We start from the raw sequence: 115,343 nt of genomic DNA on the forward strand, positions 1-115,343 counted from the left end.
CCAAGAGCGATCCGGTCCATGACGGCAAGGGCTGGGGCGACATCCCGACCTGCGCCTCGAGCGGCGTCAACATTCCGTCCTACAAGATGCCCCGCACGGTCTGGACCGCGGCAGGAACGCCTGATGATGCGGTCGCCTACTACAGCGACGTTCTGAAAAAGGTCAGCGAGACCCCGGAATGGGCCGACTATATCCGCAAGACCTCGCAGACCGGCGATTTCATGTCTGGCCAGAAGCTGCAGGACTTCATTGTTACCAGCGAGAAGAACGCCGTCGGCGTCTTCGAAGCCGAAGGTTGGCTGGTTAAGTAAAATCCTGACGCCAATACGATTTTAGGTCCGGCATGTTCGTGCCGGATCTTTCGATCGAGGGAAATCAATCATGCGTATCAAGCGACTCCATGTCGAGATCGTCACCGCCATCACGCTTGCCGCCGTCGGCGCGCTGGGTGCAACAGGTGCCCTGGAACTCGGCGTCAGCTGGAGTGAATCCGGCCCCATGCCGGGCTACTTTCCGTTTTACGTCGGCATCATCCTGATCGTTGCGGCTTTTGCCAGCGCGGCCCAGGCCATTTTCAGGTTGAAAATGGGCAGCGAGGAGATGCGCGAGACGTTCCTTGAGCCGGAACAGACGCGAAGGGTTCTTTCCTTCCTTCTGCCGATGATCGTCTTCGTCATCGTGACGGTCTTTCTCGGCACCTATATCGGGACGGCGCTGTATCTCTTCTACGTTGCCTGGCGCAACGGCGGCTACAAGCCGTGGATCGCGATCCTGATCGGTGTTGTCTTCTCCATCGCGCTTTATTTCGTCTTCGAAAAAGCGTTCCAGGTGCCGCTGCATAAGGGCCCGATCGAAGAAATGCTCGGCATTTACTAAGCACCCGGAGCTTGATCATGGAAAATTTTGAACTGCTTATGGGTGGCTTTGCGACGGCACTTACGCCGATGCACATCACCCTGATGATCGTCGGCGTCCTTCTCGGGCTGATCGTCGGCGTCCTCCCCGGCCTCGGGGCTCCGAACGGCGTATCGCTGCTCATTCCGCTGACCTTCACAATGGACCCGGTCTCGGCGATCATCCTTCTGGCGTCGATGTATTGGGGCGCGCTGTTCGGCGGCTCGACGACCTCGATCCTCTTCAACATTCCCGGCGAGCCGAGTTCGGTGGCGACCACTTTCGATGGCTATCCGATGGCGCGATCGGGGCAATCGACCCGCGCACTCACGCTTGCCTTCATGTCGGCCGGCATCGGCGCCTTCGTCGGTATCGTCGTCATCACGCTTCTGTCCACTTGGGCAGCGCGCTTCGCGCTTCGTTTCGGCGCGGCTGAATATTTTGCCGTCTATTTCCTCGCTTTCTGCGCCTTTGTGGGGATGGGCAGCGCTTCGCCGATCAAGACGGCCGTCTCGCTCAGCCTCGGCCTTCTTCTATCCACTGTCGGCATGGATACCGTCACCGGATCGCTTCGCCTGACATTCGGCATCGAAGCTCTCCTCAGCGGCGTCAGCTTCCTGGTGGTCGTCATCGGTCTGTTCGGGATCGGCGAACTTCTGGCAACCGTCCAGGACGGGCTGAAATTCCGCGGAGTCGCGTCCCGTATCGATCCGCGCGACGTCTTCAAGACCATGCTGGAGCTGCCGAAATACTTCACCACGATCGTGCGTTCGTCTGCCGTCGGGATCTGGATGGGCATCACGCCCGGTGGCCCGACCGCAGCATCGTTCATGAGCTATGGTCTTGCACGTCAGTGGTCGAAGCCAGGCGAAAAGTTTGGCACCGGCCGTCCCGAAGGTATCGTTGCACCGGAAACCGCCGACCACTCGGCCGGCACCTGCGCCATGCTGCCGATGCTTGCCCTTGGCGTTCCAAGCTCTGCAACCGCAGCCGTTATGATGGGCGGCCTGATGATCTGGGGCCTGACGCCGGGACCGATGCTGTTCACCACGCAGCCGGACTTCGTCTGGGGCCTGATCGCCAGCATGTATATCTCCAACTTCGTCGGTGTCATCCTGGTCCTGTTGACCGTTCCGTTCTTCGCAGCGCTGCTTCGCATCCCGTTTGCAATCATCGGACCGATGATCGTGGCGATCTGCTTCGTTGGCGCCTATACGGTGGCGAATTCGACCTCCGACCTCTGGCTCGTACTGATCTTCGGCGTCGTCGGTTTCGTCTTCAACAAGCTGGAATTTCCGCTGGCACCATTGGTTCTCGCCATGGTTCTCGGCAGCAAGGCGGAAAGCTCGTTCCACCAGTCGATGATTGCCTCCGACGGATCGCTCGGGATCTTCTTCTCGAACTATCTGGTCGGCTCGATCATGACCGTGGCACTCGCTCTTCTCATCATTCCGCAGAGCCTGAAGTTCATCAAGTACCTCAGAAGCCACAAGAACGTGGACGCGGCGGTATAAGCCGCGCCCACGCCTTTTTCGTTTCGGTTTAGGAGGGGAACACCATGAACTATCACACCTATTTCGGCAGAGAGTCCGCCCCGGTGGAATGCTGCATCGTCGGCACCGGCGGCTTCGGCCGCAGCTTCATCGCGCAAAGCCTGAAGACGCCGCTGATCAGCACCCGCGTTGCGGTCGATCTGAAGGCGCAAACCGCGACAGACGTTCTGCGGGGCCTTGGGATCGATCCGTCCAGGATTGCCCAATGCGCAACCGCGAGCGAGGCGAAGACGGCCTGGGAGAACGGCCATTATATTGCGGCGGGTGACCTTTGCGTCGTCCTCGACCTTCCGATCTCCGTGGTTGTCGAAGCCACCGGTCATCCGGAAGCCGGGGCGAAACACTGCCGGCTTGCGATCGATGCGGGCAAGCATGTCGCGCTCGTCTCCAAGGAAGTCGATAGCGTCGTCGGTCCCGGCCTTGCGCTGCGCGCCCGCAACAACAATGTCATCGTGACGCCGGTCGATGGCGATCAGCCGAGCCTGTTGATGGGTCTGGTCACCTGGGCCGAAGTGCTCGGCCTGGATATCATCGCCGCCGGCAAGGCCAGCGAATACGATTTCGTCTATGACCCAAAACAGAAGACATTGAGCTCGAACGGCAAGACCGCGTCTGCACCTGATTTCGGCGACTGGATCGAACCGGCTTCGCTTGACCTGGCGACCATCGCGGCAAGACGATCGGAAATCGCAGCGGAGTTTCCGCAGCGGGCAGTTCCGGACTTGTGTGAAATGACGCTGGTTGCCAATGCCACGGGCTTCCTGGTCGACCGAGCCGACCTGCATGTTCCGATCGCGCGGATCACCGAAGTTGCCGATTTCTTTTCAGAGCGTTCGAGCGGCGGGTTGCTCGGCGCGCCAAAGGTGCTCGACGTCTTCCACTGCCTGCGGCTTCCCGGCGAATTGAGCTTTGCCGGCGGCGTCTTCGTGACGGTGCGTTGCGACGACGCGGAGACCTGGCAGATGCTGGCGGAAAAAGGCCATGTCGTGAGCCGCAAGGGGGATGTCGCCATGCTCTACATTCCACGCCATCTTCTGGGCGTCGAGGCTGCAACGAGCATTCTGGAAGTCGGCCTGCGCGGCGTCTCCAGTGGTGCTGCCGAGCCGCGGCCGGTGATCGACCTCGTCGCGCATGCGGATGCAGATATCGAAGCCGGAACAATTCTGACGGCAAGCGGCCACCATCACTCGATCGTCAACGTTTCTGCGCGGATGATCCCGGCCGGCCCGCTCTCGGATGACAGGGCCGTTCCCTTCTACCTGGCAGCCAATCGCACCCTAAAGAGAGCGGTCAGGGCGGGCCAGCCGATCCTTTGCGGCGATGTCGAACTCGATGAGACCTCGGCATTGCTCGAACTGCGGCGCGAGCAGGACAAGGCATTCTTCTAAGCCTCCCAAGGCAATGCGCGGCCGGCGCGAACGCTGGCCGCGCGCTCTCAAAGGCCCTGTGGCCGAACTTGCGTCGAGGATAAGCCTTGCTCTCCTATATCCTCGTCTGCGCCATAGGTTTCGTCGCCGGTTGCCTGAGCGGGGTGATCGGCACCGGCGCCAGCCTCATTCTCCTGCCCGTTCTTGTTCCGATGTTTGATCCCGCTCGCGCCATTCCCGTCATGGCGATCGCCGGGCTGATGGCGAATGCCGCGCGTGTGATGGCTTGGCATAGGCATGTCAATTGGCGCGCCGTTCTCGCTTATGCGCTGCCTGGCATGCCGGCAGCGTCGCTGGGCGCTGTCAGCCTGGTCCATTTGCCGGCAGCGGTCAGCGGCACCCTGCTCGGCCTCTTCATCATGTTGCTTGTCCCGTTTCGGCGATACATCCGCCACCATAACATGACCATCGGGCTGGGTGGAATGTCGATCGCCGGTGCCGGTATCGGGTTTCTGACGGGGATGTTTCTGTCCACCGGCCCACTCAGCATTCCAGCCTTCCTGGCCTTCGGGCTGACCAAGGGCGCCTTCCTGTCGACTGAAGCGGCGGCATCGATTTTCGTCCAGGCCGCAAAGGTTTTCACGTTCTATCAGGCAGGTGCGCTGACCCATGATCTCGTGATCAGCGGTCTCGTGATTGGTTCGTCACTGATGGCCGGAACGTTCTTTGCCAAACGGTATGTCCTCAGCATGTCGGAGCGCACGTTCGGTCTGGTGATGGATGGCATTACCCTGGCATCCGGCCTGTGGCTCACCTGTGTCGGTCTGTTCGGCTGAAACCGAACAGACCTTTTCAGGGTCAGCGGCGGCTGGCGATAAAGCCGGCAGCAAGCTGCGCCACCATGGACAGCGATACAGCGCCGGCATCCGGATGGCCGATGCTCTTTTCCGCAAGCGGACGCGCACGCCCGAGCCGCGGCGTGAGTGCGGCTGTTGCTTCGGCGGCCGCGCTCGAAGCGTCGGCTGCAGCCTTGAAGGCTTCCGGCAGGGACTTGCCGGCCGCGGTCTTCTCCGTCAGCGTCTCGACGAACGGAATAAGCGAATCCACGAGCGTCTTGTCGCCGATACGGGCGCGGCCGAGACTGGTGACGGCATCGAGCGCCCTGCGCGCGCCTTCGGCAATCGCCGCTTCATCAGGCACGTCGTTGTCGCTCAGTGCGCTGCTCCACGACCGCAGCAACAATCCCCAGATCGCGCCTGATGTGCCGCCGGCACGGTCAGCCCAGGCATCGCCGCCCAGCGCAAGCGTCGTCTGCGCGCCGGCGCCAGCCGATACGGCAGCGGCCATCGCCTTAGCAGCGGCATCGGAACCACGCTGCATTCCCTGCCCATGGTCGCCGTCGCCGGCAATCGCATCGATGCGTCCAAGCTCGGATTCCTTGTCCGTGAGCATGGCGGCAATCCTGGCAAACAGATCCGAGATGCAGGCGGCCGACTTTCGCGACGCTTCGGATGCCGCCGGGATGACCGGAGCAGCTTCCTCATCGGTGATGACATCGGTGCGCAATTCAGCGACTTCAGGCCGTCCGCGACGAAATGCCGGCGCATCGCAGGGTGCCGCCCAATAGCGCTCAAGCTCTTCATCGAGCCAAGTCAGCGTCAGCGAGCAACCCTGCATGTCGAGGCTGGTGACGAATTCCCCGGCTTCCGGCAGGACGATCTGAAGGTCGGACCCGGTGAGTTTCTTCTGGACGGCGGTCCACAGCACGAAGAGTTCTTCGTATTTCGTCGAACCGAGACCGTTGAGAATGGCCGCGACGCGCGTGCAGCCCTGCGGCCTTTCGGCCAGCAGTTTGTCCGTGAGAACATCCGCGAGGTCCGTCGCGCTCGCGATATCCTGCTCGCTAATGCCAGGTTCGCCGTGAATGCCGAGGCCGAGAGCCATCCGGCCTTTCGGGACCGTGAACAACGGCTGCTTTGCACCTGGAAGGGTGCAGCCTGCAAAGGCGACGCCGAACGAAACCGTGCGTTCATTGGCATGCCGGGCGATACGCTCCACCTCGTCAAGCGAAAGCCCCGCTTCCGCCGCCGCTCCCGCTATCTTGAAGACCATGAGGTCGCCGGCGATGCCGCGGCGCTTGGCGTGTTCGTCAGCCGACGCACTCGCAACGTCATCGGTCACGGCAATGATGCGCACATCGATGCCTTCGGCACGAAGACGCTCTGCAGCGACCCCGAAATTCAGCACGTCGCCTGCATAATTGCCGAAGCCGAGAATGATGCCGCCGCCATTGTCGGCATGGCGGCAGACACGTGCAACCGCTGCCGTCGATGGAGACGCAAACACGTCACCTGCAACCGCTGCATCGGCCATACCCTGGCCGACATAGCCCGCGAAAGCCGGATAATGACCCGAGCCGCCGCCGACAACCACCGACACTTTGCCATCAGGCACTTTCGTAGCGCGCACGACACCGTTGGTGATGAGACGCACGTGGTTGGGATAGATCTGGCAAAAGCCGGCAAGCGCAGTCGAGGCGAATTCGTCTGGAGCGTCAAAGATCGTCGTCATGTAAGCGGTCCTCAATTACGCGGCAGGATGCGCCGGAGATAGTCGCGGTTGGTCGCGCTGACGGAAAGGCCGTCGCCACCATAATGCTCGCACAGGAACGGGCTGTTGAAGCCGTGTTCCAACGCAAGCTTGATTGCTGTGCGATAGTTGATCAAGCCGGATTCGAGCGGAACCGGATGGCTGGCGATCAAGCCCGCCTGCTCGTCCTCGATCCGCATGTAGTTCTTGACGTGCCAGTATTTGGCGAAAGGCGCGACTTTCGTCATCATCTGCAGCCAGTGCTCGACCGGCCGATGGAGACGGATGAGATTGCCGAGATCGGCGTTGATGCCTACGTTGGCCAGACCGACTTCCTCGACGAAGCGGACAGAACTGTCCGCCGTTCCGAGATAGGTGTCCTCGTACATTTCGAGGGAAACCTCGATGCCGACCTCTGCGGCGTGCCTGCCGAGTTCGGCAACGCGGGCCACCGCCTTGTTCCACGTCGCGGGATCATCGCGGTTTTTGGCACCTTGTTCGGTCCAGAACCACAACGCGCTTTTCTGCTTGTCCGTCAGCGGCTCGAAAAAGCCGAAGGAAACGCTCTGCGCGCCGATCTCGGCGGCAGTCTCGATGACGCGGTGGCTGTAGGCAAGGTAATCGTCGCCGTATTTATCGTCGATGACGCTGCGCCGCGATGTCGAGATTGCCGGGATGGTCATGCCTGCATCATTCACGACCTCGCAGAACGCACGACGGCGATCAGCCGAAAGATCGGCGACGCGGAGCCAGCTGTCCGTGGGATCGAGTTCGGTAAAGCCTGCATCTGCGACTTCGCCGACAGTCTTGGCCCATTCCTCGACGGTCTGATCCTGAACCGAACGACCGTCCGGCAACATATTGGGGTATTGAATCATTGCGGCCGCGATCGGCCAGGTCTCACGCGTCCACTTGGGAGCTGAACTTGTCATTGTCGTCCTCCAACCGCGACGCCACCGCGCTCTTGATGGCGCAGGGAAGCCGCACACTCTGACAGTTGGCAGCCGGCGTTCAAGCCGACCGACATGCGCCAAGCCCGCGTCCTCTCGGGCTGAGATGACCGGCCATTCACGGCCGGTCATTTATGATCAAGTGATCACGCGGCCTGTGCTGCCAGGCGCTGGCGCTTTGCCATACGGGTCGCAAGCAGGATCGCTTCACGGGTCGCGCCGATATCGGCAATGCCCTTGCCTGCGATGTCATAGGCCGTGCCATGAGCCGGCGTGCAAAGCGGGAATGGCAGGCCACCCATCATCGTCACGCCCTTGTCGAAGCCAATCAGCTTCATGGCGATCTGACCCTGGTCATGATACATGGTGAGGACGGCGTGATAGCCTTCCTTCATGGCGCGAAGAAACACGGTATCGGCCGGGAACGGACCCTCCACGCCGTAACCGCGCGCTTTCGCTTCGGCAACGGCGGGTTCGATAATCTCGATTTCTTCCATTCCGAAGCTGCCGCCATCGCCCGCATGCGGGTTGAGACCGGCGACCGCGACGCGCGGCTCATCGATACCGGCGGCCTTCAGGCAAGAAACAGTCAGTTCGAGTTCCGACAGAAGCCGGTCCACGGACAGGTTGGCAGCCACCTCCTTGAGCGGGATGTGCGAGCTGACACGTGCGTTCCAGATCTTTTCGAGAACGTTGAACTCGCGGATCTTGCCCGTGAACGACAGGACGTCCGAGACGAAACGGATTTCGTCATCGTAGCCCGGATAGGCAAAGCGCATCGCCTTCTTGTTGAACGGCGTGAAGCAGACCGCATCGGCCTTTCCGGCATGGGCGAGCTCAAGGGCGGTGCGGAAGTTGCGCGTGGCGAACGTGCCGCCGGCCAGCGTCGCTTCGCCGCGCTCCACCTCTTCCGGAGCGAGATGGCCCAAATCGACAAATGCGTGCTTCGAGCGATCGAGACCCGAAAGATCATCGAGCGAAGCCGAGATCAGATCTGGCTGAACGCCTGCTTCCTGCGCGCCCTTATCGAGAATGCGCCGATCGCCGATCACAACGATATAGGCTTGCTCTCTGATGTCATCCAAAGCCAGAAGCTGTGCGGTCAGTTCGGGGCTGATACCGGCCGGGTCTCCCATCGCAAGCGCAATGGTGGGACGGCTATCGTGATGCTGGGTGATATCCATGGGTCAATTCTCCTACCTCGGTGAGGACGTTTCTAAGCCATCCGGAATCGCAGGACAAGTCTTTTGCATTTTGTATGCAGCATTTTTACGTTTGGTGCCGTTCGGGTTCTGGTATAATCCTGGCGAGACGCTTTGATCATCACGGCGGTCCAGAAATCGAGCTTTCAAAATGAGTGATACACTGCCCGAATTGCCTGTCTCGCCATCCGGCCCCATCCGGCGGACGGCCTTGCACGACACGCTCGTCACTCGGTTGCGCGACATGATCATCGAGGGCGAGCTTGCCCCCGGTTCGCGGATGCACGAAAGCCAGCTCGGCGAACAGCTGGGCGTTTCGCGCACGCCGCTGCGGGAAGCGATCAAGTACCTTGCCAGCGAAGGGCTCGTCGAACTCATTCCAAGCCGCGGCGCGATCGTCAAAAGGTTCAGCGGCAAGGATGTGCACGACATGCTCATCGTTCTGAAGAACCTGGAGGAGCTTGCCGGAAGCCTTGCCTGCGAGACCGCGACGGATGACGATATCGCACGGGTCAGGCAACTGCATGACGAGATGCGGGCCTGCTACGACGTGAAGGATCGTCTGCGCTACTACAAGCTCAACCAGGCCATCCATACCGAAATCTGTCGGATCGCGGACAACCAGGCACTTAGCAGCGTTCAAGCGCAACTGCAGTCGCGCTTGAAGAGAATCCGGTTCATCGGCCACGAGGGTCCGGACAAGTGGTCGGCGGCCATGGCTGAGCATGAGGAGATGATCGTCGCGCTCGAAGCGCGGGACGGGAAAACCTTGTCAAAGGTATTGGGGCTTCATTTGCTCAATGCGTGGCAGCGCGTCAAAGACGCGATATAGCGCAAGTCGAAATCTCCAGAGCCAACATGGCTGCCGCAAAATCACATCCATAATGTTGATTATAACAATATAGGTGTTATATCCGTTTCATCCCACGCGGACGGTCTCGGATGAAGCGCGAAGAACGACACCAACGGATCATCAATCTGCTGATCGAAAAGCGAACAGTCGATCTCGACGATCTGGCGGAGCTTTTTGCCATCTCCAAGATGACCGTTCACCGTGATCTGGACGAGCTTGAGCAGGCAGGGGTGCTTCGCAAAGTGCGCGGCGGCGCAACGATCGACGCAGGTACCCAGTTCGAGAGCGATTTTCGGATCCGCGAACGTCAGGATCATGCCGCCAAGCACGCCATCAGCAAGGCAGCTGTCGATCTGGTCGAACCCGGCATGACCGTCATGGTCAATGACGGATCGATGGCGGCCGTGCTCGGCGAGGCACTGGCCGACAAACGTCCGCTGACGGTTATCACCAACAACGCGGCCGTCATGGAGCGGCTGAAAACCGAGACCGGCATCACGCTGATCGCCCTCGGCGGCGTCTATTCGCCCAAGTTCAACGCATTCTTCGGCGTGGTCACGGAAGAGGCTTTATCGCGGCTGCGAGCTGACGTTGCGTTCATCTCAACCCCGGCCGTCGCATCGGGGCAGGCCTATCACATGGACGACGCCGTGATCCGGGTTAAACGGGCGATGATGGCATCGTCGGCGCGCGCTTACCTGCTCGTCAACCACGAGCGGATTGGCCAAACGGCGCTACATGTCCTCGCCGGTCTCGATCAATTCGACGCCGTCATCACCAACCATCAGCCTGAGGCCCAACTGCTTCGAGACATCGAAGACACGGGCGTCACACTGACCATCGCATCGTCGGGAGGATCACATCCATGACCACATCGCCAAGCTTCTGGATCGGCACCAGCTGGAAGATGAACAAGACGCTTGCCGAAGCTCTGGAATTCGCGGCTGCCGTGAAGGCAGCTGATGAAGACAGGGATTCGCGCATCCAGCGATTTGTCATTCCGCCATTTACCGCCACGCGCGAGGTCAAGGCTGCCCTTGCCGGAACCTCCGTCAAGGTCGGCGCGCAGAACATGCACTGGGCTGATCAGGGTGCCTGGACCGGCGAGATCTCGCCGCTGATGCTGAAGGACTGCAAGCTCGACATCGTCGAGCTCGGCCATTCCGAGCGGCGCGAGCATTTCGGCGAGACGAATGAAACAGTCGGGCTGAAAACCGAAGCAGCGGTTCGCCACGGGCTCATCCCGCTGATCTGCATCGGAGAGACGCTCGCTGATCGCGATAGCGGCAACGCACAGCAGGTCCTTGCGGATGAGGTTCGCGGTGCCCTTTCCAAACTGTCGGGCGACCAGAAGAATGCCGAGATCCTGCTCGCCTACGAACCGGTCTGGGCGATCGGCGAGAATGGCATTCCTGCCACCGCAGATTACGCATCCGCCCGCCATGCCGAGATCATTGATGTGGCGCAGTCCATCCTTGGACGCCGCATCCCCTGCCTCTATGGCGGGTCGGTCAATCCCGGCAATTGCGAAGAACTGATTTCGAGCCCTCATATCGACGGGCTCTTCATTGGCCGTTCCGCCTGGAATGCCGAGGGCTATCTCGACATCCTGGCAAAATGTGCCGCCAAACTCTGAGGAGACATGACCATGAAGCTTGCAATTGCAGGAGACAGCGCCGGCGAAGGCTTGGCAAAGGTTCTCGCTGATCATCTGAAGGACCGTTTCGACGTGCACGAAGTATCGCGTACCGATGCCGGTCCCGATGCGTTCTACGCGACGCTTTCCGACCGGGTCGCCTCCGGTGTCATCGACGGCACCTATGACAAGGCCATCCTGGTTTGCGGAACCGGCATCGGTGTCTGCATCTCGGCCAACAAGGTCCCCGGCATCCGCGCCGCACTGACACATGATACCTATTCGGCTGAACGCGCCGCCCTCTCCAACAACGCCCAGATCATTACCATGGGCGCCCGCGTGATCGGCACCGAACTGGCCAAGGCGATTGCGGACGCCTTTCTGGCGCAGACTTTTGACGAGAACGGTCGCTCGGCCGGAAATGTCCAGGCGATCAACGAGGTAGACGGGAAGTACAACGCCCGCTGAACCTTTTCCGTGACCGGACAATGTCCGGTCACGCCCTCCTCCCCGACTGACAGATGTCGACACAAGATTCACGTGTCCTTTTCCGCGGCCATACCCCGTCGAAGCTCGCTCAACGGGCAGGCCTACGGGCGACTGGAAACCTAGTCCCCACACCCCTCAAAAATCCTAGTGTCTATCGTCTTTCCGGCGGTAGGAACCTTAATGTTCCAAACTACGTTTCTGCGCCACCTGCGGGTATCAGGGGAGGAGAAACGATGATTGAACATAGCGTTTTCGCACAACGCCACTTTGGCACTCCAGCAAAGCAAATCATGTTTGACACGAGAGCGATGGCCGCAGCGCAGCTTGTCGCTTTAGCCGCGCCATTCGATCCGCAGGCATAGGCCACACCTACCCCACCTGCTTTCCGTTTCCGTCAATCTTTCTACAGTTTCTAAGTGCGCTGCCCAGCGGACGATCTCGACCGGAGTGTCAATGTCAGAAACCACCTCGACCAAGCCAGGCGCAACAGCCGCCACCCTTACCCCGGAACAGGCAGAACAGGCACGGCGCGCCTATCTTCTCAAACGTTTCTGGGTCAGCGCTCGCGGCTACTGGGGTCGCGATGGCGACAAGATCGCCTGGGTATGCTCGATAACGCTTCTCGCGCTCATCGGTGTCAACGTCGCTTTCCAGTATGGTATCAACGTCTGGAACCGCGGACTGTTCGATGCGATCGAGCAGCGGAATGCCGATCAGGTCTATTCGCTAGGCCTTCTGTTTCCGCCGCTCGTGCTTGGAAGCGTCGCGCTCGTCAGTTCGCAGGTCTATCTGCGCATGCTGATGCAGCGCCGCTGGCGCTCGTGGCTCACGAAATCATTGATCTCTCGGTGGCTTACGAATGGACGCTACTACCAGCTGAACCTGATCGGCGGCGATCACCAGAACCCGGAAGCCCGCATTTCCGAGGATATGCGGATCGCGACGGAATCGCCCGTGGATTTCACGTCAGGGGTGATTTCGGCTTTCGTGTCGGCGTCGACCTTCATCGTCGTCCTGTGGACGATCGGTGGCGCGCTGACGATTCCGATCGCCGGAAATTACGTCACCATACCTGGCTTCCTCGTGATTGCGGCGGTCGTCTATGCCATCATCACATCGAGTTCGATCGCGGTCATCGGCCGGAACTTTGTGAAAGTGTCCGAGAATAAGAACCAGGTCGAAGCGGAGTTCCGCTATACGCTGACGCGCGTGCGGGAAAACGGCGAGAGCATTGCGCTGCTGGGCGGCGAAGAGGAAGAGCGCAACGATCTCGATCGGACCTTCGCAAATGTCCGTCAGCAGTGGCGGCTGCTTGCGTGGCAATATATGCGCACGTCCTTGGTCTCGCACGGATCGATGCTCATTGCACCGGTCGTTCCGGTCCTGCTCTGTGCCCCAAAGTTCCTCGATGGCAGCATGTCACTGGGTCAGGTCATGCAGGCGGCATCGGCATTCACAATCGTTCAAGGTGCGTTTGGATGGCTGGTCGACAACTATCCCCGTCTCGCCGACTGGAATGCCTGCGCCCGTCGCGTAGCCTCGCTGATGGTTTCGCTTGATGGTCTGGAACAGGCCGAACAGAACGAAACTGTGGGACGGATCAAGCATGGCGAAACTGAGGGCGACACCATGCTCAGCCTGAACGAGGTCTCCGTCTCGCTTGGCGACGGCACTGCCGTTGTCAAGGAAACGCAGGTGGAGATCGGGCCCGGCGAACGCGTCCTCGTGGCGGGTGAATCCGGTTCCGGCAAGAGTACGCTGGTGCGAGCCATTGCGGGGCTTTGGCCCTGGGGAGAAGGAAGTGTCAACTTCCGCAAGGGCCAGGAACTTTTCATGCTGCCCCAGAAACCATACATCCCGTCGGGCACCCTGCGTCGCGCCGTCGCCTACCCGAAACCGGCAGACACATGGTCGGCAGAAGAAATTCATGTTGCCCTCGACAAAGTCGGGCTCGGGCACCTGCGCGACAGGATCGAGGACGAAGCGCCATGGGACCACACGCTGTCAGGTGGAGAGAAGCAGAGGTTGGCGTTTGCCCGGCTTCTCCTCAACGACCCTGACATCATTGTCCTTGATGAAGCGACCTCCGCTCTCGACGAAAAGACGCAGGACAAAATCATGGAGATGATGATCGACGAGCTGCCCAATGCCACAATCCTGAGCGTGGCACACCGCGTAGAGCTCGAACAGTTTCACAGCCGGAAGATCACGCTCGAGCGCCGGGAGGGCGGGGCAAGGCTGGTTAGCGACGTCGATCTCGCGCCTTACACACGCGGCCGAAACGTCTTGTCGCGACTTCTCGTTCGCCCGATCATCAAGCCGTAGAGGATGTGAATGAGAGTTCGGCTCAGATTCAGGCAACGCCTGTGTAAAAGTCGGAACTGATGCCTCGCCAAAATGTTCAATTGTACGGTAACGTACAGAGAATGTGATGCCGAGGTCCGAAATGAGCCAAGCCGGAGTTATTCTCGTCGTTGAAGATGAGCCCGTCCTCCGATTTATATTGGTGGAGGAGTTGCAGGATGCCGGGTACGAGGTGTTCGCCGCGGTCGATGCAGCCCAAGCCATAGACATCCTGGAGAGCAACTTCGATATCCAACTTCTCCTGACGGATATCGACCTGTTTGCCGAGGGTGAAGGCGTGGAACTCGCTCGGATGGTGCGCGATAGGTGGCCCCCGATCCGGATCATCCTCACGTCGGGAAACTGGACGCTTCAACAATCCGAGCTTACGTTTGCAGAACGCTTTATCCCCAAACCCCATGGGCCGGGCGTACTTCTCCAGACCATCAGAGAGTGTATGCTTTGACATGCTCTTATGGAACCATTTTGCGCAAACGGCGTTATGCAGAGCGACCAAGGGATGACTCCGCGTTTACCGTTACGACGCGAGGGATTGCTTGAGGCGACGAATTCGACTGAGACCTTTGCATAAATGACAATGACCGGGGCCCCGTCCGACGCACGGGATGGAGATACGAAACCCATGCACCGCAAATTGCTTGAATCGTTTTACGGCTACGGTGCCGCAACAACAGTCGTCGCTGTTGGTCTTTTGGCGGTGTGGTTAATTCGGTGACCTCTTGCGCCGTACCGAGGGCTCGCTGACTCATACCGGTCCGCCAAGACGCCGCCTCTGGTTTTGCCGGCGACAGCAGTTGCGCGAGAAGACCGGCTTCTCGGGAATATTCTGCGGAAACAACTCTTCGCCTTAGAGGTTGAACACAGACTGTGGCCACCATCCTCCACGCGTCAAACACCGTCTCCCCACCCCTCCCGTTTTCTGTTAGACCCGATCTCCAGACTGAAGCCATTAAACTGAAATGAGCGTAGCCTTCATGTGCCGAACAGCCAGTGAGCCTCTGACGTGATGCAGATCCTTTCAGAGATAGAAGGCGAAATGGCTTCGCGGATTCGCGCGGTCGATTGGAACACAACCAGCTTAGGACCTATCGAGGACTGGCCGATAGAGCTGCAGACCACGCTGGCCTTGTGCCTCAATACCGACCTGCCAACTGCCATCTACTGGGGAGACGAAATGCGTCTCCTTTATAACGATGCGTGGTCGCCGATCGCTGGAGAGAAACACCCGTGGGCATTGGGTCGCCCCGCGTCGACCGTCTGGGCGGACATCTGGGATATCATAAAACCGCAACTCATGGCCGTCGTCGAGACGGGCAAGGGTTTTCGTGTGGCCGATCAAATGCTGCCGATGCTTCGCGGCGGACGCGTTCAGCATACGCATTGGGACTACAGCTTCGCACCGATCTTTTCGGCGGAAGGTCGTGTCGTCGGGGTTTTCAACCAAGGTACCGAGACGACCGCCCGCCTCTCTGCGCAACGGGCGTTGCGGGCGAGCGAAGAGCGACTGGAATACGCACTCGGCGCCTCAGAAACTGTCGGGACGTGGGACTGGGACATCCCGAACGACAGCGTGGTGGCCGACGCGCGATTTGCCAAGATCTACGGCGTTGAGCGGAGCGTTGCCGCCAGCGGCGCTCCGATCGGTGCTTTTTTCCGTCTGGTTCATCCCGATGATCTGCCGGCCCTTCAATCCGCGATCGACGAAGCGCTGAAGACGGGCACTATATTTTCGCAGGAATACCGGCTCGTCGACGCGGATGGTTCCGTCCGGTGGGTGACTGCCCAAGGCCGCGTCACGCTTGCGCCGGACGGTACACCATTGCGGTTTCCGGGTGTGTCATTTGACATCACCGATCGCCGCGTTGTCGAAATCGCGCTGCGGGAGAGCGAGGAACGCTTCCGTGCGATCACCAATTCGATCGACCAGATGATCTGGGCCACGCAACCCGACGGCCACCACGATTATTACAACCAGCGTTGGTACGACTTCACGGGCGTCCCGCAAGGCTCGACAGACGGCGAGGAATGGAACGGCGTATTCCACCCTGACGATCAGGATCGCGCCTGGTCCACCTGGCGTCGCAGCCTCGTCACAGGAGAGCCCTACCACATCGAGTACCGCCTCCGACATCGTAGCGGTAACTATCGATGGGTTCTCGGCCGCGCGCAGCCTGTGCGGAAGGAGGATGGCGAAATCAGCCGCTGGTTCGGGACATGCACCGATATCCAGGACATCGTCGATGCACGCGATATTCTGTCGAAGTCCCGCGAGCAACTGGCGCGTGAAGTGGAAGAAAGAACCGCGAAGCTGGTCGACGCGCAGGACCAGTTGCGCCAGGCGCAGAAAATGGAAGCCGTTGGTCAGCTCACGGGCGGCATCGCGCATGACTTCAACAATATGCTGGCCGTCATACTGGGTTCGATCAGCCTGCTCGAAAAGCGGTTGGCGCGCGGTGAGGTCGATGTCGGCCGCTACATCGAGGCCGCAAAGGATGGCGCAACGAGAGCTGCGTCGCTGACGCACCGCCTGCTCGCTTTCTCGCGACGGCAACCGCTTCAGCCGGAGGTGATCGACCCCAATCGCATGATTGCCGGAATGTCGGAATTGCTGACCCGCACGCTCGGAGAGCATGTTTCCGTGGAAACCGTCTTGGCGGCCGGACTGTGGAAAGTCTATGCCGACAGCAGTCAGCTGGAAAACGCCATTCTCAACCTCGCCGTCAATGGCCGCGATGCCATGCCCCGCGGCGGCAACCTGACGGTCGAAACCGCAAACTCGTATCTTTCCGACGAATACGCGCAGGACAATGCAGTGGCAGCCGGGCAATATGTCATGATTGCCGTATCGGATACCGGAACGGGGATGACGCCCGAGGTTATGGCGAAGGCTTTCGATCCGTTTTTCACCACCAAGGAGGTCGGCAAGGGATCGGGTCTGGGACTAAGCCAGATCTTCGGCTTCGTCAGGCAGTCGAGCGGGCACGTCAAAATTTATTCGGAAGAGGGCGTCGGGTCATCTATCAAGATCTACCTGCCGCGGCATCACGGTGAGGTTGAAGCTCCCGTAAACATCCAGGGCGTCGTCAAGCAGCCGGGCCGGGGCAGCGTTTCCGAGACGATCCTTGTCGTAGAGGACGACCAGCGCGTGCGCGTTTTCTCCACCGAGGCGCTTCGGGAACTGGGATATACCGTCGTCGAAGCCGCATCGGGCGAGCAGGCGCTCACCTTGATCAGGGCAGGTCTCAAGCCGACCTTGTTGTTTACAGATGTCGTGATGCCGGGGATAACAGGCCGCGAATTGGCCGACGCCGCCAAGGTTCTGATGCCGGAATTGAGTATTCTCTATACGACTGGCTACACCCGCAACGCCGTTGTCCATAACGGCGTGCTGGAGGGTGGAACGCACCTCTTGCAAAAACCCTTCAGCCTCGATCAGCTTGCTGATAAAATACGGAAGGTGCTGGACCAGTAGCCTTCGCGAATGAAGCGGGGGCGGCGTGAGGAGCGTTCGAACTCGGGGGCTGGACCGACGGGCAAGCCTGCCTGCGCACAGCTGCGGTCCGATCAGAGATTGGACAATCGACGAGCGAAATGGGAGGCGGCGGCGCGTACACTCGCGCCGTCATCATTGGCCTGTGATTTTCGCGTATAGCAATGCAACGCTTCGACCCCGTCGGCATTCACCGGATAGACAAGATCGACATGCTCCCTCTTCGATCCCGACCTCCGCTCTTGCAGGGGTTTGGCGGAAAGGCACGGTATCCGTCATTATAGAAGAGGGTCAAAGCAAGCTGTGAAGCCAACCCGCAACCTCATTTTCATTCTTGGCGATCAGCTATCCTTGTCGCTATCGAGCCTTAAGGGTGCCGATCCCACGCAGGATATGATCCTGATGTGCGAGGTGGTGGTGGAGGCGACCTATGTCGAGCATCACAAACTGAAACTCGCCTTCATCTTTTCCGCAATGCGCCATTTTGCCGATCAGCTGCGTGCGAAAGGCTTCTGCGTCCGGTACGTGCGGCTTGATGATCGCGACAATTCAGGCTCCTTCACGACCGAGCTTTTGCGCGCGATTGCAGAGACGTCACCCCGATCGATCATCGTCACCGAAGCTGCCGAGTGGCGCGTTCTTTCGGCCATGGAAGACTGGCAAGCTCTGGTAAATCTGCCGGTAGAGGTGCGGCAGGACACGCGGTTTATCTGTTCGACGACGGAGTTCAAAGCCTGGGCCAAGGACCGCAAGGCTCTGACGATGGAGTATTTCTATCGGGACATGCGGCGCAAGACCGGCCTGTTGATGAACGGTGACCACCCCGAAGGTGGCCGGTGGAATTTCGACAGTGAAAATCGCAAACCTGCCAAACCCGACCTGTTTCGCCCGAAGCATCATGTCTTTCCGCCCGACGCAGCAACGCAGGAGGTTCTTGCGCTCGTCGAGCGCACGTTCCCGAACAATATGGGTTCGACGGAGAATTTCTCGTTTGCAGTGACCCGCACCGATGCGGAGAAGGCAGCCGATGGATTCATCCGCGATTTCCTACCGAATTTTGGCGAAACGCAGGACGCGATGCTGGCTGAAGAGCCGTTCCTGAACCACGCGCTTCTCTCCTTCTACATCAATGTTGGACTGCTCGATCCGCTTGCACTATGCCGGGCTGCGGAGCGCGCGTATTTCGAAGGACACGCGCCGCTGAATGCGGTCGAGGCTTTCATCCGCCAAATCATCGGCTGGCGCGAATATACCCGCGGCATCTATTGGCTGAAAATGCCGGGATACGAGACAAGCAATTTCTTCGCCGCATCCCGTCCCCTGCCGGACTTTTTCTGGAGCGGTGAAACGGACATGGCCTGTATGTCCACAGTGATCAAACAGACGATTACCCATGCCTACGCGCATCATATCCAGCGTCTGATGGTGGTCGGAAATTTCTCAATGCTGGCAGGCCTTGATCCCTACGCGGTTCATCGCTGGTATCTGGAAGTCTATGCCGACGCCTACGAATGGGTTGAACTGCCCAATGTGATCGGAATGAGTCAGTTTGCCGACGGTGGGTTTATGGCCTCCAAGCCATACGCCGCAGGCGGCGCGTATATTTCTCGTATGTCCAATTACTGCGAAAGCTGCCGGTATGACGTGTCGCGGAAAACTGGCGAGAAAGCCTGTCCCTTCAATGCCTTGTACTGGGATTTCCTCGCCCGTAATGCCGAGTCACTGTCGGGCAACCACCGTTTGGCGCAGATGTATGCGTCATGGCGACGGATGTCGGCAGGAACGCAGCAGGCCTATCGCAACAGCGCTTCTGCATTTCTCGGGAAACTGGATGACGGAAGCCGTGTTTGACCGTGTGGCAATAGGCCGGCGACGGAGCATCTGAGGAGCGCCCTCGCAGAATGAATGGATCCGATCGCCGACGGGTTCCGTGTCTCTACCCGCAAGAGTGAGCCGGGATCATGCGGAATGGTCCTCCGCTCTCGGAAGGAAAAACAGGGCAGAGGCGAACCGGGTTCACTTGTTCCTTCGAGAACTGGTCGCGACCGCCTTCCTCGAACGATCTGACGCCCGGTCCGGATGGACGAACCTATCTCCCCATTTTGTCGCGCAACGATCGACCGAGATGACAATCTTGCGCGTAAGATAGGACCTCACGGGCAAGGACTGGGTTCGCCAAAGGCAAACGCCGCCGCAGCGCAGCGCCTTTCAAGGAGCATACCACCGCAAGATCCGCTTTCAGCGGTACTGCCGCGAGGGTAAGGCTCGGCTTCGTCAGGCGGTTGTACAAGCGGAACCGCGCCGCAATCGTGTTTTCTTCTGCGGGGGCGTAAAGCTGCGACAGCGTGACGAGCTTTGCGATTTCCTCTGGCTGTTCCCCGACCGCTTGCCTGACCATCGCATACCGGACCCAGAAGTTTCCATCACTCGGGAGGCAGTGAAGCGCAAAGCGAACCACGGTCTCTGCCTCCCCAAGCGCGCTCGACCAGTTGTCGTAATCGACATCCGGGCTTTGTGTATCCAGCCGGAAGAGCGTAACCGTTACAGCTGCTTTGACGAACTCGCTTTGGCAAACATCGTCTCTGAGAAGCAGTCTCATCTGCGGTAGAGTTCCTTCGAGCAACTCCCGCGAGACCGGTTTGTCGCGTTCAATCTGGGCCGCGATGTGTCGCATGGTCCCGAACCGGGCGTAGCGTGAGATCTGTGTCACCGAGATCGCCAGGCTTCCCATGCAGAGCAGGACGACCGCTCCGATGAGAAGCGGTCTGCGACCACGCCGCGTCATTCTCAGCCTTCCTGGTAGTACTGGGAGTATCGCGAGTAATAATATTCGCTGGAGCCATAGGCTCGGTAGAGCTTCATCCGTTCCTGGTCGACCTTGTTCAGCACGACACCAAGACACTTGTCGCGGACATAGGGATCGGAAGCGAGAACCTGACGAACGACCCGGCGTGCTGTCTTGCCCCATTCGGTGACGAAGATGAACCCGTCAATTCGGCCTGCAATGGCGCGGGCATCGACGACCGGGCCAAGAGGCGGCAGATCGATAATGATATAGTCTGCGGTATTGCTGATGTCTGCGAGTACCTGGCGCATGCGCGCGGACGATAGCAGTTCGGACGAATGCGGAATGCGGTGACGGACAACTGCAGGCAAGAACGCAAGTTTAGTCCGATCGTTTCGGAGGAAAAGCGACTGCGGATCCTTGTTGTCGATGAGCACTTCGAGAAGGCCGGATTCCGCATGTCTCCCGATCGCCCGCGTCGCGCCCGGGTTGCGCAAATCGCCGTCGATCAGGACGGTTCTGTTTCCTTGCCCCGCCAGCAACTCGGCAAAATTCACCGCAATCGTTGACTTGCCTTCTCCAGGCAATGACGAAACGACGCCGATGATCTTGCAACTCTTGCCGGTAAGCGCGAGGTCTGCAGCAATCTTGGCGCTTCGAAGCGTTTCCGCGAAGGCGGAGAGTGGGTGATCGATGACGTAATTCGAAACGGCATGGGTCTTTCGAACCTGGCCAATGCCACGACCGTCAGAGCTATCCGGAGCATCGACGGCCTTTGCCGGAGCCACTATTGGCGCGATGCCCAGAAATTCCAGATTGAGAACGTCGCGAACCTGTTCGCCGGTTCTAAAGAAACGGTCCCGGAACTCGCGAAACGCGCCAAGGCCACTCCCGACCGCGGCACCGATAATCACGAACAGCGCCAGCACCAATGGCTTGCGGGGATGGCTCGGACTGTCGGGTGCAGCTGCTCGCGTGATGATACGTGCTTCTGTGACCGGGAAGGACTGTTGCTGTATGGCTTCCTGATACCGCTGCAGGAAGGTCTGGTACATGTTCTTGTAGGTGTCAGCTTCCCGCTCGAGTTCTCTCAGCTGTACCTGGGTCTCGCTCGCGGTGGCGCTGATGCCTGTGGCCTGCGCGACCGAATCCGTCAGGCTCTTTTCCCGGGCCTTGGCAACGTTGAGATCGCTCTTGTAGCTTTCGGCGATACGATTGACCTCTTCGAACATCAGACGGTTGTATTCCGTCATTTCGCTGCGCAGCCTGATCGCTTGAATATGATTGACTCCGAGACGATCGGATATCTGCGCTTCCCGCTTGGAGGCATCAAGATATTTCTGGCGCAGTTCGTTGGAAATGGAACTGTCGAGAACATCCGTAACGATCGCGTCTCCTTGGCCCGAAGCGATGATCTGCGCGATCCGCTGCAGGCGCGCCTCAGCTTTCGCGGTATCGGACTGCGCGACGATCAATGCGCTGTTGAGTTCGGACAACTGCTGGTCAGCAACCAGAACCGAGCCGGCAGCAACGAGGCCGTTGGAACTGCGGAACTTCTGGACGGCAAGATCCGAGTCCAAAGCCTTCTGGCGCAGTTCGGCTATGCGATCCTGCAGCCAGCCGCTTGCGCGCCTGGTTGCCTCATATTTCGAATTAAGCTTGTCAACCAGATAGGCCTCTCCGATCGCGTTGGCGATCTTCGCAGCGAGAGAAGACGATGGAGAGGTGTAGCTGATGCTCAAAACATAAGTGCGACCAACGCGGCTGATCTCCATGTTCCAAAGGAGCGTGTTCGCAGCGGCGCGGCGTTTCGCCTCCACCTGATCGCTAGTTTCGGGTTCAACGACGAACCAAGAAGAGACATTTGCCAGCGACCGGAGCGTTCCGACCATCGTTCCAATGACAGACCCTCCGGCACTCGCAAACGCCGCATCATTCGTAAGGTCGAGCTTATCCACGACGGACATGGCAATCGTGTCCGATTTCAGGAGTTCAACTTGACTGAGAACGGAACCCTCGTCGTCGACCACGCCACCAATTGTCGAAAGCTGCTGAACGACTTCTCTATTGCCTTGGTCGATCAAGACGCTGACGTTGGACGTATAAAGAGGAACTGCCGTGAATATATACGCCAATCCTAGGACAATAGCGGCCGCCACTGCGGCCGCTACGATCATCCATTGTCGTCTGGCGATCGCTAAAACAGCATCGAAATCAATTCCTTGAACGGAGCGCTCTAGATCGACATCGTCGCCTTGCAGGCCACCAGAGAAACTCTTGTTATGAATCTGCAAGAAAAACCTCGCTGAATGAAATGCCAGACAGTAGCCGCCTCAGAACGACGCCGTGGTCGAACTGCCTTCGACGATCGTCGTCGAGCCGCCGTCTTCGCTCGCGTAATATCCGCTACCGCCGCCGGAAGAGAAGCTGGACGAGCCCGAGCCGGTCGACGCAGTCGTTCCAGCGCCACCATTGCTGCCGCCACCTGGCGTGCCGCCGCCGCCAATCGCGCCAGCGCCACCGGTTGCCGAGCCGCCACCGCTGAGGCCGCCGCCAAGAGACGCAGTCTGCGTTTCGCTGTTGGCCGCGAGAAACGCTGTCTCGAGGGCGCGATTGCCGCTGTCCGCGATAGCGTCCTGGATACGGGAGGCATATTCGGGATTGACGGTAGCGCAGGCCCTTGCGGCACGAGCAAGCCCCGCGCCGATCGCGGCAGCCTGACCGGCACTAGCCTTTGCAGCGATGGCAATCAGCGGGGACAGTGCGTCGGCGCTGGATCCGGCGAGCGAACGAGCCTGATTGGACAGTGGAAGTCCGCCAGACGAGAACTGCGACAACAGACTTTCTGGAGCTGCGAGAAACGCGCTGATCTCGGCATCAGACATCCGGGCCGGCGCGACGAAGCATCCCGCCGTTGGCAAAGCCGACTGTGCATGAGCCGAAGAAAGGTCAGCAATACCTGAAACTAGAGCAGTGGCAAGCGCGATACCTGCAATATTACTTATAAAAAACTTAGGCATGACTGTCTCCCGAAGATTACTAAACTAATCAATCCATCGCACAGAAGTAAAAAATCATCAATAGAGAGATTAAATCACTGTTAACTTGTGAATTTGAGGCCAAAACTCACGGGGCGAGTTCTCGAACAGCATCGCGGGTGGCGATGGCATCCGACGGAACACCAGCGACAGTCGAAGTCACAGAATTCAGGATGTTGAGGAACTTCAGCGTTTCGACAGAGTCGGAGTTGGACACATAGATCGTGTCCTTATCCTGCATCGGGAACTTCTGGACAGCGAAGAGAGCCGAAGGATCTCTCATATTGGCTCTGAAGATGACGGGAACCATTTCGCCGCTGAACCGACTGGTATCCACGCCCAGCTTAGACAGGAAGTCTTTCTTGACTGTACGGTAGAGCATGACCTGCGCCGGATTTGCACGCGAGTCCAGCAATCCGCCCGCCTTCCCCAGTGCTTCACCGAGGGTCAGCTTCGATTCCTCGAAGTCAAACCTGCCATTGAGACCCGAGGCGCCAAATGCAAGGTAGGTTCGACGTTCACGATCGACCAGAATGGTGTCGCCAGGTGCGACATAGATGTTTTCAGACGGCGTGGCGACCAGATAATCGTAAAGGACAGTCGCCGATTTTCCGCGTCTTTGCAGCGTAATGTAGGTTTCGATGCCGGGCGAGCTCAGGCCGCCGGCTTCGGAAACGACGTCAAGCACGCGCTCACCAGCTTCCGTCAACTCTATCTTCGCAGGCGAGCGTACGTCGCCCAGAACCGCGACCTGAGCAGATCGGCTGCTGACCTTCGTGATCAACACCTGCGGCTCAATCGCGCGGTTGGCGAGTGCATCCTCTACTTGTCGCTGGACGTCCTCCACCGGACGCCCGGCGGCCGGGATACGACCGGCGTAAGGGACGCTGATCGTACCCTCCCGATCGATTGTCTGGTTCGGTAGCGACACGTAGTTACCAGGACGACTCCCGGCGTCGTTGGGAATAAACAGGCCGCCGGACTGAGATTCAAAGACGGAGACCTGAACGACGTCACCAACGCCGAGCGGCAAGCTCGGGGCTCCGCCACGACCGCCGCCGAACCCCCCTTTAAGGGATGTCGCCTTAGTATCCTCTACATAAGCAAGCACAGATTTACTAATGTCGACCAGAGCATAGTCGATCCCGACGGCCTGTGCCTTTTTGGCTGATGTAACCTTTGCAGTTGCCTGCGCCTCCACCTGCCGAGAATCCGGTCCAGAGTTTGGCAGCGCCGTGCATCCCGACAGGAATGACGTCGCCACAAGAACAAAAGTCGATGCGGTTTTGATTTTCACGTGTGTCCCCTTAGAAGCCCCAAGCGAAACTTGCACACGAGATTATTTATTTCTAGTTTAGATTGGAACGTAACAAATGAATCTGGAACGAAACAAAGATTTGTTGCTGATAAATCACAGATTTAACTTATAATTATATATATTATTTGTGCCTAAGCTATAAAATAGTACAATATAATCTATCTTACTAATGTAGATGCTTTGGATAAACTGCATATCTCAAGCAGCAGGCAACTGTTTATCTCGCAGGCTGGCCGCCGACGGCAATTGCCCCGCCACACTTGTTTGGATCGTTCGATTTCGCCTGTTTTTCGACCCGACTTTTAGATCGGCAACGCAGACAACGACGATCGGCGCCAAAGTCGCAGCCACGAAAATGGCGAGGCCGGAGATCTGGATTGAGAAGTCGAAGGCGGAGTGAACGAGAAGCAGCAACACCACCGCGAAGCCGGATTCCGGGACATAACGAAGGCGACGCCTCGCTGCCATTCCTCTGACGAGGCACGATAAGACAAAGGCCAGTCCAAACGCGATAATGAATATGCCGGCGACGCCCAACGCGAAGACTGCTTCGAGATAGACATCGTGGGCACGATTCCAAACCGTATAGACGCCGCAGTCCGGATCGCGATACGCTGTAAAAGCGGTTTCGAAACTTGCCAGTCCGGTCCCGAACGGAAAATGATCGGATACCCCCGAGCCCAATCCCGGCATGATGCAAAAGCGGCCGTCGCTTGCGCCCTGCACTTCTGCTCGGAGCAAAGCTCTGCCAGAAAACGACAGGAAGCCTGCTGCGAATAGGCCGGTTAAAGCAATCGCTATCAGAAATGCGCCAACGCGAATGGATCTAAGGCCGGTACCTCGAAGCGCAGGGACAGGATGCTTGTTCTGCGAAGATCTGAACACGAACAACAGGGTCATCAACAGAAGCGCGGCAAAACTCGCCGCAACCCCGGCCCGGGACTTCGTCAGCACAAGAGCCGTGACCGATACCATAAACAGTATCGCAAAGCTTAGTGCTCCTCGAATTGCCTTTCGTTGATCGAATGGAAGACCCCTGCCTTGATCCAGCGACGTGAGAATTCGCCGGACCCCAACACACCGCAGGTGAGACGAAAGGATTCCATAGTTCAGGATGGCGACAATCCCGAAATAGGTTGCGGCGGTGTTCCGATTGACAAAGAAGCCGGTTAGGCTGTCGAGGTAAGCCGTCTTTGCGATGAAGAGGAGTGTCTTGGGTGCGATCAGGAATTGGGCGATGGAGAGAAGAGCGACAACGGCTCCTGCTATCGCCAGGCCTTTGAGGGTGGCGATAGCTCGTTCGTCGCTGTCGCACAAGATAATCCCGAGCAGAAAGACCTCAACCGGCACGAGGAAACGAAGCAAAGATGCCCAGTCATCCGCAGGCGTCAAGGATATCACCGGGGAAGCATCGAGCTGAAACTTGGCCAGGTCTCTCCACGACGGTTGACTAAAGATTGCTTCAGGCAGCGGAGTAGTCTGGAACATTACCCATGCGAAGGCGACCAGAGCCAATACGATAGCCGCTTTCACTGCCGGCTCCCCTGCCTTGGGGATCCCTCGGACGAAGACGGCGATACAAAGCAGGAGAGCACTTGCCAATCCGTAGATAGCGACAGTGGAAATCTGCACGGCGCCAAAATTCAAAAGCGCTAAGGCGAGTGCTGACCAGTGCAAAACGACGATCGATTGATAGCTTAAATCCCTCTGCGACGAAATTTTCTGACGATCTTGCATGAGTGCTCCCAGCTCTAACCTCGCGATACTCGATAGCACTGATACGCATACGATACATCCCTCGAACTATACTTTAGAAATTGAGCAAAATTGCATGGACAGCGGAGATCGGCGCCTCATTGCGGTTAACTATATGTGAATATATACTCTGGCTTTTAACAAGCAGGCGTCTATAGCTACCTCCCATATTTTTATGGTATTGGCTCCCGCAACCATTGACCCATCCAATCGAAACAGACGCATCATGAAATTTGGAACAAGCGGCCTTCGCGGTCTTGTCGTTGACCTCGAGGGGAGAGCCTCGGCGCTCTATGCGACGGCGTTTGCGCGCCATCTTCTTGAGGCCGGGCTTGCGAAACCGGGTGATCCGGTCTTGGTTGGTCGTGACTTTCGCGCTTCGAGCCCCGGTATATCGGCAACATGTATCGGCGCCCTGCAGCGAGCAGGACTCTGCGCGATCGACTGCGGTGCCGTTCCCACACCCGCGCTTGCACTATACGGTATGAAGCTCTCGGCTGCCTGCCTGATGATCACAGGATCGCATATCCCGGATGATCGCAACGGCATCAAATTCTACCGTGCCGATGGTGAGATCGACAAACAGGACGAGATCCGAATCACGGCGATCGCCGGCTCTATGGTTGGCGAAGAGATCGACGACACGGCGGGCGAAGCTGCAGATCAGCGGGCGGAGGCCGAAGCGCTTTTCGTGGAACGCAATGCCATGCTGCTTGCTCCGAACGCATTGGCCGGATTGACTATCGGCGTTTATCAGCATTCGACGGTCGCACGCGATCTCTTCGTCCAGATCCTAGAAAAGCTGGGGGCGCGTGTCGTACCGCTTGGACGCTCTGAGCGTTTTATTCCGGTCGATACGGAAGCCGTTTCCGCCGAAACGATTGATTTCCTTCGCAGCTGGGCCCCGCAGCACCGTCTTGACGCGATCGTGTCAGCGGACGGGGACGGCGACCGTCCGCTTGTCTCTGACGAAAAAGGGCAACCACTCAGAGGCGACCTGTTGGGCCTGATCACGGCGAACTTTCTTCATGCCAAGGTCGTCGCCACGCCGGTCACGTCCAACTCTCAGATAGAAGCCGCCGGCGACTACAGAGTTTTGAGAACGAAAGTCGGCTCTCCCTTCGTGATCGCGGCAATGCAGTCGGCCGCGGACGCCGGTGATACGGAGATCGTTGGGTTTGAGGCAAATGGCGGAACACTGACCGGCTCCGATTTCACAGTCGCTGGCGGCACATTGAAGGCGTTGCCGACCCGAGACAGCTTTCTTCCGGCAATCGCGACGCTTTCGCTTCTCGCGAAAGCCAAGCAACCGCTATCGCGTGTCGTTGCCGATCATCCGCTTGCGTTTGCAGCGGCAGACCGCTTGGAAAACTTCCCGGTGGAAACGAGTGCGGCATTGATGGCCCATCTGCGGGCATCCGACGAAAACCTCGCGGCTTTCCTTGCACCGATCGGCTCGGTCGTTTCGAAAAGCGACATCGACGGGCTTCGCGCGACACTCGAAGACGGGCGTATCATCCATCTTCGCCCTTCCGGAAATGCTCCGGAAATGCGCTGCTACGTCGAAGCCCAAGACGAACAGGAAGCCTCGAAATTGTTGGCTCAAGGTCTCGATCTCATTCGGCGCTGGGCGGCAGAACGCAACTCATGAAAAATCGAAAAAGCAAAAGCGTCAGTGGAGACGAGACTATGGTTGGCAAGATCATTCCCGTAATCATGGCAGGCGGCAAGGGCACGCGGCTGTGGCCGTTGTCACGGTCTTCTGCACCCAAGCAGTTTATACAGTTCGTCGGCGACCAGACGCTGTTCCAGTCCACGCTTGCGCGTGTTGCCGACGAGACGCTCTATGAGCCTGCAATCGTCATCACCAACGAAGATTTCCGCTTCCTTGCCGCCGAACAGGCACGCGAGCTTGGCCTGCCACTTACGGCGATCATGCTGGAGCCGTCCGCACGCAACACGGCACCGGCCGTTGCCGCAGCCGCTGCCTTCGTCGCCGAGAAGTTCGGCGATGATGCGATCTTGCAGGTGCTGGCCTCCGATCACGAAATCGAAGCGGGCAAGGCCTATTTCGATGCCATTCAGACCGCACGCAAGACGGCAGCAAGCGGCAAGCTCGTCACCTTCGGCATTACACCGACCGAGCCTTCGACCGGCTATGGCTATATCGAGATCGGTGACCAGCTCTCAAGCGGTGCGAACACAGTAAAGCGCTTCGTCGAAAAGCCTGCCCTGCCCGAAGCCGAAAAGATGTTGGCGTCTGGCGGCTTTGTCTGGAACTCCGGCATCTTCATGTTCAAGGCCGGCACGGTTCTGTCAGAACTCAACCGCTTTGCGCCAGCCGTTGCGGAAGCGGCAAGCGCTGCCGTTGCAAAGGCATCCGGTGACCTGGATTTCCTGCGCCTCGACGAGGCCGCGTTTTCGGCCAGCCCGAATATTTCGGTCGACTATGCGATCATGGAAAAGACGGCAAATGCGGCCGTCGTGCCGGCGTCCTTCACATGGTCCGACATGGGCAGCTGGGATGCAATCTGGAAGCTGGGCGAGCAGGATACCGATGGCAATGTCGCGCTCGGCAACGCGACGCTGATCAACACGAAGAACTCGCTCGTCCTCTCGCGCCATGGTCACATGGCGGTACAGGGTCTGGATGGAATTGCCGTTATCGCCAGCGAGGATGCCGTCTATGTCGGCCGCCTCGACGACAGTCAGAACGTCGGCAACATCGTCAAGCAACTCGCCGCCGCCAAGGCGACTTCCGCTCTCACGGAGACACATCCAACCTCTTATCGCCCGTGGGGTGGTTATACTTCAATACTCAACGGCGATCGTTTCCAGGTAAAACGGCTGTTCGTAACGCCCGGCAAGAAGCTTTCCCTTCAGAAGCATCACCACCGCTCCGAACACTGGATCTGCGTCAAGGGCACGGCCGAGGTGACGATTGGCGACACCGTACAGACGGTTCGCGAGAACGAGAGCGTCTACATTCCACAAGGTGAAGTCCATCGCCTGGCCAACCCCGGCAAGATTATGCTTGAAATGATCGAAATTCAGACGGGATCTTATCTCGGCGAAGACGACATCATCCGTATCGTCGACGAGTTCGGGCGCGGCTGATCACAACTATGCAGACCGCCTGAACGAAGTGAATGGCGTGCCGTGGCATAACGGCACTATCCTTTCCGGCGGCTTTTCGAATATGAGAAGGCTACTCATGTTCTCACATCTGGCCTGCATCGCTGCAGGCCAGATGTGACATCGTCTGCAGGTCAGCATGCTTCGCCGCTTCTTCTCCTATTATCAGCCCTATAAAGGCCTATTCCTCCTCGACTTCGGCTGCGCCATCGTGTCCGGCCTCCTCGAGCTTGGATTTCCCATGGCGGTGAAGCTGTTTGTGGACAGGCTTCTGCTGAGCCAGGAATGGCTGCTGATCATCCTCGCGTCCGCTGGCCTTCTCGTCATCTATGTCCTCAACACAGGGTTGATGGCCGTGGTCACTTATTGGGGCCATATGCTCGGCATCAATATCGAGACAGACATGCGGCGGGCGGCGTTCAACCACCTGCAGAAGCTGTCGTTCGGCTATTTCGACAATCAGAAAACCGGACATATCGTCGGGCGCCTGACCAAGGACCTGGAGGAAATCGGCGAAGTCGCGCATCACGGTCCTGAAGACCTGTTCATTGCGCTGATGACCTTTATCGGCGCTCTTCTGCTGATGTTTTCGGTCAATTGGCAGATGGCGGTCATCACTGCGACCATCGTTCCTGTGACCGCCTGGGCAACAAGCCATTTCGGCGGCCGCATGACCGAGAATTTCCATCGGCTTTTCAGCAGGATCGGCGAGTTTAACGCACGCATCGAGGAAAATGTCGGTGGTATGCGTGTCGTACAGGCTTTCGCGAACGAGGGTCACGAGCGCGCACTGTTCGAAAAGGACAATCAAAGCTATCGCCGTGTAAAGTTGGAAGCCTACAAGCTGATGGCCGCCACCAGCTCCATGAGTTACCTCAGCATGCGTCTGACCCAGATGGTGGTGATGGTGACCGGCGCCTATTTCGTGCTGGCGGGCGAACTGACGGCGGGTGGGTTTATCGGTTTCCTGCTTCTCGTCGGCATCTTCTTTCGGCCGGTGGAAAAGATCAATTCGGTGATCGAGACCTATCCGAAGGGGATCGCCGGCTTCCGGCGGTTTACCGAACTGATCGACACGGAGCCGGATATTGCCGATGCACCGGATGCGGTCGCCGTTGATCACCTGAAAGGCGAGATCGCGTACCGGTCCGTGACCTTCGGATACACCGCGGCAAAGACTGTCTTCGAAGAGATCAACCTCGATATCCGCGCTGGCGAGACGATTGCGTTCGTCGGCCCCTCTGGCGCCGGCAAGACGACCATATGCTCGCTTCTGCCGCGGTTTTACGAAGTCGTGTCGGGCAGCATCACGATCGACGGGATCGACATCCGCCAGATGACGAAGGAATCCCTTCGCCAGCAGATCGGCATCGTGCAGCAGGATGTGTTCCTGTTCGGTGGCACGCTGCGGGAGAATATCGCCTATGGAAGACTGGGTGCATCAGAAGCCGACATTGTCGAAGCCGCGCACCGCGCACGTCTGGAGGACATGCTGGCAAACCTGCCGGACGGTCTCGATACCGTCATCGGTGAGCGTGGTGTGAAATTGTCCGGCGGCCAGAAGCAGCGGGTCGCGATTGCCCGTATGTTCCTCAAAAACCCACCGATCCTGATCCTCGACGAAGCGACCTCCGCGCTTGATACGGAAACCGAGCGTGCGATCCAGCGTTCGCTTGCCGAACTTTCGCAGGGGCGGACGACGCTGATCATCGCGCATCGCCTTGCAACGATCCAGGGCGCCGATCGCATCGTCGTCATTGATGAGTCTGGTATTGCCGAACAGGGTACGCATCAGGACCTGATCGAACGCCGGGGCGCGTATAACCGGCTGCATTCCGGCCAGGTCGGCATGGTCTGATCGGTGATTACGATCGAGCCGCTCGAGATCGCCCGACTTCAGCCGACACCGACATAGCGGGATAGAAGAGACGGATCGGCCCTCAGCGCCTCTACCGGCATAACTGCCTGCGCCTTGCCGTTCTCGACGAAACAGACGCGGTCGGCAATCGACAATACAGCTTCAACCCGCTGTTCGACCAGCAGGATTGCTTTCCCCTGGTTGCGCAGCGTCACCACGACATCGCGGATCGTCGCGATCATTGAGGGCATCAGCCCCTCGGTCGGTTCGTCGAGCAGGATGACCTTGGGATCGAGACATAAGGCGCGCGCGGTCGCCAGCATCTGCTGCTCGCCGCCGGACAGCGTTCCCGAGACTTGGCCGAGCCGCTCCTGCAGCCGCGGAAACAGCGAAAGCGTTTCGTCGAGCACGCGCGGCGGACTGCGCCGCGTCATCATGCCGATTTCGAGATTTTCCCGCACGGTCAGCTCGGAGAACAACCGGCGGCCCTGCGGCACATAGCCGATGCCGAGGCGTGGTCGCTCATGCGCCGGCAGCGCCGAAATCTCGGTGCCATCGAGCCGGATGCTTCCGGCACCGGTTTTTGCGAGCCCCATGATGGCACGCAGGGTCGTCGTCTTGCCCGCACCATTGCGGCCGAGCAGGCAGAGAACCTCGCCCGTTTGCAGCGTCAGCGACATACCCTGCAGCGTCTTGCTGCTGCCGTGGTAGACATCGAGATTGGAGACTTCGAGCATATCAACCTGTTCCCAGGTAGGCGGCCTGCACGGCTGCGTTTGCACGGATCTCGTCGGGCGCCCCCTCGGCGAGGATTTGACCGTGGTTGAGAACCGTGATCGTGTCGGCGAGCTGCATGACGACGGGCATGTTGTGCTCGATCAGAAGCACCGTTGCAGACGTGGCGATTTCCTTCACCAGCCGACAGAAACCTTCGATCTCGCTATCCGACAATCCTTGCGTCGGCTCATCCAGGATCAGGAGTTTCGGCTCCAGCGCCAGGCCCATCCCGACCTCAAGAAGCCGCTGATGCCCATAGGCCATGGTCCCGGCCTTTTCTCCCATTCGATCCGCAAGGCCAACGCGCTGCAAGGCTTCACGCGCCTTGTCGGCAATATCAGATCGTGTCGAGCCGGGGTGACGCCTCAGCGCGCTTTGTGCAGACAGCGCCACGTTGTCGAACACGGTCAGCGTCGGATAGATGCTGGTGATCTGGAATGTATAGGCGATGCCGTCGCGCACGCGCTGATGCGCCGGCCGGTCGGTGATATCCTTGCCCAGGAACTCGATCGATCCGGCACTCGGCGCGATACGGCCGGCGAGCAGCGAGACAAAAGTCGTCTTTCCGGCACCGTTCGGGCCGATCAGCGCACGGATCTCGCCTTCCCTGATGGTAAAATCGACATTGTCGACGGCTTTCAGCCCTCCAAAATGGCGGCTGAGACCTTTGGTCGAAAGCAGGCTCACGGAAGCCATGGCAGCCACCTTTCGCGGATCGTCCCGAGAATGCCTTTCGGAAAGAAGAGGACCAGAACCACCAGCGCCACGCCGGTCACCAGCAGATAGGCCTGCGTGTATTTGCTGGTGATGTCGATCATGTAGAACATCAGGATCGAGCCGAGCAGCGGACCAAGGATCGTGCCGGCACCGCCGAGCAAGGTGAAAAGCAGCGCCTCGATCGAATACTGGATGGTGGCAAAGGTTGCGCCGACATAGGCGAACATCAGCCCGTAGGCGGCACCGGCCATGGCGGATATCGTCCCCGACAGGACGAGTGCACCGAGTTTCAGCCGGAATGTATCAAAGCCCAGCATCAGCGTGCGCGTCTCGTTTTCGCGGATCGCGATCAACACCCTGCCGATTGGTCCACGGACGACGACGAAAATGACGAGCAGTGTCAGAGCCAACAGTCCGAGCGCCAGGTTGTAGCGCTGGACGGCATTCGTCAGGTCGACGTGGAGACCGAGGAGATCGAAACTGCGGGCGGCGGTCGGCATCGTGAGGCCTTCTTCGCCGCGGGTATAGTCGGTGAAGTAGGTGATCGTGAGATAGGCAACCTGGCCGAACATCATCGTGACAATCATGAAGGCGACGCCGGTCGTTCGCAGCGCGATCACGCCGATGACGAGCGACAGGGCTGCTCCACAGACAATTCCGATGAGAAACGCGAGTGGCACGCCGAGATCGGTGTAATAGGCCGTCATGCCGGCGCCGTAGAGACCGGCGGCAAAGAACATCGCATGTCCGAGGCTCAGCAGGCCCGTATAGCCGAACAGCATGTTGTAGCCCATGGCATAGATCGCCAACAGCATGACGCGGGTCAGGGCGAGGTGGTGATAATCGGGCAGCACGAACTGGACAAGAAAGAGAGCTGCCAGCACGCCCACGTGAAGCGCGATGACGCGGATGGTGTTTTCGCTTCTCATCGCGCCTTTGCCCCGAACAGACCTTCCGGCTTGAACACCAGCACAAGGGTGACAAGCAGGGTCGAGATGATCTTCGCTAGCGTCGGTGAGAAGAACACCGAAATGATGCCGTCGCTCAATCCGATCAGAAGGGCTGCGATGACGGTGCCGCGCAGACTGCCGAGGCCGCCAAGGATGACGACGATGAAGGAGAGAAGCAGCGGATCGAGCCCCATCAGGTAATGAGCCTGACGGATGGGCACGATCAGCACCGCAGCGATCGCCGCCAGCATGGCGCCGGCGGCAAAGACGAAGGCATAGACGCGTTCGATCGGTATGCCGAAGGCCTGCGCCATCTCGCGGTCGAACTGCGTGGCGCGCATGATGAGGCCGAGCCGTGTACGGCTGAGCACGAACCAGACCGCCAGCAGCAACACGATCGCCGCTGCAATGACGAAGAGGTTGTAACCGGAATAGCCGAACCACGGCAGCTGGATACGGTAATAGAATGGAGCCGACACCGGACGCGCATCCGGACCATAGGTCAAAAGGACCGTCTGCTGGATGATATAGAGCATGCCGATCGTGGCGACGATGGTCGATTCCGGATCGTAGTTCAGGCGCTTCAGGATCAGCCGCTCGCTGGCGAACGCGATCGCCCCGACAATCAGCGGGCTGATGACGAGCGCCGCGAAGAAGCCGACGGCTGGATGCAGCGAAAACATCGATGCCACCCACCACGCAACGACCGCACCGAGCATGTAGAATTCGCCATGGGCGACATTAACGACGCGCATGACGCCGAACACCAGAGACAGGCCAAGCGCCGTCAATGTGAGGACCGCGGCCTGGAGCAGTCCTTCCAGTGTCGCCAACAGCAGAAACGGACCGAACGCCAAACCCTAGCTCCTATGCACGGACACGACTGTCCCCTCGCCTGATTTGCTGCGGTTAGACAGGAAAAACGACGCGGGGTGAAGAGCGAAGGGACCGATCAACCGATCCCTTCCGAAAGCAGGGGTCAGAGGGACATCTTCGTGTAGTCCGCCGTCACCTCGTACATCCCGTCTTCGATCGAGGTCCGGTGCACGACATCCATGCGGCCGCCTTCGACCTTGGAGATGTTCTGGTGGCCATAGACCTGATGGTTCTTGCCGTTGAAGATCTTGTTGCCCTGCGGATGGTCTCGGCCTTCCTCGAAGGTCTCGATCGCTTCGAGCGCTTCGATGAACTTGGCCTTGTCCTGCGGACCGTTGTATCCCGATGTCTGCATCGCCTGCTTGATGGTGAACAGCGTTTCCCACACACCGTACATGTGGGAGTAGGTGGCGATGTCCTTCGGATCGACGGTGCTTGCACCGTTTTCATTGACGCCCACGGCCGTGCGATAAAACTTGTCCCATTCGCTCTGGTCCTTCTGGGCATAACGGGGCATGCCCTCCCAGAAGTAGGTACCATTGAGGAAGCTCAGTTGCGGCGTGGAGAGATCGACGGCCTCGACGCTATCGATGAAGCCGAAGATCTGGGGTCGCTGCGAGCCGTAGAACTGACCGAGCTCGGTGACGAAGGTGAGAACCGCCGGACCGACCATGATGTGGTAGAGCACGTCGGTATCTGCGGGAATACGCGGCAGGTAGCGCGTGAACGATGTTTCCGTCGGGGGAACGGCGATCATCTCCACGACCTCACCACCCTGCGCCTTGATGGCGGGCGGAAGATTATCGCGGTGGTCATAGCCGAAAGCGTAGTCAGGGAAGATCATCGTGACCTTCTTGCCGAGGTTTTGCGTAATCCAGGGTGCCACTGATGTGACCTGGCTGCGGACGTCGGTGATGCCGGGCTGGAAGCAATAGCGGTTGAGGCTGCCCGAGGATACGTGGGTGCCTTCCGATACCACGAGATAGGGCATTTTCAATTCGCCCGCCCGCGGCGCGGCGGCGACGACGACGTGTGAAAACAGCGTCCCGAACACAGCATCGACCTTATGCTGGGTCGCGAATTTCTCAACGACTTCGGCGCCTCGTTTCGGATCCGTGCCATCGTCTTCAACGATCAGTTCCACGGGACGACCGTTGATGCCGCCCTCATCGTTGATGATCTTGACGGCAGCGCGTGCGACGCGCTCGTACCAGCGACCATAGGATGCGCCGATACCGGTGCGGTGGCATTCAAAGCCGAGCTTGATCGGGGCGGAGGTCTGGGCGTGCGAGTATCGGACGAAGCCCGGCGAGACGGAAGAAAGAATGCCCGCACCCGTTGCCGCGCCCATTCCAAGAAGGGTCGTCCGGCGGGTCACCGACGCTTTCGGTGCTGAAGTCTTGTCGGTCATTCGAAATTTTCCTCTCAACGGTACTGACGCCCATCATGCTGATGCGATAGTCGATGGTCTACCAGGTGCCACCGACAATAAGAGCCCTACCATGTCCTATAGCAAAGAATTCCGCTGATCAGGAGACCTGACAGGAGCGGCACGAGGCCCAGTCTGAGCGAAGATGTCGTGGTATGGAATACGCTTCTCCATCCCGGCATGATGTTTCAGCCGATCACGCCACCAGACGCAGGATGAACCCGTTGCCGTCATTTCCCCGAAAACACCGGTTGCCGGCCTGTCCATCGGCGACGGCAGCTCTCTTGTGGACGCTCATGCCCTGCACGGCCAGCGCGCACGGGACGGAACGCGGGCTGGTGATGCTGCTGCCGACCGAATATTACCTGACAGGCGGCGCGATCGTCGTCGCAGTTACCTTCGTCGCATTGCTGCTGGTTCCGTCGCGCTGGTTCACACATGCTGGCAGTGCCTCCATCACGCTCGATCGCCGGCCGGTGCCGCCGATCGTGATGGTCAGCACTCTGAGCTTCGTGCTTCTGCTGGTACTGATCGCCGCCGGCCGCTATTCGACAGGCGATCCGCTCGAAAATCCGCTGCCGCTTGTCGTCTGGACGCTGTTCTGGGTCGGCCTGACCTTGGTGCAGGCCTTGGTTGGAAACCTGTGGCCATGGCTCAATCCCTGGACGGGTCCTCTTCGCCTCCTGCGGCGAGCGACGGGCGGCAGGCTTGGCGAAGCTCCCCTGTTGAAGCTGCCGGAGGCCGTCGGTTACATCCCCGCGATCCTCCTGTTTCTGATGTTTACCTGGTACGAGCTGGTTTCGCTCGCCCCGGAGGACCCTCCCCGTCTCGCCATCGCCGTCTCGGTCTACTGGATTCTCAATTTCATCGCCATGCTGGTTTTCGGAGAGCGAGATTGGACAGAGCGGGGCGAACCCTTCTCGGTGTATTTCCGCATGATCGGCATGATCGCGCCCTTTGAAATCACGCCGCCGAAATCCGGAATATGGGCGAGTGTCCGGTTCCGCTGGCCGGGGCAAGACTGCGTCGCGGCGGAGCCGCCGCCGATCAGCGCGGCCGTATTCCTGCTGCTGACGCTCGGAACGGCGTCCTTCGATGGCTTTGCAGAGACCTTTACCTGGCTCTGGATGATCGGGGTGAACCCGCTGGAATTTCCCGGCCGCAGCGCTGTGACCCTGCCGAATACGTTCGGCTTGATCGCCGCTCCGGCGGTGCTCGCAGTGATCTATTTTACGGCTGTCATATCAGGAGCCCGGCTTGCCGGAGAGGCACGATTAGTCGCTGATCGAGGGCTGATCACGCATTTGGTCTATTCGATCATTCCGATAGCGGTTGCCTTCCATGCAGCCCACTATCTCAGCCTGCTTCTGATCAACGGGCAATATCTCTACTCTGCGATCTCGGATCCCTTTGCGCTTGGCTGGGATCTGTTCGGCACCGCCGATCGCCACGTCACGGCATCGATGCTGATCGACATCAACAGTGTCGAAAAGCTCTGGATCGCACAGACCGCGATCATCGTGGCCGGGCACTGCATCGGCATTCTGATCGCCCACATGATTGCGCTCAAGCACTTCGTGAAACCGGCAAGCGCCACCATCAGTGAGGCTTTTCTGGCCCTTGCGATGATAGGCTATACCGTCTTCGGCCTCTGGCTTCTTTCCACCCCGACAGCGGGATGATCGGGGTGGCAACCAATCAGCGGAGGAGAAGCATATCCCAGTGCCCGACTTCGCAGGCCGAACGCGATGCCATCTCGAGACGCATCCGTCGCCAGTCTTCCAGAACGCTTTCGTCCAACCGGTCTGTTTCAGCCGCAGCGTTTGCCAAGCCTGAAATGAACTGCCGCTGCAATTCGGCTTGATCGCCGCCGAGGCGCCAGGGGCTCTGACCGGTGAGAACCTTGAAGCCCGCCTGCTCTGCCAACCGGGACAAGACCGGTTCCGCCGTTGGACCAAGCGCCGGTCCAAAGCCCTTGTCGCGGCGTTGGTGGGCGTTGAACGCTTCGACAACCAAGCCATCCGCTTCGTGCGCGATTTCCCAGCTGCAGACGCCATCGTAGTTGAGCGCCGTATAGAGACCGATGTCACGCTTCGCGAGGAGATGCAGAAGACGCTCCAGAAATTCGGCTGAGACGAGGTCGAAAAGCGCCGACGCTGTCACCAGACTCGCATCCGTGAAGGGCTCAGGCGCCAAACGGCTAAGGTCGGCCTGCAGGCATTGCACCTGGTCGGGCATACCGAGCCTGTTTGCCGCTTCTTCGAGCAGTTGCGGATCGTTGTCGACAAGCCGCCAGTGCCAGGACGAGCTCTTGGGCGCAAGTGCGCGGACAGTGGAGCCGGTTCCGCAGCCGAGATCGACGACCGTCGCGCCGTTCCCGTCTGCGGTCACACTTTCGATGGCAGACCGCCGGAGGTCGGGTTCACGCGCAGCATTGTCCGCGGGCTCGCGCAGATCGAGCCAGACTGTGTCGAAGCCACTCATCGCATCTCCTCCAGAAAATCGGAAAGGACCTTTGCCGTTGCCGGCCAATCGGGCAGCTGCTGGCCAACGGCAAGCGCGCCCGCAGAATAAGCTTGTCGCGTCTCCGGCTGGTCGATCAGCAGCGCCAGAGCTTCGGCGAGCCCGGCGATGTCGCCCGGTTCCACGAGGATCCCGGCCTCGTCAGTCACCAGATCCGGTATCGCCCCGCCGCGACAGCCGACGATCGGCAGGCCGCGCACCATGGCTTCCGCAAAGGCCATGCCGTAGCCTTCGTAGCGGCTGGCGAGAGCAAAGATATCCGCCCGATCATACTCGACTGCCACATCATCAAGCGCGCCCGTCAACGTGACGCGATCACTGAGCCCGCACGCCTCGATCTGTCGTCGCAGATCGGCAGCGCATTGACGATCCATGTCATCGCTGCCTGCTATCCGGCACTGCCATGGGCGATCGGAGATGCGCTCGAGCGCTGAAATCAACGCCGCATGATCCTTGCGCTGCGTCAGCGATCCGACCGACAGGATTATCACCCCGTCCCCGGCCGTGCTGCCCGATGCAGGCTTTGCCTGCTCCGTTCCAGGCACGGCGACACGCACGAGATCCGGCGCCACGCGGAATTGCGATACCAGAGTTCGCGCCGTGCTGGGGCTTGTGACGACGACACCTTTAGCTGCACCTAGCGCTGTCATCTCGCTTTTTCGCAACCGCTCGGCAACCCCGGCCGGAATGCCGCTTTCGAGTGCCAACGGATGATGGACGAGCGCAATCATGCGGAGGCGGGTCGCCTCCTCCATGGCAATTGCCGGCATTGCCCCAAATGCAAGGCCATCGATCAGAACGAGACTATCGTCGGCGAGGGCTGCGAGTTTTTCAGCTGTTTCGGCAAGCTCGCTTTCGCTCGGTTCCGGAAAGCCGCCGGGAAGCTGCAGGTGCTCGACTGTCCAGCCGATTGCCCTAAGCTCCTCGATCATCCGCCGGTCATAGCCATACCCGCCGCTGCGGGTGTCGATATCGCCGGGGATGGCGAATACCAGCCGTCGCTCCCTTGATGCGGCGTTCAAATCGCAGCCTCGTACCAGGCTCGGGCCACATGGCTTTCATGCAGGGTTACCTTGAGGCGGCGGATGCGCACGCCACCCGGACCAAGATCGCCGGCAGCGATACCGGCTTTCAGCTGATCGAAGACGTGCTTGGCGAGCACCTCCGTCGTGGTGACCTTGCCGCGAAAGATTTCGAGTTCGTCGAGGTTCTGGTAGTTGAGCGGCGCAACGATTGCTTTCAGCACCGTCGTTGCAAGGCCGATATCGACGCCGAGCCCGTTTTCGTCGAGATCTTCGGTCATGAAGGCGGCATCGACAATAAAGGTCGCGCCATGCATCGCCTGGGCCGGGCCGAATACCTCCCGTGGCAAGCTATGGGCAATCATCATGTGGTCGCGAACTTCAACTGCAAACATGCGGGGAATGTCCTTTCAGACTAACGGTATCGGATACGGTGGCAAAGGGTGCCGGGATCGGCGAGAATTTGGCAATAGTCTTGGGCAAGATCGGGAAAGTCCGTCTCGCCGGAGAAGAGTTTGTCGAGGCGGTCATCCGCAAGCAATGCAAGTGCCGCGGCCAGACGTCGCGAAAACGGCCACCTTGCGCGCCTTTGAACCGGTACGTTGCCGACCTGCGAAGCGACGATCGACAGGCGTTGACTGTGGAAACGACCGCCCAGCGGAATCTTCACGCTGCCTTCGCCATACCACGACATCTCGACGATCCGCGCCTCGAAGCCGGCGAGCGCAATGGATGTGGCAAGACCTGCGGCCGTGGCCGACGTGTGGATCACCACATCGCATCCGCCGTCACCGTCGTTCGCCTGTTCGGGTGATGCAAACCGGCATCCGAAATCGTCGGCAAGACCACGGCGATCGCCATTGACGTCCACGACGGTGACTTCGGTGCCCGGGATCCTTGCGGCGAGATAGGCAATCAGAAGCCCGACGAGCCCTGCACCGACGACCGCGACCTTGTCTCCGGGAAGAATGCCGGCATCCCAAACGCCGTTGAGGGCCGTCTCCATATTGGCTGCAAGGACGGCGCGCGAGGCGGGCACGCCTGCTGGAACCGGCACGACCATCTCAGCGGGGGCGTGGAAGGCATCCTGATGCGGATAGAGGCAGAATACTGTCCGGCCGACAAGCGCTTCCGGGCCGTCCTTTGCGGTTCCGACCACCGCGTAGCCGTACTTGATCGGAAACGGGAATTCTCCATCCTGCAACGGCGCCCGCATGCTGTCGTATTCGCTTTTGGGGACCGAACCGGCTGCCACCAGCGATTCGGTACCGCGGCTGATGGCGCCGAACAGGCTTTCCACCAGGACATCGCCGTGCCCGAGCGGACCAAGCGGCGTCTCCCGCAATTCAGGCTGGTTTTCTCGCACCAGCCACAAGGCTTGCGCTATCGTCATGCCTGGCCATCGCGTGCCGGCTTGGGAAACTTGCCTTCGACTCTGACGGACGGACGACGCCAGAGACGGGCTTCATGCGGAACGAGGCGGGTGAGGACCCGCGGAAGACAGCCTTCCTCGGGAATTGCGAACAGTCCGAGACGGGTCGTCCAGTAACCGAACCGCTGCGAGGCCGTGAAGACCGTGAACGGGATCGCCAGACAGAGACCGGCGACCACAGGCAGAGCCCAGAAGATCGCGTACCCACCGATCAGGCCAGTGATGATCGTAGCGAGGACAACGCCGATCAATGTCTGGAGGCCCATCGCCTTGACGGCGGTGCCGAGCGTAACGCCGAGCCGGTCGCGGTTCTGACCGCTCCAGGTGACCGAACGTCCGAACAGAAGACCGATCAGGAACACCGAGACATAGACGGCAACGATGGGCGCCATGATCATCGAGGCCAGGAGTTCGATCACCGCCGACAGACCGAAGCGCAATGGTCCGCCATAGGAGCGGATCGCGCCGGGGGTAAGCAGCACATCGACGACGCCGGCGATCTTGGGGGTGACCGACAGAAGAAAGATGGTGATGAACGACCAGAAGCCGAGTTCGATATAGGTCGCATCAAAGCCGCCGGTCACACCCTTCCATGCGGCGGCAAACGTCGCGACGATCCAGGCCGGCGGTGCCACATACATCAGGACGGCCTGAAAAAGCTGAAACCTGCTGAGCGGCTTGAGGCCCGGCTCAAAAAGGAAACGCCAATACTGCATGTTGCCTTGGCACCATCGCAGATCTCGCTTGGCAAACTCCAGCAATGTCGGTGGGTTGGCTTCGAAGCTCTGTGTCTCGATCGGCAGCACACGAACTTCGTAGCCGCCCCGACGCATATAGGTCGCTTCCAGCTGGTCGTGGCTCAGCACATGGCCGCCCAATGGCGGCGATCCCGGGAGAACGGGCAGATTGCAGTGGGCCTCAAATGCCGCGGCGCGGATCAGTGCGTTGTGCCCCCAGTAAGGCCCGCAATCAGCGCTCCACCATGCGGAGCCGAGCGTGAAAGACCGCATTCCGTGACGCATACCGAACTGGAACATCCGGGCAAAGCCGCTTTCGGCGGGCACTCCGACGACGAGGGTTTGAAGAATGCCGAGCTCCGGTCGTGCCTCCATGGCGGCGACCAGCCGTATCATCACGTCGCCGGACATGACGCTGTCGGAATCCAGCGGCAGGAAAAAGTCGTAGCGGCTTCCGTGTTCCTTCAGGAAGTCCTGAATATTGCCCGCCTTGTAACCGGCATTGTCAGCACGACGACGATAGACCGGCCGGTTACCGCCATCCGCCACGACATGAGCGGCAACGAGATCGAAGCCCGCTTCTTCCAACTGGATGATGTCGGGCTCGGACGTGTCGCTGAGGACGAAGAACCGAAAGTGGCGTTGAAGGCCGGTCGCCTGAAGGCTCTTCTGCATCGCCTCTATCCGGGCAAAGACGGGTCGCGGATCTTCGTTGCGCAGGAATATCGTCAGCGCTGTCCGCGACGACAAAGCGATCGGCTGGCTTCCCTGACCCTGAGGATAGAAGGGGTAGATGCTTTTGGAGGGGTCGCCGGGGCCATGCTGGAGGACGATCCCGATCACGGCGTTCCAGAACCCAAGCACCGTCCACGGCGTTGCCAGCATGAACCCGATCAGCATGACGGCTTCCGCACCATCAATGCCATCTGGGGAAAGAAGTCGGTAGACGACATACCCAAGCCCCGCGATCGTTGCGAGGTTGAGCGCCAGAACAATACGACGGCGCCACCGGACTGGAAGTCCGGAATATTGGAAGTCGGGACTTCGTTCGGGATCCGACTGCCAGCCCGTTGCACTTTGGTCGGCAGCCATCGCGTTGAGAACGCCTTCTTTTAAATTGCCCATGCGCAACACTTAGGCTGAACCTCCGTCCTAGCAAGCGCCGAGCGATTTCAAATGAAGTTTACCGACGCCGTTGCCCCGCTCCATATCCGCGCCAGTGCGCAAACAGCCGCAGGTTTTATCGAGATCCTTTTGGATCGTCCGTCACCGCTCGAGGTAGGACGATCCTTCATCCGTCGCCTGGTCAGCTTGCATCGACTTCATTGAGGCGCACCGGAACGACACCGTGCGTCGGCGTTCTTTGCCCGCGTATATTGTATAGATGATCCCCAGAATTGACAGGGTTGCAGTACTGGACACAAAGAAAAACACTCAGTAGAAAGCTCAAGCGACGTTGTCAGACATCGGACAACAGATTGACGGGTGGAGGCCTGATCGATCGGCCGCTTGGAGGATCATAATGACTATACATGGCGGGCTGACGCCCGAACTGATTTTGCCGCAGGATTCCGAGACCGCCACTCTGGTTGGTCGTGTCTGGTCGAAGGCTGCGGACGGCCCCTGCCCTGTCCTTTACCGGAATGGCAGGCTTCTGGATCTTTCGTCGCTCGCTGCGACGCTGTCAGCACTGCTTGAGATCGACGGCCTGGTGGAGCGCCTGACGGCCGCTACCGATTGGACGGATCTCGGCTCTCTCAATGACTTCCTAGACGGCACTGCCGGAACGCTGCTGGCGCCTGTTGACCTGCAGGCGATCAAAGCCGCAGGCGTAACTTTCGCAGACAGCATGCTGGAACGGGTCATCGAGGAACAGGCCAAGGGCGATCCGCTTCGGGCCCAGGAGATCCGTGGTCGCTTGGCGCCGGTACTGGGCGACAGCCTCAAGGGGCTTGTGGCCGGCTCGGAAAAGGCAGCAAGCGTGAAGGCGCTGTTGCAGGATATGGGGCTCTGGTCGCAGTATCTCGAAGTCGGGATCGGTCCGGATGCGGAAATCTTCACCAAGGCTCAACCCATGTCGGCCGTCGGCTGCGGGTCGCTGGTCGGCATTCACCCGAAGTCGGATTGGAACAATCCCGAACCGGAAGTGGTGCTTGCTGTCACATCCACGGGTGCGATTGTCGGTGCGACGCTTGGCAATGACGTCAATCTTCGCGATTTCGAAGGACGGTCCGCCCTCCTTCTCAGCAAGGCAAAAGACAACAACGCATCCTGTTCTCTCGGTCCCTTCATCCGACTGTTCGACGGCGAATTTTCGCTCGAAGACGTCAAGAAGTCGGAGATCTCGCTTGTAGTCGAGGGCCCTGAAGGTTTCGAGATGACGGGCGTCAGCCCGATGCAGGCAATTAGCCGCACGCCGGAAGATCTCGTCTCGCAGCTTCTCAACCGCAACCATCAATACCCTGATGGCGCCGTATTGTTTCTCGGCACCATGTTTGCGCCGGTCAAGGATCGGCGCGGCAAGGGTCTGGGCTTTACCCACGAGATCGGCGACCGCGTCGAGATATCGTCGCCAAGGCTCGGGCGCCTGGTGAATTGGGTGGAAAATAGTGAAGCCTGCCCGCCTTGGGACTTCGGGCTGACGGCTTTGATGAAGAACCTCGCGAAGCGCAAGCTCTTGTAGCCGCCGCGGTTGATGGGAGGAGGAACCCGATGCAACGAATAAACGATCTCTTTTACCGCTTTCTGGAACTGCTGCTGATCCTGCTTTTGGCAGGCATGGCAATCATGGTGTTCCTCAACGTGGTGCTGCGCTACGGTTTCAACTCCGGCCTCAACATATCGGAAGAGCTATCGCGCTACTTCTTCGTCTGGCTGACCTTTATCGGTGCAGTCGTGGCGTTTCGCGAACATTCCCACCTTGGTGTGGAGTCGCTGGTCGCCATGCTCGGCCGCTCGGGCCGTATCGCCTGCATGATCATTTCGAACCTGCTGATCATCCTGTGTTCGGCGATTTTCTTCTGGGGCACATGGGTCCAGTTGCCGATCAACGCCAGCATGGTCGCGCCTGTGACCGGGCTTTCCATGGCGTGGGTCTACGGCATCGGCTTCTTCACCGGTGGAGGATGCGTGCTGATCGCGCTTGAACGGCTGTTCCGCCTGATCACGGGTCGTGTCACCGACGCGGAAATAGCAGCGTTCACGGGTGAAAACATGACGATCGAACAACTGGCGGAGCGGACCTAAATGACTCTTTTCGTCTTTGTTGGATCGCTGCTTGGGGCGATGGCCGTTGGCGTCCCCGTCGCGTTCTCGCTGATTTTCTGCGGCGTCGTGCTCATGTGGTACATGGACATGTTCAACAGCCAGATCATCGCGCAGAACATGATTGCCGGCGCAGATACATTCACCCTGCTCGCCATTCCCTTCTTCATTCTCGCCGGCGAATTGATGAATTCCGGCGGTTTGTCGAAGCGTATCATCGATTTCGCGATCGCCTGCGTCGGTCACATCAGGGGTGGCCTCGGGATCGTCGCGATTTTCGCAGCGCTCATCATGGCCAGCATTTCGGGTTCGGCCGCTGCCGATACGGCCGCCCTTGCCGCCATCCTCATCCCGATGATGGCCAAGGCCGGCTATAATATTCCCCGCTCCGGTGGTCTGATCGCTGCCGGCGGTATCATCGCCCCGGTCATTCCGCCGTCGATGGCGTTTATTGTATTCGGCGTTGCCGCGAACGTGTCGATCACCCAGCTCTTCATGGCTGGCATTTTTCCCGGCATCCTGATGGCCGTCTCACTGATCATTACCTGGCTGATCGTGGTGCGCAAAGATAACGTCCAGGCGCTTCCGAAGACTACCTACAAGGAACGCCTGCACGCAACCGGACGCGCTGCCTGGGCGCTCGGCATGCCTGTGATCATCCTCGGCGGCATCAAGATTGGCATCGTGACGCCGACCGAAGCTGCCGTCGTTGCCGCCGTCTATGCGATGTTCGTCGGCATGGTAATCTACAAGGAACTGAAGCCGAGAGACCTTCCGCACGTCATTCTGCAGGCCGCCAAGACGACTTCGGTCATCATGTTCCTCGTCTGCGCGGCACTCGTATCGGCATGGCTCATCACGGCTGCGAATATTCCGGCAGAAATCGCCGGCTATATCGAACCGCTGATTGATCGCCCGACGCTGTTGATGTTCGTCATCATGATCCTGGTTCTGGTTGTCGGTACGGCACTCGATCTGACGCCGACCATCCTGATCCTGACGCCGGTTCTCATGCCGATCATCAAGCAGGCGGGGATCGATCCGGTCTATTTCGGCGTGCTCTTTATCATCAACAACTCGATCGGCCTCATCACGCCGCCGGTCGGTGTTGTGCTCAACGTCGTCAGCGGTGTCGGGAGAATACCGCTTGGCAAGGTGACGGCCGGGGTGTGGCCGTTCCTTCTGGCGCAGTCGCTCGTGCTTTTCCTGCTCGTGCTGTTTCCCGATCTTGTGATCGTGCCCGCACGTTGGTTGCATTGACGGCCTGCCATTCAACCTGTTCACATCAACGTCCAACTGGGAGGACTACTATGAAGAGACTGCTTCTTGCCACCACCGCGATCGCGCTTGCCTGCTCCACAGCGGCACCGGCCTTCGCCGAATTCAAGAGCCGCAACATTCGCGTTTCTAACGGCATCAATGCCGACCATCCCGTCGGTAACGGCATCAAGGCCATGCAGGAATGCCTGGACCAGAAGTCCGGCGGCAAGCTGAAGCTGACCGCTTTCTGGGGCGGCGCTCTCGGCGGCGACCTTCAGGCAACCCAGGCCCTGCGCTCGGGCGTTCAGGAAGCCGTCGTCACATCCTCGTCTCCGCTCGTCGGCATCATTCCGGCACTCGGCGTGTTCGACCTGCCGTTCCTGTTCCGCGATGCGCCGGAGGCCTACAAGGTGCTCGACGGCAAATTTGGCGACGAGATGAACAAGAAGCTCGATGGCGCCGGTCTGGTCAATCTGGCTTACTGGGAAAACGGCTTCCGCAACCTGTCGAATTCCAAGCGCGCCGTCACCAAGTGGGAAGATTTCTCGGGGATGAAGGTTCGCGTCATGCAGAACAACATCTTCCTCGACACCTTCCAGAACCTTGGTGCAAACGCGACCCCGATGGCCTTCGGCGAAGTCTATTCGGCGCTCGAGACCAACGCGATCGACGCGCAGGAAAACCCCTATGTGACGATCGACACCTCGAAGTTCTTCGAAGTGCAGAAATACGTCACCGAGACCAACCACGCATATACGCCTTTCCTCTTCCTCTTCTCCAAGGCTATCTTCAACACCTATTCACCGGAAGAACAGACTGCACTGCGTGAATGCGCAGTGGTCGGTCGCGATGTGGAGCGCCAGGTGATCGGCGATCTCAACAAGAAGTCTCTGGAAAAGATCAAGGCCGCCGGCCTGGAAGTGAACACGCTGTCGCCTGAGGAGCAGGCTCGCATCCGTGAAAAGTCGCTTGCTGTCTATGAAAAGCACAAGGACCAGATTGGTGCCGATGTGGTTGATGGCATCCTGGCGGAACTTAAGGAAGTCCGTAAGTAAGCATCAGGCTTAGGCAGACGAGCCCGCGACGTTACCGTCGCGGGCTTTTTTCATGGCTATTCGAGCGCGATCGGCTGCACCCTTTGGCGCTTCTTCAGCGTCTGCTCGCGCAGGAAGATGAAGACGCCGGAACCGACGATCAGTGCTGCACCGATCAGCATTCCGAATCTCGGCATATCGCCAAAGAACAGCCAGCCGAACAGAACCGCCCAGAGCAAAAGCGTGTACTGTAAGGGAGCGACCGTTGCCGCATCCGAGATCTTCAATGCTCTGTTTACGAGAACGTGAGCCGTCATTGCCACTATACCGAGCAATGCGAGCAGGCCAAAATCGCGGGTAGAAGCGATCGGCGACCAGTCGAAAGGCGCGAAAGCAAGGCCTGCAAGTGCCGCACCGACGATCTGGAAAAAGACCAGCGTCCGGTCTGGGGTGGCCCTCAGGAAACGACCTGAAATCATCATGAACGCGAAGGCGGCACTGCCGAAGATGGATACGATCGCTGGCGGACTGATCATCGCGCTCGACGGTTCGAGCGTGATGACGACACCGATAAAGCCGATGCCGATTGCAGTCCACCGACGCCAGCCGACTTTTTCACCCAGTAGCAGTGGCGAGGCCGCGGCGACATAGATCGGTGCTGCGAGCCAGTAGGTCATGACGTCTGCGAGCGGAAGATACATCACGGCATAGTAGAAGCAGAAAACCTCGGCGGTGGAGCAGAACACCCGAAGCGCCTGCATGCCTGGTCGTTCGACCTTCAGCAGCGAGCCGAATCCCTGAAAGAACAGGAAAGGCAGCAAGATGACAAGCGCGGCGAGGCTGCGCAGAAGCACGACCTGTCCAAGGCCGTAGCTCGAAACGAGCCACTTCCCCATGGCGTCGTTAAGCGCAAACATGACCATGCCGAGCAGCATGATGAGGGGCCCGGCCATGCGCGCCGAGACGATTTGCTTGGAGATGGATGCGATCATGCCGCGATGCCCTACATGTCTGCGAGGTTTGAGAAACGCCGTGTTACGGTGAAGACCTTGTCCAGGTCTGGATTGAGGTCCATTCCGAGGCCAGGACCAGGCGGAACCGTGATCATGCCGTTCTTCACTTCAGGCAGTGCGGTGACGAGATCGCGGTACCACGTCTTGTAGAACGCGCGCACACTTTCCTGCACCAGCGCATTGGGTGCGTTAAGCGACAGGTGCGTCGATGCGCCGAGGACAACCGGTCCGGTGCAATCGTGCGGAGCGATCGGCAAATGCCAAGCCTCCGCCATCGATGCGATCTTGCGTGCTTCCGACAGCCCGCCGCACCAGGAGATGTCCAGCATGACGATGCCGGCGACGCCCGTTTCGAGATAATCCCGGAAACCCCAGCGCGTTGCCAAGGTCTCAGATGCCGAGATTGGTGCGGGCGATACGTCGGCATAACGACGCAGGCTCGACAGGCTATCCATCTTGATCGGGTCTTCATGCCAGAACGTGCTGTAGGGCGTCAGCGCCTTGGCAATCTGCATCGCTGGCAGGAGCTGCCACATGGAGTGAAACTCCACCATGATGTCGATCTTGTCGCCGACAGCGTTGCGGATCTTTTCGAATGGCTGAAGCGCTGCGTTGAGATCGGAAGGTGAAATATACTGTCCCCTCGTCTTTTCGGCGGCGGCATCGAAGGGCCAGATCTTCATCGCCGTGATCCCCTCCTCCAGCAGCGAATGTGCCAATTCGTCCGCCCGGTTGAGAAACCCGTTGAGATCGTCGTAGTCCGAGCCGGTCGACAGGCCATAGTTGCCCGTGGTCTGGCCAGTGGATTTCTTGATATACTCGGTGCCGGCGCAGGTATTGTAGGTGCGGATTTCCTTGCGGCTGAAGCCGCCCAACAACTGCGCGATCGGCTGGCCCGTGACCTTCCCGAACAGATCCCACAACGCGATGTCGAAAGCCGAGTTGCCACGCACCTCGGCACCCGAGGATCGGAACCCGACATAGCCCACGAGGTCCTGTGCGAGAAGATCGATGGCAAGCGGATCGCGGTCGAGCACCCGCGGTGCAACATATTCGTGAATGTAGCTTTCGACCGTCTCTGCCCCGAAGAACGTTTCGCCGAGACCGGTCAGCCCTTCATCCGTATGAACCAGAACCCAGATCAGGTTTGCGCGCTCTGCAACTCGCACGGTTTCGAGTTTCGTGATCTTCATTGATGCCTCCCTTAATGTCCTCCACGACATACCCTCATCATTAAGGGATCGTTTGGACGATAGAAAGGCCGGGAACACTCGTTTCAGTTCGCTTTTGTCTTTATTTGCAACGCGTTAACCCGTCAGATCAAAGTATTCCCCAGGCGCGAAAGCGCCCTCGCCCGGTAAATTCACGAAGATTGAGTTCGGCAGCAATTTTCAGCGCGCCCTGCGGGGTTATCTCCAGTGCGTCGGCAATCATCCCGCTCGAAACAAGCGGGCGCGACAAGACAAGTTCGATTAGCTGGGGAAGCCGCGACGACTGTCGCCGACCCACCAGACGGCGCTCGAGCTGCTGCTTGGCGAGCAACAACCGCTGGTGCTCTTTCATGCCATGCTCGGACGCGAGCGCAATTGCTTCCGTGAACGCGAGAAGCCTCACCATGCGGTTCCTGCTCATTCTGCGCTCCCGCGACACCTGCCGGAGACCGAAGTTGGCCGCGGACAACTGCGTTTCGGTTAACCCGGCTTCGCGCAACACCGCGCTCGCCAGCAAACGTCCAAGCCATGGCGCATGCTTCGACACCTGCAGGTGAAACCAAGCGTCCCACGCAACGGCGGCCCTGAGGAGGGGCGGCATGGACTGCGTTTCGTCCAGCACCACGCGCCATTCCGACAGACGAGCGTCCTCGTCCCAGTCCTCGTCATAGATGAGAGCGTCCCGGCCTGGTATCTTCATCGCACGAACGCTTACGGCGTCCGCAAGCAACGCCTGGCTTCGCGCGAGAACAGCATCGATAGCTGCCAAGGGATCCTCGAAATCATCGTCACGCGAGATCGTTGCGAGCCCTCTCGGTGCCGCTTTGATCTCAATGTCTTGAGCCTCGTCATGACGACCGGACCGCAGCGCGGCAAGACCAGCAGCGCTCAATGCCCATTCCGGTTCGCTCGCCGCAATTCGCCGGCGCGTTCGCAGTACGTCATGGGCAACTGTCAATTCGTGAGTGGAGGCTCGAACTGCCATCCCTGCGTCATGAAGAACAAGGTCTTCGATATGGACAAGTTCCCCGTCGATCCACAGGGACGAGCAGGCTTCCGAGAATTGGACGCGATCGATCCAGCCTTGCCGTACGGGGGAACTAGCGATCCGCTCATCGAGTCGTACAACGCCGGCTGTCGCTGCGGAGATCGGTCCGAACAACTCACCAGAGTCTATTTTTGAGAGATCGTAACGCATTGAAAGCGTTATAGTTCAATGCCGTTGTGAAAGCTAGCGTGACGTTCGGTTTCGCTACCGGACACAAGGTGAATGCGTCCGTTTGACGGAACCGTTTAGCTTATGGCGCGATGGATCAAGCTAGCATCTGTATGGTGATAAGCAAGCACCATAAACACTTATTGACAGGTTAAAGATGGCAAACGTTTAGCGATCCACTGAGCAAAATCTGATTCCTTACCCCCGCCCCACGTCTCGTTGTCCGCGGACAACGAGCGCGACTTTTGCTCTCCACAGGCGCAAAATTCATTTGCATTGAATCATTTGTACAACTCGTGCGAATCGGGGCATATTCAACTGCGCAGTTTTCCGAAGAACTTCGCCAATTGCGCAGTTGGAGAGAAAGATGCCGCAGCCAAGCTTTAAAGTCGACGAACCTCAGGAGCACTTGCCAACGACTCTGGCAACAGATGCCCAGGAGCTTGCGCATCAACTTCAGATGCATCAAGCGAAAATCTTCGCACCGACATCTCAAAAGACGATCCGGCCCTTCCAGCCAGCCGAAGCCGCGAGCTTCATCGGCATCGGAGAAGGCTATCTCCGTCAGGTTGCCGCAGAAGGATACGGACCCGAGCCGCTGGCGAACGGTCGGCGTGTTTATCTGCCGACCGACATGGATCGTATTCGTCAGGTTCTCGACGAAAAGAACGGCGTGGCGAAATACGTACCGGCCCGCCGTCCTGGCGAAAAGCTGCAAGTCATTTCCGTCATGAACTTCAAGGGCGGAAGCGGCAAGACGACGACGTCCGCGCATCTGTCTCAATATCTTGCCCTTCGTGGTTATAAGACGCTCGCGATCGATCTCGATCCCCAGGCGTCTCTGTCGGCGTTGTTCGGGCATCAACCCGAGCTCGATGTGGGCGAGGGCGAGACGCTCTATGGTGCGATCCGCTATGAGGATCCGCGCCCTATTTCGGAAATTGTCCGGTCCACCTACACACCGAACCTGCATATCCTGCCGGGCAACCTCGAGCTGATGGAGTTCGAGCACGAAACACCAAAAGCCATGGCGTCGGGACAGGTTGCGACGATGTTCTTTGCCCGCATCGGCGAAGTTCTTGCCGATATCGAAGACCTTTACGATGTCGTCGTCATCGATTGCCCGCCGCAGCTCGGCTTCCTGACCATGTCGGCGCTTTGCGCCTCGACATCGACCTTGATTACCGTTCACCCGCAGATGCTCGACGTCATGTCGATGTCGCAGTTTCTCTCGATGACCAGCGAACTGATGTCGGTTGTTGAGCGGGCAGGGGGGCGGACAAGCTATGACTGGATGCGTTATCTTGTGACGCGGTTTGAACCCAATGACGGCCCACAGAGCCAGATGACGGGCTTTATGCGCGCCATCTTCGGCAATCGTATGCTTCACAACGCCATGTTGAAGTCGACAGCAATCTCCGATGCCGGCGTCACGAAACAAACACTGTATGAGGTCGAGCGCAACCAGTTCACCCGCGGCACCTATGACCGGGCGATGGACTCGCTCAATGCCGTGAACCTCGAGATTGAAGAATTGATCCGGTCCGTGTGGGGGAGGCGCTAACAGATGGCACGTAAAAACCTGATCGGCATCTTCGAGCCTCCGGCGCCGGACAACAGTTCAGCACCAGCGCCAACACCTGCCGCACCCCCGGCTGCTCAATCGTCACGTCCATTAGCCGGAATGGCACCGGCCGTGCGCAGCGGTGTCCCCGTTGGTGGCATCACGAGAACGCTTGGCAGCATCACGCAGAAGATGGAACGGGCGCAGGATCTCGAGCGGCAGCTTTCGGAAGGGCTTTCCGTCGTCGAACTGGATCCATCGCTGATCGACAGTTCCTTTGTTTCCGACCGTATGCTGATCGATGGCGAAGCGCTCTCCCAACTGGTCGAGCAGGTTCGCGAGCATGGACAGCAGGTGCCGATCCTCGTGCGGCCTCATCCCGACCAGTCGGGCCGGTTCCAGGTCGCCTACGGTCACCGCCGACTTGCAGCCGTCAGACAGCTGGGCCTCAAGGTCAAGGCGGTTGTCCGCGTTCTGACCGATGACCAGCTGGTCGTCAGCCAGGGCCAGGAAAACAACGCCCGCACGAACCTCTCGCATATCGAACGCGCCTTGTTCGCCTCCCGTCTTGAGGATCGTTCGTTTACGCGCGATATCATCATGGCAGCGCTTGGCGTCGACAAGGCAGCCTTGTCAAAAATGATCAGCCTGGTCCGGGCGATTCCGATGGAAATCATCGATGCGATCGGTCCAGCACCTGAGGTTGGCCGCAGGCGGTGGACGGAGCTGTCGGAAAAGCTCAATGCCGGGAACATTCCAAAGCTGCTCTCGTCCCTTCAGAAGGGCAGGGCAGAGGGAAAGACAAGCGACGAGCGTTTCCAGCTCGCGTTTACACAGTTGTCCGTGAAACCTGAGGATAGTGGCAAGCCGGCTCAAGCACAGCTGAGCGGTCTGCCGGTTGTCATGCGCAAATCGGGAAACCGGTCGACATTCGTGTTCGATGCGAGAAGCGCGCCGGGTTTTGACGACTTCGTCAGCGAACGGCTCACAGAGCTTTTCGCAGAATTTAAACGCAACAAGGGAGTTTGATCAGCAAAAGAAAAAGGCCCCCGAACGACCAAGGTCGTGGAAGCCTCTCTCCGATTTCTAGCAAGATCGAGAATCGCACTTCCATGAATCACAGTCAAGAGTCTTTGGCACCGTTTCGGTGAGCGGCTTTCTTTTGCCTGAAAAAAGGTGAGAGAAAATGGAGAGTGGAACTGTAACGACGCCCTTTGGGCGGCGGGCGATGTCGTATGGGCTTTTGGCAAACCACCAAAAAGCGAGCGAAATCACATCCGGAATCAAGAGATCGAAGTGGAAACTGTTTCGATCGATCTGCGAATCACGGTCATCCCTCGGGATCAGTGACCGGGCACTGACTGTGCTCGACGCACTTTTGACCTTCTATCCGGGCGATGAACTTTGCGAGGATGGCAATCTCATCGTCTTCCCGTCCAATGCCCAGTTGTCGCTTCGAGCGCGTGGAATGGCACCGGCAACACTTCGGCGCCATCTCTCGGTGCTGGTGGAAACCGGACTAATCCTGCGCAAGGACAGCCCGAACGGCAAACGCTATGCGCGCCGCAGTTCAGGTGGCAAACTCGATGATGCATTCGGCTTCAGTCTCGCACCACTTCTGGCACGCGCACGAGAGATCGAAACGATGGCCGCGGAGATCGCTCTTAGCCGTGAACAACTCAAGGCTGCAAAAGAAAGAATTACTCTTTGCCGAAGAGATCTCGCAAAGCTGATTACTTTTGCCGTGGATGAAAAGATTTCCGGTGACTGGGAGCAGGCACAGACAAATCTGCAATGCGTCCTACAGGCAATTCCGCGCGTCCTCACTCTCGATATCGCAGAGCCGCTCCTCACAAAACTCTCGGTACTTCGTGAAGAAGTCGTCAACCAATTGAAATTAAATATGAAATCACCAGAGATGAGCGCCAATGAATCTCAAAGTGAGCGCCACATACAGGATTCAAAAACAAATATCATTTCTGAATCTGAACCGGTGTCGAAAGGGCTTTCAACCGAACAAGCACCGGAACACACTTTGGCGAACGGGACAGCAATCGAAGAGATTGACGATCAACGCGATACTCGACAAAAGCGCCCTCGTTTGAGCTCGATCACCACACACAAAGCTCTACCACTCCCATTCGTCCTGCAAGCCTGCACCCAGATCAACGATTATGGGCCAAGAGGTGGGATCGCGTCCTGGAGGGATCTGATTACGGCAGCCTATGTTGTTCGTTCCACTCTCGACATCACGCCAGCTGTCTATGAACGCGCAGCAATCGTGATGGGGCCTGAGAACGCCGCAACAGTGCTTGCCTGCATGCTCGAACGCGCTGAGCATATCACATCTGCTGGAGGCTATCTGAGAGACCTGACCCGCCGGGCAGAGAAGGGTGAATTCGCGACCGCGCCGATGCTGATGGCTCTGATCAGAGGCAGTCGATCGAAGCCTGAAACATACCCAGGCACGACCTCACCCCGACAAGGCCCGACCAAAACCGCTTGGGTTTGCTGATGATGACATCGGGGAATTTTCGCTCGATCCCCGTCGACAAAAAGGTCCGCGGAACCATCGTTCGGAGTTTGTGAAACAAAGAGAAACCTCTCCTTCCTGACGGCCAGCGCGTCTGGAGATCGCGTCAACGAGTGGAAATCGAACACACAGACAAACGTCACATCCGCGTAACATTGGTCCCCTAGAGCTACGCCAAGTCAGCGGCGCGGTTGAGGGTCCTTCCGAAACACGCGGCCAGCAGGCTCAAATTTGTTTGTCGATTTCGAGTGGCATCTGACGCGGAAACCCTTGTGTTTTCCGCGAATGCATTCACTCGCCCACAGGAGAGATCCAATGCTTTCTATCAACCGTCGCCACGCCTTGTGGCTGATGTCAGCCGCAGCAGGCACCATTGTCCTTCCACGCATGTCCTTTAGCCAGTCGACACGCCCATCGGTGACGATTGCCGTTCAGAAGATCACCAACAACAACACGTTGGACGTCTGGAACGAGCAGTCGAACGTCGGCGAACGCGTGTTTTTCCCGAACCTCTGGGAAGGCCTGATCGGCCGCGACTGGATGGGCAATCAGGGTCCTGTTGCCAGTCTCGCCACCGAATGGAAGCGCATCGACGACAAGACGCTAGAATTGAAGCTGCGTCAGGGCGTGAAATTCCACAACGGCGACGAATTGACGGCTGAAGATGTTGCGTTCTCCTTCTCCAAGGAACGCCTGTTCGGCAATACCGAGCCAAAGGGCGGCAAGACCGTCTTCGAAGCCGACAACAAGCCGACCACGGTCAAGGAACTGCCGGCGATCGTTCCCGGTGTCGCTCGTCGCCTCTGGCCGGCACTGGCCGGTGTCGAAGTCGTCGACAAGCACACCGTGCGTTTCCACAATGCAACGCCTGACATCACGCTCGAAGGCCGCCTTTATTCCTTCGGCAGCCAGATCACCAACCGCCGCGCCTGGGACGAAGCCAAGAGCTATACGGATTGGGCCCGCAAGCCGGTCACGACCGGTCCTTACATGGTCTCGGAATTCAAGCCAGACGTGTCGCTGACGCTCGTCGCTTTCGACGAATACTGGGGTGGCCGTCCGCCGCTGCAGCAGATCCGCTTCGTCGAGGTTCCGGAAGTCGCTTCCCGCGTCAACGGCCTGCTCTCCGGTGAATACGACTTCGCCTGCGACCTGCCGCCGGATCAGATCTCCGCAATCAAGAACGCTCCGGGCCTCGAAGTGCAGAGCTCGACCATCTGGAACCACCGCATTTCCACATTCAACACGCAGAACCCGGTTCTTGCCAACCCGCTGGTCCGTCGTGCGATGACGCACTCGATCGACCGTCAGGGGATCGTGGAAGCTCTGTGGGCAGGCCAGACTGTTGTTCCAGTAGGCCTTCAGTTCGACTCCTTCAAGACATCCAACATGTATGTCGAAGGCTGGGCTGCTCCGGAATTCAACCCGGAGCTTGCTCGCAAGCTTCTCAAGGAAGCCAACTACAAGGGCGACGCGATCCCGTATCGCCTTCTCAACAACTACTACACCAACCAGACTGCGAACGCGCAGATCATGGTTGAGATGTGGAAGCAGGTCGGCCTCAACGTCGAGATCCAGATGAAGGAAAACTGGGCGCAGATCCACGATCCGGCAGGCGTCAAGGGTGTGCGCGACTGGTCGGCTTCCAACTCGATCAACGATCCGATCACGCCACTCGTCGTCCAGTTCGGACCAAACGGCGAAGCGCAGCAGAAGAAGGACTGGACGAACGAGGAGGTCAACAAGCTTTCCGTCATCATGGAAACCTCGACCGACCGCGCCCAGCGCCACAAGGCTTTTGCCCGCATGCTGGAAATCTGCGAACGCGAAGACCCCGCCTATCAGGTCCTGCACCAGAACGCCGTCTTTACCGGCATGAAGAAGTCTCTGAAGTGGAAGGCAGCACCTGCCTTCGCCATGGACTTCCGCACAGCCAACTGGAACGCCTGATCGTTCTGATGTCTCACGCCGGCCGCGGAATTCGCGGCCGGCGCATCTGCTTATAAAATGGAGGTGCGTTCCATGGTGAAAAACCTTGTGGAACTGCGCGGCCTGAAGGTCGCTTTCGACGGCGTTCAGGTACTGCATGGTATCGATCTCGATATCGCCCGCGGAGAGGCGATCGGCCTTGTGGGTGAATCCGGATGCGGCAAGTCCGTCACTTGGCTTGCAGCACTCGGGCTTTTGCCCGGAAAAGCAACGGTTAGCGGATCAGTCCGCGTCGACGGACAGGAAATCCTCGCACAGCCACGACACGTGCTCGAAGGCGTGCGCGGCAAGCGGATCGCAATGATCTTTCAGGATCCGTCCAGCTCGCTCAATCCGGTTCTGCGCGTCGGTCGCCAGATCACCGAGGCGTTGGCGATCCATCGCGGCCTTCACGGGGAGGCTGCAAAGGCGGAAGCGCTGCGGCTGCTCGATATGGTCGGCATTCCGGATGCAGGGCGGCGCATCGATCTCTTTCCGCACGAATTCTCGGGCGGCCAGTGTCAGCGCGTGATGATCGCCATGGCGCTTGCCGGCGAGCCGGATCTGCTCGTTGCCGACGAGCCGACAACGGCTCTCGACGCGACGATTCAGGCTCAGATCCTTGATCTTCTCATCGCATTGCGCGCCGAAACCGGCATGGCGACCATCTTTATCAGCCATGATCTGGGCGCTGTCTCGCAGGTCTGCGAGCGCGCCTGCGTCATGTATGCCGGCCGTATCGTGGAGCAGGGGACAATCCAGGCCCTGTTCGACAACCCGCGCCATCCTTACACGCGCGGTCTCTTCGATGCCATTCCGCGTCTGGATGGTCCGCGCGACCGATTGATCCCCATTCCCGGCACGGTTCCCAATCCACGCGACCTGCCGGAAGGCTGCGCTTTCTCGCCGCGCTGTTCGCATGCCGCAATCGACTGTCGGACCCGCATGCCGGCTCTTCAGTCCACGGATGATGGGCGGCTTCTGTCCTGTCACCATCCCGTCGGTTCCCATCCTCCGATCGGCGTCACGCATCCCGTCGAGGCACGCGTTCTGGAGCCGCTGTCATGAACGACCGTTTCAAAACGCCGCTCATCGAAGCGAAAGGTCTGGTCCGGACCTACGAGGTTCGCCAGGGCATGTTCGGACGCGCGACACCGGTGCGCGCCGTCGATGGCATTGATCTGAAGGTCATGCCGAGAGAGACGCTCGGCATCGTGGGCGAGTCCGGATCCGGCAAGTCGACGCTCGGCCGCATGCTGCTCGGCATCGATCCTCCGCAGGAAGGGCAGGCTCTCTTCGAAGGCAAACCGATGCCGAAGCTCGCAACGCCGGAATGGCGTGCATTGCGCGCAAAAATGCAGTTCGTCTATCAGGATCCGCTGGCTGCGCTCGATCGCCGTCTGACGATTGCCGAGCAGATCGGCGAGCCGCTCGCCATCCACAATCTCGTGCCGAAGCCCCATCGGGAAACGCGCGTCGCCGAGTTGATGTCGGCTGTGGGTCTGAGACCCGATCAGGCGGGTCGCTATCCGCATGAGCTTTCGGGCGGTCAGCGTCAGCGCGCCGTCATTGCGAGGGCGCTTGCGTCGCGGCCGAAGCTTCTGGTTTGCGACGAACCAGTTTCGGCGCTCGACGTGTCGATCCAGGCGCAAGTGGTCAACATGCTGCGCGACCTGCAGGAGAAAAACCACATCGCCATGGTGTTCATCAGCCATGATCTGAAAGTGGTCCGCAATATCGCTGATCGCGTCGCCGTCATGTATCTCGGTCGCATCGTCGAAGAAGCATCCTCGGACGTCATCTTCAAGACGCCGCTGCATCCCTATACCAAGGCGCTGGTTTCCAGTGTGCCGGTGCCGGGCAAGCTGCTTCAAGGCCGCGTCATCCTGCAGGGAGAGCCGCCGAACCCTGCCAACCGCCCATCCGGCTGTGCCTTCCATCCCCGCTGCCCGCTTGCCGCCGATATCTGCCGTACCAGCGTGCCGAAGCTTCTGTCGGTTGCCGACGGCCGAACCGCGGCCTGTCATATGGTGACCCGCGCCGAGGCGTCGGTCGCGGCCTAAAGGAATTCCCGATGTTTCGTTTCGCTTCCATTCGCCTTCTTCGCGCGCTCATCACCATCCTTGCCGTCATCACCTTTGCCTTCGTCGTGTTGCGGCTGTCTGGTGATCCGGCCCAGGTCATGCTTGGTCCCGATGTTCCGCAAGAATCCGTTGATGCCTTCCGCAAGGCCTGGGGCCTCGATCAGCCGCTGTGGATCCAGTACCTGTCCTACATCCGGGCGATTTTCACGGGCGATTTCGGCGTTTCCATGCGTGACAAGGCCTCCGCCATGCAGCTGGTGATCGAGCGCATTCCGGCGACCCTGCAGCTGACGATCCCGGCGCTGTTCCTAAAGGTCGTGATCGGCATCCCGGCCGGCGTCTATGCGGCCCTGCATCGCCAGAGCGCGATCGATCGCGGCGTTATTCTGGCTGCCATTTTCGGCTTCACCATTCCGTCCTTCGTCATGGGCCTGCTTCTGGTGCTGATCTTTTCGATCACGCTCGGGCTGCTTCCATCCGGTGGGCAGGACACGTGGCAGCACGGCATCCTGCCGACGCTGACGATGAGCATCGGCGGTATCGGCATTCTCGCGCGCTTTTCGAGAAGTGCGATGATCGAGGTGATGGGCCAGCCCTATATCCGCACGGCTTCTGCCAAGGGGATGAAGTGGCAGGATGTCGTCTGGAAGCATGCGCTGCCGAATGCCGCTGTTCCGATCGTCACCATCGTCGGGTTCATGGTCGGCACGCTGATCGCCGGCGCCGTGGTGGTGGAATCGATCTTCTCCTGGCCAGGCATCGGACGCCTGCTCGTCGTCTCTGTCAGCAACCGGGATCTCGCTGTCGTCCAGTGCATCCTGCTCCTGGTCGCCGCCACCATGGTCGTGTCGAACCTCATCGTCGACCTGCTCTACGGCTTTCTCGATCCACGGCTTCGCGCCCAGAGCGCTCACTAGAGAGGAGGCCGGTCATGACTGTTACTGATATCGCCCGCCCACAATCGCCCAACCTGTCTCTCTTCACCCGCTTCATCAAGCAGGTCCGCAAGGTCCCGTTCTCCGTTACCTTCGGCATCGTCTGGCTGGTCGGGATGGTGGTGGTTGCCGTGTTTGCAGACGTCATCCGCCCCTATGGCATTACCGCCATGGATCTGCGCGCCCGTCTGTCGCTGCCGGGCAATCCCGCGCATCTGCTGGGCACTGACGAACTCGGCCGCGATGTCCTTTCGCGCCTGCTTCAGTCGATCCGCGTGTCGCTGGCGATCGCCTTTGGTGCAACGATCATCTCCGCCGTGTTCGGTACCGTGCTCGGCTTTGCCGCGGCAAAGTTTCGGGGCGCGGTCGAGCATCTTGTCCTCGTTCTCGCCGATTTCCAGGCGGCCCTTCCGTTCCTGATCATGTCGCTCGCCGTGCTTGCCTTCTTCGGTTCGTCGATGCCGCTTTTGATCGGTTTGATGGGGTTTTACGGCTGGGAGCGCTATGCCCGCATCGCCCGCGGCCTCGCGATCTCGGCCAGCGCGCAAGGCTATGCGTCTGCCGTTGTGCAGCTCGGCGCCACGCCTGGCCGCGTCTATCTTCACCACATCCTGCCGAACGTTGCCTCGACCCTGATCGTCTCGATGACGCTGACCTTTCCGGAAATCATCCTGATGGAAAGCGGGCTCTCGTTTTTGGGCCTCGGTGTGCAGCCGCCGGAAACCAGCCTTGGCAACATGGTGGGCTTCGGCCGCGAATACCTGACACGGGCGCCGTGGATCATGCTGGCGCCGGCCTTCGTCATCATGGTGACGACGCTTTCCATCTCGCTCGTCGGCGACTGGCTGCGCGACAAGCTCGATCCGACCCTTCGCTGATCACACTTCAGGAGACGACAATGACGAAGATCACCGGCCACCGGGGAGCCCGCAATCTCTGGCCTGAAAACTCCATGACCGGCTTTCGCAACGTGCTGGATCTGGGTGTGGATGCGATCGAATTCGACGTGCACCTGACCGATACCGGCGAACTGGTCGTCATCCACGACGCGACGCTCGATCGCACGACGGACAAGACCGGCCCGGTCCGCTCGCTGACGCCGGACATGCGCGGCGAAACGCATCTCGACGGTTCTGATGACACGGTGCCGACGCTGGCCGACGTCCTCGCCGTCCTGGCGACATCCGAGGGCAAGCAACTGCATGTCGAAATCAAGTCCGACGAAGCAAAGCAACCCTATCCTGGCATTGCGGAAAAAGTCGTCGCGGAAATCGAGCGGTTCGGTCTGGCCGAGCGCTGCCATCTGACCTCCTTCGACCTCTCCGTTCTCGACGAATGCCAGCGCATTGCTCCGCATATTGCGCGCCTCGTGTCCGTCAATGCGGAATGGGCTGACAAAGAGGGCGGTCTCGAACGCTTCCTCGAGAAGGCCGACGGCCTCGCCGATATCGTTGCCATCCACCACGAGCTGATGGATGCCGAATGGGCGCTTATCACCGGCAAACTTCCGCTCGAAAACCTTTGTGTCTGGACACTGAACGACGAAGCATTGATCCGGCGCTGGCTTGACCGCGGCATCGGTCACCTGACCTCCGACAGCCCGGACCTCGCGCTCGATCTGCGACGCGAAACCCAGTTCCAATCCGAACCTGCCTGAAAGGGAATACGACAATGAGCAACATCATCGGCACAGGCTTCAATGCCGGCTCCACCAATGGAGAACTTGAAAGCCTAGAAAAGGAACTTCGCATCCTGAGCGAGATCGGCGTCGATACCGTCGAACTCGGTCTGACCAGCCTCGATCTGATCTCGGGCGGCCGGATCATCGAAGAACGCGCCGAGCGGCTCGTGGCGCTGACGAAGCAGTTCGACTTCCGCTACACGGTTCATGGCCTTGTCTCCTCGAACTTCATGGAGCCGGAAACCTGCCGCTACCAGCTCGACGCCGCCAAGGCGCTTGCGCAGATCTGCGATCGGATCGGTGCCGGCATCCTGGTGCAGCACGGCGGCAATCTCCGCGCCGAACAGATCATGGAGCGTGCCGAGGCCGACGCCCGCGAACGCGAAGCGCTGTTCGAACTCGCCGAATTCTGCAAGCCTTACGGTGTTCGGGTCGCCTTTGAAAACATCTTCACCACGGAGCCCGGCCAGTATCGCCAGACGCCCACCCAGATCGCCGAAACGGTGAAGACGGTCGGGCATCCAAACCTCGTGGCGCTGATCGACTTCAGCCACGCCTATATCGAATCGACCTATCGCGGCCTGAACTTCCGCGAGGAACTGCGTGCCATGGCGCCTGTCGCCGGCCATCTGCATGTTCATGACAGCTTCGGCCGCCCGCAGGCTTTCTACAAGGGTTTCCACGTGCAGGAAAATACCGCGCTCGGCATCGGCGATCTGCACATGCCGCTCGGCTGGGGCGATATCGACTGGGAAGATATCTTCTCGGAACTCACCTTCCTGCCCGGCACCGTGCTGATGATGGAAATCGGACGCCGCTACCATGCCGAACAGCCTGCAAGTCTGGAACGCGCGAAAGGCCTTATGGCCCTGAACGACCGCACCGCAGCTATCGCGGCAGAATAACGTCGGGCAGAGCGGGGGAGGGACACTTCCCCGCTCTGGCCTTCTGATGTCTGCCCTCAGGGAACGGTGAGTTCCAGATTGAGACGGCCGGACGCGCCATCGAGATGATCGCGCATGGCGCTTCTGGCCCGGGATGCGTCGCGAGCCGCAATTGCGTCGCGGATTGCCACATGTTCGGCGATCGTGACTTCAACGATCTCCTCCAGCACGGCCTTGGCCCTCGCGGCGTTGATGGTGAGCTGGATACGCTCGGCGATGAAGCCGATGAACTGGATGAAATAATCGTTGCGGGTCGCAGCCGCGACAGCGCGATGGAAGGCGAGATCGGCAGCGATGCCTTCCTCGGTCCATTTGGCGGCACCGGTCATCTGCGCCAGAACCTCGTCGAGGCGCTTCAGATCTTCGGGCGTATGGCTGACGGCCGCAAGCGCCGCCGCCTCGACTTCAAGCGCCAGACGCAGCTGGAACAGGTCGCGGAAATTCTCGGGATCGGAGAGGTCGGCGGGCTCGACGCGGATCATCTGTCGACGATCCTTTTCCGTTGCAAAGGCACCGACGCCCTGGCGTGTCTCCACCAGTCCTTCATTGCGCAACTGTGCAATGGCTTCGCGCACGACCGATCTGCTGACGCCGAATGTCTGGGCAAGCAGATGTTCGGTCGGCAGCTTTTCTCCGGACGCGATCCGTCCCTCGACGATCTCGCGTCCGATTTCCGCGGCGATCCGGGCCGGTAGATGCGCGTTGCGCCTGATCTGGTTGAAATCCGTCAAAGCCAAAGCCGCCTTCCTGTTACGGATGGTTTCTACGACTTCGGCGACAAATTCAACTGGCATCCCGGGTTCATCACGAGGTCGGGATCGATCGCCCGCTTGATCGCAGTCAGCAACTTGCGCTTTGTCTCGGGAAGCCTGACATCGAAATCCATCTGCTTCAAGCGGCCGATGCCGTGTTCGGCGCTCATGCTGCCAGCATATTGATCGACCACCTCGTTGAGCACGGTCTTCGACCGATAGATCCGTTCAGCCTTGTCCGCTGCGGAAAGATCCGAAGGCGGCAGACAGTTGAGATGCACATTGCCATCGCCCACATGGCCGTAGGAAACGCAGATGCAATCGGGAAGGGCGGCATGGATCGCCTGTTCCGCATCACGGACGAAGTCCGGCAGCTTCGAAAGTGGCACGGAGACATCGCTTCGCATATGCGCGCCGCGCTTTGCCTGCCCCTCGTTCATGCCCTCGCGGATCAGCCAGAGGTTCTTCGCCTGCGCCTGAGACGATGCGAGTGTCCCGTCGAGGACGAGAACATCCTCCATCACGCCCTCCAGGAAACGCTCCATCAGGTTCTGGATATCGACGAGGCCCGATCCCGATATCTCCATCAGGACATAGGCCGGATAGTCGCCCGGTATCGGCAAAGGCAGGTCGGGGATCGCTTCTCTCGCGAGCGTCAGGGCAAGCGGCGGCATGAATTCGAAGGCCGACATCAGGTCGCAGCAATCGCGGCGCGCCCGCCGGAAAAGGGTAATCACGTCTTCGAGTGAGGCGAGGCCGAGCAGCGCAGTCGCAACCTGATCGGGGTAGGGGGAAAGCTTGACCGAAACGGCGGTGATGATCCCGAGCGTGCCCTCGGCGCCGATGAACAGTTGCTTGAGGTCAATGCCGCGGTTGTCCTTGCGCAGGGTCGAAAGCCCGTTGAGGATCGAGCCGTCGGGCAGCACCACCTCAAGCCCGAGCACAAGCTCGCGGGTCATGCCGTAGCGCAGCACGTTGATGCCGCCGGCATTGGTCGAGACGTTGCCGCCAATCCGGCAGCTGCCCTGCGCGCCAAGCGCAAGCGGAAAGAACATCGCCTTGTCGGCGATCGCGTCCTTGAGTTCGGAGAGGATGCACCCGGCCTCGACCACGGCGGAAAAATCGTCCGCGTCGATATTGCGGATCGCGTTCATCCGCTCGAGACTGATGACGACCTGGCGTACCGGATCGTCCGGTATGCCGCCGAGCACGAGCCCGGTATTGCCGCCCTGCGGAACGATCGCCAGGTTCAACGCGTGACAGGCCTTCACACAGGCGGCGACGTCCTGCGTCGAGCGCGGCCGGAGAACTGCAACGGCGCTGCTGGAAACGTCGCCGTGCCAGTCGCGGCAGTAGCGCGCAATTTCGGTCTCGTCGCGGATCACGATGTCGCTGCCCAACGAGGCGGTCAGCGACATGGCCGGGCTATCCTCAAGATCCAATGCCATGGTGTCTCTCCCTTGGGCTCATCCGTCCGCTCTTTGGAAAGGCGCGGCTTCTTGATAACCTCTTTTTCACCCGGTAAGGCTGGACAAACCATATAAGGTTATCAGACAACCGTACAAGAAAAATCATGCCGGGTTCGCAACGCTCTGCGAACTCTCGGAAAAGGGAGGTTCCATGCATATCTTGATTATCGGCGCGGCCGGAATGGTCGGGCGCAAACTGACGACGCGGCTGCTTCGGGAGGGAGCGGTCGGTGGCGCCGCGATCGAAAAATTGACGCTGGTCGACGTGGTCAGTCCGGAAAAACCCGAAACCACCGTGGCGATCGACAGTTTCGCGGTGGATCTGTCGACGCCGGGCGTCGCCGAAACCCTGGTCGAAGGTCGCCCGGATCTGATCTATCATCTCGCAGCCATCGTCTCGGCCGAAGCCGAACTCGATTTCGACAAGGGTTACCGGATCAATCTCGACGGCACGCGCTATCTGTTCGATGCGATCCGCCTGGCCCACCAAGCTGACGGCTACAAGCCGCGTGTGGTCTTCACGTCTTCCATCGCCGTGGTCGGCGCGCCCTTGCCGCTGTTGATCCCTGACGATTTCCACCTGACGCCGCTCACCAGCTACGGCACCCAGAAGGCGATGTCTGAACTGCTTCTGGCAGACTATTCGCGTCGGGGATTTTTCGACGGCATCGGCATTCGCCTGCCGACCGTTTGCATTCGCCCGGGCAAGCCGAACAAGGCCGCATCCGGCTTCTTCTCGAACATCCTGCGCGAACCGCTGATCGGTGAGGAAGCCATTCTGCCGGTGCCGGAAAGCACCCGCCACTGGCACACGTCGCCGCGCTCGGCGGTCGGGTATCTTGTCCATGCGGCGGATCTCGATCTGGCGCAGCTTGGCGCGCAGAGAAGCCTTTCCATGCCAGGCGTCAGCGCCACGGTCGGCGAGCAGATCGACGCGCTGCGGCGCATCGCCGGCGACAAGGCGGTCAATCTCATCCGGCGCGAGCCGAACGAGATGATCATGAAGATGGTCGCAGGCTGGGCACCGGGTTTCGAGGCAAAACGCGCGACCGAACTTGGGTTCACGGCCGAGAAGAACTTCGACGAGATCATCCAGGTCCATATCGAGGATGAACTCGGAGGGAAGCTGCAATGACTACCGCAAACCCCTCGGAAAAGATCGCCTTCCTCGGAACAGGCCTGATGGGTGCACCCATGGCGCGCCGATTGCTTCAGGCCGGGTATTCGCTTCTTGTCTGGAACCGCAATCCGGATAAGGCGAAAGCGCTGGAGAGCGATGGCGCTACCGTCGCAGCATCACCTGCTGAGGCCGTCGATGGCGCAGATATCGTCATCACCATGCTGACGGACGGCAAGGCCGTTGGCGACGTCCTGTTCGGGAGCGGTTGTGCCGATCGTCTGGCCAAGGGCGCCAAGGTGATCGACATGAGTTCGATTGCGCCGGCCATTGCCAAGGAGCATACAGCAAAGCTTGGAGAATTGGGCATCGCCCATGTGGACGCGCCGGTGTCCGGCGGTGTGGTCGGAGCGGAGGCTGGCACGCTTGCGATCATGGCGGGCGGTGATGCGGATGTGGTCGCAAGCCTCCAAGACATGTTTTCGGCAATGGGTCGGGTAACCCATGTGGGCCCGAGCGGCGCGGGACAAATCTGCAAGCTCGCCAACCAGCAGATCGTTGCGGTCACGATCGGTGCGGTCGCCGAGGCCATGATCCTTGTCGAAGCCGGTGGCGCTTCCCGCGAAGCCTTCCGCAACGCAATCCGCGGCGGTTTCGCCGACAGTCGCATCCTCGAAATCCATGGTCGCCGTATGGTGGAGCGGGCGTTCGACCCCGGTGGCACGGCAAAGAACCAGTTGAAGGATCTCAACGCGGTCATGGACGTTGCCGACGCCCTCTCCCTCACGCTGCCGCTGACCAGCGGGGTGAGGGCAGAGTTCACGGATTTCGTCGAGGACGGCGGCGGGCCGCTCGATCACAGCGGATTGCTTCTTCATCTCGAAAAGCTGAACCCGTAGTTCTTTGGAAAGGCTTGACCCGGCTGGCTGAGGCGATACCTGATAGGCTGTCGATTGAAGCGAAGCGCTGAGGGGGGATGCTTTTGTCAAAAGATACCGGGGAAAAAAAGCAGGCCTGGAAAGCGCTTGCCGAGCGGGAGCTGAAGGCTTCGCCTGACACGCTGGTCTGGCACACGGCGGAAGGGATCGACATCAAGCCGCTCTATACGGCAGACGATCTCGACGGCATCTCGCACCTCGATACGATGCCGGGGATCAAGCCTTTCGTGCGAGGTCCGCGGGCAACCATGTATGCCGGTCGACCCTGGACGATCCGCCAATATGCCGGTTTTTCGACGGCGCAGGCCTCGAACGCCTTTTACCGGCGCAACCTTGCCGCCGGCCAGAAGGGCCTGTCCGTCGCCTTCGACCTTGCCACCCACCGCGGCTATGACAGCGACCACCCGCGCGTCGAGGGCGATGTCGGCAAGGCCGGCGTGGCGATCGACTCGGTCGAGGATATGAAAGTCCTGTTCGACGGAATTCCGCTGAAAGACATGTCCGTCTCGATGACCATGAACGGCGCGGTGATCCCGATTCTTGCCGCCTTCATCGTCGCCGGCGAGGAACAGGGATGCGAGCGCTCGCAGCTTTCGGGCACCATCCAGAACGACATCCTCAAGGAGTTCATGGTCCGCAACACCTATATCTATCCGCCCGAACCCTCGATGCGGATCGTTGCGGACATCATCGAATACACCGCAAGAGAAATGCCGCGCTTCAACTCGATCTCCATTTCCGGCTATCACATGCAGGAGGCGGGTGCGACGCTGGTTCAGGAACTGGCCTTCACGCTGGCGGACGGGCGCGAATATGTGCGCGCCGCGATCGCTAAGGGCCTCGATGTCGACGAGTTTGCCGGACGCCTTTCCTTCTTCTTCGCTATCGGCATGAACTTCTTCATGGAGGCGTCCAAGCTGCGCGCTGCCCGTCTTCTGTGGTCGAGGATCATGGAGGAGTTCGCGCCGAAGAAGCCGGGCTCGCTGATGCTGCGCACTCATTGCCAAACGTCAGGCGTCTCGCTGGCCGAGCAGGATCCCTACAACAACGTCATCCGCACGGCGTACGAGGCGATGTCGGCCGTGCTCGGCGGCACCCAGTCGCTGCACACCAATGCGCTCGACGAAGCGATGGCGCTGCCGACCGATTTCTCCGCCCGCATCGCCCGCAACACGCAGCTGATTCTCGCCCACGAAACCGGCGTCACCAAGGTCGTCGATCCCTTGGCTGGCTCCTATTACGTCGAAAGCCTGACCAGCGAGCTTGCGGAAAAAGCCTGGGCCCTGATTGAAGAGATTGAGGCGCTCGGCGGCATGACCAAGGCTGTCGCCGACGGTCTGCCGAAACGACTTATCGAGGAGGCGGCGACGCTGCGCCAGGTCAAGGTCGACCGCGGCGAGGAGATCATCGTCGGCGTCAACAAATACAGGCTCGAGACGGAAGACGATATCGACATCCTCGCCATCGACAATACGGCCGTGCGCAACGGCCAGATTGAGCGGCTGGAAGAGGTGCGCCGCAAGCGCAATCCGCAAGAGGTAGCAGCGACTCTCGCAGCCCTTGGCGAGGTGGCGACGTCGGGACGAGGAAATCTTCTGGCGGCGGCCGTCGAGGCGGCGCGCGCGCGTGCCACGGTCGGCGAGATGTCGGATGCGATGCGCAAGGCATTCGGCGATCATGCGGCCATGCCGGATGTGGTCAGCGATATCTACGGCCCTGCCTACGAGGGCGACCCGGAATACGAAACGCTGACTAGGCGTCTTGCCGAATACACATCGGCTAAGGCCAAGCCGAGGATCATGGTCGCAAAGCTCGGCCAGGACGGCCACGATCGTGGCGCCAAGGTCATCGCCTCGGCCTTCGGCGATATCGGCTTTAAGGTTCTGGCCGGCCCGCTGTTCCAGACGCCGGATGAGGCCGCCGATCTGGCAATCCAGCAGAAGGTTCAGGTGGTCGGCATGTCGTCGCTGGCAGCCGGTCACAGGACGCTTGCCCCGCAACTGGTCGATGCGCTCAGGCGCAAGGGCGCAAACGACATCATCGTCGTGGTCGGCGGCGTCATTCCGCGTCAGGACTACGACTACCTCCTCGAAAACGGCGTCGCTGCCGTATTCGGGCCCGGCACAAACGTCCTCGATGCCGCCAACGCCGTGATCGATCTCCTCGAAGGAAAACGCCGGAATGTGTGAGGCACAATGATCGGGAAGCTCAATCACGTCGCGATCGCGGTGCCGGATCTGGCGGCGGCATCCGATCAGTATCGCGGCCTCGGTGCTTCGGTCTCCGCGCCACAGGATTTGGCCGAGCACGGCGTGACCGTTGTCTTCGTCGAACTGCCCAACACCAAGATCGAGCTTCTCCACCCCTTCGGAGAGACGTCACCGATCACGAGCTTTCTGGACAAGAACCCGTCCGGCGGCATCCACCACCTGTGCTTCGAGGTCGACGACATCAAAGCCGCCTCCGCAAGGATCGTCGAGACGGGCGCACGCATTCTGGGCGACGGTCAGCCGAAGATAGGCGCACACGGCAAACCGGTGATCTTCGTTCACCCAAAGGACTTTCAAGGCGCGCTGATTGAGTTTGAGCAGGCCTGACGGGCGAGAGACACGGAGCATGAGGCTTTCCGGTCAAAGCAACCAATCTAGTCGCTCATACCGAAGCCGGTATCTCCTGAAGCCACGGGTGACGGTCTCTGTCCGAGACCACGTAGCGGGCTATGTCATCGGCATAGCTTGCCGTCAGGTCGAGATCATCCCAGCCGTTGAGGAGCTTGGTGCGCCAGACGGGCTCGATCTCGAAGCGGAAGACATGGTTGGCGAGCCGGATTTCGCAGGTGTCGAGATCGACAAAGGCACGGTCCTGTCCATTTTCCAGCAGGGAAAGAATGGTCTCCGCATCCTCTTCGGTCACCCGCGCCGGCAAGAGGCCGTTGTTGACGGAGTTGGACGCAAAAATGTCGCCGAAGCTCGGTGCGATGACACAGCGAAAACCGTAGTCGACAAGCGCGTAAACGGCCGCCTCCCGCGAGGAACCCGCGCCGAAATTCCGGCGTCCCACGAGGATTTCGACGCCTGCGCGGGCAGGGTCGTTCAACGGGAAATCCAGGATCGGATTGCCTTCCCCGTCGAAGCGCATGTCATACAGAAGGTACTGGCCGTAGCCCTCCGATCGCGAGCGCTTCATGAAGCGCGCCGGGATCAGCTGATCGGTATCGACGCTTGCAAAAGGCAGTGGCGCAGCTTTTGCGTCGAGGGTCTTGAACGGTCTCAACTGCGGCCTCCCATCAGATCACGAACATCGGTCAGGTGACCGGTCACCGCTGCCGCGGCGACCATGGCCGGCGACATCAGGTGCGTGCGTGACTTCGGCCCCTGTCGGCCTTTGAAATTTCGGTTGGTGGTGGAGGCGCAGCGTTCGCCCGGTGGAACGAGATCACCATTCATGCCGACACACATCGAACAGCCGGAATCGACCCATTCCAATCCGGCATCCACGAAGATCCGGTCGAGGCCCTCTTGTTCGGCCTGGTGTTTGACAAGCGACGATCCTGGCGATACCAGGCCCGGAACGGCAGATTTTCGGCCGGAAAGCACGGCAGCGGCGGCTCTGAGGTCTTCGATGCGACTGTTGGTGCAAGAACCGATGAAGACGCGGTCGACCGGAATATCCGTCAACGGCATGCCGGGCTTCAGGCCCATATAGTCGATCGCTTCACGCGTATGGGCCGCGCGTGACTCGTCGGTCATAGCATCGGGCATGGGTACCGCGGACGTGATCGGCAACGCGTCCTCGGGGCTGATACCCCAAGTGACGACAGGTGCAATCTCGCTGCCCTCAATCACCAACTCGCGCTCGAAGGGGGCGTCGTCATCGCCGCGCAGGGAAAGCCAGGCTTCCGCGGCACGCTCGAAGAGATCGCCTTTTGGTGCGAGCGGCCGGTCGCGCAGGAAATTCACCGTCGTCATGTCGGGTGCGATAAGGCCGCAGCGCGCGCCGCTCTCGATCGAAAGGTTGCAGAGTGTCAGCCGACCCTCCATCGACAGCGCCTCGACCGCCGAGCCGGTATATTCGATCGCATGGCCCTGCGCGCCATCGGCACCGATCGCGGCGATCATCGCCAGTGCCATGTCCTTGGCGGTGATTCCGGGCCCGAGCTTGCCGTCGAAGCGGACCCGCATCGATTTTGGCTTTTTCTGCCACAGGGTCTGGGTCATCAAGACATGCGCAACTTCCGATGCGCCGATGCCGAACGCGATTGCGCCGAAAGCGCCGTGCGTCGAAGTGTGGCTGTCGCCGCACACGATCGTGGCGCCTGGCAGCGTGATCGCCTGCTCGGGGCCGACCACGTGGACGATGCCCTGGCGCGGGTCGTTCAGCCCGAAGATGCGCACATCATTGGCAAGACAGTTCTCCTCCAGCTGCGTGATCATCCCCGCAATGGCGGCATCGATCCGGGTGATGTCGCGTATCCGCGTCGGCGCGTAATGGTCGACGATACCGAAGGTGAGGTCCGGCCGAGAAACCCGCGCGTTCTTGTCCTTCAGCTTGTTGAAGCCGTGGAACGACCCTTCGTGAACCAGATGCCGATCTATGAAGAGCAACTGCTGACCATCCGTCTGCGATGCGATCACGTGGTTCTGCCAGATCCTGTCGAACAGTGTCTGCGGACGGTGTTCCCTCGGCATTATCAACTCCTCAAGGCCGGCTTAGGCCCTCAAAACCTGTATTGAGATTAAGACAGATTCGATTTGCAAATCAAGCGATGATGACAGACGATCCGAAGTGTTCGAATTCTCCTGAAGGGTGATGCATGTTCTCTCCTCAATGCCTCGAAGGCCGCGTCGCCATCATCACCGGCGCGGGCGGCGATATCGGGCGGGCGATCGCTATGAGGTTCGCCTCCGCTGGCGCAAGCGTCGCTATGCTCGATCTCGACGCCGTTCCAACAGATGGCTTTGACCCGGATCGCTGCCTTGCCATGCCATGCGATGTTGCCGATCCGGCTTCGGTCGAGGCCTGCATCGACGCGGTTGCCAGCCGGTTCGGCCGTATCGATATCCTCGTCAACAACGCGGCAACCGAGACGCCGCTTGGCACCGTCTGCGACATCCCGTTCGAAAGCTGGCGCAAGACGCTGGATGTCAATCTCACGGGCGCTTTCCTGATCTGCAAATACGGCGTGCCGCATCTCGGCAAACAGGGCGGCGTCATCCTCAATATCGCGTCCCAGCTCGGACATGTGACGACGCCCGGGCGTGCCGCCTATTCGGCGAGCAAAGCCGGGCTGCATTCGCTCACCCGCAGTCTCGCGCTCGACCACGCCGATCAGGGCATTCGTGCCGTCAGTCTTTCGCCGGGTGCGGTGTTGACGAGCCGTGTCACCCGACAGGCCGGCAGCGAGGCGGCGGTCATCGAAATGCTCGCTCCTCTTCATCCGATCGGTCGGATCGGAACACCGGAGGAGATTGCCGCGACGGCGCTTTTTCTCGTCTCCGACGAGGCAAGCTTCATCACCGGCACCGACGTGCTGGCCGACGGCGGCTATACGGCGCGGTAGTTCACGAGGCATGGGTCTTATCGGCAAGCCAGCGGACATAGTCTGCGCAGGCCTCGTCCGGCGCCATGAAGCGGAAGCCGAAATCCGTTTCGAATTTCTTGGCCGAGACCGCATGGCGACGTCGGGAGAGGTCGTCGTTGAAGGCGATCGCGCTGTCGCTGCCATCGGCCTTTCCCTCAGCAAAGCGCCAGCCGGGATAGGCTTTCGCCAGATGCGCACTGAGGCGGCTTAGATGCCAGGTTTGGCCAACGCTGAGATTGTAGAGATCCGAAGGCAGGCTTTCGCGCATTGCAAGCAGCGCAAGCGCTTTCGCGATGTCTCGGCTGCTCGTCCAGTCGCGAGCGCCGCCCGTGGGCAGGAGAACATCCTCACCCGCCATCGCCTTGGCGGCGATCTGGAAGGGCGGGCTCATCGTTTCGCGCACGCCAGTCTCATGCTCGTGCGGCCCGAACACCGCGGTGATGCGCGCCCGCACTGTGGATATGCCAAAACTTTTCCCCGCTTCGACAACCAGTCTTTCGCTGGCAAGCTTGGTAAAGCCGTAAAGCGTCGTGGGCATCGGGTTCGTCTCTTCGGTCACGGCTGCGCCATCGAAGGGCGCCGCGCCGTAGACGGCGGAGGAGCTCGGGTAGACGAAGCGGCGGATGCCGGCTTTCCGACCCTCCTCAAGCAGGATCGCGACCGAGACCGTATTGACGTCGAAGGCGTCGCTTGCCGATGCGATGGCACTCTTTGGCCCAAGGGTGATCGCAGCCGCATGGATGATGCAGCTAATGTCGTGGCGCGAGAGAATGTCGGCGATCGCCACGCGATCCCGCACGTCCGCCAATTCGACCGTGACACCCGGCTTCACGGCAAAGGCTGTGGGAAGAGCGCGATCGTTGAGGGCAACGACTGGTTGGCTCTGGGCATTCAAGACCTCGATCAGGTTCAGCCCAAGGAAGCCGGCGGCACCCGTTATCAGAATGCTCATCGAGTGTTACTCCTTCCAGATCTCATAGGTCTCGAGCCGAGAGATGGCCGTGATAGACGGCTTCAAGGGCCGTGCGCGGCGCAAGGTTGTCGCCGATCTGCCGGACGGGCACGTCAAGATGACGGAGCTGCTGGAACAGGGACTGGTCCGCAAAATTGTGCTCGGCTGCCACGAGACCGGTGAACCCCATATGCAACTCGCTCTCGCCGGTCGAAAGATCCTCGACCGCCAGGGTCTTGCCGTCGAAGGCTGTGACCTTCCGGAGCGTTGCGATCCTCACCTTTTTCTCGCGCAGCCGTTTCAGGTTTGCGAGTGTCGAGTAGATGGTCGTGCGCCAGGCGATGCCGCCGGCCGGCGAGAAGAACGTCACCTTTTTGCCGAGGTCGGCGAGATGTTCCGCAAGCGTCAGTGCGGCCCATTCGCCGGTGCGGTCGAACAGCGCCACGTCGCTTCCTAGGGCTGCCGGATCGTCCAGCGCCTCGACGATCGTGAAGGCCTTTCCGCCACCGGCAAATTCTGTGCGAACCGGCGTCGAACCGGTCGCCAGAAACACCGCATCGGCCGCAAAATCGGAAATCGATCCAGCATCGGCATGCTTGCCTGTTATCACCGTCACACCGAACCGATCCAGATCGGCAATCTGCTCTTCCATCAGCGTTCGGAACTCAGCGCGCTTCGGCATCTTCACCGCGTCGCGAAACTGCCCGCCGAGATCGTCCTGCTTTTCCCACAGCGTCACGATATGGCCGCGCTCCGCTGCCGTCCGGGCCGCCTCCAGTCCTGCCGGTCCGCCGCCGACCACGAGCAAGCGTTTGGGTTGTCGCGTGCCGGTCGTGGCAAGCTCCGGCCATACGCCTTCCAGCCCGGCACGCGGATTGACAAGACATCGGATCGGCAGGTTCTTTTCCAGCATCCCGCCGCAACCCTGATTGCAGGCAATGCAGGTGCCGATTTCGTTCATGCGGCCTTCGACCGTCTTGTTGACGATGGCCGGCTCGGCAAGGTGGGCACGCGCCATACCAACCGCATCCGCGCCGCCGGCCGCAATGATCGCGTCGGCCTCCGCCAGTGTGTTGAACCGACAGACGGCGAAGACGGGAATGTCGTGGCCTTCGTCGCGCAAAGCGATGCGGATCCGCGCCGGCAACGACCGGAATGGTTCCGGATCGATCGCCATGTCGGCCATTTGCGAAGCGAGCGAATAGGAGGCGTGATAGGCGGAATGCGAGACATTGAAGAAGTCGATCTTTTCGGCCGCCGCAAGTGACACCGCGGTCCTCTCGGCCTGATCGATGGTGATCCCGCCCTCGACATACTCATCGCCGCTGAGGCGAATGCCCAGACAGAAATCGCGACCCACTTCCGCTCGGACAGCCTGAAGGACCTCCAGCGGAAAGCGCATCCGGTTTTCCGCCGAGCCGCCGTACGCGTCGTCGCGTGTGTTGGAAAGCGGTGACAGGAACTGCTGCAGAAGATGGCCATGCGCCATCTGCAGCTCTATCCCCTCAAAGCCCGCCGCCATGAGATGGCGCGCGGTCAGCACATGCCCTTCGATCACCGCATCCATGTCGGCGCGATCCATCGGGCGTGGCGGCAGCGCGGATGTCGCCCACGCAATCGGCGATGGGCCCCAGGAGACCGTTCGCTCAAAATCGCCCTCAACCTGCCGGCCGAGATGGATGATCTGGCCAAGGATCCGCGCGCCTTCCGCTTTGACAGCCTCGGTAATCCTGCGGAACGGTTCGATACAGGCAGGGTCGAAGCCACAGACGGCCTGCGGCCGGCCAAGCGAGTTCGCGTGAACGCGGATGGATTCAAAGATGATCGCACCGACACCGCCCCTCGCACGTTCACGGTGATAGGCAAGGTGGCGCTCGCTCGGCAGGTGGTTTTCGCCGAAATTGGTCGTGTGCGCCGGAACGAGAATGCGGTTGCGAAACGTGAGATTGCCCACGGCAAGCGGCGCCATCGCACGTGAAAACTCGGTTCCGGCAGATCTCTCTTGCATCGCACAATCTCGCATGTTGCACTGCATATAGGCAAATACGTCTGCTGAGTGTTATATGGGCATTGACGAGATCTGTCAGCCGTTTTATACAAAACCTGTATTAAAAATAAGATAGATTGGGAGCTCACGTTGAGGCCGGCGACCGAACCCTTGAAGACTCAGAAGGTCTATCTTCTGCTGCGGGACAAGATCGTTTCGGGCGAGCTGAAGGCCGGCATGCGCCTGCCGAGCGAACTTGCGTTGGCTGAACAATACGGGGTTTCGCGGGTCACAGTCCGGCTCGCGCTCGATCTACTTTCCGCCGAAGACCTGGTCGACAAGCGGGTCGGATCCGGCACCTATGTGCGGGGCTCCAACTTTGCCCAGATGGCCACGGCCGACCTGTCGAATGCCTTTGCGCACCTCATTGAAATGGGGCGGACAACGGCGGTCAAGCTGATCTCTTTTGACTATATCGAGGCGCCCGAGAAGGTTGCCGAGGCCTTGCATCTCGAAGACGACGAGCGGGTTCAGAAGTCGGTGCGCGTGCGCTCCTTCGACGACCTTCCCTTCTCGTACCTGACAGCCTACGTGCCCGAACGTGTCGGTCGAGAATATTCGCGTGAAGACCTTGCCCATATGGCTCTCCTTGAGCTGATGGAGAGAGCCGGCCTGCGTGCTGAAACGGCGTGGCAGGAAGTGGGTGCGGTTCTTGCCAATCCGGAAGTGGCCGAGGCGCTGGGTATCGGTGTGGGCTCGCCCCTCATCGCGCTGACCCGCGTCGTCTACGGCAAGGGAGGGCGCGGCATGGAGTATCTCCAAGCGCTCTACCGTCCCGATAGATACAGCCTGCAAATGAACCTCGTACGCAAGGGCACTGAAGGGAGCCGGCACTGGAGCCCTACGTCCGAGGTCTACCGTAACGAGCGGGCATCCGGCCCCCGCAATCCTAAGAGGGTGGTGAAGGAATGAAGAAGCTCACGAACTCGGTCTCCCGGCGCACGGTGCTGAAAGTTGGCGGTGTCTCGGCGATGGTCCTTGCGGCACCCGGTCTCAGCCGGGCACAGGCACCGACGGTCAAGATCGGTCTGCTGCAGCCGATGACCGGTGGCTTTGCCGGAGACGGCGATCTGGCACGGATCGGCGCGGAATATGCGATCAAGGAAATCAACGATGCCGGCGGCATCGCGTCGCTCGGCGGCGCCAAGCTCGAACTTCTGATCGGCGACAGCCGTTCGAATGCCGAAGCCGGCGCCCAGGCGACCGAACAGCTGAAGGCGGATGGCGCTGCGATCGTCGTCGGTGGTTTTGCCAGCGGCATTTCCATGACCGCGACCCAGGCCGCGGCCCGCTACGAGCTTCCCTTCATCATCGATTGCGCCGTCTCCGACGCGCTGATGACCCGCAACCTGAAAAACGTCTTCCGTTTCAACCCGAGCTTCTCGATGGCGGCCGACGTCGCGCTGAAGAACCTCGTGACCATCAACGACGCTTCCGGCAAGGCTGCAAAGACCGTGGCAATCGTCCACGAAGACGGTCTTCTCGGCTCGGGCCTCGCCAAGCTGATGCAGGCTCGCCTGCCTGCCCTCGGCTTCGAAGTGGTCGAGGCGATCTCGCACCCGACACCGGCGCGTGACATGTCGAACGTCGTTCTGCGCCTGCGTTCGCTGCAGCCCGACCTCATTATTCCCTCGCATTACTTCAACGAATTCGTGCTGTTCGCCCGGACCCTGCAACAGCAGCGGGTCAAGCCGAAGGGCGGTATCTATGCTCTCTTCGGTGGTGCGGCTTCCAGCTACCGGTTCGTCAAGGAGTTCCCGGAAGCGGCTGAAGGCGTGATGGACGTCAACCACTGGGGCGATCCCAAGAACCCGACCAACGACAAGCTGATGCAGGCCGTTCAGGCCGCCGGCAAGTTCTACGCCTACAACGCGCCGATCAATTACTCGGTCGTCAAGGTCGCAGCGCAGGCGCTGGAATTTGCGAAGAGTGCCGAAAGCGGCGCGATCATCGAAGCCTTGCAGAAGAACGAGTTCGACAGCGGTGTGATGCCCTACGGCAAGTCGAAGTTCGATGCTACCGGCCAGAACGTCAACGCGCTTCCGCTCAATACCCAGGTTCAGGGCGGCCAGATCAAGGTCATCTATCCGGACAAGTTCGCCCAGGCCAAGCCCAAGTTCCCGGCCAACGGCTAATCCATACCCAGCGAGTGCGGCAGGCCCGGGGCGGCGTTTTTGTCCCGGGCCATTCCGGCAAGCCCTTCTTCGAAGGAACATCATGTATTCGCCGACAATCATTTTCGAAGCGTTGATGAACGGCCTGATGCTCGGTGCCGTCTATGCGCTGATCGCCCTCGGGCTTACCCTCATCTATGGCGTGCTGCACATCGTCAACTTCGCCCACGGCGCCTTGCTGACGGTCGCGATGTATCTCGTCTGGCTGGCCTCAGACAGGTTCGGCCTTGATCCCTACGTGGCCATCCTCGTCGTCACGCCTATGATGTTCGCGATCGGCTATTGTCTGCAGCGCTTCATCATCGGTCCGGCCAGTCGCGGCTCCGACAACGGCATTCTGCTCGCCACACTTGGTCTTTCGATCGTCATCCAGAACCTGCTTCTCGCCGGGTTCAATTCCGACACCCGCACTATTGCGACAGATTACGCGTTCGAGATCGTGCCGCTCGGTCCGCTCCTTCTCTCGTTGCCGAGGGTGATCGGGCTCGGAGTCTCGGTCGTGACCGCCGTCCTTCTGTGGGCGATCCTCAACCGCACCGATATCGGCAAGGCGATCCGCGCCGTTGCCAAGGAAAAACTCGGCGCCAGCCTTGTCGGGATCAATGTCGCGCATGTCTATGCGATGACGTTTGCGATCGGCACCGCCTGCCTGGCGATTGCCGGCGGGCTGTTGATGCCCTCCTTCTATGTCAGCCCCACGACAGGGGCGGCCTTCGTTCTGGTCGCTTTCACCATCGTGGTTCTCGGCGGCATGGGATCGATCCCCGGCGCCCTGATCGGCGGCCTTTTGATCGGCATCGTCGAAGCCATTTCCAGCCTCTTCCTCGGCGATAGCCTCGGCCAGATCGGCATCTTCCTCATTTTCATTCTCGTGCTTCTGGTGAAGCCCACCGGCCTGTTTGGAGCACGCGCATGAAGAAGAACTTCGAATTCATCGCGGCCCTTGCCTTTCTCGGCGTGGTCGGCATCGCAGCCATTGCCGGGCTGCCGGGCAACATTCTCAATCTCCTGATCTTCATGATGATCATCGCGCTGACGGCGCAGGGCTGGAATGTTCTCGGCGGCTATGGCGGGCTCTCCTCCTTCGGACACGCGGCCTTTTTCGGTACCGGCGCCTATACGACGACGATCCTGCAGACCAGCTTCGGCATCAATGCCTGGGTCGGCCTTGTCTGCGGCGTCATTCTCGGTGCGGCCGTCGGCGCCCTGATCGGCTTTCTGAGTTTCCGGGCAGGCCTCAAGGGATCGTATTTCGCGCTGATCACACTGGCATTCGCGGAAGTGCTGCGCATCCTCGCCAACAGCTGGGATTTCACCGGTGGCGCTGCCGGCATGATGGTCTCGATCAACAACGGCTTTGCCTATCTGCAATTTTCCGACCGCCGCTGGTTCCTGCTGATCCTCATCGGCTTCGTGGCAGGCGGCCTGCTTCTGACCCGCTGGCTGGAACGATCCGCCTTTGGCGCCTATCTCATCGCGCTTCGTGAAAACGATCAGGCGGCGCAGGCGCTCGGCGTCGATATCTTCAAGATCAAGATGCAGGCGATCACTCTGTCTGCCGCAATCACCGCGCTTGCCGGCTGCCTCTACGTCCAGAACTTCCTCTTCATCGATGCCAATGTCGCCTACGGCTCGTGGATCTCCATCGAGGCGCTGTTTGCGGCGATCGTCGGTGGCGCAGGCACGATGCTCGGTCCGCTGATCGGCTCGGTCCTGCTTTTGGGTCTCGGCGAAATCACCAAGTCGTTTTCGGGCGGCATCGCCGGCGTCGATCTCGTCGTCTTCGGCATCATTCTCATTCTCTGCGTCGCTTTCGCACCGAACGGGATCAGAGGCTTCGTGTCGGATCTCTGGTATCGGCGCAAAAGCCGCGGCAAGGCGATGTGAGGGGCATGACCATGTTGAAAGCGCACAATCTCACCAAGCGATTTTCCGGGCTTCTCGCCGTCGACGATGCAACGATCGACGTGGCGGAGGGTTCGATCACCGGGCTGATCGGTCCGAACGGGGCCGGCAAGACGACCCTGTTTGCAATGATCGCCGGCTTCCTCAACCCCAATGCGGGAACCGTCACATTTCAGAATGAGGACATCACCGGCGAGAAACCGCATCTGAGAGCGCGCCGCGGATTGGCGCGTACGTTCCAGATCGTCCAGCCTTTTGCGGGTCTCGACGTTCGCGACAACATCGCCGTCGGTGCCTTCCTGCACACCAAGGATCCGGCCGAGGCGCGGCGTCTTGCAACCCTGACGGCCGAGAAAGTCGGTCTCGGCCACGAACTCGACAAGCTTGCCTCGGGCCTCACGATCGCCGGCCGCAAGCGGCTCGAACTTGCAAGGGCACTGGCGACGCAGCCGAAGCTTTTGCTGCTCGACGAGGTGCTGGCGGGTCTCAATCCATCCGAAATCCGTGACGTTTTGCCAATCATCCGGCAGATCCGCGAGGAGGGCGTGACGATCCTGATGATCGAACACATCATGCAGGCGGTGATGAACCTCTGCGACACCGTCTACGTGCTCTCTCAGGGCAAGATGATTGCAAGCGGCGAGCCGCGTTTGGTGTGTACGGATACGGCTGTCATCGAGGCCTATCTCGGCCACGGCGCTGCAGCGCGTATCAAGGCGGAAGGGGCAGCCCATGCTTGAGATCGCAGACCTGCGCGCCGGCTATGGCGGAACCGAAGTCCTTCGAGGCCTCAGCCTTTCCGTCGGGAAGGGCGAGGTGGTCGCCGTGCTCGGCTCGAACGGCGTCGGCAAGACCACGCTCAACAAGGTGCTGTCAGGAGTGCAGCCCGCCCGCAGCGGCTCTGTACGTTTTGACGGCCGCGAGATACTGGGCACCAGCGCTCGCGATATCGTCGCATCCGGCCTCATCCACGTGCCGGAAGGTCGCAAGATCTTTCCCAACCTGACCATTCTGGAAAATCTCGAACTCGGTGGCTATTGCCGGCCGAAGCGGGTCCGGGCCGGCAATATCGAAAAGGTGTTCGCAATCTTTCCGCGGCTGAAGGAACGGACCCGGCAGTTCGCCGGCACGCTGTCGGGCGGCGAGCAGCAGATGTTGGCGATCGGCCGCGGCCTGATGAGCGAACCCAAGCTTCTGATCCTCGACGAGCCTTCGCTCGGCCTGTCGCCGCTTCTGGTCGAGGAGATGTTCTCGCTCATCCGCCGCCTGAGCGACGATGGCCTGCCGATCATGCTGGTGGAGCAGAACGTCATGCAGTCGCTGGACCTCGCGAGCCGGGCCTACATCCTGGAGAACGGTTCGGTCGCACTATCAGGCGATGCCGCCGAACTTCGCGACAATCCTGAATTGAAACGGGCTTATCTCGGCCTTTGAGCGACAAGAACACGGCCCAGAGAGGCCGGCAAGAACAAGGAAACATACCATGAGTCTCAGCCAGGATTTGAAGAGCGGCATTCCGATTGTTGCGCCTGGGGTGTTTGACGCGCTGACGGCGTCGATTGCAGCAGGCGCCGGCTTTCGCGCAGTGTATCTGAGCGGCGCGGCAATCGCCTATACCCATCTCGGACGCCCGGATATCGGGCTCGTCTCGATGGCGGAAGTGGCCGACCGGATCGCGATGATCTGCGACCGGATCGATGTGCCTGTGATCGTCGATGCGGATACCGGCTACGGCAATGCCCTTAACGTCCAGCGTACCGTCCGTCTGTTCGAGAAGATGGGAGCCCAGGGCATCCAGCTCGAAGACCAGACGACGCCCAAGCGCTGCGGGCACCTGAACGACAAGTCGGTCGTCTCTGCCGCAGAGATGGTCGGAAAGATCAAGGCAGCCGTCGACGCCCGCGCCAACGAGCAGACGCTGATCATCGCGCGCACCGATGCGCTGCAGATGGAAGGCATCGATCGGGCGCTGGAACGCGCGCATCTTTATGCGCAAGCCGGTGCCGACATCCTGTTCGTCGAGGCACCAAAGAGCGGCGAGCAGCTGGGCGACATCGCCGGGGCGCTGAAGGGCGTCAGGCCACTGGTCGCCAACATGGTCGAGGGCGGCACGACGCCGATCCACAACGCGGCTGAATTGTCCGACCTCGGCTTCCAGATCGTCATCTTCCCGGGCGGTATCGTCCGGGCAATGGCGAAGACCGCGGTCGATTATTACGCCTCGCTGGCCGCTGCCGGATCCAACGCGCCGTTCGCCGACCGGATGTTCGATTTCAACGGGCTCAATGCGCTGATCGGCACGCCCGACATGCTCGCGCTCGGCAGAACCTACGAAGATGCCGATGGAAAAGACAGACATGGAGAGGATGCGGCATGAGCTCGCAAGCTACCGTCACGACCGATGCCGTGACGCTTGATCCCGTGACTTTGGCGGTCCTGAAGGGCCGGCTGGAGCAGATTGCAGACGAAATGGATGCGACGCTCTATCGCTCTGCGTTCAACCCGACAATCGCCGAAGCCAAGGATGCCTGCCACGGCATCTATCACGCCACGACCGGCGATACGCTGGTGCAGGGCACATCCGGCCTGCCGATCTTCGTCGGAGCCATGGCGTTTGCCGTGCGCGCCGTCATCTCCAAGGTCGAGCGGGAAGGGGGCTTGCAGGAGAACGATACGTTCATCTTCAACGATCCTTACGAAGGCGGGACGCATCTCAACGATTTCCGTCTGGTGCGGCCGATCTTTCGGGATGGAAAGCTGTTCTGCTGGATGGCCTCGGTCGGTCACTGGCTCGACATCGGCGGCAACGTCGCCGGCAGCTACAATCCGAAGGCGGTCGAAAGCTTTCAGGAAGGCGTGCGGATCCCGGTCGTCAAGCTGATCTCCGCAGGCACGATGAACAACGACATCATCGAGATCCTTTCCGCCAATTCCCGTGTTCCGATGTCGAACTGGGGCGATCTCAACGGCCAGCTCAACGCGCTCGATCTCGGCGAGAAACGGCTTGGCGCTCTTCTCGGTGAATATGGTCCAGCGACAGTCGATGCGGCGTTCGAGGCATTCTCGAACCGCGCCGAAGCGCTGATGCGTTCGGCGATCGCTTCGATCCCGGATGGCACCTATTCGTTCGAGGACGTACTCGACAATGACGGCATCATCGACGAGATGCTGACGGTGGCGCTCGACCTGACGATTGCCGGCGACACGATGGCGCTTGATTTTTCGCGTTCCACCCAGTCGGCCCAGGGTCCGATCAATATCTCGCGCTCGACGACGATCGCCGCCTGCTACGTGGCGCTGAAGCATATCTTTACCGAAGTTCCGGCGAATGCGGGTTGCCTTCGCCCGATCTCCTTCACCATCGTCGACAATTCGCTGCTCGGCGCAAATGCTCCAAAGCCGGTTGCCGGCTATACGGAAACCATCCTGCGGCTGATCGGCGTCGTTCTTGGCGCAATCGCCCAGGCTGATCCGGCGCGTGCTACTGCTGCCCCGTTCGGCACGATCAACGCATTGTCGCTCGCCGGCTACAGGGCAGACCACAAGCGATGGGTGATGTTCTCGTTCTTCGGTGGCGGTCTCGGCGGCAATCCGATGTCGGATGGCTTGAACCACGCCAACAACCCTATTTCGACCGCGACCATTCCGCCGGTGGAGATCCTGGAAGCGGCCTATCCCGTCATGTTCACGCAATGGGCACTGCGGCCGGATTCGGCCGGTGCCGGCACCCATCGTGGCGGCGTCGGTTCTATCTATGAACTGGAGCTTCTCACCGGCGGCGACGTGGCGCTGCTCGGCGAACGCGGCAGACGCGCGCCGTTCGGCGTCGTCGGCGGAGAGTCAGCGGCATTGAACCGGTTCTCCTGGCAGACGGAAGACGGCGGCGAAGCCGTTCCGCCGATGGCGTCGAAGATCACCGATCTGAGGCTGAAGCCCGGCAAGCGGATCCGGTTGGAAACGCCGGGAGGTGGCGGCTGGGGCGATCCGCATGGGCGCGACCCGGACAAGGTTCTGCATGACGTGCGCCTCGGCTTCGTCAGCACCAGTCAGGCGGAAGCCCTGTACGGCGTGGTGATCGGCGCAGATGGCGAGATCGATCACGAAGCAACCGACAAGCTGCGCAAGGGAGTGGCCGCGTGAGCGATCTGGGAACAACAAAACAACAAAATGAAAAACTGGGCCAGTCGGGATTGGGCAGGATCGTTGGCGTCGATGTCGGCGGTACCTTCACCGATCTCTTCTATTTCGATGAAGCTTCGGCGAAATTCCGCACCAACAAGGTCCCCTCCAACCGCGGCGATGAAGCTGTGGGCTTCCTCGATGGTCTGAAGGGTTTCGGCGCCATCGCTGACCTCTCCTCGATCGTGCACGGCACGACCGTCGGCACCAACGCTCTTCTTGAGCGCAAGGGCGCCAGGGTCGGTCTGATCACCACCGAAGGCTTTCGTGACGTACTGGAAATGCGACGCCGGGACCGGCCCAATACCTGGGGCCTGTGGGGCGATTTCATCCCCGTCGTCGAACGCGACATGCGTCTGGAAGTGGCGGAACGCACGCTCGCCGACGGAACGATCCGTCTGGGCGTCGATGTCGATGCCGTCCGCGTCGCTGCCGAAAAGCTGAAGGCGATGGGTGCGGAGGCGCTCGCGATCGTTTTCGTCAACGCCTATGCCAATCCCGAAAATGAAGAGCGTGCGGTGGAAGCCGCCCGTGCGGTCTGGGACAACGAAAACCTCGCCTGCTCGACGCAGATCCTGCCCGAAATCCGCGAGTTCGAGCGCACGTCGACAACGGTTCTCAATGCGTACCTGCAGCCGGTCGTCGGCTCCTATCTCGGCAAGCTGGAAACGGCACTGGCAAGCGAGGACTTCGCCGGCCGCTTCCATATCGTCCAGTCGAACGGCGGCGTCATGTCGACGGAGACAGCGCGCAGGCTTCCGGCCCGTACAGCGCTGTCCGGTCCGGCGGCAGGCGTCATCGCCGCAGCCGCGATCGCAAAGGCGGCAGGCTTCCCCAACGTCATCACCGGCGATCTCGGCGGTACGTCCTTCGATGTCTCGCTGATTGCCGACGGCAAGGCAGCGCTTGCGGCCCAGACGACGATTGATTTCGGCCTCGTCATCCGCACGCCGATGATCGAGATCACCACGATCGGTGCCGGCGGCGGTTCGATTGCGCATGTGGATGCCGGCGGCCTGCTGCAGGTGGGCCCGGAAAGTGCCGGTTCACGGCCGGGCCCGGTCTGCTACGGTCAGGGCAATAGCCGTCCGACGCTGACGGATGCCAATGTCGTGCTCGGCCGCATCAATGCCGACCGGCCGATCGGCGGCAAGCTTGCCCGTCTCGATGTGGAGGCCGCCAAGGCTGCTATCGACCAGCATGTGGCAAAGCCGCTCGGCCTCGGTGTGATGGAAGCGGCCGAAGCGATCGTGAAGATTGCCGACAGCCGCATGGCCGGCGCGATCCGGCTGATGTCGATCGAGCGCGGTCACGATCCGCAGAAGTTCGCGGCCGTTCCCTTCGGTGGCGGCGGGGCATTGCATGTCTCGGCGCTGATCCGCGAAGTCGGGCTGAAGGCGGCGCTTGTGCCGCGTTATCCGGGTGTGACATCTGCGCTGGGTTGCGTCATCGCCGACATCCGCCACGACCAGGTCCAGACCTTGAACCTCTCGCTCGAGGGCATCGACGTTGCGGCGATCGACGCACGCATGGTCGAGGAGGCGGGCAAGGCGCGCGCCGTCGTCGAGGATGCTCATCTTACGGTGGAGCGGATCGATACGCTGTTCGAGCTCGACATGCACTATGTCGGTCAGACCCATACGGTTCGCGTCACACTGCCGGCAACGATCAGCGGGGGTAACACCGATGTCAGCCAGGCGATGATCCAGCAGGCTTTCGAGGATGCCTATCAGGCAAGTTTCAGCCGGCTTCTGCCGGGTGTTCCGATGCGGATCGTCAACCTTCGCACCAGCGCGATCGGCATTCGTCCGAGCTTCGATCTGAAGGCGCTGGCCGCACCAACCGATACGACGGTTGCCTCCGCAAAGACGGGCTCGCGACAGGTCTGGTTCGACGGTGCCTGGCATGAAACGACGATCTACGATCGCCTGCAACTGCCGGAGAGTTCGGAAATCCAGGGCCCGGCGATCCTCGAACAGCCGGATGCAACGACAGTCGTCTCGCTGGAATTCAAGGCGCGTGTCGATCTCTACGGAAATATCATCGTGGAGCGGAAATCATGAGCGGACATTCGATCCCCATCGAGAAGACGGGTCTGATCATCGTCGATCTGACCAATGATTTTCTGGCCCCCGACGGCGCCTATGGCCGGGCCGGGCAAGGGGCGCCAGAGATCGCGGCATTGCCGGAACGCATCAAGCCACTTGTGGACGTGATGCGCGCAAAAGGCGGCTACATCATCTCGGCGCAGTTCACGTTGGTGCCGGGCAAGGGTGGCGAGCCAATCATCTCGCCGCATCTGAAGGAACTCCGGCCCTTTCTCGGCAAGGGCGATTTTGCGCCAGGCACCTGGGGCAACAGCCTGATCGACGATCTTTCACCGGCCGATCTCATTGTCGAGAAAGTCGCCTATTCGGCGTTCTACATGACCCGGCTCGAATGGGTCCTGCGCAAATGCGGCATCGAGAAGCTGGTGATCGGCGGCATCGTCACCAATGGCGGTGTCGCCTCTACCGTTCGTGACGCCCATGTCCGCGATTTCGAGACGATCACCCTGTCGGATGGTTCGGCAGCTTTCTCGCAGGAAACGCACGAGACCGCGATCGCAGCATTGAAACCGGTCAGCCGTATCGCGACGATCGCAGACATGATCGCCGAGTTCGACGCCCAATGAGCAAGGTCGAAGTCTCAGACCGGGAATTCGAGGTGACGGTGCCGCTGGTCGTGATCGGCGCCGGTGCCGCCGGCATGATTGCAGCATTGTCGGCCAAGGCAGAAGGCGTCGATGTGCTTGTGCTGGAGCGCGATCCGCTGCCGCGCGGTTCGACGGCGCTGTCAGCCGGCCTCATCCCGGCAGCAGGCACCCGCTGGCAGCGCGAGATCGGCGTCGAGGACACGCCGGAGGCCTTCGGGGCAGATATCCTGCACAAGGCGGATGACGAGCCGGATGTGGATCTCGTGCGGCTGGTCACCGAAACGGTCGGCCCAGCGCTGGAATGGCTGGCCGAGGACCACGGCCTGGCGTTTTCGCTGGTCGACAACTTCCGGTATCCCGGTCACTCGCACCTTCGAATGCATGGTCTTCCCTCCCGGTCCGGCGAGGAACTGATCGATCGTCTGCGCGACGCCGCGGAAGAAGCCGGCATCGATATCCTGACGGAAGCGCATGTGGACACACTTGTCGTCGGTTCCGACGGCAAACCGCGCGGCATGACCCTGTCACGACCGGATGGGTCCCGGGAAGACATCGGCTGTGAGGCGTTGATCCTTGCCTGTAACGGTTATGGCGGCAATCCGGCACTGGTCGCCCACCACATTCCGGAGATGCGGGATGCTCTTTATTTCGGCCACCCGGGCAACCAGGGCGATGCGATCGTGTGGGGTGAGGCGCTGGGTGCTGCGACGCGGCATCTGAGTGGTCATCAGGGCCATGGATCGGTCGCCCATCCTGCCGGGATCCTGATCACCTGGGCGACCGTGATGGAAGGCGGCTTCCAGGTGAATGTCGCAGGCGAACGCTTTTCCAACGAGGCGAAGGGGTATTCCGAGCAGGCGTCCAACGTGCTTGCCCAGCCGGAAGGGATCGCATGGACCGTGTTCGACACGCGGATCGCCGAGATCGCCGGCCAGTTCGAGGATTTCAGAAGCGCCGAGCGTATGCATGCGATCATCGAGGCCGATACGATCGAGGCGCTTGCGGAGCGGATGCAGGTCTCGCCGGAGAAACTGACGGCAAGCTTCCGTGCTTTCGAGAATTGCAAAGCCGAGGGTGGGGCGGACCCGTTCGGCCGTTCTCTGGCAGACGTGCCGCCACTTCGAGCGCCCTTCAAAGCGGTAAGGGTCACCGGCGCACTCTTCCACACCCAGGGCGGGCTTGTTGTTGACGGCGAGGCACGTGTGGTTCGACGCGACGGTTCGACCATCGCAAACCTTTTTGCCGCCGGAGGCGCCGCCTGTGGCGTATCGGGCAGCAAAGCGAGCGGCTACCTGTCCGGGAACGGTCTCCTGACTGCAGTGGCGCTCGGACGCATTTCAGGTCTTCGCGCCGCCGCTTCCCTGCGCAACTGCTAGAATCGAAGGACAGCCGGAAACATCTCGTTCGTCACAGTTACCGTACCCAACCCGTCCATCTCTTGTTTCCACGCCAGTTTGCGCTAAGTCAAAAGTCGCAAAAGGAAAAAACATGATCGACGGCTTGAGTACAAAGGCGAGGACAGGCGTTCGGGGACTGGACGATGTATTATCGGGCGGTTTGACTCGCCGCCATGTTTTCCTGCTCGAAGGGACGCCGGGCACGGGCAAAACTACGATCGCCCTGCAATTTCTTTTGGAAGGCGCGACACTCAAGGAGCGCTGTCTTTATATCAGCCTGTCGGAGAGCGAAGAAGAACTGCGGGAAAGCGCGCTTTCGCACGGTATCGAATTCGGGGATTCGATCGAAATCTTCGAGCTCGTCCCCCCGGAAAGCCTGCTTGACGCAGACCAGCAGCAAAGCCTGCTTTACTCCTCAGATCTGGAACTCGGCGAGACGACCAAGCTGATCTTCGAGGCTTTCGAGCGTCTGAAACCGCAGCGTGTGGTGATCGACAGCCTGTCTGAAATCCGTCTGTTGGCACAGAGTTCTCTCCGCTACCGCCGCCAGATCCTGGCCATGAAGCATTTCTTTTCTCGATCCGACGCCACAGTCCTTTTGCTCGACGACATGACGTCGGACAATCTCGACAAGACCGTCCACAGCGTCGTTCACGGCGTTCTTCATCTCGAGCAGCTGGCTCCCGACTATGGTTCGGAACGCCGCCGCCTGCGGGTGATCAAATATCGCGGCCAGGCGTTCCGCGGCGGCTATCATGATTTCGTCATCAAGACCGGAGGCGTCTCGGTCTTTCCGCGGCTGCGTGCGATCGAGCACAAGACGGCATTCGACCGAGCTATTTTGAAAAGCGGCATTGCCGAATTCGACGATCTTCTTGGCGGTGGTATAGAGCGCGGGTCGAGCACGCTGCTCATCGGACCTGCCGGTACCGGCAAAAGCCTGTTCGCGCTCCAGTTTGTCGCAGCTGCCGTGAAGCGCGGTGAGAAAGCAGCCGTCTTCATATTCGACGAGGAGCTCGGCCTGTTGTTCTCGCGTACGAAAGCAATGGGGATCGACCTTGAGAAGATGCGCGACGACGGCGCTATTCACATCGAGCAGCTGGATGCGGCCGAGCTGTCGCCGGGGGAATTCTCGCAACGTGTGCGGGATCGCGTGGCGACCTTCAAGGCCGGGACAGTCGTGATCGATAGCGTGAACGGCTACCAGGCGTCGATGCCCGAGGAAAACGCGCTGATCCTGCACGTGCATGAACTGCTGCAATACCTCAATCGGCAAGGCGCCAATACGTTTCTGACAGTTGCCCAGCACGGGCTCGTCGGAGACATGAAATCCCCGGTCGATGTCACCTACCTCGCCGATACAGTTATCCTGCTGCGCTATTTCGAGGCACTGGGCAGGGTTCGGCGTGCAGTCTCGGTCATCAAGAAGCGAACCGGTCGGCACGAAGAAACCATCCGCGAGTTTCGCATCACCGATGCGGGGCTGACACTGGGCGATCCGCTTTCCGGTTTCCAGGGCGTGTTGCGCGGTGTACCGACGCTTGTCGGCGAAAAGCAGCAACTGCTGGAGCTTTCAAACGAGGACGAAAGCCATTCCTAACAGAGATGCCGTCGGCCTCATTCACGCCCCACACGGTCGCGATGCGCAGATTGCGGCATCCCTCCTGAAGGAAGCCGGTATCGCTTCGAAGGCGGCCCTGGACCTGTCCGGTTTCGTCGACAGCCTTGACGACAACATCGCGCTCGCTGTCATCACCGAGGAAGCTCTACGCTCCGCCGACCTGCGCGCCATCTCCCAGTGGATCGAGAACCAGCCGAGCTGGTCGGATCTACCGTTCGTCATTCTGACAAACCGCGGCGGTGGTCCGGAGCGTAATCCCGCAGCTGCGCGGCTGTCGGAAGTCCTTGGCAATGTCAGCTTCATCGAGCGCCCTTTCCACGCAACGACATTCATCAGCGTTGCCCGTTCTGCCGCACGCGGGCGTCGGCGCCAATACGATGCACGTCTGCGGATGGAAGCTCTCGACGAAGGAGAGCGCCGCCTGCAGACAGCACTCGAAGCCGGTCGCCTCGGCGCTTGGGAACTGGATCTTGCAACTGATGTCCTGAGCACGTCTGCGACCTGCAAGAGCATTTTCGGACGCGGTCCGGAAGAGGCGTTCACCTATCAGGACCTTTTTGCCAGTATCCATCCCGATGACCGACAACGCGTGCAGGATGCTCATACGGCAACAGCCGAGAGCGGCGAGGATTATTCTGTCGAATACCGCACCGTCTGGCGCGACGGCACCGTGCGCTGGGCAGAGGTGCGGGCACAGCTCTACCGCGACCACTCGGGCAAGGCGGTCAAGCTGGTCGGCGTATCCGCCGACATTACCGACCGGGTCATCAACGAGAAGCAGCAGCGGCAGATCAACGAACTGCTTGAAGAGCGTGTCGCCGAGCGGACGCGTGAACTTGAACAGGCCCATTCGGTCGTTATGGACGAGGTGTCGCAACGTGAGCGGGCGGAAGATCAACTGCGCCAGGCGCAGAAGATGGAGGCGATCGGCCAACTGACCGGCGGCGTCGCCCACGATTTCAACAACCTGTTGATGGCAGTGCTCGGCAATCTCGAACTGCTCCGCAAGCTCGTTGCGGGCGATCCGAAAGCCGAACGCCTGATCGATGGCGCCCTCCAGGGTGCAAGACGCGGGGCGTCGTTGACGCAGCGGCTGCTCGCCTTTGCCCGCCGCCAAGATCTGCAGATCGGCCCCGTTGACCTCGGCGCCCTGATCGGTGGCATGCGCGACCTTCTCGAACGCTCGGTCGGGTCGACCATCCTCGTCGAAACCTCGATACCGGATCATCTGCCGAAGGTTTCGGCAGATGCCAACCAGATCGAGCTCGCGCTTCTCAACCTTGCCGTCAACTCGCGTGACGCCATGCCCGACGGTGGCACGCTGCGGATCAGCCTCAGCCAGGAAGAGCAGAGGTTCTCAAACGATACGCTTGCAGCCGGGCGTTATGTCGTGCTCTCGGTCAAGGACGAAGGCCAAGGCATGGACGAGGCGACGCTGCAGAAAGCCATCGAACCGTTTTTCTCAACGAAGGAACTGGGCAAGGGAACGGGCCTCGGATTGTCGATGATCCACGGCCTGGCGTCCCAGTTAAAGGGAGAGTTGAAGTTGTCGAGCAGGATCGGTTCCGGCACTACCGCCGAATTGTGGATTCCGGTCTCTTCCGCTGCCGAGCAGCCGAGGCAGGCCGAGGCACCATTGCCTCCGGCAGAATATCAGGGCGGACCCATGCGTATTCTGCTTGTCGACGACGACGTCCTTATCGCCATGAGTTCCGCCGACATGCTGCTGGATCTCGGACACGACGTAGTCGAAGCCCATTCCGGCAAGGAGGCGCTGGAGCATCTGGGTAAGGGACCAAAGTTCGATCTGATGATCACCGACTATTCCATGCCTGGCATGACCGGGGGCGAACTCTCGAAGGCTGCACGAGCCTTGCTGCCCGAATTGCCAATCCTGATCGCCTCCGGCTACGCGGATCTTCCGCCTGGCGTTGATCTTGAGGTTGCGCGGCTCGGAAAGCCGTATACGCAGGCACAGCTGGCGGAACAGATCGGCAAGCTTACGTCGCCGCGCTAGTTGCTCTCGCAACCGGGCGCGACGTCATAAAGCTCAAAGGGTCAGAAACTCGGCGCGGCTATTACGCCTGCCCGTCGCCACCCAGCGGCACTTCATCCGTGATCACTTCGAACCTTGCCAGGATCGCCGGGCCGAAGGCCGTCGACAACGCGACATCGGTCGCATCGCGACCGGTCGCCATCAGGATCCGGCCGATACGAGGTTTGTTGTGACGGGCATCGACAGTGTGCCAGCGTCCGCCGAGATAGACTTCGAACCATGCACTGAAGTCCATCGGATTGTGATCCTTGGGAACACCGATGTCGCCGAGATAACCCGTGCAGTAGCGTGCGGGAATGTTCATGCACCGGCAAAGGGTGATCGCCAGATGCGCGTAGTCCCGGCACACGCCCGTCTGGTCGTTGAAGCCGCCGAACGCGGTCCGCAGCGAATCGGCGTTCTGATAGTTGAACGCAATGCGGTTGTGCGCGAAATCAAGAATGGCTTTGACGCGCGGCCAGCCCAGATCAGTCGAGGAAAACGTGTTCCAGGCGAAGTCTGACAGACGGTCCGTATCGCAATAACGGCTGCCCAGCAGGAACACCAGAACGTCGTCGGGTAGATCCTGGATGAGGTGCTGCTGCGCATCTTCCGGGATCGGGTCCGGGAGCCCGGTGTCATAGATCTCGAACTCCGTCGAGATCGTCGTCAGGCCGGGCGGTGCAACGATGCGGCTGCAGGCGTTCCCGAAGACATCCTGATAACCCCAGGCTTCGATCGGTCTGTCGAAAGTCAGCACCTGTTCGGTCAGTAGATCTACGCGACGGGAGGGGTGGATATTCAACGCCAGAAGCATGGCAGTCGGCTGTTGGCATTCATAGCCCAGATGAAAACCGGCGCGTATCCTCATGAAGCGATGTCTCCTAAATACCGTTGACGAGATGGCAGCAATGCGGCAATGCCCGGGCGTTGATACGGTTCCGTTTAGCCATGAAGTTTGGCCTGGAACTCGTCGGTCGTGACGTTGACCTGCACTGACATGCTTTTGAAATCTTCCGCCTCACCGTCATAGCTGCCACGAAGCGGGATAGCCTGTTTCGGGTCGCGGGCGACGCCGACGCGAATGAGGTCGCGGTTGCCGACAATGCCGTTGGTCGGATCAAATTCCACCCATCCGGCTCCCGGCAGGTAGACCTGGCACCACGCGTGGGTAGACCCGCCTCCAAGCGTCGTCGATCCGTCGCGATCGGGAACGTAGATATAGCCGGTGACGAAACGTGCAGCGAGGCCGAGGGCCCGTGCGGCTTCCATCATCAAAAGCGCAAAGTCGCGGCAGGTCCCGCGACGCAGCTGCAGCGTCTCGAGCGGTGCCTGGGTGCCGTGTTCGTGGCGACGGGCATAGACGAAGCTTTCACGGATCGCGTAGCAGAGTGTCATCAGCAATCGGCCGGTCTCGGTCGGCTGGCCGGGTTTGACGAACTGCCGCGCCCATTTGCCAACCTCGTCGTTGGCATCCGGGTAATGGCGACGGATGGTGCATTCCAGATCGAACGCTTCCACCGGGTCATAGGTGAAGGGATAGGTGAGGGCTTCCTCGTCGATTTGAAAATCCATCGCGAGCTGCGGCGTATGATCGAGCCTGATGGTCGTTTCGAACTGGAGCTTCTGAGACGCACCCTCAAAACCGACCAGCGCCACGCAGTTCCCAAACACGTCATGGATCCAGCGGACATAGGCAGGCTTTGGAAAGACCTCGAGGCGCGACACGAGCAGCGTCTGGTCGAAACTGTCCCTTGGTCGGAACAGCAGCCTGTGTTCGCCGAACTCGACCGGCTTATGATACTGGTAGGACGTAAGGTGACGAACCGAAAAGATCGTCATGCGATCACCGAGCCGAGTTCGACTGACATTGGGTCAGATCGGAAAAGTACATCATGTCGGGACGATGAGCGATGGCGCTCAGCAGAAGTCTGTTCATTTGAAATTCTCGAGATCTAGCATGATGGATTGTGCGTTTTTCGCCTTGTAGGCAGCCTGGGCCGCCTTCAGGATCTTCGGTCGTAGCGCATCGAAAGAGGCAAGATAATCATCGCTGACGGCAGTTCTTTCAACAAGGTTGCTGCTGAGAACTTCAGCAGCGACGAAGAACCGAACCTCGAACATGCCGTCATGACCCAGAAAGCGGACGCGTCTTTTCGATTCATCGTAACTGCGCGCGGGATTTGGGAAAGAAAGTGTCATGGCAGCCTCTGTCGTCAGCATGGCTCCGAATGTCGGACTACCACGTTTGCATGTCGGGTATCTTGCTGCCATCCGCTTAGTCGATGATAACAAGCCCAGTGACGTTTCGCAGGTAACCGGCTTTTTGGTCCCGCAGTCCGTATTGAGGCAGCGCCGCCAATTTTCCAAACGCCGGATCGATGGCATCCTATGCCGACGAACCATATGACTAGGTCACGTTGAGCCCCCGAAGTCCAACGCGAAATGGCGAGCCTGCTGCGACAGACCGCATTTTAAGCCTGAATTGGCAAGGGATGCTTGGGGTGGGCAAGCCGGTCTCAGCTCGAGGCCGGAGCAAAGCGCGCAGTGATCGCATGGCTGTCGGAAGGGTAGCTGAACCGCACCGACGTCACCGGGCCGGAAACGTCCCAGGTCTTGCGTTCTACCACGAGGCAGGCAGACTGCGGCGTGATTTCCAGCCGCCTTGCCAGCTCTTCGTCCGCAAGCTGGGCCGAGATCCGATGTTCCGCAGCGGTCCATGGTATCTGCGCGATCAGCCACTTGCCCGGTGAAACCGTCGAGAAATCCATGTCCTTTGCCTGCGGCACGGTCTTCAGATTGATCAGTCGTTCCTCGAGACAGAACGGCTTCCCGTCGGCGAAATGCAGGCAGACGACGTAGATGGATTTTTCCTTGCCGGCGACGCTCAGGCGCAGCCGGTCCGTTGCCACAGTCTTCCGCTCCCGGCATTCCTCCATCCGGAAATGGTAGTCCTTGTTCAGCGCGCGGACTTCAACTTCGATGTCGTAGATCTCAAGAATGGCAGCCTGGTTGCGCGGCTGGGCAACAAAGGAGCCCGATTTCTTGCGCCGCTCGATCAGTCCGGCATTGGCAAGCTGGGTCAGAACCTTGTTCGCGGTCATCCGCGAGACATTGTAGTGCTTGGCGAGCTCCACCTCGAAAGGGATCCTGTAGCCCGGGGGCCATTCGCCGCTGACGATATTGTTCTCGATGTTGCCCAGGATCTTCTGGTGCAGTGTGCCCACCGCACGCATCGCCTTGATGTCTTTTTCTCCGGTCAAGGCGAAGTCCTTCGGCTTTCTGCATCAAACGGCTTCTCCACCATATCCGGTCAGCCGGCGTCAAGCAGAGCGGCCATCACGGCCTGGAACCTCGGCAGGATCGTCTCTCGGCTCACATGCCGACCGCCCGTCACCAGCCTCTTGCCCGCCGCCCAGACGCAATCCACCTTGATCGTATCAGCGAAGATCCACTGATCGAGAACCTGATCTGCCGAAAGGTAGGGGGCGGCCTCAAGGTCGAGCGAGACGAAATCCGCCGATGCACCTGATACGATGTCGTCCTGCGACTGCAGCGCGCGGGCGCCGCCTTTCAGCGCTTCCTGGAACAGGCGCGTCCCCGTCGATTGCTGCGGCAGGGCCACGACGTTTCGCGAGCGTAGTCCCAGACGCTGCGAATATTCGAGCTGCCGAAGCTCATGGGCGACGGAAATCGAGATGTTCGAGTCCGAGCCGACGCCGAAATGGCCGCCGTCCTCGAGAAACGCCGGTGCCGGAAATATGCCGTCGCCGAGATTGGCTTCCGTGACGGGGCAGAGACCGGCGATTGCCCCTCGGCGTGCCATGTCGCGCGTTTCTGCGTCGGTCATATGGGTAGCGTGGATCAGGCACCAGCGCTCATCGACCGGCATGTTGGCGAGCAGCCATTCGACGGGACGTGCGCCCGACCACGCGATACAGTCCTCGACCTCTTTCGTTTGCTCGGCGATATGGATGTGGATCGGGCCTCCACCTGCCATCGGCAGAACGTCCCGCAGTTCTTCCGGCGTCGCGGCCCGCAGACTGTGCGGCGCGATGCCGAGTTGGCCGCCGGGAAGCGCAGACGTGATCTTCCGGCATTCCTCCATCAGCGTGGAAAAGCTTTCGACCGAGTTGATGAAGCGTCGCTGGCCCTCCGTCGGTGCCATTCCCCCGAAACCGGAGCGGGCGTAGAAGACTGGCAGCAGGGTGAGGCCGATCCCGGTCGCAGCACTTGCCGCACCAATCCGCGCCGCGTGCTCGGCGATATTGGCGTAGTGGCGCCCATCGCGGTCGTGGTGAAGGTAATGAAACTCGCCGACGCGGGTAAAGCCCGCCTCCAGCATTTCCATATAGAGCTGCGCTGCGACCGCCTCGATATCGTCAGGTGTCATGGACAGGGCGAATTTGTACATCAGCGTGCGCCAGCTCCAGAAGCTGTCGCTTGTCGATCCGCGAACCTCCGTCAGTCCCGCCATGGCGCGCTGGAAAGCATGGCTGTGGAGATTGGCCATGCCGGGCACGATCAGCCGGTGCCGCTCGTCGGAGGCCGCGGGCATGGCGCTACGCTCGATCGACTGCACGGTGCCATGCTCTATCGTCAGGCGAGTGCTGCTCGCCCATTCCCCGCCGATGAGTGCGTTTTCTGCAAAAATGGTGTTCATTGCCAACTCCATTTGTCGGTCCCGTCTGCGGTCAGCAGGCGCTTGCAAATTCTTCTTGCCTTGGTTTTTTATGTATATACATTAAAACAAAAAGAGGAAGGCTTCGTGGTCGAGAATAGCGATAATTCACCGGTGGCGCCAACCAGAAGCCTATGGCGCAACGCCCGTCTGCTGACACTTGCGGACGAGGCGCGAGGTCTTGTTCTCATCGAGCAGGGTGCCATTGCGGTCGAAGGGGGCAGGATCGTCTTCGCGGGCGCAGAGTCCGATCTGCCGTCAACCTTTCTGGAAGCCGACGAGATCATCGACGTGGAGGGCAGGGTGATCACGCCCGGTCTGATCGACTGCCATACGCATCTGATCTTCGGCGGCGATCGCGCCATGGAATTCGAAATGCGGCTCGAAGGGGCGACCTATGAGGAAGTCGCGCGCGCAGGCGGTGGCATCGTCTCCTCCGTCAAGGCGACCAATGCCCTTTCCGTCGACGGGCTTGTGAAGGCCGCGCTTCCAAGGGTCGATACGCTGCTCGCGGAAGGTGTTTCGACGCTCGAGATCAAATCCGGTTACGGCCTGTCGGTCGAAGGCGAGCTCAACATGCTGCGCGCCGCCCGGGCGCTCGAAAAGATCCGCCCGGTCCGCGTCGTCACGTCGTTCCTTGGCGCCCATGCAACGCCCGTCGAATACCGTGGACGCAACGGCGACTACATTACCGACGTGGTGCTGCCCGCTATGGACCTTGCCCATGCGGAAGGCCTTGTGGATGCAGTCGACGGGTTCTGCGAAGGCATCGCGTTTTCGGTTGCGGACATGCGGCGGGTGTTCGATCACGCAACGTCGCTCGGTCTGCCCGTCAAGCTGCATGCCGAACAGCTTTCCAATCTCGGTGGTGCCGCGATGGCTGCATCCTACGATGCCTTGTCCGCCGATCATCTCGAATACCTCGATGCCGAAGGTGCGGCCGCGATGGCGGCGTCGGGCACGGTTGCGGTTCTGCTGCCGGGCGCGTTTTATGCGATCAACGAAACGCAGAAGCCGCCGGTCCAGCTGCTGCGCGATGCCGGCGTCCGGATCGCGATTGCGACCGATAGCAATCCCGGCACGTCGCCGCTCACCTCGCTGTTGCTGACGATGAACATGTCGGCGACACTGTTCCGGCTGACCGTCGAGGAATGCATCGCAGGTGCAACGCGCGAGGCGGCGAGGGCACTCGGTCTTCTCTCCGAGACCGGCACGCTGGAGTCCGGCAAATCGGCAGACTTCGCCATCTGGAATATCCAGCGACCGGCCGAGCTGGTCTACCGCATCGGCTTCAACCCGCTTCATTCGAACGTCTTTAGAGGTCAACAGCTATGACGATCACGCTTCACCCCGGCAGCGTTACTCTAGCCGAGCTTTCCGATCTCTACTGGAACACTGGTTCAGCAGTTCTCGATCGCTCCTTCGATGCCGGTATCGAAAAGGCGGCGAGACGGATCGCGGAGATCGCTGCCGGAAATGCTCCGGTCTACGGCATCAACACCGGCTTCGGCAAACTTGCCTCGATCAAGATCGACAGTGCCGATCTCGCCACCCTGCAGCGCAATCTCATCCTCTCGCATTGCTGCGGCATCGGGGCGCCGCTACCGGAGAATGTGGTACGTCTCATCATGGCGCTGAAGCTCATCTCGCTCGGCCGCGGCGCCTCCGGTGTCCGGATTGAGTTGATCCGCCTGATCGAGGGCATGCTGGAAAAGGGCGTCATCCCGGTCATTCCGGAAAAGGGCTCGGTCGGCGCATCCGGCGATCTGGCACCGCTTGCGCATATGGCTGCCACCATGATGGGCGAAGGCGAGGCCTTCCTGCAGGGAGAGCGGCTGGCATCGGCCGATGCGCTCGCCAAGGTGGGGCTGACACCCGTCGTGCTTGCCGCCAAGGAAGGACTGGCGCTGATCAACGGTACCCAGACCTCCACCGCACTGGCGCTTGCGGGCCTGTTTCGTACGCATCGCGCCGCCCAGACGGCACTTGTTACAGGCGCCCTGTCGACCGACGCGGCGATGGGGTCGTCCGCTCCGTTCCACCCTGACATTCACACCCTGCGCGGCCACAAGGGCCAGATCGATGCCGGCGCCGCACTTCGCAACCTGCTTGAGGGCTCAGAAATCCGCGCAAGCCATATCGAAGGCGACGAGCGGGTTCAGGATCCCTATTGCATCCGTTGCCAGCCGCAGGTCGACGGCGCCTGCCTCGATCTGTTGCGGTCCGTCGCAAGGACGCTGGAAGTCGAAGCAAATGCCGTCACTGACAATCCGCTGGTTCTGTCAGACAATTCCGTCGTCTCCGGCGGCAATTTTCATGCGGAGCCGGTCGCCTTTGCCGCGGATCAGACGGCGCTCGCGATCTGCGAGATCGGTGCGATCGCCCAGCGCCGTATCGCGCTTCTGGTCGATCCTGCTCTCTCCTACGGCCTGCCGGCATTTCTCTCGAAGAAGCCCGGTCTCAACTCAGGGCTTATGATCGCGGAAGTCACGTCGGCTGCGTTGATGAGCGAGAACAAGCAGATGTCGCATCCCGCCTCGGTAGATTCGACGCCGACCTCCGCCAATCAGGAGGACCACGTGTCGATGGCTTGCCACGGCGCTCGCCGCCTGCTGGGCATGACCGAAAACCTGTTCGGCATTCTCGGGATCGAAGCGCTGACAGCCGTCCAGGGCGTCGAACTGCGTGGGCCGCTCAAGACCAGCCCTGAACTCGAGAAGGCCGTTGCCGTGTTGCGCGCAGCGGTGCCGGCGCTCGAGGATGACCGCTACATGGCGCCGGATTTAAAGGCCGCAAGTGAACTGGTGGCCTCCGGCGCCTTCGCCCGTGCCATCTCGCCGGGCATCCTGCCGGTCCTTGAAGTTTGATCATCAGAAAAAATTGGGGAGCTACGTCATGACCAATCCACGCCACAACATCCGCGATGTCCGCTCGCCCAGGGGCACCGAGCTCAATGCCAAAAGCTGGATGACCGAAGCGCCGCTTCGGATGCTGATGAACAACCTCGATCCCGATGTGGCGGAAAACCCGCATGAACTCGTGGTCTATGGCGGCATCGGCCGGGCCGCCCGCACCTGGGACGACTTCGACAAGATCGTCGCGACGTTGAAGACGCTAACGCAGGAGGAGACGCTTCTCGTGCAGTCCGGCAAGCCGGTCGGCGTGTTCCGCACCCACAAGGATGCGCCGCGCGTGCTGATTGCCAACTCGAACCTCGTGCCGCACTGGGCAACCTGGGACCATTTCAACGAATTGGATAAGAAGGGCCTGGCCATGTACGGCCAGATGACCGCCGGATCGTGGATCTATATCGGCACACAGGGCATCGTTCAGGGTACCTACGAGACCTTCGTGGAAGCTGGCCGCCAGCATTATGGCGGCAGCCTCAATGGCAAGTGGATCCTGACCGGCGGCCTCGGCGGCATGGGCGGCGCACAGCCGCTTGCCGCGGTCATGGCAGGCGCCTGTTGCCTTGCGGTCGAATGCGACGAGACCCGCATCGATTTTCGTTTGCGCACCCGCTACGTCGATGCCAAGGCAAAGACGCTGGACGAAGCGCTGGGGCTGATCGACCAATGGACCAAGGCGGGCGAAGCGAAATCGGTCGGCCTGCTCGGCAATGCCGCCGAAATCTTCCCCGAACTGGTCTCCCGCATGAAGGCCGGCGGCGCTCGCCCGGATATCGTCACCGATCAGACATCCGCCCATGACCCGCGCAACGGCTACCTGCCGATCGGCTGGACCGTCGAGGAAGCCAAGGCCAAGCGCGAAAGCGATCCGAAATCGGTGGAGGTCGCCGCCCGCGCATCGATGAAGGCGCATGTCGAAGCGATGGTGGCGTTCTGGGATGCCGGCGTGCCGACGCTCGACTACGGCAATAACATCCGCCAGGTCGCCAAGGATGAAGGCCTGGAAAATGCCTTTGCCTTTCCGGGCTTCGTTCCGGCCTATATCCGTCCGCTGTTTTGCCGCGGCATCGGCCCGTTCCGCTGGGCGGCCCTGTCAGGCGATCCTGAGGACATCTACAAGACCGATGCGAAGGTGAAGGAACTGCTGCCCGACAACACCCACCTGCACAACTGGCTGGACATGGCGCGAGAACGCATCGCCTTCCAGGGACTTCCGGCGCGGATCTGCTGGGTGGGTCTGGGGGATCGCCACAAGCTCGGCCTCGCCTTCAACGAGATGGTGAGAAGCGGTGAATTGTCCGCGCCTGTTGTCATCGGCCGCGACCATCTCGACAGCGGCTCCGTCGCCTCGCCGAACCGCGAGACGGAAGCGATGAAGGATGGCTCGGATGCCGTGTCCGACTGGCCGCTCCTCAACGCGCTGCTCAACACCGCATCAGGCGCCACCTGGGTGTCGCTGCACCATGGCGGCGGCGTCGGCATGGGATATTCGCAGCATTCGGGCATGGTCATCTGCGCCGACGGAACCGACGATGCCGCACGCCGGATCGAACGTGTCCTGTGGAACGACCCTGCGACCGGCGTCATGCGTCATGCGGATGCGGGATACGAGATCGCGATCGATTGCGCCGAAGACAAGGGCCTTCGCCTGCCCGGCATCCTCGGGAACTGACGCGCATGCGCATCCTGCGTGCATCGGACCATAAGCGGATGCCCTGGAAGAACGGCAAGGGCGAGACGGTGGAGATCGCCGTCTTTCCCGAGGCTGCGTCGGTCGACGATTTCGACTGGCGTATCAGCATGGCGACGGTGGCCGAGGACGGTCCGTTCTCTGTGTTCGCGGACATAGACCGGACCCTCAGCGTTTTGACGGGCGACGGGATCGAGCTTTCGGTCGAGGGCGAGCCCGATCGTGTTCTGCGCCCCGACACGCCGCCCCACGCGTTTCCGGCCGATGCAGTGACCAGCGCAAGGCTGCTCTCTGGCCCGATCACCGATCTCAATGTCATGACCCGGCGCGGAAAGTTTATTCACGGCGTGACGATGCTCCCCGCCAGTGAACGCGTCATTACGTCGAACGGTTCGGACGTGACCCTGGTTCTGCCGACGTCGGATTTGGTGCTGAAAGACGGCACATTGCTTGGCGCGTATGATGCGATCCTGCTGCATCCGGGCGATTCGGAGATCGAACTTAGTCAGGCGCCATCAAGCCGGACTTTTCTTGTCCGCATCGCCTCACGGCAAAAAGCCTCGGTTTCGTTACAGGTTTGACGCATTTGTGAAGATGCCGTGAGGCTGGCCGCAGCGATCGCGCTAAAGAACCGGAAACGCGATATTTCGTCTCTTTCGGGTGATCACATCTGCCCGGTTCCAGACCGGGTTTGGCGGAGGCGACGGCGCAGAAGCTGAAAGTTTTAACTTTCCGGTAACCGCCTCCTCCCCCTATGGGATCACTTACGGATGCATTCGTACCCGTATTTCCCTTGCCATTCCCAACAGGAGACGAGATGTCCTTCAAACCTTTCGCCCTTGCGCCTCTCTTTGCAGCCGTGATTGCCCTGCCGGCATTTGCCCAGCCGAGCCCGACGATGCTGAGGCAGTTCGGCGACTGGAACGTCTATTCCTATCAGGCGGGAGCTTCGAAAAGCTGCTACGTCCTGACCATTCCGAAACAGGCGACGCCCGCAAGCGTCAACCACGGCGATAACTTCTTCCTCGTGGCGCCCAAGCCTTCGGGCAGCGGATATTATCCGCAGGCCATCATGGGATATGATCTTCAAAACAGCTCACAGATAACGGTCACGATCGATGGCAAATCTTTTGCCATGACGCCGCGGGGCAACTCCGGCTGGACGCAGCAGGAAAGCAATGATTCCGCGATGATCGACGCCATGCGTACGGGAAGCAATATGACGCTTCAGGCCGTCTCGGGGAGAGGCACCCGCACATCCTACACGTTCTCGCTCAGCGGCGTGACCGCAGCCCTCAACCAGGCCGGTCAGTGCAACTGACGTCGATCTCAAGATCGCTGATGGGTGGAGTGCGAAACCGGCATTCGCCCATCGCCGATCTTTACGAGCTCGTCCGGTCAGCGTCGGCGGATATAGGCGAAGAGCCGCTCGGCCGCGTCTTCGATCTGCTTCGGGTCGCGCAGAAAACATGCTCTCATGAAGGGGGCGCCGCCGGGGCCGAATGCGGTGCCCGGCGCCATGCCGACGCCGGTTTCATCGACAATCCTGAAGGCTTCGGCGCGGCTGTCTGTTACGCCGTCGATCTTCAGGAACGCGTAGAGCGCGCCTTCGGGCTTTCGCGTTTCGACACGGTTGGTGGCGACCAGCGCGTCACACAGAATGTCGCGCGAGGTTCGGGCACGCTCGACATTGGAGCGAATGAACTCGTCGCCAAGGTCGAGTGCCGCGATCGCCCCCTTCTGCATGAACTGCGCAACGCCTGACGTGGAATACTGTATGAGATTGGTGAGCGTCTGCCCGATCTCGGCGGGCGCCACCACCCAGCCGATACGCCAGCCGGTCATGCACCAGTTCTTCGAGAACGAGTTGGCAAAGATGATGCGGTCTTCCGCATCCATGACATCCATGAACGACGGCGCCCGCGTGCCCTCGAAATAGTAGAGACCGTAGATTTCGTCGGCGATGATCCAGAGACCATGCTTGCGCGCAAGACCGAGGATTGCCTCGAGATCGTCCTTCGTTGCCGTCCATCCGGTCGGGTTGGATGGCGTATTGATGAACAGCGCCCGGGTTTTCGGCGTGATCGCAGCTTCCAGTCGGCCCGCATCGAGTACCCATCGGCCATCGATGAAATCGAGGGCGACAGGCACTGCCTTCGCTTCGGAGACGCTTGCGGCATGGGCAGCGTTCGGCCATGCCGGTGACAGATAGATCACCTCGTCGCCGGCCGATGCGACCGTCTGGATCGCCAGCACGATCGACTGCATGCCGGACCCGGTGACATAGATGTTGTCGACCGACAGATCGGCTGAGTAGTGCCGCTGGTAGTAGCGCAGGATCGCCTGACGAAGCTCGGGGATCCCTTGCGTCCACGTATAGAATGTCTCGCCTGCGAGAAGCGCGTCGCTGGCCGCCCGGGTGATGAAGTCGGGCGTCGCAAGGTCGCCTTCGCCGATCCACAGCGGCATGAGGTTGTCACGACCGCGTGCATAGGTGACGATTTCGCCAATACCGCTACGCGGAGCGGCCGCAGCGCGGGCGCTGATGTCGGGTCGGATGATCGTCATGCGAATCTCGGCTGAGTATGGCGGGGAACTATGCCTAGGCCAAGTTCCGACGTACGGTCAACCGGTTGCAGGCCGCATCGGACACGGAACCTTCGGTCCGAAAGCGTTGATTTGGCGATGGTTTCGACGGCTCTTCGGGCGTGCCCGGTTTCGCCACCGGGGCGAAGGTCAGCGCCTCGATCAGGAAATACGCAGATTGGACAAGTTCGTCTTCGCCCATGTCATCCTCGAACTGCGGTTCGTCTTCGGAAAACTGCTCTTCAGGAAGGATTTTCATAAGGATGCGGTGCATTGCTGATTCAAGAACCGCTGCTTTACGCCGATTGGTCGAAAAAGGCCATGCGCGGATTGGCGCATGGCGTTGATTCGGTATCAGATGCGGCGCATCGCCTCGATAAATAGCTTGGCCTTGGCCGCCACCGACGCAACATCGTCACCCGGCTTGTAAAGCGATCCGCCGATGCCGAAGCCGTTCGTGCCGGCGTCGATAAAGGATTTCATGTTGTCAGGCGTAATCCCGCCAACGGCCAGAACCGGCATATCCTTCGGCAGAACCGCCCGCCAGGCCTTGATGACCATGGGCGGGATCGCTTCCGCCGGAAAGGCCTTGATGCCGGTCGCACCGGCGCCGATTGCCGCAAAGGCTTCCGACGGCGTCGCGACGCCCGGCAGGCTGATCATGCCGCGCGAGACGCTCGCTTCGATGACCGAGAGGTTCGCGTTCGGCGAGATGATGACGGTTGCGCCCGTCGAGGCGACGTCTGCGACCTGAGTGGTCGTCAGCACCGTTCCCGCACCGATCAGCGCCTGGTCACCGAACCGCTTCTGCAGTTTTTCGATGCTCTTCAGCGGGTCCGGCGAATTGAGCGGAACTTCGATGATGCGCCAGCCGGCTTCGATCAGCGCCTCGCCGATCGGCTCGGCCTCGTCAGGCGTGATGCCGCGCAGGATGGCAACCAGATTGCAGGCTTGCAGCGCGTCTTGGAACGTCATCGAACTATCCTTTATTCGTCAGTTGCAACTGTCCGGCGATCAATTGGACACCGCGCTTGGCAGCTTCTGTTGGGCCCGGCTCTATATCAAGATCAAACAGCGGCGCGACGCGGCTGTAACGGCTGTTCAGCACGTTGTTGCCGACGATGCCGATAGCTTCGTCGGGTTTCAGCCAGCCTGCCGCGCGGGCCTGACGGAACTCCGAACCGATGACGAGACCGGAAACGTAGTCGCCGATATCTTCGGGCGTGAGAACGCAGGCAAGCACGCCGGTGCGGGCGCTGAAGACGGCAGAGAGAAATGCGTCGGCGGCACGCGCATCGCTTGCGGCAAATTCGGCGCCTCGGTCGAATGCCTCCCAGCGCGGGTCCGTGCCCGGTGCCGGTTCCGATGCCTTGGCGATGAAGGAATGCTTGGTCAGCAATGCGAAGATTTCACCCGTCGCATAGGTCTGGAAACCGGCGATCCGGCCGTTCTCGACGCGCGCCCACTTGCTGTGGGTGCCTGGCAGGACGAGGGTCCGGTTCTTGTCCAGCCCGAAGCCGACGATCTGCGTTTCCTCGCCGCGCATCACGTCCGGAAACGGCTGTGCCGCGGGATCGCGCATGCCGGGCAGGAAGGTGACGATGGCGCCGTTGGCAAGCGTGATCTGCCGCGTGCCGGCTGCCAGTTCGGCAAGACCCGCGGGCGCATCGACGTAAGGCACCTCGATCCAGCCATTGCGGCTGGTGATCATGCCGCTCGCGAGGACTGGGATTGCGCCGTGCGCGTCGAACCATGCCCCGACCGTTTCCATCAGGGCGGCCTCGAAAGCCCCATCCTTAACGAACTGGATGCCGCCGCTTGTCGTATCCCGGGTATCGAGCGTTTCGCCCGTTTCAGATACGAGCGCGGCACGGAGCGAACTCGTGCCCCAATCTAGGATGATCGACTTAGGCTCTGGCATCTCTCGGTTTCCTCCCCGAACATTTTGGCCTTCGATAGCGCGGGCAGGCCCGCCTTGTCGAGAGTAAGTGCTGCGAAAAGTCATACTTTTGAGGAGGGGCTTGAGGTTTGTAAATCGAGTCTTAGGCTTCGGGATCGAGGATGCAGCACTGTTCCGGTACAGGCACCAGAACGGCACTTGTACCAGGGTTGAAGGGTTCGGACAGTGCTCCATTGGCCGTGATCTCGCCGGCGACGGTCTCGCATTTGTACTGGTAGGCGCGGCCGAGATAGGTGCGGGTGCCAAGGGTCGCGGGAATGCCTTCGCCGGACTCCCGGGCAATAAGGCCGTCGGCGCGGGTCGCCAGAACGAAATCGTCCTTGATCGCACCGAAGACATCCTGCGAGAACGACAGTCTCGCACCACCGGCAGCCTCGGCTGTGACGGTTACGCCATCGCGGGAGAACACCTTCATCGGAATGAGGTTTTCGAACCCGACAAAACTGGCGACGAAGGCGTTGGCCGGTTTGCGGTAGAGCACTTCCGGCGTGTCGAGCTGCATGATGCGGCCCGCATTCATGATCGCCACGCGGTCGGAGATCGAGAAGGCTTCTTCCTGGTCATGGGTGACATAAAGCGACGTCGTACCATTCGCCTTCTGCAACTGGCGGATCTCGACGCGCATGTCCACGCGCAGCTTGGCATCGAGGTTTGAAAGCGGCTCGTCGAACATCAGGAGCGGGGGCTCGATGACGAGCGCGCGGGCAAGCGCCACCCGTTGCTTCTGGCCACCGGACAGCGCCGACGGCAGGCGGTCGGAAAGATGCGAAAGGCCGACGCGGTCGAGCATGCTTCCCGCGCGCTTGGCCCGATCGGGTTTGGCAATGCCGCGCTGCTTCAGACCGAAGGCGACGTTTTCCATCACCGTCAGGTGAGGAAAGAGTGCGTAGTTCTGGAACACGAGCCCGATATCGCGGGCATGCGCCGGAAGCGTGGTGAGATCGCGATCCCCAAGCCGCACGCGGCCGCTGGTCGGCTCCAGAAAGCCTGCGACGATCCGCAGCGTCGTCGTCTTGCCGCAGCCGGATGAGCCAAGCAGCGACACGAGTTCGCCGGCCGCGACCGAGATCGACAGGTCCTTGAGGACCTGTGTCGATCCGTAATGGGCGGAAAGGTTTTCGATGGTGAGCGATACGGTCAAAAGGGTTCTACTCGTCTTACTTGGTCAGGAAGGTGAGGCCGAGCGTGGCTTCGACGATGGCCATCACGCCAACCGTCACCAGCATCAAAAGCACGGAGACGGAGGCGATGGTGGGGTCGAAAAACTGCTCCATATGGGCCAGAATTTGGATCGGCAGCGTGGAAATGCCGGGACCGGTCAGAAACACCGAGATGGACACGTCGTTGATCGAGGTGATGAACGCGAGGATGAAGGCGGCGATGACGCCGGCGCGAATGTTCGGCAGCACCACAGTCATGAAGGTCTTGAGCGGCGGGCAACCAAGGCTGATTGCCGCTTCCTCCACGGAGAAATCGAAGGCGGCAAGGCTCGCACCGACGACGCGCACGGAATAGGGCAGAACCAGAAGCGCGTGGCCGAGGATTAGGCTCGGATAGACCGGGAGGCCGAAGCCGATGGTGATCGACTTCAGCAGCGAGAAGCCGAACACGATTTCCGGGACTAGGATCGGCAGGACGAACAGCGTGGAAAGCCATTTCGGCAGTTCGACGCGGTATCGGTTCAGCGCATAGGCTGCAGGAATACCCATCAGCAGCGACAGCGCCGTTCCGAGGATCGCCACCTGGAAGCTTGTAATCGCCGTGTTCCGGAAGGCGGAGATCTCAAAGATATTGGCAAACCACCGCAGTGTCAGGCCCTGCGGCGGAAACGTCAGGTAGGACGTGTCGGAAAGCGACGCGCCGACGATGATGACGAGCGGCGCGAGCAGGAAAAGGAAGACGAGGGCGGCGAACGCGCCGAGGAGGGGATGGATGCGTGTGGTCATCTTGTCATACCGCCATCGGATTGAGGCGCCGCGCCATGCGGCTCATGATCGTCACCACGGCAATGGTGATGACCACCATGATCGCTGCGATGGTGGACGCGCCCACCCAGTCGAAGGTGACCATAGCGCGCTGATAGAGCAGCGTTCCCATCATCATCATCTGCTCGCCGCCCAGCAGCTGCGGCGTCGCGTAGGAGGTGAAGCTGCCGGTAAAGACGAGGACCGCGCCGACGATGAGGCCCGGCACGGCAAGCGGCAGGATGACCTGGAAGAATGTGGCAATCGGCGTCGCACCCAGAGAGGTTGAGGCTTCGACCACTTCGCGCGGAATGCCCTCGAGCACACCGGTCAGGGTGAGGATCATCAGCGGCACGAACAGATAGACCATCGCAACGATCACCGAACCCTCGGTGTAGAGCATGGACAGCGGCTCGGAGATGATGCCGAGCGAGATCAGCGTGTCGTTGACGATACCGTTCTTGCCCAGAATGATCAGCCAGGCAAATGAGCGAACCACCACGCCGGTCAGAAGCGGGAAAACCGCAGCGATGATGGCGACAGACTTCAGTCGCCCCGGCATGCGGGCGATCACATAAGCCGTCAGAAAGCCGATGACCAGCGAGATCGCGGTGGTGATCAGGGCGATACGCAGCGTGCGGTAGAGGATATTGGTGCGGAAGCCGCTGTTGAAGAAGGCGGTGTAGGTCGAAAAGGCGCCTTTCGGCTCACCGAACGTGGTGGCGATGGTCAAGAGAACCGGAATAACGAGAGCGACGACGACAGCAATCGTCGCCGGCATCGTCAGCCCCCATTTGGCAAAACGCTTCATGTCTGTTCTTTCAAATTCCGGGCTGCCCCGCGACTTTCCGGCACCGGCGTTCCCGCAGCGGATGTGCTCCGCAATCCCTGCCCGGATCAGGAAAAGCCCTCTCCTTGGATCGAGGAGAGGGCTCGTCGTCTGTGACTGGGATTACTGGCCGAAAACCTCGTTCCACTGGTCGATCCAGTCGGTCTTGGCGTCGTTCAGCTTGGCGTAATCGATGCGGCCCAGCTTCGAGACCTGGTCAGCGCCATAGGTCCACATCTTGGCCTGTTCCGGCGAAAGTTCGACCTTGCTGTTGATCGGCGCATCGACGCCCTGTTCGGCTTCCTTCTGCTGAACTTCCTTCGACAGAACGAAGTTGATGAACTGGTGCGCCAGTTCGACGTTCTCGGAGCCTTTCGGAATATTCACCATGTTCAGGGTGGCGATATCGCCTTCCTTCAGTGTCGCCCAGGTCATGGTCTTGACGGCTGCCTGCATCGAAGCAAGCGTGAAATCCTGCGCCAGGGCCACGCGCACTTCGCCGGTCGAGATCAGGTTCACCAGTTCGGAGCCGGTATTGTAGTTCTTGACCACATTCGGCTTCAACTCGCTGATCGCCTCGAAAGCCTTTTCGGAATCCTCGTAGGCATCAACGCCCGCATGCTTGCCGGCCTGCAACACGACCATCGGGCCGGCCGTGGTGGTAATCCCCGGCAGCGAGACCGAGCTCTTCATGTCGGCGCGCCACAGATCGGCCCAGGATGTAATCGCCGGATCCACCTTGGCGCTGTCATAGACGAGACCGACGCGGCCGATCGTGTAGGCCGGACCATACTTGCCCTGCGGATTGCGACCGAGTTCGTAGATTTCCGAAAGGTTCGGGATCTTGGATGCGTCGACTTCCTGAAACAGGCCCTGTGCGACGCCGAGCTGGGAGAAGCTGTCCGAGAGGTAGATCACGTCCACGCCCTTGCCGTCGCGCAGCTTCAGCTTGTTCAAGCGGTCGGCATTGTTGCCGGTTTCAAACACAATGTCGCAGCCGCAGATCTTCTTGAATGGCTCGATGATGTTGGCTTTCATCTTGTCGCCGTTATAGCCCCACCAGGAAATGGTGAAGGTCTTCGTCTGGGCACTGGCCGAGGCGACGCCGGAAAACGTGGCAAGAATTGCAAGCGCTGCAAACTTGGTAAGGCGATGAGCCTTCATGAGGTGATCCTTTGTCGAACAATCGGTGTTGAATTGGCTGCTCGGACAGCGCCGAGCGTAGAACGACAGTATTTTTTCATCGCTTTCCCCGCAAGCTCAATAATTGTGCACGCGCAATATCCATGTGGATATGCACTGCAATAGGAACGCACGTGTGGGCGTTTTCCCTCTTGCAGCTCTAGTGGCTAGAGGTTGTAGACACGAGAGGTGATCTGAGACGAACGGCAGGGAACCAGCACGATGACGGCAGTAAATCAGGCGCGATACAAGGTCGGCGGTATGGACTGCGCCAGCTGCGCCACCAAGATCGACACGGCTGTCCGCCGCATGCCCGGCGTCGAGGATGTTTCGGTATCGGTTGCCGCGGGCACGATGACGGTCAGCCACAATGACAGCGTCGATCTTAGCGCCGTCGAAAAGCGTGTTTCCGGTCTCGGTTATCCGCTGAGACAGCTTTCGCAGCGGAATCGTTCGGCTGAGCCGGTCATTCCCGTTGCTGATCACGCCGACCATCATGATCACGATCATGGAAGCAGTCATGACCATTCCCATCATGAGCGGGACACAGCCGCCACTGAAGGCCTGCATGGCCATGACCATGGCCCGATGGAGGGCCCATGGTGGAAATCTGCCAAGGGCCGACTGACCATTTTTGCCGGCCTGGCATTTGCAGTTGCCTATGGGCTCGGCCACCTGTTTCCCGCTTACGAGGCCTATATTTTCACAGCCGCGATGCTGATCGGTCTGGTGCCGATCGCGCGGCGCGCGATCATGGCAGCGCTTGCCGGCACGCCGTTCTCGATCGAAATGCTGATGACGATCGCCGCTGTCGGCGCCGTTGTTATCGATGCGTCGGAAGAAGCGGCGGCCGTCGTCTTCCTGTTTCTCGTCGGCGAATTGCTGGAAGGCGTTGCCGCCGGAAAGGCACGCGACAGCATCAGAAGCCTCTCCGCTCTGGTGCCGAAGGAAGCACTTCTGGAGGAAGGCGGCCAGACGCGAACCGTGCCGGCTGAAAGCCTTGCGATCGGTTCGATCATCCTCGTCAGGCCGGGCGACCGGATATCCGCCGATGGCGTCATCATGTCAGGCCAGAGCGCGGTGGACCAGGCGCCCGTGACGGGCGAAAGCACGCCGGTTGCCAAGGGCGTCGACGATGTCGTGTTTGCCGGCACCATCAACACCGATGGCGCGCTTCGGGTGCGTGTCACCGCCGCTGCGCAAGACAACACGATTGCCCGCGTCGTTCGCCTCGTTGAGGAGGCGCAGGAAAAGAAGGCGCCGACCGAACGCTTCATCGACCGCTTTTCGCGGTACTATACGCCCGGCGTCGTTGCGGTTGCCGCTCTGGTCGCCATCCTGCCGCCGCTCATTGCCGGTGGTAACTGGAACGAGTGGATCTACAAAGGGCTTGCCATTCTGCTGATCGGTTGCCCCTGCGCACTTGTCATCTCGACGCCTGCGGCGATCGCTGCGTCGCTTTCATCCGGTGCCCGCCGTGGCCTCCTGATCAAGGGCGGTGCGGTGCTCGAGACACTCGGAAAGCTGACCGTTGTTGCCCTCGACAAGACCGGCACGCTGACCGAGGGACGGCCGCAGGTCACCGATGTCATTGCTTTCGGCCACAGTGCCGATTCAGTGCTGCGGTTTGCGGCCGCGCTGGAAATCGGCTCCAGCCATCCACTTGCAAAGGCCATCCTCGCGAAAGCTGAAGAAGACGAAGTTGTCATTCCGCAGTCGAGTGATGGCAAGGCGCTCGGCGGAAAAGGTTTGACAGCAGAGGTCGAGGGACAGGACGTCTTCTTCGGCTCTCCCAAGGCTGCCGCCGAGCGGGTGTCGATGTCGATGGCGCACAGCCGCCGGGTCGCAGCGTTCAACGACGAGGGCAAAACCGTCTCCGTGCTGATCGTCGGCAGCGTGCTCGCCGGTGCGATCGCCATGCGCGACGAGCCGCGCGCCGATGCCAAGGCTGGGCTTCTGGCTCTCACCGAAGCGGGCGTGAAAACGGTCATGCTGACCGGCGACAATGCGCGCACGGCAGTTGCAATCGGGCAGGAGCTGGGGATCGAGGTCCGCGCTGACCTGCTCCCGGAAGACAAGAGCCGGATCGTTGGCGAACTGAAGCGTGACGGTTTCGTCGTCGGCAAAGTCGGGGACGGGATCAACGACGCGCCGGCGCTGGCTGAGGCGGATGTCGGCATCGCCATGGGCGGCGGCACGGATGTTGCGCTCGAAACCGCCGACGCCGCTGTGCTGCATGGCCGGGTGGCCGATATCGCAGCAATGATTGCCCTGTCGAAGAAGACGATGCGCAACATCCATCAGAACATCACCATCGCGCTCGGTCTGAAGGCGGTGTTTCTGGTGACGACGGTGATCGGCATAACCGGGCTCTGGCCGGCGATCCTCGCCGACACCGGCGCAACCGTGCTGGTCACGATCAATGCGCTGAGGCTGTTGCGGAAGTAGATGAGAGCCCTACGCCTCCGGGCGCAGGGCTCTCTAAGACTGAAAACTTTTCGTCATGGCATCCGGTGCAGGATGGCGAAGGCTTCATACGGCTTGAGAACGATCGTCTCCGAGAGCGCTTCGATCGGCTGTTCGTTGGAGATGAGGCAACTGCCGGATACGCGCAGCTCTTCCGGCAGATCCAGACTTACCTCGCGGGCTGAAAAACTGCCGATGACGACCAGCAGGTCCCTGTCCAGTTTGCGGGTGTAGACAAAGACGTCGGGATTGTCGTCGAGCCACGACTGGTATTTGCCGTAGACGATGACCGGATGGGATTTCCGCAAGGCAATCAGCTGGCGATAATGGTTCCAGACCGAACGCTCGTCGCTCATCGCCACGTCCGCATTGATCGATGCATAGTTCGGATTGACGCCGATCCAGGGTTCTACGGTGGAAAAACCGCCATAAGCTGCGCTGTTCCACTGCATCGGCGTGCGGGCGTTGTCTCGGCCGTTCGCGTTGGCGCCCATGATGAAATCCTCCGGCGAACGGCCGGCATCCACATGCAGCTGATACATGTTGAGCGTCTCGATATCACGGTACTGCTCGATCGCGCTAAACGGCATGTTGGTCATGCCGATTTCCTCGCCCTGATAGATGAACGGCGTGCCTTTCAGCAGATGCAGGACCGTCGCCAGCATCTTGGCGGATTCGACGGGATAGCCTGTAGCGTCACCATATTTCGAAACGGCACGCGGCAGGTCATGATTGCCCCAGAACAGGGAATTCCAGCCATCGTCGGCCAGCGCGTTCTGCCATTTGCTCAGCACCGACTTCAGTTCGACGAGGTTGAAGGTTTTCGGCTGCCATTTGCCGTAGGTTTCATCCCATTGGCGGGTCACGTGTTCGAACTGGAACACCATCGAGAGTTCCTGCCGCTCGCGACCGGAATAGAGAAGTGCCGATGCAGGTGTGGCACTCCACGCCTCGCCGACGGTCAGGACGTTGCGGCCACCGAAGGTCTCGCGGTTCATCGCCTGCAGATATTCGTGCAGGTGCGCACCATCGGTCACCACGCCCTGGTCCACCTGTTTGCCGATATAATCGATGACATCCATCCGGAAACCGGAAATGCCGCGTTCCAGCCACCAGTTCATCATGTCATGAACTTCGGCACGGACCTTCGGGTTTTCCCAGTTCAGATCGGGCTGGCGGCGCGAGAAGAGATGCAGGTAGTATTCGCCGGTCGTCTCGTCGAGCGTCCAGGCGGGGCCGCCGAATGTCGACTGGAGATCGTTGGGCGGTCCGCCGTCAGGACCCGGCTTGCGCCAGACGTAGAAGTCACGAAACGGATTGTCGAGAGAGGCTCGTGAGTTCTGAAACCACGGGTGTTCGTCGGACGTGTGATTGACAACCAGATCGAGCAAGATGCCGATGCCCCGGCGCCGAGCCTCGGCAACCAGCAGATCGAAATCGGCAAGCGTTCCAAATTCGGGCGCGATATCGCGATAGTCCGAGATGTCGTAACCGTTGTCATCCATCGGCGATTTGAAGATCGGGGAGAGCCATATGACGTCGATGCCGAGAGACGCGATATAATCCAGTTTCGAGATAATGCCCGGAATATCGCCGATGCCGTCACCGTTCAGATCGCAGAAGCTGCGCGGATAGATCTGGTAGACGGTCGAGCTATGCCACCACTGCCGTTCGAGGGGTGGCGCCGCTTCCTGGACAAGTGCTGCCAGCTGATCCTCGAGCTGATCCCGTAACTGGTCCATCCATGTCTCCTTGAGATATATTCGACAACCGAACGCCAACGCCGCATGGAGAGTTCCAAACGAGCGTCTTCCGGATCAAATCAAGACTGCCTGGACGATCGTGTGGCGCCCCTCGCGGGCTCATTGCCCTCACCTGACGACCTCGTGACTGAAGTGTTATCGATTTCGCCTCTCTAGACGTCATCCTTCAGGGCTTGGAGCACCTCCGTAAAGATTGCATTCAGTATTTCCCGGTAAGGTCCCGTTAGTAAACGTGCGGCGCTGATCGTCTGCTGCACGGATTCCGTTTTGTATCGAGTACGGGTTCCTTATGCGTCTTACGGCTGTATCACTGCTCGTTCTGGCCCTCGCTGCGACTGGATGTACCTCCAGCAGCGATCTGGAATCCGCTGTGCCCGCTTCATCCGGGTCTGCAAAGACGTCCCGTCTGGCTGCAAGAACGGCTCCGCTGGTTCCCGCTGTCGACGTCGGGACGACGGCCGGCATTCCGTCACCACCGCAAAAGCCATTGGCGTGGGGCGGGCCTGTGCCGCAGTCGCCGGCGTTCCGCAACATCGCGCCGGGTCCTTCGGTCGAAGCGCCAGGCAATCCGATGGTCACCACCGTCGGCATGCCGATGCCGGCTCAGCGGCCCGTATCGGCGCTCACTCCGGTTTCCCTGCCCGACATGAGGCCAGGCCTCGGGGTTTCGCCGGGTGGCCGCTCGCGGATCTACAGCCACAGCTTCCGCGATGCCAAACCGATCAATTTCGGCAAGGTCTCGCCACGAAAGATGTCCGTTCACGGCGTCGACGTTTCTCGCTGGCAGGGCGATATCGATTGGGCAAAGCTGCGGACGCAGGGCGCCAACTTTGCCTATATCAAGGCGACCGACGGCGGCGATCATCTGGATCCGATGTTCAAGACCAACTGGCGCAAGGCCAAGGAGGCCGGCGTCAAGCGTGGCGCCTACCACTTCTTCTACTGGTGCCGCGTTGCGAGCGACCAGGCCGAATGGTTCATCCGCAATGTTCCGAAAGATCCCGACGCGCTGCCGCCTGTGATCGACGTCGAATATAACGGCGAGTCGAGCTGCAAAATGCGTCTATCGCGCGCCAAGGTGCTCGAAAAGATGCAGGTCTTCATGGACATGCTGGAGCGTCATTACGGCAAGCGGCCGGTGATCTACACGGCGCCGGATTTCTACAAGGACAACCTGCGCGGCGAATTCCTCAACTACCCATTCTGGCTGCGCGCGGTCGCTCAGCATCCGTCGGTGGTCTATCCCGATCGCAGATGGGTGTTCTGGCAGTATTCCGGATCCGGCCTCTCGCAGGGCGTCGAGGGTAAGATCGATCTCAACGTCTTCCGCGGCGGCGAGGGTGATTGGCATGACTGGGTCGCCCGCAACTGAGGGGATCGACTTCAGACGATAATCGGCGAGCGCCCCGCGTCAGCGTCTGATGCGGGGCGTTTTGCTATCCGGGATATGCAGGTTCCGCTGACGCCATCGCCACTTCGGCTTAGCGCGTCTCTACCTCCGCAGCTGCTGCACTCTCCTGAGCGATATCGATCTTGGCCACGACGGACATGCCGGGCACAAGACGGTCCGTCAGGGCCTGTTCGGTATCGATGGCAATGCGCACCGGAATACGCTGAGCGACCTTGGTGAAGTTGCCGGTCGCGTTGTCGGATTTGATCACGGAGAATTCCGAGCCTGTCGCCGGGGCGAAACGCTCGATCGTTCCCGTGAACGCCTGATGACCCAGAGCATCGACCGTGAATGTCACGCGCTGGCCGACGGTCATGTTCTCCAGCTGGGTTTCCTTGAAGTTTGCGACCACCCAGACGTGATTGGGCACGAGCGAAGCGACCTGTGTGCCAACGGAAACATATTGACCGATGCGGCCGGTCACCTCTCCAAGGGTTCCGTCCTGCGGTGCGATGATCCTGGTGTTTTGCAGGTCGATCCGCGTTAGTTCGACCGCGGCCTTGGCGCTTCCGACGCTCGCTTCCAGCGAACGACGACTGACGACGATCGTGTTGA

General features: G+C 60.2%; 98 protein-coding genes (2 of these 98 running past the window's edge). 56 read left to right on the forward strand and 42 right to left on the reverse strand.

The window, feature by feature from the left end; all coding sequences use genetic code 11:
* The 5 genes from ASF70_RS00760 to ASF70_RS00780 form a co-directional block, all read left to right on the forward strand.
* Window positions 1–311, forward strand: the final stretch of a protein-coding gene (locus ASF70_RS00760) for a tripartite tricarboxylate transporter substrate-binding protein (RefSeq protein ID WP_062576592.1). 679 nt of this gene lie to the left of the window's left edge; only the last 311 of its 990 coding nucleotides appear in the window; its start codon lies off the left edge, out of view; the stop codon is at window positions 309–311.
* 70 nt (window positions 312–381) lie between these two features.
* Window positions 382–876 carry a tripartite tricarboxylate transporter TctB family protein gene (locus ASF70_RS00765; RefSeq protein WP_062458685.1) on the forward strand — a complete coding sequence of 165 codons (495 nt, stop codon included), beginning with the start codon at window positions 382–384 and terminating at the stop codon, window positions 874–876.
* Window positions 877–893: 17 nt separating this feature from the next.
* Window positions 894–2,408 carry a tripartite tricarboxylate transporter permease gene (locus ASF70_RS00770; RefSeq protein ID WP_062576594.1) on the forward strand — a complete coding sequence of 505 codons (1,515 nt, stop codon included), beginning with the start codon at window positions 894–896 and terminating at the stop codon, window positions 2,406–2,408.
* 44 nt (window positions 2,409–2,452) lie between these two features.
* A complete protein-coding gene (locus tag ASF70_RS00775; protein ID WP_062576596.1) occupies window positions 2,453–3,835 on the forward strand; it encodes a hypothetical protein in 1,383 nt (460 codons plus the stop codon).
* Between the two features lie 86 nt (window positions 3,836–3,921).
* A complete protein-coding gene (locus ASF70_RS00780; protein ID WP_062576598.1) occupies window positions 3,922–4,650 on the forward strand; it encodes a sulfite exporter TauE/SafE family protein in 729 nt (242 codons plus the stop codon).
* A 22-nt stretch (window positions 4,651–4,672) separates the two neighbouring features.
* Here ASF70_RS00780 and ASF70_RS00785 read toward each other — a convergent pair whose 3' ends face one another.
* The 3 genes from ASF70_RS00785 to ASF70_RS00795 all read right to left on the reverse strand — a co-directional run bounded on the left by ASF70_RS00785 (window position 4,673) and on the right by ASF70_RS00795 (window position 8,537).
* Entirely contained in the window at window positions 4,673–6,385 is a 1,713-nt protein-coding gene (locus ASF70_RS00785; RefSeq protein WP_062576600.1) for a dihydroxyacetone kinase family protein, read from the reverse strand.
* 11 nt (window positions 6,386–6,396) lie between these two features.
* Window positions 6,397–7,335 carry a sugar phosphate isomerase/epimerase family protein gene (locus tag ASF70_RS00790; RefSeq protein WP_062576602.1) on the reverse strand — a complete coding sequence of 313 codons (939 nt, stop codon included), beginning with the start codon at window positions 7,333–7,335 and terminating at the stop codon, window positions 6,397–6,399.
* A gap of 164 nt (window positions 7,336–7,499) precedes the next feature.
* The gene (locus ASF70_RS00795; RefSeq protein WP_062576605.1) at window positions 7,500–8,537 is read right to left on the reverse strand and encodes a 4-hydroxythreonine-4-phosphate dehydrogenase PdxA; all 1,038 of its coding nucleotides are present in this window, start codon (window positions 8,535–8,537) and stop codon (window positions 7,500–7,502) included.
* Between the two features lie 169 nt (window positions 8,538–8,706).
* On the opposite strand from ASF70_RS00795, the gene ASF70_RS00800 reads away from it, so the two are divergent.
* From ASF70_RS00800 to ASF70_RS00835, 8 genes are all read left to right on the forward strand, one after another.
* Window positions 8,707–9,387 carry a GntR family transcriptional regulator gene (locus ASF70_RS00800; protein WP_062576607.1) on the forward strand — a complete coding sequence of 227 codons (681 nt, stop codon included), beginning with the start codon at window positions 8,707–8,709 and terminating at the stop codon, window positions 9,385–9,387.
* 110 nt (window positions 9,388–9,497) lie between these two features.
* Entirely contained in the window at window positions 9,498–10,277 is a 780-nt protein-coding gene (locus tag ASF70_RS00805) for a DeoR/GlpR family DNA-binding transcription regulator (protein ID WP_062458661.1), read from the forward strand.
* On the forward strand, window positions 10,274–11,044 hold the full coding sequence (locus tag ASF70_RS00810) for a triose-phosphate isomerase (RefSeq protein ID WP_062458658.1): 771 nt from the start codon (window positions 10,274–10,276) through the stop codon (window positions 11,042–11,044). The genes ASF70_RS00805 and ASF70_RS00810 overlap by 4 nt, the downstream gene beginning before the upstream one ends.
* 12 nt (window positions 11,045–11,056) lie before the next feature.
* Complete coding sequence (locus ASF70_RS00815) at window positions 11,057–11,512, forward strand: RpiB/LacA/LacB family sugar-phosphate isomerase (protein WP_062460374.1); 456 nt, start codon at window positions 11,057–11,059, stop codon at window positions 11,510–11,512.
* A 474-nt stretch (window positions 11,513–11,986) separates the two neighbouring features.
* Window positions 11,987–13,858 (forward strand): ABC transporter ATP-binding protein/permease, encoded by a 1,872-nt coding sequence (locus tag ASF70_RS00820; RefSeq protein ID WP_062458656.1) that lies wholly within the window; start codon window positions 11,987–11,989, stop codon window positions 13,856–13,858.
* A 121-nt stretch (window positions 13,859–13,979) separates the two neighbouring features.
* Window positions 13,980–14,342, forward strand: coding sequence for a response regulator (locus tag ASF70_RS00825; protein ID WP_162237932.1), 363 nt, complete (start codon window positions 13,980–13,982; stop codon window positions 14,340–14,342).
* Between the two features lie 591 nt (window positions 14,343–14,933).
* A complete protein-coding gene (locus tag ASF70_RS00830) occupies window positions 14,934–17,369 on the forward strand; it encodes a PAS domain-containing protein (protein ID WP_082471689.1) in 2,436 nt (811 codons plus the stop codon).
* 321 nt (window positions 17,370–17,690) lie between these two features.
* Window positions 17,691–19,238, forward strand: coding sequence for a cryptochrome/photolyase family protein (locus ASF70_RS00835; RefSeq protein WP_062576610.1), 1,548 nt, complete (start codon window positions 17,691–17,693; stop codon window positions 19,236–19,238).
* 238 nt (window positions 19,239–19,476) lie between these two features.
* On the opposite strand, the gene ASF70_RS00840 is transcribed toward ASF70_RS00835, so the two are convergent.
* The 5 genes from ASF70_RS00840 to ASF70_RS00860 form a co-directional block, all read right to left on the reverse strand.
* Window positions 19,477–20,172: a hypothetical protein gene (locus tag ASF70_RS00840; protein ID WP_062576612.1), complete on the reverse strand. Its 696-nt coding sequence runs from the start codon at window positions 20,170–20,172 to the stop codon at window positions 19,477–19,479.
* 2 nt (window positions 20,173–20,174) lie between these two features.
* Window positions 20,175–22,433 carry a polysaccharide biosynthesis tyrosine autokinase gene (locus ASF70_RS00845; RefSeq protein WP_062576847.1) on the reverse strand — a complete coding sequence of 753 codons (2,259 nt, stop codon included), beginning with the start codon at window positions 22,431–22,433 and terminating at the stop codon, window positions 20,175–20,177.
* Between the two features lie 72 nt (window positions 22,434–22,505).
* Window positions 22,506–23,057, reverse strand: coding sequence for a hypothetical protein (locus ASF70_RS00850; RefSeq protein ID WP_062576614.1), 552 nt, complete (start codon window positions 23,055–23,057; stop codon window positions 22,506–22,508).
* 241 nt (window positions 23,058–23,298) lie between these two features.
* Window positions 23,299–24,507: a polysaccharide biosynthesis/export family protein gene (locus ASF70_RS00855; protein ID WP_156461710.1), complete on the reverse strand. Its 1,209-nt coding sequence runs from the start codon at window positions 24,505–24,507 to the stop codon at window positions 23,299–23,301.
* 219 nt (window positions 24,508–24,726) lie between these two features.
* Window positions 24,727–26,265, reverse strand: a complete 1,539-nt coding sequence (locus tag ASF70_RS00860; RefSeq protein WP_062576616.1) for an O-antigen ligase family protein — start codon at window positions 26,263–26,265, stop codon at window positions 24,727–24,729.
* Between the two features lie 244 nt (window positions 26,266–26,509).
* Between ASF70_RS00860 and ASF70_RS00865 the strand changes: the two genes are divergently transcribed.
* The 3 genes from ASF70_RS00865 to ASF70_RS00875 all read left to right on the forward strand — a co-directional run bounded on the left by ASF70_RS00865 (window position 26,510) and on the right by ASF70_RS00875 (window position 31,276).
* Window positions 26,510–27,934, forward strand: coding sequence for a phosphomannomutase (locus ASF70_RS00865; protein WP_062576619.1), 1,425 nt, complete (start codon window positions 26,510–26,512; stop codon window positions 27,932–27,934).
* 38 nt (window positions 27,935–27,972) lie between these two features.
* Window positions 27,973–29,400, forward strand: a complete 1,428-nt coding sequence (locus tag ASF70_RS00870; protein WP_062576621.1) for a mannose-1-phosphate guanylyltransferase/mannose-6-phosphate isomerase — start codon at window positions 27,973–27,975, stop codon at window positions 29,398–29,400.
* 157 nt (window positions 29,401–29,557) lie between these two features.
* The gene (locus tag ASF70_RS00875) at window positions 29,558–31,276 is read left to right on the forward strand and encodes an ABC transporter ATP-binding protein (RefSeq protein WP_062576623.1); all 1,719 of its coding nucleotides are present in this window, start codon (window positions 29,558–29,560) and stop codon (window positions 31,274–31,276) included.
* A 38-nt stretch (window positions 31,277–31,314) separates the two neighbouring features.
* On the opposite strand, the gene ASF70_RS00880 is transcribed toward ASF70_RS00875, so the two are convergent.
* From ASF70_RS00880 to ASF70_RS00900, 5 genes are all read right to left on the reverse strand, one after another.
* Entirely contained in the window at window positions 31,315–32,013 is a 699-nt protein-coding gene (locus ASF70_RS00880; RefSeq protein ID WP_062576626.1) for an ABC transporter ATP-binding protein, read from the reverse strand.
* A 1-nt stretch (window position 32,014) separates the two neighbouring features.
* Complete coding sequence (locus tag ASF70_RS00885; protein WP_062576627.1) at window positions 32,015–32,749, reverse strand: ABC transporter ATP-binding protein; 735 nt, start codon at window positions 32,747–32,749, stop codon at window positions 32,015–32,017.
* Window positions 32,737–33,699 (reverse strand): branched-chain amino acid ABC transporter permease, encoded by a 963-nt coding sequence (locus tag ASF70_RS00890; protein WP_062576629.1) that lies wholly within the window; start codon window positions 33,697–33,699, stop codon window positions 32,737–32,739. The genes ASF70_RS00885 and ASF70_RS00890 overlap by 13 nt, the downstream gene beginning before the upstream one ends.
* The gene (locus tag ASF70_RS00895) at window positions 33,696–34,577 is read right to left on the reverse strand and encodes a branched-chain amino acid ABC transporter permease (RefSeq protein ID WP_062458623.1); all 882 of its coding nucleotides are present in this window, start codon (window positions 34,575–34,577) and stop codon (window positions 33,696–33,698) included. The genes ASF70_RS00890 and ASF70_RS00895 overlap by 4 nt, the downstream gene beginning before the upstream one ends.
* A gap of 122 nt (window positions 34,578–34,699) precedes the next feature.
* Window positions 34,700–36,007: an ABC transporter substrate-binding protein gene (locus ASF70_RS00900; protein WP_062576633.1), complete on the reverse strand. Its 1,308-nt coding sequence runs from the start codon at window positions 36,005–36,007 to the stop codon at window positions 34,700–34,702.
* Window positions 36,008–36,321: 314 nt separating this feature from the next.
* Here ASF70_RS00900 and ASF70_RS00905 point away from each other — a divergent pair, with 314 nt between their 5' ends.
* Window positions 36,322–37,707, forward strand: coding sequence for a hypothetical protein (locus ASF70_RS00905; RefSeq protein ID WP_156461711.1), 1,386 nt, complete (start codon window positions 36,322–36,324; stop codon window positions 37,705–37,707).
* A gap of 16 nt (window positions 37,708–37,723) precedes the next feature.
* Here ASF70_RS00905 and ASF70_RS00910 read toward each other — a convergent pair whose 3' ends face one another.
* From ASF70_RS00910 to mdoH, 5 genes are read right to left on the reverse strand one after another with little or no spacing between them, the layout of a single operon-like run.
* Window positions 37,724–38,509 (reverse strand): class I SAM-dependent methyltransferase, encoded by a 786-nt coding sequence (locus ASF70_RS00910; RefSeq protein WP_062576637.1) that lies wholly within the window; start codon window positions 38,507–38,509, stop codon window positions 37,724–37,726.
* Window positions 38,506–39,570 (reverse strand): glycosyltransferase family 4 protein, encoded by a 1,065-nt coding sequence (locus tag ASF70_RS00915; protein WP_062576639.1) that lies wholly within the window; start codon window positions 39,568–39,570, stop codon window positions 38,506–38,508. The genes ASF70_RS00910 and ASF70_RS00915 overlap by 4 nt, the downstream gene beginning before the upstream one ends.
* Window positions 39,567–39,965, reverse strand: coding sequence for a 6-carboxytetrahydropterin synthase (locus ASF70_RS00920; RefSeq protein WP_062458601.1), 399 nt, complete (start codon window positions 39,963–39,965; stop codon window positions 39,567–39,569). The genes ASF70_RS00915 and ASF70_RS00920 overlap by 4 nt, the downstream gene beginning before the upstream one ends.
* Before the next feature lie 20 nt (window positions 39,966–39,985).
* Complete coding sequence (locus ASF70_RS00925; protein WP_062576641.1) at window positions 39,986–40,963, reverse strand: zinc-binding alcohol dehydrogenase; 978 nt, start codon at window positions 40,961–40,963, stop codon at window positions 39,986–39,988.
* Entirely contained in the window at window positions 40,960–42,864 is a 1,905-nt protein-coding gene (gene mdoH, locus ASF70_RS00930; RefSeq protein WP_062576643.1) for a glucans biosynthesis glucosyltransferase MdoH, read from the reverse strand. Before mdoH ends, ASF70_RS00925 begins: the two co-directional genes overlap by 4 nt.
* 397 nt (window positions 42,865–43,261) lie before the next feature.
* On the opposite strand from mdoH, the gene ASF70_RS00935 reads away from it, so the two are divergent.
* From ASF70_RS00935 to ASF70_RS00950, 4 genes are read left to right on the forward strand one after another with little or no spacing between them, the layout of a single operon-like run.
* Window positions 43,262–44,422: a fumarylacetoacetate hydrolase family protein gene (locus ASF70_RS00935; RefSeq protein ID WP_062576644.1), complete on the forward strand. Its 1,161-nt coding sequence runs from the start codon at window positions 43,262–43,264 to the stop codon at window positions 44,420–44,422.
* Between the two features lie 29 nt (window positions 44,423–44,451).
* A complete protein-coding gene (locus ASF70_RS00940; RefSeq protein WP_062458592.1) occupies window positions 44,452–44,985 on the forward strand; it encodes a TRAP transporter small permease in 534 nt (177 codons plus the stop codon).
* A complete protein-coding gene (locus ASF70_RS00945; protein WP_062458589.1) occupies window positions 44,986–46,263 on the forward strand; it encodes a TRAP transporter large permease subunit in 1,278 nt (425 codons plus the stop codon).
* A 50-nt stretch (window positions 46,264–46,313) separates the two neighbouring features.
* Entirely contained in the window at window positions 46,314–47,318 is a 1,005-nt protein-coding gene (locus ASF70_RS00950; protein WP_062458586.1) for a TRAP transporter substrate-binding protein, read from the forward strand.
* 56 nt (window positions 47,319–47,374) lie between these two features.
* Here the strand turns inward: ASF70_RS00950 and ASF70_RS00955 are convergent, their stop codons facing one another.
* The 3 genes from ASF70_RS00955 to ASF70_RS00965 all read right to left on the reverse strand — a co-directional run bounded on the left by ASF70_RS00955 (window position 47,375) and on the right by ASF70_RS00965 (window position 50,719).
* Window positions 47,375–48,289 carry a DMT family transporter gene (locus tag ASF70_RS00955; protein WP_062576646.1) on the reverse strand — a complete coding sequence of 305 codons (915 nt, stop codon included), beginning with the start codon at window positions 48,287–48,289 and terminating at the stop codon, window positions 47,375–47,377.
* A gap of 11 nt (window positions 48,290–48,300) precedes the next feature.
* The gene (locus tag ASF70_RS00960) at window positions 48,301–49,503 is read right to left on the reverse strand and encodes a mandelate racemase/muconate lactonizing enzyme family protein (RefSeq protein ID WP_062576648.1); all 1,203 of its coding nucleotides are present in this window, start codon (window positions 49,501–49,503) and stop codon (window positions 48,301–48,303) included.
* Window positions 49,504–49,630: 127 nt separating this feature from the next.
* Window positions 49,631–50,719: an RHE_PE00001 family protein gene (locus ASF70_RS00965; RefSeq protein ID WP_062576650.1), complete on the reverse strand. Its 1,089-nt coding sequence runs from the start codon at window positions 50,717–50,719 to the stop codon at window positions 49,631–49,633.
* A 385-nt stretch (window positions 50,720–51,104) separates the two neighbouring features.
* Between ASF70_RS00965 and repA the strand changes: the two genes are divergently transcribed.
* From repA to ASF70_RS01015, 10 genes are all read left to right on the forward strand, one after another.
* Window positions 51,105–52,301, forward strand: a complete 1,197-nt coding sequence (repA, locus tag ASF70_RS00970) for a plasmid partitioning protein RepA (RefSeq protein WP_062576652.1) — start codon at window positions 51,105–51,107, stop codon at window positions 52,299–52,301.
* Between the two features lie 3 nt (window positions 52,302–52,304).
* A complete protein-coding gene (gene repB, locus ASF70_RS00975) occupies window positions 52,305–53,330 on the forward strand; it encodes a plasmid partitioning protein RepB (RefSeq protein WP_062576653.1) in 1,026 nt (341 codons plus the stop codon).
* Window positions 53,331–53,487: 157 nt separating this feature from the next.
* Window positions 53,488–54,816 carry a plasmid replication protein RepC gene (repC, locus tag ASF70_RS00980; protein WP_082471676.1) on the forward strand — a complete coding sequence of 443 codons (1,329 nt, stop codon included), beginning with the start codon at window positions 53,488–53,490 and terminating at the stop codon, window positions 54,814–54,816.
* A 333-nt stretch (window positions 54,817–55,149) separates the two neighbouring features.
* Window positions 55,150–56,784: an ABC transporter substrate-binding protein gene (locus ASF70_RS00985; protein ID WP_062576655.1), complete on the forward strand. Its 1,635-nt coding sequence runs from the start codon at window positions 55,150–55,152 to the stop codon at window positions 56,782–56,784.
* A gap of 72 nt (window positions 56,785–56,856) precedes the next feature.
* Window positions 56,857–57,870, forward strand: coding sequence for an ABC transporter ATP-binding protein (locus ASF70_RS00990; RefSeq protein ID WP_062576657.1), 1,014 nt, complete (start codon window positions 56,857–56,859; stop codon window positions 57,868–57,870).
* Complete coding sequence (locus tag ASF70_RS00995) at window positions 57,867–58,865, forward strand: ABC transporter ATP-binding protein (protein WP_062576659.1); 999 nt, start codon at window positions 57,867–57,869, stop codon at window positions 58,863–58,865. Before ASF70_RS00990 ends, ASF70_RS00995 begins: the two co-directional genes overlap by 4 nt.
* Before the next feature lie 11 nt (window positions 58,866–58,876).
* Entirely contained in the window at window positions 58,877–59,803 is a 927-nt protein-coding gene (locus ASF70_RS01000) for an ABC transporter permease (protein WP_062458560.1), read from the forward strand.
* A gap of 14 nt (window positions 59,804–59,817) precedes the next feature.
* Window positions 59,818–60,699, forward strand: a complete 882-nt coding sequence (locus ASF70_RS01005; protein ID WP_062458558.1) for an ABC transporter permease — start codon at window positions 59,818–59,820, stop codon at window positions 60,697–60,699.
* 20 nt (window positions 60,700–60,719) lie between these two features.
* Window positions 60,720–61,478 (forward strand): glycerophosphodiester phosphodiesterase family protein, encoded by a 759-nt coding sequence (locus tag ASF70_RS01010; RefSeq protein WP_062576661.1) that lies wholly within the window; start codon window positions 60,720–60,722, stop codon window positions 61,476–61,478.
* A 14-nt stretch (window positions 61,479–61,492) separates the two neighbouring features.
* The gene (locus ASF70_RS01015; protein ID WP_062576664.1) at window positions 61,493–62,407 is read left to right on the forward strand and encodes a TIM barrel protein; all 915 of its coding nucleotides are present in this window, start codon (window positions 61,493–61,495) and stop codon (window positions 62,405–62,407) included.
* Window positions 62,408–62,463: 56 nt separating this feature from the next.
* Here the strand turns inward: ASF70_RS01015 and ASF70_RS01020 are convergent, their stop codons facing one another.
* Both ASF70_RS01020 and ASF70_RS01025 read right to left on the reverse strand, forming a co-directional pair.
* Complete coding sequence (locus ASF70_RS01020) at window positions 62,464–63,183, reverse strand: FadR/GntR family transcriptional regulator (RefSeq protein WP_062576666.1); 720 nt, start codon at window positions 63,181–63,183, stop codon at window positions 62,464–62,466.
* 26 nt (window positions 63,184–63,209) lie between these two features.
* Complete coding sequence (locus tag ASF70_RS01025; RefSeq protein WP_062576668.1) at window positions 63,210–64,646, reverse strand: FAD-binding oxidoreductase; 1,437 nt, start codon at window positions 64,644–64,646, stop codon at window positions 63,210–63,212.
* A gap of 172 nt (window positions 64,647–64,818) precedes the next feature.
* Here ASF70_RS01025 and denD point away from each other — a divergent pair, with 172 nt between their 5' ends.
* From denD to mce, 4 genes are all read left to right on the forward strand, one after another.
* Complete coding sequence (gene denD, locus ASF70_RS01030; protein WP_062576670.1) at window positions 64,819–65,802, forward strand: D-erythronate dehydrogenase; 984 nt, start codon at window positions 64,819–64,821, stop codon at window positions 65,800–65,802.
* Window positions 65,799–66,683, forward strand: coding sequence for an NAD(P)-dependent oxidoreductase (locus ASF70_RS01035; protein ID WP_062576672.1), 885 nt, complete (start codon window positions 65,799–65,801; stop codon window positions 66,681–66,683). The genes denD and ASF70_RS01035 overlap by 4 nt, the downstream gene beginning before the upstream one ends.
* An 83-nt stretch (window positions 66,684–66,766) precedes the next feature.
* Entirely contained in the window at window positions 66,767–68,911 is a 2,145-nt protein-coding gene (gene scpA / locus ASF70_RS01040) for a methylmalonyl-CoA mutase (RefSeq protein ID WP_244473910.1), read from the forward strand.
* 6 nt (window positions 68,912–68,917) lie between these two features.
* Window positions 68,918–69,319, forward strand: coding sequence for a methylmalonyl-CoA epimerase (gene mce / locus ASF70_RS01045; protein ID WP_062576677.1), 402 nt, complete (start codon window positions 68,918–68,920; stop codon window positions 69,317–69,319).
* Between the two features lie 55 nt (window positions 69,320–69,374).
* Here the strand turns inward: mce and leuD are convergent, their stop codons facing one another.
* A complete protein-coding gene (gene leuD / locus ASF70_RS01050; RefSeq protein WP_062576678.1) occupies window positions 69,375–69,995 on the reverse strand; it encodes a 3-isopropylmalate dehydratase small subunit in 621 nt (206 codons plus the stop codon).
* Window positions 69,992–71,410 carry a 3-isopropylmalate dehydratase large subunit gene (gene leuC / locus ASF70_RS01055; protein WP_062576680.1) on the reverse strand — a complete coding sequence of 473 codons (1,419 nt, stop codon included), beginning with the start codon at window positions 71,408–71,410 and terminating at the stop codon, window positions 69,992–69,994. The genes leuD and leuC overlap by 4 nt, the downstream gene beginning before the upstream one ends.
* A 125-nt stretch (window positions 71,411–71,535) precedes the next feature.
* Here leuC and ASF70_RS01060 point away from each other — a divergent pair, with 125 nt between their 5' ends.
* A complete protein-coding gene (locus ASF70_RS01060) occupies window positions 71,536–72,282 on the forward strand; it encodes an SDR family oxidoreductase (protein WP_082471678.1) in 747 nt (248 codons plus the stop codon).
* 1 nt (window position 72,283) lies between these two features.
* Here the strand turns inward: ASF70_RS01060 and ASF70_RS01065 are convergent, their stop codons facing one another.
* Both ASF70_RS01065 and ASF70_RS01070 read right to left on the reverse strand, forming a co-directional pair.
* Entirely contained in the window at window positions 72,284–73,255 is a 972-nt protein-coding gene (locus ASF70_RS01065; protein WP_062576682.1) for an NAD-dependent epimerase/dehydratase family protein, read from the reverse strand.
* A 22-nt stretch (window positions 73,256–73,277) separates the two neighbouring features.
* Window positions 73,278–75,263, reverse strand: coding sequence for an FAD-dependent oxidoreductase (locus ASF70_RS01070; protein WP_062576684.1), 1,986 nt, complete (start codon window positions 75,261–75,263; stop codon window positions 73,278–73,280).
* Between the two features lie 150 nt (window positions 75,264–75,413).
* On the opposite strand from ASF70_RS01070, the gene ASF70_RS01075 reads away from it, so the two are divergent.
* The 13 genes from ASF70_RS01075 to ASF70_RS01135 all read left to right on the forward strand — a co-directional run bounded on the left by ASF70_RS01075 (window position 75,414) and on the right by ASF70_RS01135 (window position 91,290).
* Window positions 75,414–76,214 (forward strand): GntR family transcriptional regulator, encoded by an 801-nt coding sequence (locus ASF70_RS01075; RefSeq protein WP_244473911.1) that lies wholly within the window; start codon window positions 75,414–75,416, stop codon window positions 76,212–76,214.
* Window positions 76,211–77,437 (forward strand): ABC transporter substrate-binding protein, encoded by a 1,227-nt coding sequence (locus ASF70_RS01080; protein ID WP_062576685.1) that lies wholly within the window; start codon window positions 76,211–76,213, stop codon window positions 77,435–77,437. The genes ASF70_RS01075 and ASF70_RS01080 overlap by 4 nt, the downstream gene beginning before the upstream one ends.
* An 82-nt stretch (window positions 77,438–77,519) precedes the next feature.
* Window positions 77,520–78,392, forward strand: coding sequence for a branched-chain amino acid ABC transporter permease (locus tag ASF70_RS01085; RefSeq protein ID WP_062576687.1), 873 nt, complete (start codon window positions 77,520–77,522; stop codon window positions 78,390–78,392).
* Window positions 78,389–79,363, forward strand: a complete 975-nt coding sequence (locus ASF70_RS01090; protein ID WP_062576688.1) for a branched-chain amino acid ABC transporter permease — start codon at window positions 78,389–78,391, stop codon at window positions 79,361–79,363. The genes ASF70_RS01085 and ASF70_RS01090 overlap by 4 nt, the downstream gene beginning before the upstream one ends.
* An 11-nt stretch (window positions 79,364–79,374) precedes the next feature.
* Entirely contained in the window at window positions 79,375–80,121 is a 747-nt protein-coding gene (locus ASF70_RS01095) for an ABC transporter ATP-binding protein (RefSeq protein ID WP_062576853.1), read from the forward strand.
* Window positions 80,114–80,815 carry an ABC transporter ATP-binding protein gene (locus ASF70_RS01100; protein ID WP_062576690.1) on the forward strand — a complete coding sequence of 234 codons (702 nt, stop codon included), beginning with the start codon at window positions 80,114–80,116 and terminating at the stop codon, window positions 80,813–80,815. The genes ASF70_RS01095 and ASF70_RS01100 overlap by 8 nt, the downstream gene beginning before the upstream one ends.
* Before the next feature lie 49 nt (window positions 80,816–80,864).
* The gene (locus tag ASF70_RS01105) at window positions 80,865–81,758 is read left to right on the forward strand and encodes an isocitrate lyase/PEP mutase family protein (protein WP_062576692.1); all 894 of its coding nucleotides are present in this window, start codon (window positions 80,865–80,867) and stop codon (window positions 81,756–81,758) included.
* Window positions 81,755–83,521: a hydantoinase B/oxoprolinase family protein gene (locus ASF70_RS01110; RefSeq protein ID WP_062576695.1), complete on the forward strand. Its 1,767-nt coding sequence runs from the start codon at window positions 81,755–81,757 to the stop codon at window positions 83,519–83,521. Before ASF70_RS01105 ends, ASF70_RS01110 begins: the two co-directional genes overlap by 4 nt.
* Window positions 83,522–83,526: 5 nt before the next feature.
* Complete coding sequence (locus ASF70_RS01115; protein WP_244473918.1) at window positions 83,527–85,623, forward strand: hydantoinase/oxoprolinase family protein; 2,097 nt, start codon at window positions 83,527–83,529, stop codon at window positions 85,621–85,623.
* Window positions 85,620–86,234, forward strand: coding sequence for a cysteine hydrolase (locus tag ASF70_RS01120; RefSeq protein WP_062576697.1), 615 nt, complete (start codon window positions 85,620–85,622; stop codon window positions 86,232–86,234). Before ASF70_RS01115 ends, ASF70_RS01120 begins: the two co-directional genes overlap by 4 nt.
* On the forward strand, window positions 86,231–87,631 hold the full coding sequence (locus ASF70_RS01125) for an FAD-dependent oxidoreductase (protein ID WP_062576699.1): 1,401 nt from the start codon (window positions 86,231–86,233) through the stop codon (window positions 87,629–87,631). Before ASF70_RS01120 ends, ASF70_RS01125 begins: the two co-directional genes overlap by 4 nt.
* A 112-nt stretch (window positions 87,632–87,743) precedes the next feature.
* A complete protein-coding gene (locus ASF70_RS01130; protein ID WP_062458489.1) occupies window positions 87,744–89,252 on the forward strand; it encodes an ATPase domain-containing protein in 1,509 nt (502 codons plus the stop codon).
* Window positions 89,245–91,290 carry a hybrid sensor histidine kinase/response regulator gene (locus ASF70_RS01135; protein WP_156461715.1) on the forward strand — a complete coding sequence of 682 codons (2,046 nt, stop codon included), beginning with the start codon at window positions 89,245–89,247 and terminating at the stop codon, window positions 91,288–91,290. The genes ASF70_RS01130 and ASF70_RS01135 overlap by 8 nt, the downstream gene beginning before the upstream one ends.
* Before the next feature lie 61 nt (window positions 91,291–91,351).
* On the opposite strand, the gene ASF70_RS01140 is transcribed toward ASF70_RS01135, so the two are convergent.
* The 5 genes from ASF70_RS01140 to ASF70_RS01160 form a co-directional block, all read right to left on the reverse strand.
* Window positions 91,352–92,179, reverse strand: a complete 828-nt coding sequence (locus tag ASF70_RS01140) for a transglutaminase family protein (RefSeq protein ID WP_062576703.1) — start codon at window positions 92,177–92,179, stop codon at window positions 91,352–91,354.
* A 74-nt stretch (window positions 92,180–92,253) separates the two neighbouring features.
* Complete coding sequence (locus ASF70_RS01145; RefSeq protein ID WP_062458480.1) at window positions 92,254–93,150, reverse strand: transglutaminase family protein; 897 nt, start codon at window positions 93,148–93,150, stop codon at window positions 92,254–92,256.
* 93 nt (window positions 93,151–93,243) lie between these two features.
* On the reverse strand, window positions 93,244–93,510 hold the full coding sequence (locus ASF70_RS01150) for a DUF1488 domain-containing protein (protein ID WP_062458477.1): 267 nt from the start codon (window positions 93,508–93,510) through the stop codon (window positions 93,244–93,246).
* Between the two features lie 317 nt (window positions 93,511–93,827).
* Window positions 93,828–94,544, reverse strand: a complete 717-nt coding sequence (gene hutC / locus ASF70_RS01155; protein WP_062576857.1) for a histidine utilization repressor — start codon at window positions 94,542–94,544, stop codon at window positions 93,828–93,830.
* Window positions 94,545–94,621: 77 nt separating this feature from the next.
* Window positions 94,622–95,971 (reverse strand): formimidoylglutamate deiminase, encoded by a 1,350-nt coding sequence (locus ASF70_RS01160; protein WP_062576705.1) that lies wholly within the window; start codon window positions 95,969–95,971, stop codon window positions 94,622–94,624.
* Between the two features lie 105 nt (window positions 95,972–96,076).
* On the opposite strand from ASF70_RS01160, the gene hutI reads away from it, so the two are divergent.
* From hutI to ASF70_RS01185, 5 genes are all read left to right on the forward strand, one after another.
* Complete coding sequence (gene hutI / locus ASF70_RS01165; protein WP_062576707.1) at window positions 96,077–97,324, forward strand: imidazolonepropionase; 1,248 nt, start codon at window positions 96,077–96,079, stop codon at window positions 97,322–97,324.
* Window positions 97,321–98,856: a histidine ammonia-lyase gene (hutH, locus tag ASF70_RS01170; protein ID WP_062576709.1), complete on the forward strand. Its 1,536-nt coding sequence runs from the start codon at window positions 97,321–97,323 to the stop codon at window positions 98,854–98,856. The genes hutI and hutH overlap by 4 nt, the downstream gene beginning before the upstream one ends.
* A 28-nt stretch (window positions 98,857–98,884) precedes the next feature.
* Window positions 98,885–100,570, forward strand: coding sequence for a urocanate hydratase (hutU, locus tag ASF70_RS01175; RefSeq protein WP_062576711.1), 1,686 nt, complete (start codon window positions 98,885–98,887; stop codon window positions 100,568–100,570).
* A gap of 5 nt (window positions 100,571–100,575) precedes the next feature.
* Window positions 100,576–101,169, forward strand: coding sequence for a HutD family protein (locus ASF70_RS01180; RefSeq protein ID WP_062576714.1), 594 nt, complete (start codon window positions 100,576–100,578; stop codon window positions 101,167–101,169).
* A gap of 236 nt (window positions 101,170–101,405) precedes the next feature.
* Window positions 101,406–101,909, forward strand: coding sequence for an invasion associated locus B family protein (locus tag ASF70_RS01185; RefSeq protein ID WP_062576716.1), 504 nt, complete (start codon window positions 101,406–101,408; stop codon window positions 101,907–101,909).
* Between the two features lie 77 nt (window positions 101,910–101,986).
* Here ASF70_RS01185 and ASF70_RS01190 read toward each other — a convergent pair whose 3' ends face one another.
* The 8 genes from ASF70_RS01190 to ASF70_RS01225 all read right to left on the reverse strand — a co-directional run bounded on the left by ASF70_RS01190 (window position 101,987) and on the right by ASF70_RS01225 (window position 109,091).
* Complete coding sequence (locus tag ASF70_RS01190; RefSeq protein WP_062576718.1) at window positions 101,987–103,156, reverse strand: pyridoxal phosphate-dependent aminotransferase; 1,170 nt, start codon at window positions 103,154–103,156, stop codon at window positions 101,987–101,989.
* Window positions 103,157–103,190: 34 nt separating this feature from the next.
* Complete coding sequence (locus tag ASF70_RS01195) at window positions 103,191–103,448, reverse strand: hypothetical protein (protein ID WP_062576720.1); 258 nt, start codon at window positions 103,446–103,448, stop codon at window positions 103,191–103,193.
* 80 nt (window positions 103,449–103,528) lie between these two features.
* A complete protein-coding gene (locus tag ASF70_RS01200) occupies window positions 103,529–104,149 on the reverse strand; it encodes a 2-dehydro-3-deoxy-6-phosphogalactonate aldolase (RefSeq protein WP_062576722.1) in 621 nt (206 codons plus the stop codon).
* Between the two features lie 4 nt (window positions 104,150–104,153).
* A complete protein-coding gene (locus tag ASF70_RS01205) occupies window positions 104,154–105,095 on the reverse strand; it encodes a 2-dehydro-3-deoxygalactonokinase (protein ID WP_062576724.1) in 942 nt (313 codons plus the stop codon).
* Between the two features lie 121 nt (window positions 105,096–105,216).
* A complete protein-coding gene (locus ASF70_RS01210) occupies window positions 105,217–106,275 on the reverse strand; it encodes an ABC transporter ATP-binding protein (protein WP_062576726.1) in 1,059 nt (352 codons plus the stop codon).
* 16 nt (window positions 106,276–106,291) lie between these two features.
* Window positions 106,292–107,080 (reverse strand): ABC transporter permease, encoded by a 789-nt coding sequence (locus ASF70_RS01215; RefSeq protein ID WP_062576729.1) that lies wholly within the window; start codon window positions 107,078–107,080, stop codon window positions 106,292–106,294.
* A gap of 4 nt (window positions 107,081–107,084) precedes the next feature.
* The gene (locus ASF70_RS01220) at window positions 107,085–107,909 is read right to left on the reverse strand and encodes an ABC transporter permease (protein ID WP_062576731.1); all 825 of its coding nucleotides are present in this window, start codon (window positions 107,907–107,909) and stop codon (window positions 107,085–107,087) included.
* Between the two features lie 141 nt (window positions 107,910–108,050).
* A complete protein-coding gene (locus ASF70_RS01225; RefSeq protein WP_062576733.1) occupies window positions 108,051–109,091 on the reverse strand; it encodes an ABC transporter substrate-binding protein in 1,041 nt (346 codons plus the stop codon).
* Between the two features lie 240 nt (window positions 109,092–109,331).
* Here ASF70_RS01225 and ASF70_RS01230 point away from each other — a divergent pair, with 240 nt between their 5' ends.
* Window positions 109,332–111,557: a heavy metal translocating P-type ATPase gene (locus ASF70_RS01230; RefSeq protein ID WP_062576735.1), complete on the forward strand. Its 2,226-nt coding sequence runs from the start codon at window positions 109,332–109,334 to the stop codon at window positions 111,555–111,557.
* 53 nt (window positions 111,558–111,610) lie between these two features.
* Here ASF70_RS01230 and ASF70_RS01235 read toward each other — a convergent pair whose 3' ends face one another.
* A complete protein-coding gene (locus ASF70_RS01235; protein ID WP_082471679.1) occupies window positions 111,611–113,317 on the reverse strand; it encodes an alpha-glucosidase in 1,707 nt (568 codons plus the stop codon).
* Between the two features lie 310 nt (window positions 113,318–113,627).
* Between ASF70_RS01235 and ASF70_RS01240 the strand changes: the two genes are divergently transcribed.
* Window positions 113,628–114,710 carry a GH25 family lysozyme gene (locus ASF70_RS01240; protein WP_062576737.1) on the forward strand — a complete coding sequence of 361 codons (1,083 nt, stop codon included), beginning with the start codon at window positions 113,628–113,630 and terminating at the stop codon, window positions 114,708–114,710.
* A gap of 109 nt (window positions 114,711–114,819) precedes the next feature.
* Here ASF70_RS01240 and ASF70_RS01245 read toward each other — a convergent pair whose 3' ends face one another.
* Window positions 114,820–115,343: the final stretch of an HlyD family secretion protein gene (locus ASF70_RS01245; RefSeq protein ID WP_062576739.1), read on the reverse strand. It continues 547 nt past the right edge of the window; the window shows 524 of its 1,071 coding nt (coding positions 548–1,071); the start codon falls outside the window, past its right edge; the stop codon is at window positions 114,820–114,822.

The sequence above is a fragment of the Rhizobium sp. Leaf321 genome, assembly GCF_001423215.1.
GTDB classification, from domain to species: Bacteria; Pseudomonadota; Alphaproteobacteria; order Rhizobiales; family Rhizobiaceae; genus Neorhizobium; species Neorhizobium soli.

Excerpts from the sequence above, each read along its gene's own strand:
- ASF70_RS00765 (WP_062458685.1), top strand. The coding sequence starts at position 382 with ATGCGTATCAAGCGACTCCATGTCGAGATCGTCACCGCCATCACGCTT.
- ASF70_RS00770 (WP_062576594.1), top strand. The coding sequence starts at position 894 with ATGGAAAATTTTGAACTGCTTATGGGTGGCTTTGCGACGGCACTTACG.
- ASF70_RS00775 (WP_062576596.1), top strand. The coding sequence starts at position 2,453 with ATGAACTATCACACCTATTTCGGCAGAGAGTCCGCCCCGGTGGAATGC.
- ASF70_RS00785 (WP_062576600.1), bottom strand. The coding sequence starts at position 6,385 with ATGACGACGATCTTTGACGCTCCAGACGAATTCGCCTCGACTGCGCTT.
- ASF70_RS00790 (WP_062576602.1), bottom strand. The coding sequence starts at position 7,335 with ATGACAAGTTCAGCTCCCAAGTGGACGCGTGAGACCTGGCCGATCGCG.
- ASF70_RS00795 (WP_062576605.1), bottom strand. The coding sequence starts at position 8,537 with ATGGATATCACCCAGCATCACGATAGCCGTCCCACCATTGCGCTTGCG.
- ASF70_RS00800 (WP_062576607.1), top strand. The coding sequence starts at position 8,707 with ATGAGTGATACACTGCCCGAATTGCCTGTCTCGCCATCCGGCCCCATC.
- ASF70_RS00805 (WP_062458661.1), top strand. The coding sequence starts at position 9,498 with ATGAAGCGCGAAGAACGACACCAACGGATCATCAATCTGCTGATCGAA.
- ASF70_RS00810 (WP_062458658.1), top strand. The coding sequence starts at position 10,274 with ATGACCACATCGCCAAGCTTCTGGATCGGCACCAGCTGGAAGATGAAC.
- ASF70_RS00815 (WP_062460374.1), top strand. The coding sequence starts at position 11,057 with ATGAAGCTTGCAATTGCAGGAGACAGCGCCGGCGAAGGCTTGGCAAAG.
- ASF70_RS00820 (WP_062458656.1), top strand. The coding sequence starts at position 11,987 with ATGTCAGAAACCACCTCGACCAAGCCAGGCGCAACAGCCGCCACCCTT.
- ASF70_RS00825 (WP_162237932.1), top strand. The coding sequence starts at position 13,980 with ATGAGCCAAGCCGGAGTTATTCTCGTCGTTGAAGATGAGCCCGTCCTC.
- ASF70_RS00830 (WP_082471689.1), top strand. The coding sequence starts at position 14,934 with ATGGCTTCGCGGATTCGCGCGGTCGATTGGAACACAACCAGCTTAGGA.
- ASF70_RS00840 (WP_062576612.1), bottom strand. The coding sequence starts at position 20,172 with ATGACGCGGCGTGGTCGCAGACCGCTTCTCATCGGAGCGGTCGTCCTG.
- ASF70_RS00850 (WP_062576614.1), bottom strand. The coding sequence starts at position 23,057 with ATGTCTGATGCCGAGATCAGCGCGTTTCTCGCAGCTCCAGAAAGTCTG.
- ASF70_RS00860 (WP_062576616.1), bottom strand. The coding sequence starts at position 26,265 with ATGCAAGATCGTCAGAAAATTTCGTCGCAGAGGGATTTAAGCTATCAA.
- ASF70_RS00865 (WP_062576619.1), top strand. The coding sequence starts at position 26,510 with ATGAAATTTGGAACAAGCGGCCTTCGCGGTCTTGTCGTTGACCTCGAG.
- ASF70_RS00870 (WP_062576621.1), top strand. The coding sequence starts at position 27,973 with ATGGTTGGCAAGATCATTCCCGTAATCATGGCAGGCGGCAAGGGCACG.
- ASF70_RS00875 (WP_062576623.1), top strand. The coding sequence starts at position 29,558 with ATGCTTCGCCGCTTCTTCTCCTATTATCAGCCCTATAAAGGCCTATTC.
- ASF70_RS00880 (WP_062576626.1), bottom strand. The coding sequence starts at position 32,013 with ATGCTCGAAGTCTCCAATCTCGATGTCTACCACGGCAGCAGCAAGACG.
- ASF70_RS00885 (WP_062576627.1), bottom strand. The coding sequence starts at position 32,749 with ATGGCTTCCGTGAGCCTGCTTTCGACCAAAGGTCTCAGCCGCCATTTT.
- ASF70_RS00890 (WP_062576629.1), bottom strand. The coding sequence starts at position 33,699 with ATGAGAAGCGAAAACACCATCCGCGTCATCGCGCTTCACGTGGGCGTG.
- ASF70_RS00900 (WP_062576633.1), bottom strand. The coding sequence starts at position 36,007 with ATGACCGACAAGACTTCAGCACCGAAAGCGTCGGTGACCCGCCGGACG.
- ASF70_RS00905 (WP_156461711.1), top strand. The coding sequence starts at position 36,322 with ATGCCCTGCACGGCCAGCGCGCACGGGACGGAACGCGGGCTGGTGATG.
- ASF70_RS00910 (WP_062576637.1), bottom strand. The coding sequence starts at position 38,509 with ATGAGTGGCTTCGACACAGTCTGGCTCGATCTGCGCGAGCCCGCGGAC.
- ASF70_RS00920 (WP_062458601.1), bottom strand. The coding sequence starts at position 39,965 with ATGTTTGCAGTTGAAGTTCGCGACCACATGATGATTGCCCATAGCTTG.
- ASF70_RS00925 (WP_062576641.1), bottom strand. The coding sequence starts at position 40,963 with ATGACGATAGCGCAAGCCTTGTGGCTGGTGCGAGAAAACCAGCCTGAA.
- mdoH (WP_062576643.1), bottom strand. The coding sequence starts at position 42,864 with ATGGGCAATTTAAAAGAAGGCGTTCTCAACGCGATGGCTGCCGACCAA.
- ASF70_RS00935 (WP_062576644.1), top strand. The coding sequence starts at position 43,262 with ATGACTATACATGGCGGGCTGACGCCCGAACTGATTTTGCCGCAGGAT.
- ASF70_RS00940 (WP_062458592.1), top strand. The coding sequence starts at position 44,452 with ATGCAACGAATAAACGATCTCTTTTACCGCTTTCTGGAACTGCTGCTG.
- ASF70_RS00945 (WP_062458589.1), top strand. The coding sequence starts at position 44,986 with ATGACTCTTTTCGTCTTTGTTGGATCGCTGCTTGGGGCGATGGCCGTT.
- ASF70_RS00950 (WP_062458586.1), top strand. The coding sequence starts at position 46,314 with ATGAAGAGACTGCTTCTTGCCACCACCGCGATCGCGCTTGCCTGCTCC.
- ASF70_RS00955 (WP_062576646.1), bottom strand. The coding sequence starts at position 48,289 with ATGATCGCATCCATCTCCAAGCAAATCGTCTCGGCGCGCATGGCCGGG.
- ASF70_RS00960 (WP_062576648.1), bottom strand. The coding sequence starts at position 49,503 with ATGAAGATCACGAAACTCGAAACCGTGCGAGTTGCAGAGCGCGCAAAC.
- ASF70_RS00965 (WP_062576650.1), bottom strand. The coding sequence starts at position 50,719 with ATGCGTTACGATCTCTCAAAAATAGACTCTGGTGAGTTGTTCGGACCG.
- repA (WP_062576652.1), top strand. The coding sequence starts at position 51,105 with ATGCCGCAGCCAAGCTTTAAAGTCGACGAACCTCAGGAGCACTTGCCA.
- repB (WP_062576653.1), top strand. The coding sequence starts at position 52,305 with ATGGCACGTAAAAACCTGATCGGCATCTTCGAGCCTCCGGCGCCGGAC.
- repC (WP_082471676.1), top strand. The coding sequence starts at position 53,488 with ATGGAGAGTGGAACTGTAACGACGCCCTTTGGGCGGCGGGCGATGTCG.
- ASF70_RS00985 (WP_062576655.1), top strand. The coding sequence starts at position 55,150 with ATGCTTTCTATCAACCGTCGCCACGCCTTGTGGCTGATGTCAGCCGCA.
- ASF70_RS00990 (WP_062576657.1), top strand. The coding sequence starts at position 56,857 with ATGGTGAAAAACCTTGTGGAACTGCGCGGCCTGAAGGTCGCTTTCGAC.
- ASF70_RS00995 (WP_062576659.1), top strand. The coding sequence starts at position 57,867 with ATGAACGACCGTTTCAAAACGCCGCTCATCGAAGCGAAAGGTCTGGTC.
- ASF70_RS01000 (WP_062458560.1), top strand. The coding sequence starts at position 58,877 with ATGTTTCGTTTCGCTTCCATTCGCCTTCTTCGCGCGCTCATCACCATC.
- ASF70_RS01005 (WP_062458558.1), top strand. The coding sequence starts at position 59,818 with ATGACTGTTACTGATATCGCCCGCCCACAATCGCCCAACCTGTCTCTC.
- ASF70_RS01010 (WP_062576661.1), top strand. The coding sequence starts at position 60,720 with ATGACGAAGATCACCGGCCACCGGGGAGCCCGCAATCTCTGGCCTGAA.
- ASF70_RS01015 (WP_062576664.1), top strand. The coding sequence starts at position 61,493 with ATGAGCAACATCATCGGCACAGGCTTCAATGCCGGCTCCACCAATGGA.
- ASF70_RS01025 (WP_062576668.1), bottom strand. The coding sequence starts at position 64,646 with ATGGCATTGGATCTTGAGGATAGCCCGGCCATGTCGCTGACCGCCTCG.
- denD (WP_062576670.1), top strand. The coding sequence starts at position 64,819 with ATGCATATCTTGATTATCGGCGCGGCCGGAATGGTCGGGCGCAAACTG.
- ASF70_RS01035 (WP_062576672.1), top strand. The coding sequence starts at position 65,799 with ATGACTACCGCAAACCCCTCGGAAAAGATCGCCTTCCTCGGAACAGGC.
- mce (WP_062576677.1), top strand. The coding sequence starts at position 68,918 with ATGATCGGGAAGCTCAATCACGTCGCGATCGCGGTGCCGGATCTGGCG.
- leuC (WP_062576680.1), bottom strand. The coding sequence starts at position 71,410 with ATGCCGAGGGAACACCGTCCGCAGACACTGTTCGACAGGATCTGGCAG.
- ASF70_RS01060 (WP_082471678.1), top strand. The coding sequence starts at position 71,536 with ATGTTCTCTCCTCAATGCCTCGAAGGCCGCGTCGCCATCATCACCGGC.
- ASF70_RS01065 (WP_062576682.1), bottom strand. The coding sequence starts at position 73,255 with ATGAGCATTCTGATAACGGGTGCCGCCGGCTTCCTTGGGCTGAACCTG.
- ASF70_RS01070 (WP_062576684.1), bottom strand. The coding sequence starts at position 75,263 with ATGCAAGAGAGATCTGCCGGAACCGAGTTTTCACGTGCGATGGCGCCG.
- ASF70_RS01080 (WP_062576685.1), top strand. The coding sequence starts at position 76,211 with ATGAAGAAGCTCACGAACTCGGTCTCCCGGCGCACGGTGCTGAAAGTT.
- ASF70_RS01085 (WP_062576687.1), top strand. The coding sequence starts at position 77,520 with ATGTATTCGCCGACAATCATTTTCGAAGCGTTGATGAACGGCCTGATG.
- ASF70_RS01090 (WP_062576688.1), top strand. The coding sequence starts at position 78,389 with ATGAAGAAGAACTTCGAATTCATCGCGGCCCTTGCCTTTCTCGGCGTG.
- ASF70_RS01095 (WP_062576853.1), top strand. The coding sequence starts at position 79,375 with ATGTTGAAAGCGCACAATCTCACCAAGCGATTTTCCGGGCTTCTCGCC.
- ASF70_RS01100 (WP_062576690.1), top strand. The coding sequence starts at position 80,114 with ATGCTTGAGATCGCAGACCTGCGCGCCGGCTATGGCGGAACCGAAGTC.
- ASF70_RS01105 (WP_062576692.1), top strand. The coding sequence starts at position 80,865 with ATGAGTCTCAGCCAGGATTTGAAGAGCGGCATTCCGATTGTTGCGCCT.
- ASF70_RS01110 (WP_062576695.1), top strand. The coding sequence starts at position 81,755 with ATGAGCTCGCAAGCTACCGTCACGACCGATGCCGTGACGCTTGATCCC.
- ASF70_RS01120 (WP_062576697.1), top strand. The coding sequence starts at position 85,620 with ATGAGCGGACATTCGATCCCCATCGAGAAGACGGGTCTGATCATCGTC.
- ASF70_RS01125 (WP_062576699.1), top strand. The coding sequence starts at position 86,231 with ATGAGCAAGGTCGAAGTCTCAGACCGGGAATTCGAGGTGACGGTGCCG.
- ASF70_RS01130 (WP_062458489.1), top strand. The coding sequence starts at position 87,744 with ATGATCGACGGCTTGAGTACAAAGGCGAGGACAGGCGTTCGGGGACTG.
- ASF70_RS01140 (WP_062576703.1), bottom strand. The coding sequence starts at position 92,179 with ATGAGGATACGCGCCGGTTTTCATCTGGGCTATGAATGCCAACAGCCG.
- ASF70_RS01145 (WP_062458480.1), bottom strand. The coding sequence starts at position 93,150 with ATGACGATCTTTTCGGTTCGTCACCTTACGTCCTACCAGTATCATAAG.
- ASF70_RS01150 (WP_062458477.1), bottom strand. The coding sequence starts at position 93,510 with ATGACACTTTCTTTCCCAAATCCCGCGCGCAGTTACGATGAATCGAAA.
- hutC (WP_062576857.1), bottom strand. The coding sequence starts at position 94,544 with ATGCGTGCGGTGGGCACACTGCACCAGAAGATCCTGGGCAACATCGAG.
- ASF70_RS01160 (WP_062576705.1), bottom strand. The coding sequence starts at position 95,971 with ATGAACACCATTTTTGCAGAAAACGCACTCATCGGCGGGGAATGGGCG.
- hutH (WP_062576709.1), top strand. The coding sequence starts at position 97,321 with ATGACGATCACGCTTCACCCCGGCAGCGTTACTCTAGCCGAGCTTTCC.
- hutU (WP_062576711.1), top strand. The coding sequence starts at position 98,885 with ATGACCAATCCACGCCACAACATCCGCGATGTCCGCTCGCCCAGGGGC.
- ASF70_RS01180 (WP_062576714.1), top strand. The coding sequence starts at position 100,576 with ATGCGCATCCTGCGTGCATCGGACCATAAGCGGATGCCCTGGAAGAAC.
- ASF70_RS01185 (WP_062576716.1), top strand. The coding sequence starts at position 101,406 with ATGTCCTTCAAACCTTTCGCCCTTGCGCCTCTCTTTGCAGCCGTGATT.
- ASF70_RS01190 (WP_062576718.1), bottom strand. The coding sequence starts at position 103,156 with ATGACGATCATCCGACCCGACATCAGCGCCCGCGCTGCGGCCGCTCCG.
- ASF70_RS01195 (WP_062576720.1), bottom strand. The coding sequence starts at position 103,448 with ATGCACCGCATCCTTATGAAAATCCTTCCTGAAGAGCAGTTTTCCGAA.
- ASF70_RS01200 (WP_062576722.1), bottom strand. The coding sequence starts at position 104,149 with ATGACGTTCCAAGACGCGCTGCAAGCCTGCAATCTGGTTGCCATCCTG.
- ASF70_RS01205 (WP_062576724.1), bottom strand. The coding sequence starts at position 105,095 with ATGCCAGAGCCTAAGTCGATCATCCTAGATTGGGGCACGAGTTCGCTC.
- ASF70_RS01215 (WP_062576729.1), bottom strand. The coding sequence starts at position 107,080 with ATGACCACACGCATCCATCCCCTCCTCGGCGCGTTCGCCGCCCTCGTC.
- ASF70_RS01220 (WP_062576731.1), bottom strand. The coding sequence starts at position 107,909 with ATGAAGCGTTTTGCCAAATGGGGGCTGACGATGCCGGCGACGATTGCT.
- ASF70_RS01225 (WP_062576733.1), bottom strand. The coding sequence starts at position 109,091 with ATGAAGGCTCATCGCCTTACCAAGTTTGCAGCGCTTGCAATTCTTGCC.
- ASF70_RS01230 (WP_062576735.1), top strand. The coding sequence starts at position 109,332 with ATGACGGCAGTAAATCAGGCGCGATACAAGGTCGGCGGTATGGACTGC.
- ASF70_RS01235 (WP_082471679.1), bottom strand. The coding sequence starts at position 113,317 with ATGGACCAGTTACGGGATCAGCTCGAGGATCAGCTGGCAGCACTTGTC.
- ASF70_RS01240 (WP_062576737.1), top strand. The coding sequence starts at position 113,628 with ATGCGTCTTACGGCTGTATCACTGCTCGTTCTGGCCCTCGCTGCGACT.